We start from the raw sequence: 115,343 nt of genomic DNA on the forward strand, positions 1-115,343 counted from the left end.
ATGGATGAAGGAAGGCTACTCCCCAGTGACCCGAGGATTCTAACGGGACCGGCGGCTTTCAACAAGCTTGGAGTCGGGCGCTGTTTGGTGCTGTTTGGTGCTATTGGGCGCTTGCGCCGACGCCTTCCGGTCTCGTCGCGTCTGTCCGACGCGCGAGCGTGTGATAGCCCCACTGGTAAGATCACTCACCGTCTACGACCGCAGTGAGTCCTCACATGAACTACCAGAATCGCCAGTGGTTTTACGTCAAGCGTCCGGAAGGACGGGTTGGCGATGAACACTACGAATTGCGCGAAAACGAGCTCGACGACACTTTGTCATCGAACGAGGTGCTGATCCGCGCGCGCATCGTCAGCGTCGATCCGTACATTCGGATCCAGCAACACGAACGCAATACTTACGATGTGCCGCATCCGCTCGGGATCGTCCAACGGGCGGGCGTGGTGGGTGAAGTGGTGGCGTCGGCGAGTCCGCTTTTCAAACAAGGCGACTGGGTGTCGGCCTACAGCGGCTGGCAACTGTACGCCAAGTGCCATCACAGCGAGCTGACCAAACTGAACCCCGAGGCGGCGCCCGTTTCGACCGCGCTCGGCGTGCTCGGCATGCCGGGTCGCACCGCGTGGTTCGGTTTGATGGAAGCAGGCCGGCCGCGTCCGGGCGACACGCTGGTCGTATCCGGTGCGGCGGGCGCGGTCGGCTCGCTGGTCGCGCAGTTCGGCAAACGCGCCGGGTGCCGCGTCATCGGCATCGCGGGTGGCCCGGACAAGTGCGCGTTTCTGACCGACACGCTGAAGCTCGACGGTGCCGTCGACTACCGGGCGCATCCCACACTCGAAGGCTTGCAGTCGGCGCTGCAGGCGGCCACCGGCGGCGTCGACGTCTATTTCGACAACGTGGGCGGCATGGTCACCGATGCGGTGATCCCGCTCATCAAGCGCCGCGCGCGAATCGTGATCTGCGGCGCGATCGCTCAATACGACGGCGGTCTCGATACGCCGGACCTCGCGCCGCGCTTCCTGCAGCACATGCTGTTTCAGCGCGCGACGATCCAAGGGATTCTCGCGCGTGATTTCACGCATCGGATGGACGAGATGCTGCAGACTGTCGCGCCTTGGGTGAAGAGCGGTGAGATTGTTTATCAGGAGACTTACGTCGATGGTTTTGACGCGTTGCCTCAGGCGCTGAACAGCCTGTTTGAAGGGAAGAATCTTGGGAAGCTGCTGGTTAGGGTGTGACCGGTCAGACGATGCGGATCGCCGACGGCCGTGACGACGGCCCGCCGCTCGCGAGATGAAACGCATAGCGGGAGACACCGGCGGCGGCCCATCGCAAGTCGAGCCAGCGGGTTACATACCCCACCGGCTCGGCCTGTTCGATCAGGCAATCAATACTGGTGTCGCAAACAGGCAAGGCAGATAGGTTCACGCCCTATAAAGTCGTGGGTGCATCTGTTCCGACGTTTGCCTCTTGCAGCAACATCGCCTGAAGCACGAATTCAACGCCTTCGTCGCGTAACGTGATCTGGTCCGCCTAGTTGAAGTGATACTGCAGGCCGACGGTAAAGCTGTTATTGCGCCGTTTCGTACCGTCTTTATTACTGGAGTCGGTCGTCCATTCGCCTGCCACGCTCACGTGCCTGGCGAACTTATATTCGACCCCCAATCCCCAATGCAAGCGGGTTTCCGGCCAGCTTGACGTGAAACCAACGCGAGCATAGGGCATGATCTGATTGAATGGCATGCCGAATTTCGCATCGATCCCACCGTCTTTATACGTTGACGAACCATGATGCAGATCAGCGAAAATCTCAGCACCCAACACGAAGCGGTCGACGTCAAAGTTATATCCCGCCATGAATCCTGGAAATACTGTGGTATGCGATGCTTTATTGACGACGCCTGACGCGTCAGAATTATTCAAGCCCACTTTGAAACCGACATAGGGGCCGGCAAACTGGCTCGCCCCCACTTGATGCGTTGAAAGCTGTGCGTGCGCAAAATTGGACAGCAGAGCGATTGAGGCGGTTAAAATCAGCTTCGTTATTTTGTACATGACCTTCAAACTAAAAAACAGAACGCCGCGAATATTTCGCAATATCTATCTGGATGTAGGGAGGCGCCAGCAGAAATTCCGGGCCTGAATTGCTATGCATGATGCAGTGTGCATAGACGGCCCATGCTAGATAAGCAGATAGATTGAAACAACGGGAGATTTCCGAAAGCGGACGTTCACAATTCTGCCTGCTGAGTGCTCAGACAAAAAAATGACGGATATTGAAGGAATTTTATATTTTATAAATATTTTAAATATCCCGGCCGAGCATGAAGGGAGACAGCAGCTGGCGGCATCGATGTCTATTTCGACAATGTGGGCGGCATGGCCACCTTTGGGGCGGGCTGAATCCAGATCAGAGGAGGCATGCAGGAAACGAATTGGGCGCCAATCCTGATTCCGGTAGTGCAGCGTGGGGCTTAGGCTGATAGTGACGTCAATAAGGTCAAGGTTGACGAGCCACTAAGAGCGTTGGAGATCGAATAACAGCAAACCCGGCCGAAGCCGGGTTTGCTGTTTGTGGATTGTTCATGTCCGTTTGCTGCGTCTTCGCAGCATGGCCTCCTTCTCCGGCGCAGTCATGTACCTGCCGGCAATCCTGTAGTTATAGTCCGGGGTAATGGTGATCTGTCCGAGCCGGTAGTCGATGCTGAACAGGACCTGGTGCCCCGGCAGAAAGCCTGCGTGTTCGAGCATCGCATCAGTCACCTGCATCCACGGAAAGGCCGTACGCCTGCCGTGTTCCTTCGTGCCGTCTGCTTCAAGCGCAACGGAAATGCGCGTGACCTGTTCGTCGCGTGCGCGACGTGGTTTAAGATTGGCGTTAGCCATGGTCAACTCCTTCGGTGAGTTGGTTGTGGTTAGCGGGCCGTATGGGTTGCCGCCCATGCGGCCCGCGCTTCTTCTACTACATCAAATCTCCTTTCTTACTGCTGGGTCTGTGCCAGCACCGTTTCAAGCATCTCGGATACGAAGCGTTGCCGCGCCTTCGGTAGCCGGCTGATCGCCTCGAGCTGCTTTTGCAGCTTAGAGGGCCGGCCGCGTTTTTTGGGTCGGGCAACGTCCTGCCCCAGCAGTTCGTCGGATGACAGCCCAAGCGTTCTGGTCAACTCCGGTAGCATTGAGACAGGCGGCCGCAGCCGCGCGCCTTCGTAGTGGGCGAGGGTCTGCTGGGCAATGCCAAGCTGCTCGGCAAGTTGCTGCTGAGTGAACTTGTGGGCCTTGCGTGCGCTGGCGATACGCGAACCCAATGCCTTGAAAAACTGTTCATCCTTCGGATTCATGACTAAGTTCTGCGGTGAAGGTCCAACCATGATGATAGCGCTGATTTGGGGACTCGTGGGGATGCGTTACTCTGAAATGGAGTTTTTAGATGCGAAGTTCTTCAAATTCTGAATCTTCTGAGAGGTCTGTAGCGGAATGGCTAATTCGTGTCAGGCGTCCAGTAGGAGGGACTGGAAAGGCCTCACGCGCGATGGGCCAGTGGCGCGGCTGCCCCGCGGCACGCGCGCGACCTTGACGAGTAAGCGCACTAGTGCTGCCGCGATCAGTTTCTTGTCGCGCGGGTTGTAATATTTCATGGCCATCTGCAGCGTTTTCCAACCGAGAACCTTCGCGAGGGTTGCCGTCTAGTCGCGAGGCGGCTTCGCGTCCCAGGTCGTAGGGGTGCGGCCCCGTGATGCCAGCACGTTTGCGCGCCCGCACGAATGCCTTCCACAAATCATCCGAGTCGTAGAAGGTAATCAGCGGTCCCGAAGTCTGCTGCGGCGAGGCGCGGATGGTCGCTTCCGCGCGTCCCGGCAACGGGACCGTGCGCGGTTCCTTGTTCTTGGTCAGATCGCGCCGGATACCTCTCTGCCGAAATCGCGACGAATGTCTGCTTAGACGTCGTCATGGCAACGGCTGCGCTACACGCGATACGGGTAGTAGCACTTTGGCTGGATGAACCAGAGATCAGCGATATTCCCCTATCAGTAGACTCCACAGGAGATTGCGTCACCACCTACTCAGACGATCTGAGTACAGTGTTTTCGGGTGAAGACAATCCGTGGACTCTCGCGGACGGCTCCACGCCGCCCAAGCGCAAAATCTCCAAACATACATGTGGCTAACATGAAAATATATTCATATGTAATTCCTAGGGATTTTGGTTTTGCTCCAAATCCATTTTATGGCACATGCACCCTAGCCACCTGCAAACCTAAAATCAGAAAAGCCGCAAGATTGAACGACATAATCATAGGAACTCGCTCCGCTCCGAACGTTCACAAACTCGTCTTTTTTATGCAAGTACAAGAAATACTCACTTACGATGTCTATTGGAACGACGAGCGATTTTTTTGCAAAAGACCCAATCTATACGGAAGCAAGAAGGCTGCGTTCGGCGATAATATTTATCACCGCGATGACAAAAAACTCTGGATTCAAGAAGACTCGCACCACACCAATACCGACGGATCTCGATGTCAAGAGAACGTAGATACCGATACAAGTTGTGAAAATGTTTTGATTTCACAGAATTTTTGCTACTGGGGAAGCAACGGCCCGACCCTACCGTCCCATTTATATCAAGTCGTAAAGAAGGGGATTGGGCATAAGAGTAAATTTTCGGGTGATTTCGTAGAACTGATGTTCAAGTGGCTAGACGAAAATGACCGCGGATGCCTTGGCAAACCGCTCAGCTGGCAATAAAATTCGACCGGTGACACAAAATGATACTGAGAGATTATTTTGAGAGAATAAGGCCGCTCGACAAGCTACACGAAATAAATGCTGTACGGCTCGGGCTTTTTGGTGAAGTAGGGAGCGTATTAACGACGGCCAAGAAGAAAAGCCGAGAGGGGAAATTGTATGACTATGAAACCGCGATTACTCAAGAGCTGGGTGATGTAATTTGGTATTTTTTCCGTCTAGTAGATCGATTGAATTTAACGGTAGACGTACTCTTGCCCGATCAGTTTTGGGACGACGAGAAATCACTCCTACTTGCGACAAACGACCCATTTTGTCCCGTCGCACAAGCCGCAGTCGAGTCACACTCAGACCTCGAGCCGGTTCTGGAACGACTGGGCAGCTCAGCCGCAACACTGCTAAATCGCTCGCGGCTTGACCTTGAAGTTATCAAAGCAGACATACAGGAGTTCTTCGCAAGTTACCTGGGCACGCTACAAGCTACCGGCATCAGCTTCGCCTCAGTGCTAGAAAACAATCTACAGAAAACTGAGGGCCGTTTTTTACTTCCCGACTTTTCAACCCTTCCCACGTTCGATGAAGATTTTGACGACGACGAGCGATTACCCGCCCATTTCGAAATATCAATAATTGAACGCCCTAATGGGAAGAGTTATCTTAAATGGAATGACGTCTTTATTGGTGATCCACTAACTGATAACATCGAGACGGAAGACGGTTACAAATTCCACGATGTTTTTCACATGGCACATGCAGCAATACTACATTGGTCCCCAACCTTCAGGGCGTTGATAAGGCATAAACGAAAAAGCAACCCAAAGTACGACGAACAACAAGACGGTGGGCGCGCGATCGTAATTGAGGAAGGATTGACAGCATGGATTTTCTCAAATGCGAAAAATGCCGACTTGTTTAGGGAAAAGGAAAAGCTCTCATTCGACCTTCTTAAAGGAATTAAGCAGTTCGTCAATGGTTACGAAGTACAGAAATGTCCTTTATCTTTGTGGGAAAAAGCCATCTTAGACGGATATAGGGTTTTTCGCGAACTCAGTCAAAATCGAAGCGGTGTTATAATAGGCGATCGAGCAACAAGAAGTATTAGCTACAGGAGAGGATAATATGAATCCAGCGGATTTTGTGGACGCCGTAGCGTCGATAAAAATTAAAAATACATTTAATCCCTATTCTGCCGTATGCGAGCGATTTGATCGAAAAGACGCTGGGGAAAAGAGAAAGAAACTGCTTCTGGAGTTACTAAAAAACGCCTGCGAAAATGGGGTCGATTCGCTATGGATCGGACGCGACCTCGGTTATCGCGGCGGTAGAAGGACCGGTTTGGCGCTAACAGATGAAGTCAATATGGTGTGTCACGCTCGGCGGTGGGGACTATCTGTCTCTCAGGTCACCAAAGGCGAGCCGGTGGCTGAGAGAACTGCCGCCGTAATCTGGAATGCCTTGAATTCCGTTAGTGAAAATATTTTCTTGTGGAACGTTTTCCCGTTACATCCGCATGAAGAAGGCAATTCATTCACGAATCGTGCGCATAATTCGATGGAAAGGCGACTTGGCGAGGAGATTCTTGATACGCTAATCGAGACGATTCGCCCCAGACGACTTATTGCGGTTGGAAATGATGCCGCCGCTTCAATTGCCAAGTGCTCTTACAAGGCCGAAGTGTCACAATTCCGGCATCCCAGTTATGGTGGCCAAAACACTTTCTTGGCGCAGGTTTCGGCACTTTATGGCGTGACTATCCAGAGGTCGAAACAAAAGGAACTGTTCTAGATGTTTGGGTCAGTAGTTCGAATGTGGTTGTTGGCGAACTAGGTACCCGACACGACGGACAATTTCCCGGGGATGGCGGATGCGTCTCTGGACGCATCAAACATGCATCATGTGTCACTTGCCGCCCTGAATATTTAGCCCGCGCCGTAAGGGCTCCACGTGTTTTCCGACTGCGCATCAAAACCGTTCATGCAAGAAGGCACCGCAGGTGGGGAGGGAACTGAAGAAACTCACTGGTGACAGCTCCATGCTGCCAGCCGGCTCTTCATCCGTTTGGGTGACGGATTGGCGCCGTCTACCGTCGGATGGTTGACTCATCGCCTCGGTCGGCTCATGGTTTCGCCAAGGTAGGCTCGCGCACTACTAGCGTGCCTCGTTCCCACGCATGCGGTTTGTTGGTGACTCAGAAGGTCGTGAGAACACAACTAGCCAATGCTTATGTAGCTTTCCCCGATCGTCATCATGCAGTAGTGGGATTTTTGAAGATGAGGGCTTGAACGTGACCAAAATCATCACGCTTTATAACCACAAGGGCGGCGTGTCGAAAACGACTACCACCTATCACCTTGCATATGCGTTCGCGGAAGCGATGGGAATGAAAGTATTGGTTGTGGACGCAGACCCACAATGCAATCTTACGGAGTTGTGCCTCTCGAGGATTATCGATGCCCTAGACGTGAAGGAGGAGGAGGGCGAGACAACAACCCTTCCCGGATCGTCGGTTAAGGACGCACTGTGGCCACGCCTCGAGGGCGAACGAGCGAACGTAGACGTCGACGGTATCGTCCTGACTCAGTTCGACGAGGAACTGCCGTTGTTTATCTTTCGCGGTGATATCGGATTGAGCGAAGCCGAAGATCGACTCTCATACGCCTATAGCCAGCGTATGACTTCCGACATGCATCAGAAGCGCACGTATGTCGCTGTGAACGACATGTTGCGCCGGCTAGGCGCATTGCACGGCTTTGACGTGATCCTCGTGGATGTGGGGCCAAGCGCCGCAGCACTCACCAGGTCGTTTTTTCTGGCATGCGACCGATTTCTCGTACCTGTTGCCCCGGATCGTTTCAACTACCAGGCTATTGGCTCTTTGAGTCACATCCTAAATAAATGGATCACCGAGCATATGCAGGTGGTCCCAGACTTCCAGAAATTGTCGCTAAATGTGCCGACCCGAGCGCCAGTGCTACGCGGTATCGTGATGCAAAGGTTCCAGCGCCACAAAGGCGTAGCGAAGGCTGGGTTCAAGGTCTGGATTGATCGAGTTAGACAGCGGGCGGTTGAGGAATTGATCCCCTCCTTGATTACGGCTTCGGGAGCCGAAGGTGTGGCGAAGCACTGCCTTACTGAACCGCTTTGTGCCGAGATACATGACTTTGCGAGCTTGGCACCGATGATGTTGTCGAACAGCAAGCCGGTATGGCGACTCACAAAAGAGGACACGGAGTGGCAAGGACATGTCTGGGAGCAACGGTCTGCCGCCATGGTGGAGTTTCGTGACCGTTTCTTTGCGTTGGCCAAGCTTGCGATCGAGTAAACATAAATGGAATCTACTTGGTCGTACGGTGCTGTCGCCTTTGTCGACGTCCTAGGGTTCTCCGCCCTCGTATCGTCCGACTCGAAATCTATAGAGCCGCTTCATCTCGAGAAGTTGCGGGCCTTGCTCGGCAACGTCAAAGAGGCATCTCCTAATCTCGACGTCCGCGCGTTCTCCGACTGCATCACTATAGCGGCACCTCTGACGAGTGATCGTGTCGCACACCTGTTCGAATCGGTCATTTCACTTCAACGCCTCTTGGTTGGAGGAGGTGTGCTGGTCCGCGGCGGAGTTGCGTTCGGAAAGCACTTCGCCGACGACACATTGGTCTACTCGGAGGCGCTTATCCGCGCCTATCTGCTAGAGCGCGACAAGGCTCGCTTTCCGCGCGTCTTGACCGATCCGGATTTGCTCGACTGGTACTTTCACAACGATGACACGACGCCCGAGCTCGCGGATGCGGTTAAGGCTTTGTTATTGACTGACCGCGACAATCAGATCTTCTTAAACTACCTTCGACCTGGTGATCTTGAACAACATCTCGCCGTAATTCAGGCGTACAAGGTAGACAATGCTACCCCGAGCGTTCTCGAGAAGGTTCAATGGCTCGGGCAGTATCACAACTTCGTCGCCCAAAGCGTCGATAGTCCACACGTTTTTTCGGGACCAATGCTCGATGGATTTCGCGAGGTTATCGTTTCACCATAAGAATAAGCAGCGCCGCGTAGAATCATCGGTCGCTTAGGTGGCGGCCGTCGCGTCTTGATCAAATAAGGATTAAGGCGCACAACGTCGTCTCCTATTCAGTCATTGAACCGCGCGAATCGCCTTTGCAACGATTCGATTTCGTTGCGCTCGAATACCTCTCGGCTGCCGTGTCCGCCGCACCAAACCCATCAGTATTGCTCGGCACGATCCCCATGAACGTCGCCGATACACGTTACGTTTGAAGTAGACTGCCGAATCGTGATGAACGCTGGCGCGGAATGTCTTAGCCAAGCCCGACCAGGACATCGGCGGCTCGGACCAACTGCCGGCCGACCACGTTTCGACGTAATCCAGAATCTCGACGCTATCCATCACCGACACCGGGTCGCCTCGGCCCTCGTGAATAGTTGAGCACGATCGCGTTCGAATAGAACGGCCTGACGAGCTAATAGGCGCCCTAGCCGATGCCTGTCGTATCGCGATCACCATATTAGCGACGTTGTATTGCTTTGTGACCGTACGTATCGCCTCGACCAGTGCCTCGAAACGCGTGACGACCCGACTAGTGACCGACACCGAAACCACTTTCGCAAGTCAGGCAAGTAAACGTAGTTACAAAAATCCATTGCGATCCCATGTTTTTGTAACTACAATAACCATATGAAAACGACTCACGACCAAACCAAGAGCGACGCCAACGAACAGAAGCACGGCGTATCTCTGTCCAACGCTGAAGCGATTGATTGGTCGTCCGTATGGTGCGCACCCGACGACCGCAAGGATTACCGCGAGTTGCGCGAAATTGGCTATGCCGTGATCGACGCCCGCCTCTATTGCGTCGTGTTCACGCAGCGCGGCGAAGCCTTTCGGGTTATCAGTCTGCGCAAGGCAAACAACCGGGAGATAGACCGCTATGAAAAAGCAACCCAAATTGATCCGTAACACGCCCGAAGAAGAAGCCGCGATCGCTCGCGGCATCGCGGCCGACCCTGACACGTTCGAGCCGACAGATGAACAGTTCGCACAAATGAAGCCGCGCGGCGGCCGGCCGAAGCTCGCACACCCGAAAGTCGCGGTAACGGTTCGATACGACGCTGAGATAGTCGAGCGATTCAGAGCAAGCGGCGAAGGCTGGCAAACGCGCATGAACGACGCGCTGCGCGACTGGCTTAAGACACACCACGCATGATGCGTGATCCTGATGTGCCGAAAGCGAGCATCACGAAACGATAGGAATGAGCAAGCCGGTCGGACGGGAAACGCTGGAAATGGTGCAACGCTACGCGCACCTGTCTGCTGATCACCTGGCACGCCGGATTCAGCCGCACACAGGTCGTCGACCTACAGACGGCCGCCGGCTGACTGTATTTTCACTGTACTGGGAAGAAACGAAGAAGCAGAGAAACCGCTGAAAGCCTTACGGCTATTGGTGCGCCCGGCTGGGATCGAACCAGCAACCCCTGCCTTCGGAGGGCCGGAATGATCGTTTTTTGCAGTTCGCGAAAGTTCAGAGAAGAATCATATGTTATTGATTTTACGCTACTTTTAGATCATTGACGTCCAGTGACGTCCACCATAGAATTTCCGTACCAATTCCGTACGAAAAAATATGGCTACAACGATCAACTCCAAGACGTCACGCGACAAGCTTGCACCGCGCCGCGAGCCCTATTGGTCGCGCATTCAAGCAGGACTGTATGTCGGCTATCGCAAGCCGACTGAAGGCGAAGGAACTTGGATTGCGCGTCGCCGCAATGAGGACGGAAAGCAGCAATACAGGGCACTTGGCACCCTCGCCGCCTACGACGACGCTGCAAGGGCCGCGAGCGAGTGGGCCAATGCAATCGACGCCGGTGTTTCGTCGAAAGGCATGACAGTGAAGGAGGCGTGCGAGCACTATGTAAAGCACCTCGGCCTTCACAAAGGCGCGGCAAGCAAGGCCGACGCAGAAGGCCGGTTCAGGCGTCTTGTCTACGATGCGAAGATCGGGAGGGTTGATCTATCGAAGCTTCGCACGTCGGAAATCAAGACTTGGCTGTCCGCTCAGATTGAAATCGGCGAGAGTGACGCGGAAGACGAAGACGACCTGCGTCGCGCCAAGGACAGCGCAAATCGCAACCTCGCATCGCTGAAAGCGGCGCTGAATCTCGCGCTACATGATCGACTTGTTGCAACGGACGCTGGCTGGAAAACAGTGGCGAAATTCAAAGATGTGGGCCGCAGACGTCAATCCTTCCTCTCAGCCGACCAGCGCAAGGCTTTGATACACGCCTGTGCCTGCGATATAAAACAGTTGGCGACAGCTATGCTATTGACCGGCGCGCGGCCCGGCGAGCTGGCAAATGCGTCCGTCGGGCACTTCGACCGCGAACAAGGGACTCTCTCCCTTGAGGGCAAAACCGGACACCGTGTTATTACCCTTTCGTCCGCAGCCATAGCCTTCTTCACCGAACAGACGAAGAACAAAATAGGGAACGCGCCAATCCTAGCGACCGAGTTCGGGCAGCGCTGGAACAAGGATTCGTGGAAGAAACCCTTCAGGACCGCCGTGCTGGCTGCAAAGCTTCCCTCAACGGTCGTTATGTACACCCTTCGGCACACGGCCATTAGCGAGTTCATAGCGAACGGTGCAGACAGCTTCATCGTAGCGAGGTTGGCAGGGACGTCGACTGCGATGATCGACAAGCATTACGGACATCTACGCCACGACAAGACGCGAGCAAAGTTGGACGCGATTGCAATCCTGTAGCTCTTCCTGCGTCGATCTCGGCCGTCGGGCGACGCAAAAACCACCTTGCCCGCCGTTTGCTCAGTTGATGGCAGAGAGGGCGGAACTGTACCCCGTGCCTACTCAGCCCGTGAAAAATCAAGCTCTCGAAGTTCACTACACTGCAAGCGTGCCACGCCACGTGCACCGGCCAACCAGTGCAACGGGTTGCAAAATCGACCCGCTCGGTCACATGTACCTTTGGAATGCAACCCACACTATTGAGGGCGATCCTCGGCTAGGCTTGCTTGGCTACAAGGGAACTGAGGTACTCTGCCAATGCACGTATCTCAACCGTAGGTTGATCGATCAGGCATTTAGTCAGCATCAGACCGTGTTTGACCTTATCGTACTGAAGCCGAACCTCTGTGAACTCGTCAAACAGATCATGCAGAACTTTTGCGCCGTGTACGTACTCCTTCCACCGCGTCGTCCCAAAAGCAGGCAGGTCGTCAAGCGCGGCGAAATATTTCTTCTGGCCGCCCTGCCGTTCTAACCAAGTTCTCACCTCATCGGCAGTAACCGGCGTAGCACGCTCGGTGTCTGCAGAATTCATGACCGAGGCGATGCTTTGTGGCTCCAGTAGATAGTTCTCGTACATGCGCAGAGGCAACCAATGAACCAAACCACCGCTCTTTCGATCGATATCCGTCCGCTCGCTTTCCGAGCGCCCTTCCCGGTCAAACACAAACGCGACGGCCGGCGGAAGAAGCGTTGCTCCCCCTGACAATCGAGAATAAATTTCATACACCCTATTCGCCAACTTCGCGCCGAGTTCGTCCGTGCTAACAACACCTAAAATCTGAACCCCTTTCAATTGGGTACGTCCCAAGTGACGGATCAGTTCGGGAAAGCATGTCTCTTCGGTCTTGCCTTCCACCCATAGAATCGAATCTGCGCCGAAAACGTCCCCGAGCCGCACACCCACATCCGCAAGGGAAGTCCGCAGGTCGTCTTGGCTGTCTGGATCGATAGGCGAAACAGTGCTGCCCGAGGCTTCTCGGCGAACCAAAAACAGTCGATCCGTTTCTGTGGGTGTTAGCGCGACAGGCGAATGTGTCGTGATCACGTATTGATGCTGTGAATAACCGCGCAGTATTTCCAGCAACTTGCGCACGGCCCCAGGATGCAAAAAGCTCTGTGGTTCGTCGATGACAACTACCTTCGGCGAATCAGAAGTGACCACGACATACAGCATCGCGAGCACTTGCCCGATACCTGTGCCACTCTCGTTCAGCGGTACCGCAAGGTCAACTCGTTCAGTGTCGACCGGAACGGTCCATACCAAGATTTGCACAAGTCCGTTTGGAATGACCGGCGCCGTGACTTGCGTGATGTGCGGGAAAATCGTCCGGACGTGAACCATCAAGCGTTCGTAGCGTGCCGGATTCGTCGAGCTCAGTTGGTTAAGCACGTCTGGGAGGTTCGCCGCATTCGGTTCTAGATATTGCTTTGCTCCCACACCGCATTGCCCCACATTCATTCGTTCGGCACGAAACGCATAGGACTGGCTGCGAAGCGAAATTGCGAGGGCATGCGAATAGTCCTGCACTGCGCCACCCTGCTGGCCCTGAAACGAAAGTTCCAAACCTATAGGAAATTTCGTATTTTGGTAATTAGCGTACTGGCCTTGTTCACCGCGAGGCAGAGACGTCAGTCCACCGGATACGGGTTGCTGGTTCGACCAAGACGCAGAAAATTGCCCGCTGGACTCAACGGCGGCATAAACAGCCGTGGTGGTTGAGTCAACCCCCGCTTGCCGCATCGGCACAGTGATGAAGCGCTGACGCGTGAAGTAGGTCTTCAACTCGTCTGGCGACAGAACGTATTTGAGAATGGTTGTCGATACATCGCTTGTCAACGCATCCGGGGTGGGAGCCATTTCTAAGCTCCGATGTGGCTTTGCGGCTTGCATCAAGCTCAAAGCCTCAACTAAAGCACTTTTGCCGGAATCGTTACGGCCCACAAAGACGTTGAATCCCGGAGCGAGCGCGATCTCGCCCGTGTCGAAAAAGCATTTGTAGTTCAGTACCCGGATGCTCGAAATACGCATAACGCATGAATTCCTGTCTATGTTGCCGAACCGGGCCCCTGCTCGTCATCGCCCCGATCAGACCGAGGTTACTCAGCATTTGACAAGCGCGCGCTCGGCTCTCGAATCAGCGTATTTTGCCGGCAAACTTGCCGAAATATGGCCGTAGGGACTTGCGCACTGCGTGCGCGTCGTCGCTCGCTGCCAATCGCAAAACGAATTGAGGAAGCTCTCTGTTAGCCAAGCCGATAACACTGCCGATCCGAGAAGACAGTGACGTACGATTGTAGAACTTCAGCAGACTGGTGTAATCGCGGTCGTTGAGAACATTCGAAAAGATACTTTTTGCCGACGCGTAGATTCTAGCCGAGGCGACACCCCCAGACTCAGAGCAACCCTAGCCTTGCAACCAGTTGCAAAATCGGGCGGTGCCCGCCTCAGCCAATCGCTTGCTCATCCGAACGGACGCGTAGCCGCATAACGGTTTGGCGGCTCGTGTTCAATTCGCGGGCAATCGCCGCAACAGACTGCCCCTCCGCAAGCCGTACGCGCGCCAGCGCCTCCTGTCTGTCACTGAGCGCACGAGGCCGACCCAACACCTTGCCGGCGTGACGGGCACGGGCAAGGCCGGCGGCGGTACGCTCCAACAGCAGGTCACGCTCGAACTCAGCTACGGCGGACAGCACCGACATGGTCATTTTCCCTGCCGCGCTCGTTAGGTCGGCACCACCCAGAGCAAGACAATGCACACGGATATCGGCCTGTGCGAGTTCTTCAACGGTCGCGCGCACGTCCATCGCGTTACGTCCGAGCCGATCAAGCTTGGTCACGATCAGCACGTCGCCGGCCTCCAGCCGGTCGCGCAGCTTGGCGAAGCCCTTGCGCTGATTCGCCGCGACGGAGCCGGACACGCACTCGCTAATCACACGGCGCGGTTCGATGTTGAAACCCGCCGCCTGTATCTCGTGTACCTGATTGTCGGTGGTCTGCTCGGCGGTTGACACACGGCAGTATGCAAAAACTCGCCCCATTCTTGTTCTCCAGTTCGAAAAGGCTGTACGAAACATTAACAGCGTACGAAAAGGTGTCAAGCAGATTTTTGGACAGGGCGCCGGCGGTCGTCCAAAAACGACCGTTTCCGGACGCAGCATGTCAAAGGCAGTCGGTGCGCAGCGCTCTCGACCTTTACTAGTGAGCGCATTGGGCCGCGTCAGCTTGCAGAATGATCTGGGCCAACAAATGTGTTTACCTGCGGGAACGACCGTCTCTGCCCCAAGTGCACCGACCTATGCAGTCCGCCGCCGTCGTGCCACAAGTGCTTTCGCGATAATCGCAACGTACGCGATTGAACGATCCACTGGATGCGGCCCGTCGGCTAGGGCTCGGATGTGTTCCCCGATGATCGTGCTGTCGAAATGAGATTGGATAGCCTCGGCTGTAAGGCGATCGAGATCGAGGCTGTCGTCTAGGCCGTACTTCGCGCCCGAGTTCGTTGTTGCCTTATCTTCCTCCTGCGCGAGCCTTGCTTTAGGGGCGTTCGCATTTTCTACAGGCCGGTGCTCGGGCTCTCGACTCTCTTTCGAAGGACTGTCCGACACTTGTCCAAGTAGCTCCCCTTGTCGATGCGTTGCAGGCTGCCGCTCTGCGCCCGACAAGCGTCTCTTGACTACCGCTGTTTGTCCGAATTCGAGTTTGATCCATTGATACCCGTAAGCACCTTTTGAACTTGGGACATCGAGAGGCGGATCAATTGGAGTCGCCCTGCCGAGCGCCGCTACAAGCAACGTGTCGTCATCAGCTGCAACAGCATCGAGAGCACTCTTTGGCGGCTCCCAACCGAGTAAGCTAGGGTAATTAAATGATCCAACTGACTTTCGTCGAGAGATATTAGATAAACGCTCGGCGTCGCGAACTATCAAGTCCGCGTCTTGTGGCCGTTCAGGAGGCTGCTCTTGGGTTACGGCTCCGATGAGCGCCCCAGCCATTGTTCCGATCGAGTCCGTGTCCGTACCCAATGTGTTGACGATCTCGAACAGGATTTCGTCCGGCTTCCGATCGTTCAGGAGGATTGACATCGCTGACGCGGCCACCGCCGTCGCAGTACCGGACCCACGAGTCGAAGCGTCGTCGAGCTTAAGGAGTTCCACCAGCTCGGCATACGGTGCGAGGGGGGCGCGTGACAGCCAAGTGGTTGCCTGATCGACCTGTTGTTTGAGTTCGCGCACGACATCCTTATAGCCTTCGTCGACGGACTGCTTAGCCTCGTCCTCCCACCTAGGCAACCAGAAGTCCCTAAGATAGTTGTCCCGTCGAATTGAAGATGGAATATCTCCAACGCACTCCACTGCCTCCACGAGATCAATTGAGGACAGCGGCGAGAGCCGGGTCATGGCGCGTCCGAGGCAAACCGCGTGGAATACCGCTCCAGCAACGGCTCTTGGATGACCATGAGTACATATTGCGTTCTTGACGACTTCTATCAGATAGCTCGACGGAACTGAGGGTGATCGCGATGCCCAAACATGGGGCTGTATGCGCATAGCTGCGCCGTTACCACCACTCGAAACGTAGCTCAACCCCTTTTCTTCATAGAAGTTTGCGAACCATTGGGTGTCACGCCGAGCGAGGTTGCTAGCCGCCGTCGTGGTAGCTCTGCCCGCACCGAGCGCATACGACAACCAGACGGGCAACTCCACCTTGGAGAATGCCTCGACGTCAAAATGTCCGTCGCCCTGGATCGCTCTCGCTGTCGCTAGCCTTAACTGAGTGTCATCCGAGTACGCGCCGGCCGGCAAAGGGACCTCAATCCCGAAGCGGCCGCCAATGCGTCGCTTCCACGGACGCAAATTCATCACCGTCTCCACACCGGTGCGCCTGCGGACTAGGGACCGATCGGCCAGTTCCGTCATGAAACCCAACGCGTCACCGTAAGCGGCCCAAAGGGCCGAACACTGAATAGCTTCTATGCTTTTATCGGTCATGACGGCTGTTGAACAGCAATAAATTTGCTCGGGTCGAGAATCACAGGCAGATTGGGCTCCCCTACGGCGGCGAGAATCGCGTGCACCACGTGCTCCTCATCCTCTGTTCGGACGTAGATCGCCTTGAGATGTTCCAGCGATACCGCCCCAGGATAAAGCACTTCCGCCTGCGGACAGGTTGTCCACCCCAGAGGGTGGGTCAGAGCGCGGCGAATCCGCTGTGAATAGCGCGCGGGAACCTCATCAGCGAACATCGCGTCAAACGCGGTAACATCATCTCCGCGCCTACACGCCGGATAGATGTTGTTTGTGGTCGTGAAATAAACACCGTCGTGCGTCATCAGGGTCGCGTCGAAGGACAGGAGCACCCAGAAAACGTCGTTGTGCCAAGCCTCAGATTGCTCGAAAAACGTATGATTGATCCGGCTGATCGAGAGGTTAACGTGATCCAGCCAAGCCGTGTCACGCCTAAATTTCGAATTTACCCGCAGGATGTACTCCAGGGTGAGCTCATCGCTAAGAGATGATCTGGGGAGCAACTTCCCGGTCGACACGATTCCAATGAGACCCACGTTCGTCGTGAAGTGCACGAGGTCGGTGATCCCACGAGCTGCGATTTGGTCGGCGACCGTCATACTTTTTTCAGGGTAAATGTGCCCTGCTCCATAAGCTCGACAAGCTTCGGCCGGCTATCGGCTTTATACCCGATCGTCACAGTCTTCCGTGCACGCGTGATGCCCATTGCGACGAGCCGGCGCGCGCGCAGATACTCCTCATCCTCATCCTCTTGGCCGTGCGAGAAGCATTCGTCGCTCAGTCCAAGCATGAAAACGTGATCAAACTCCAGCCCTTTCACCGAGTGAATCGTGGACAGGGCAATGGACTCGTCGCCGGGAGGCCATTCGTTGACTCGCGTCAGCTCCGCGAAGTCGAGCCCAGCACCTTTAAGTGCTGCTCGAAGGTATTCGAACCATCCCCCGCCTTTCGCGTGTAGGAACCCAACAGTCTCCGTGGCAAGATCGACCTCAGCATCAATGTAAGCCAAAGCCTGCGCGACCTGAGCACTGTAACGCCCTTCGAGGACGACCGGCAGTCGGCCATTCGGTATGGCGTCCGTCGAAGACGGTAGCGTACCGTCTTCATCGAGCCTCGTTCCTTGCAACAATTGTGCCGCGAACACCGCAATCTCTTTCGAGTTGCGGTAGTTGCGACCAAGGGTCACGACGTTCTCCGGCCGAATTTCGAGACCGACCTCGCGCCACGTAAAGCCCCGCGAGTAGATTCGCTGCGCCGTATCGAGGACGAACGCAGCATATGACGGCTGCGCGAGTTGACGGATGATCGCTCGAAGCTGGTTCGCTGAAAAGTCCTGCGTCTCGTCCGCAATAAGGATGTCGATAGATTCCGGCTCTTCCTCGCAGAGCTTCAGCGCAACGTCGTTCCAATCAAGTCGCCGGGTAGACTTCTTGTAGCTGACGTACGGGGCGATCACGTCGTCCAAAATCTGCATCCGCAATTTCTCGTCAACTCGTGGTGCCGCACCACGCCCCGTTCGATCAGCCTTGACATAGTCGGCGAGACGATCCGCCGGAAACCGCCCCAGCAGGTACTGGACTTCCCCCGCGAGGAACGAGGGATCAAGTTTGATCCCAGCCTTCAAAGCAGCGCGAACAACCCATGAAGCCTGATCGCCATCGTTGATAACGTTGCTAGGATCGATCTTCGGCAACCTGTTCAATGCGTACTTCGACAAGGTCGTCACGGTCACATCCACGTCAGCTTCGCTGCCTCCCGCCGCGACCACCACATCATTCACGAATGCGGTAATGTAGGCCGCCAGTGTACGGTTAAAAGTGAAGACGACAGCCCTGATAGGGGTATCGCGCTTCGATCGCTTCTTTTCTGAGAGGAGATACCCCAGCGCCATGCGTAACATCAACATGGCATGGGTGGTCTTGCCGCTGCCGGCCGCGCCTCGGACGATCCGGACTCCAGGTCTGGCCGACAGGATGAGTCTGAGCTGTTCGGGTGTCGGTTTCAGTACGGATAAAGGTTTCATTGGTCTCTCGCTTTTTCTTGATTCTGTCCCGCGAGTTGGCATTGTAAGACCAATCGCACAGACATCTAGAAAGCCAACATCCAGAGCAACCAATTGACTGCCTGCAACTGCCCCTGATTAGCCAGCCGGACCGGTCAATGCATTAAATTCCGAGACTGCGGCATCCGGCTTGCGCCCCGGGTAGACATAGCAATTGAAGGAGGCAACGATTTCATGGGAGCTGGCGGCGGCCGCTTCGTCACCGTGCCGAACACTCATCCGTAATTTGTCCGGGTGAATAAAGTCCGGCCCCAACAATGTCATCACGAATTTCCAGACATGTTGGCCACCACCTCAACGGCCGTCGAACTCGTTCTCGGGCAAGGAAACCCATTCCGGATGTGGCGCATGTTCGAGCAAGTGGACGACGCCGCAATCTCGATCGGCGATCGAGACGCCACCATCAGGTGAAAGGGTCTTGGCCCACGTGTCGGACAATGCCTCTTTGGTGAGAAAGGCGCTCCACGCTTTCGAAAACCGTGCGCGGGTGTGAATCAGGGTGTGTGCGCGCTTCGAGACGGGATATGCGGTCCAAGGTCTTGAATAGTCCTCGTTGTGCAGCCCAACTTCGCCGACCGCGCCCGTCACTGAGCACACGTCATCGTAATGAAGCCACCCGTTCTGTCGGTAGAAGCGGTTCAGTTGCCAGCCCCGGATGCGAGCACCACCGCTGAATCCGTTATACGGGCGCGTGACGGGCCAGCGCCACTGAGGCAACCGGAACACCGTCTGCGGCTTGTCAAAGGCAAGGGTGACGAATTGGAAGCGATGCACGACGGGCTCAATGTCACCACAACATCCCAAGCGACAACTACTGCCAGGCACGCCTTCGTGAGTTTTATCAATTACAGCGCGTTGGCTATGCATGTGGGTAAACGCGTTCAGGTTGCGGGCCAGCTTGCCGGGCACGTGCAACCGGTTTCAAAAACGGTCGCACAGAGATGTTTTCCGGACATACTGGGTGACAGGCACCACCGTCGATACATCAACTGCGGCGGTGCGGTCGGCAGAGGGCACTTAGCTGCACCTTCGCGTAATATGACGGCGCACGTTAGAGCTTCGAGGCGGCCTCGTTCTGTTTTGCGTGGGCCTGGTCCATAACCGCCCTCATGAGCGCAGTGTCTTCGACAAAGACCTGCGACTGATCGACCTTCTCATGACGCTGATCAAGCAGAATACTGATGCGGGCGCCAGTCCATCTGCACTGTTCTGACGAGAACTCGCCACCCGCCATAGTTTTTACGACGGTAGTAGACGTTCGGGTCGGAGGGCCGTACCGGGTAGTGAGCAGGCTCTTCAATGCATCATAGTTATCGACGCTCGTCTGCAGCGTCACGGATGCAACGTTTCCATCGTGCAGGTACTCGAAATTGGTGTACGGAAACCCAAGCTCGGGTGCCAACCAGAGCTTGACGATGGGTTCGTCAACCTGCAAGCAGGGCGTGTGAGTGAAGTTGAGGGCAAGGTCGCGGAGCGACGACGGACACGTAACAAGATCACTCGGGAGGGGCTTACCAAATTCGAACCCGAGGAATGAAGCGGGCTCTTTGTCCCAGACGGCCACCGGTGAGGGGTGAGGCTTCTTTGCCGGCGTCGCGGCCGACACCCCGTAAGCGGCACATGCCAAGGTAACGGCCAAGACCGCCGTGCATTTCCGTGTATTCGCATTCATCGCCATCTTCTTCTCTCGTTGTTGTCTGGTCAGTTCGACAATCGCCAGGTGCGCGCGCCGTGCAACCGGTTTCAAAATTGCACGGAGGCGTCAAGGCGTTGTCTTAATTTTTCGAAATGTCACTTATAGTTATCAAGATTAACCGCATAGTGCGTGGACCGCAACATTCGCGACGGCGATCCTATCTCTATGAGGAAAACGCCGGTCGAACCAACCGTGAGGCAAATCTTTGCCTCGAACCTACGTGCACTGCGGCGCGCGAGAGAGATATCGCAAGAGGAGTTGGCCGACTCCGCAGAGCTAAGTCGGACCTACGTCAGTTCGGTCGAGCGAGGTGAGCGCAACATTTCTATCGACAACATCGGCAAGCTCGCCGCTGCACTCAGGACTACTCCGATGAATTTGCTGGACCCAGAGCTATCCCAAAGACTGCGCGGCGATTAACGGCAGGCGGCGAAGCCACCGCAGCTCTTAACTAGCCCCGAGCTCCCATATCGGCGCAGCGTCGATTCCACGTTCTTCGATGACCAAACAGGCTGCTATCAGCAATTCGACTCGATCATCGGTGGGCCGACTCCCCAGAAAACCTCGAACGTAGCGCGACGCATCAGAAAGCGCTTTATCGCCATATTCCCTTGCGTGATCCACTCGCGCGCGGACGTTATCGAGAAATTGAGCGCGCGCATCTAGCGGAAGTCGAGCGCTGACGAAGAAGCTGCCTACTCCGTCCGCCATCTTTACTACTCGTCTGAACTGGATTCCGAGGAATTCAAAACCGTCTCGCACGTCACGTGGCTCCTCCTCCCAGTCCGAGTGGATTTGCAAGGGCCCCGCTGGGTGCCTTTCGAAAAGCCGCCGAAAACGGCACACTTGTGCACTCACATCGTCTTGCGATTCACCCAGCACAAGCAGGTCGTCGCCGTACAGGAACTCGCGGTCAGGCGATAACGGCGGCAACCCTGCTTCAATCAGCGAGTAAGCGACAAACGGTGATGAGGCTGCGCCTTGCGGCAGAGCCAGCGAGGGTCCGGATGCAAATAACTCTTCACGTCTCCGTAGATAACGATCATGTCTTCGGTGGTCTCTTTCTCTCTGGTCAACTGCCTCCTTTGCATTGATTGCTACCGTTTGTTGAATGACCTTGGGCGCGAGTGGTAGCACCCCGTGCGCAGAGCCTAGTTGGATGTTGTCAAAGCAGTTTCGAATATCGATCTTCGCGCAGTGCGTCAGCAGAGGGTTGTCGATGAGCATTCGCCTGACCTCGTCCACAACGGCCGACATCCCACCGTCATACATAGCCTGAGCGCGATATTGGTCGCACGAAGCTGCCGTTAGTGCCACGTGGACCAAGCGCTGACGCGTGGTTCGTGCGATGCCGAAGCTATAGAACGTCCGCCACCCGCCATCGCGCTTTGGCTTGCCACGCCGATAGAACGGTTCCGCGCAAGCGATGGACGGGTCAAGCGACCATTGCAGCAGTTCGCCCCCCTGCTGCCACGCTCGCCATCGGGCATAGAGCGCTGCCTGCCTCTCGGGCAACGTCTGATGCCCGAACGGGCCATTACCATCGACCCAGGTGCGGTGCAGTTCGTCGAAATGAACTAAGCGCGACCGAAAAAAGGACTTCACCGCGTCTTTTAGAGTGCGCCCTGGTCGCTCCGTCACGAGACGCAATGACTTCAGCCGAATCGCCTCAATCAGCTCCTTGCGACGGAGAGCAGCGAGCCGGCGCCACTGCTGAAATTGTGGATCGTATCGATAGCCATAAACCAACGGATTCAGAGCGCGGTCGAGCACGAGTTGAGGAATGATGCGGGGCGGCTGCCAAGTCGATGCCGGTACGGGGCCGCGAAAGAGAGACTTCTTCGCCGAAGTGACGCGCGATTCCGCTCTAATCGTCGATCGAGTGCCGATAGCAGCAGTAGGATGCGAGGCCCTCATTTGCACGCCCCAGCGAGAGCGTGTGACCCAGCCTCCGTGCTCTTCCGCGCATCGATCCATCGACCGATATCCTCTTGCCGCCATGCGACAGCCCGGCGACCAATACGCACGGGAGCGGGGAAGCTCCCGTCTTTTATCATGGCGTAGATGGAGCTTTTGCGAAGGCCGGTAAACCCACAGACATCAGGGAGACGGTAAAGGCGCAGGTCGAATTGTTTGTTTTCCATTGGAGTTCATCCGTGTTCGAATGACTCCATTTTGGTTCGGCATACGGCGTGAACCTGCGTCACATCTAAGTTTTGTTGGCCCGAATCTGTAGCATGCCGTCCGCGTCAGCGGAGCTATGCACGCGGCCACCCGACCAGCCGTTTTCCCATCTCAGTTTGCAGAGCGCTACGCCCTCTTGCGCAGCTCTGCGGCCTGGCGTGTCCTTCTCCGCCATCCCTAACAGCCTCTCGCAAGCGAACTTGAGCATCTTGTGGAAACCGCTCTCGCCTCTCGACGCAGGCCACGTCTTGTACGAGAGGCGCCATGCGAGCGCCGCCTCACAAGCCAACTCCGTCACATAGTCGATCGGGCGACCCGATTTTGAATTGAACGAAAAGCGAACGAGTCCAGCGTCGACAGCAAACAGCGCGTCGCCGTCGGTCGCCCGAGGCTTATCGGGCCGCAACAGCGAGGCTAGGTCCTTCTTCACTAAATCAATGTTCGCAGCGAGATAACGATGATGGGCATCGTGTCTGCCCACCGATTCGATTGCCCTATGTAGTTCGTGGGCAGCGCTTTGCAACCGTACATACGCTTCGACGATGTCCGGCGACATCGGCTTTTCGACACGGAGAAGGCCGGGGCCCAAGTTGTAAATGAAGCCATCAAGACCCGGTTCCGGCAATCCGAGTTCTCTAGCCTTGTCTCTTAGTAGATTCGTACGCTGATCGCGCTGAATTTTCGCCGCCTTGTCGAGCCTCTGTCGAGGCGTTTCCCGGTGGCGCACGTATGGCAAGTTTCGTGTCATGTCGGCTTGGCTCGCCGCTGGTTTTGCTGGGCCGCGACGTTTTTTGAAACCGGTTGCACACCGCCGCTTTCGACGCCGAAGGGTATCGGAAAGTCGGGTTTCAAGGGAAGGATGAACGGTGGAGCATTTCCGTACGTTTTCCGTACGACAGCGCCCGGAAAGTCGCCCAGCTCTCTAAGTCTTTGTTCTACTGGGGATTCTTGGCGCGCCCGGCTGGGATCGAACCAGCAACCCCTGCCTTCGGAGGGCAGTACTCTATCCATTGAGCTACGGGCGCTTCAACACGAAAGCGCGGCAACCTGAACAGGAGCGACGCCAAAGCGAGACCGAAAGGATACCCGGTTTCGGCCGAACCGTCCACCGGGCGGCCTATATGGCGGGATTGTCCGGCCCCGGCCCACCATCCAGCCGGCCCCGGCCTCGCGCGACGATGCGGGTAAACGCCTGCTGAACACCTCCCCGCGTCCCTCGCCGCCGTCGAAATCTTGCGTCTATAATCGTCCGTGCCTGATTAAAGAACAAGAAGTTGCCGTCACGCTGTACCGCTCACATACCCACGGAGACGAGACAAGCATGAGCGAAGCACCACACGGAGCCCCAATCAAAACCCCCGGGCAGCTCATCGCCGCGATCATTGCCAGTTTTGCGGTACCGATCGTCATCATCGTTCTGCTGGTGATCTACGTCGACAATTCGACGCGCACCGGCGCCGGCACAGACAGTCTTTCCGACGCCGAGGTCGCCGCGCGCATCAAGCCGCTCGCGCAGGTCGACATTCGCGACGCCAACGCGCCGCGCGTCTACAAATCCGGCGAAGAGGTCTACAAGGCCGTGTGCTCGGCGTGCCACGCGTCGGGCGCGGCCGGTGCGCCGAAATTCACCAATACCGCCGACTGGGCGCCGCGCATCGCGCAGGGCTTCGACACGTTGTTGCACACGGCGCTCTCCGGCAAGGGCGCGATGCCCGCGCGTGGCGGCACCAGCCCGGACGACTACAGCGACTTCGAAATCGCCCGTGCAGTGGCTTACATGGCGAACAATTCCGGCGCGAGCTTCCCTGAACCGGCGCAACCGGCAGCGGGTGCGGCAGCTGCCGCATCCGGCGCTGCCGCCGCGGCGCCGGCGGGTGCTTCGGACACCGGCGCCGCCCAGGCCGCTGCCGCGCTGGCAGCCATGGCCAGCGTGCCGCAGGCGGCTGCACCGGCGGCAGGCGGGGCGCAAAGCGCTGACGCTTCGCAAGCCGGCAAGGCGCTGTATCAGCAGGTTTGCCAGGCCTGTCACGCGGCCGGCGTGCTGAACGCACCGAAGTTCGGCGACAAGGAAGCGTGGGCGCCGCGCCTGAAAGAGCCAATGGACACGGTCTACAACTACGCGCTGCACGGCAAGGGCGCGATGCCGGCCAAAGGCGGTTCGACGGCTTCCGACGCAGACGTGAAGGCCGCCGTCGACTATATGGTCAGCGCGGCGAAGTAAGGCGCTTCCGGCGGTCGTCGTAAAACAAAAAATCCCTGCCCCGTGGCGACACGGGCAGGGATTTTTTAGTGTGCGAGCGCTCGGTGCACCGGAAAGTCAGGCACCCGCCGATGCAGCCGCGGGACGGCCGAACGCCTCGACAAATGCCAACGCCGGCGTGCTGCGAGCGAGCGACGTGAAATGCGCGTGCAGCTCAGCGGGTACGAGCCACGGATAACTCAACCCATCCTGCAACGCGTCGAGCAATTTGCCGTCGACGTCGGGCACGACGTCCATCCGCGCAATGTGGATATGAAACCCCGTGACGGCCGGCGCCGCGTCGAAACTCCACCGGTACACCCCATGGCCGACGCGCAACGCGCCGGTGGCCCGTTCGCGCATCACCACCAGCCACGGCAACGCGTCGATCGCGCCGTTCTCCACCGCGAGCGAATCACACACGTAATAGGTGCGGCACTGCGCGTATTGCGCGCCGAAATCGGTAACGAGCGTTTTCGCTATCGCATCGGTACCGACCGTGCGCGCCGGAAACGCGATATTCGACGTGGCAAGCGAAATGGTGAGAACCGCGTCCGGCGCGAAGGCCTCGGCGATGCGGTGGGCACGCGTGTTGTCTTTCGCGTCGATATAGGTTTCGAGTGCACGGCGATAATGCGCGAGCGGTGGCATGGGCATGCGAGCAGTCTCCGAGTGGCGCCCGTTCGAAGTCCGTTCGACGTCCGACTAACGGGCCGTGCCACTGTAGCCTGCGCACGTCGAAAAACCGCCGATGCACCTGCCGCGCACGGGGTCTTGCATGCGCCCCACGATCAAGGCTTCTGCAACAGCGCCTTCAAACTCGCGAGCCGGTCTTTCGGCGACATCGGTGCTTCTTCGGGCGTCGGCGGCGGGGCGTCGTCGAGCAGCATTTCGGGGATGAAGCGCGACGGCTCGCACACCACGGTCTCTCTCGCGCGCTTGCGCTTCTTGCACCAGTTCAGATGCAGGCTGCGCTGCGCCCGCGTGATCGCGACGTACATCAAACGACGCTCTTCCTCGATGCGCGCGTCGTCGATCGGTTCGTCGTCCGGGCCGCCACGATGCGGCATGATGCCCTCTTCGACGCCCACCAGAAACACGTGCGGATACTCCAGCCCCTTCGACGCATGCACGGTCGAGAGCCGCACGGCGTCCGGATCTTCTTCGCGGCCTTCGAGCATCGACATCAGCGCGACGGTCTGGATCAAGCCGAGCAGACTCTTGCCCGTGTCGCCGAAGCCGTCGGCGGTGTCGTAGCCGGTTGCTTCGCTCTTCTCCGAACCTTCAGGCTCAGCCTTGGTGCCCTTGCGCTTCAACCATTCCATGAACTCCAGCACGTTCTGCCACTTGGCCTGCGCCTGGCGTTCGTCGAACGCGTCGTACAGATAGGCTTCGTAGTGAATCGCATCCATCAGTTCGTCGAGCAAGGTCCCGGCGGCATCTTTCTCGGCGCGATCGGTGAGGCGCTGCATGAAGTCGCAGAACACGCGCATCGGTTCGATCTGACGCGGCGACAGGCGCGCCTCGATGCCGCCCATGTACACCGCTTCGAATAGCGACACCTTCGCCTGGCCCGCGAACGAGCCGAGCGCTTCGAGCGTCGTATTGCCGACGCCGCGGCGCGGCGTGGTGATCGCGCGGATGAACGCCGGGTCGTCGTTTGCGTTGGCGATCAGGCGCAGATACGCGCAGATATCCTTGATCTCGGCTTTGTCGAAGAACGACTGCCCGCCGGACAGCACATACGGAATCCGCTCGCGCCGCAGCACCTGTTCGAAGATGCGCGCCTGGAAATTGCCGCGGTACAGGATCGCGTAATCGCGGAAATTCGCGCGCCGCTCGAACTTGTGCGCGGACAGGCGGAACACCACGGATTCGGCCTCGTGCTCTTCGTCGTTGCAAGGTGTGACGGTGATCGTGTCGCCCATGCCGTGCTCGGACCAGAGCTTCTTTTCGAACAGCTTCGGGTTGTTCGCGATCACGTTGTTCGCGGCGGTGAGAATGCGCACTGTCGAGCGGTAGTTCTGCTCCAGCTTGATCAGATGCAACTTCGGAAAATCCTTGCTGAGCTGCCCGAGATTTTCGAGCGTCGCGCCGCGCCAGCCGTAAATCGCCTGGTCGTCGTCGCCGACAGCCGTGAAAGCGGCGCGCTTGCCGGCCAGCAGTTTCACCAGCTCGTACTGGCACGCGTTGGTGTCCTGATACTCGTCGATCAGCAGATAGCGCAGCTTGTTTTGCCAGCGGTCGCGCACCTGCTCGTTCTTCTCGAAGAGTTCGGCGGGCAGGCGGATCAGATCGTCGAAATCGACCGCCTGATACGCGTGCAGTGTCGCCACGTAATTGCGGTAGACGATCGCGGCCTGATGCTCGTCCTCGTTCGCGGCGATCGCGATCGCCTGTTCCGGCATGATCATGCCGTTCTTCCACAGCGAAATAATCGACTGGATCTTGCGGATAAAGCCCTTGTCCGTCGAGCCGACCTGCTCCTGGATCATGCCGAAGCAGTCGTCCGAATCCATGATCGAGAACTGCGGCTTCAGGCCGACGTGTTCCGCTTCCTGCCGCAGAATCTGCACGCCGAGCGAGTGGAAGGTGCAAACCGTCAGCTGGTTGACGGGCACTTTGCGGCCTTCCTTGCCGGGCGTGGTGAGCGTCTTGCCTTCGAGCAGCTTGCCGACGCGCTCGCGCATTTCCAGCGCGGCCTTGTTCGTGAACGTGACGGCGGCGATGTGGCGCGGCTCGAAGCCTTTGGCTTCGATCAGATGGGCGATTTTCTGCGTGATCACGCGCGTCTTGCCGCTGCCTGCGCCGGCGAGCACGAGACACGGACCGTCAAGATAACGGACCGCTTCATTTTGAGCGGGGTTCAGGCCTGCGGACATCGTCTGTGGATGGGTAATGCGGTTGAGGGCGCTTGGGTGCGGAATCGCGAGACCGAAGGCCCGGGGGCATGCTGCGCGGGGCGGGCGGCTGGAGCGCGCCTCGGTGCAACGGGCGTTCCGGCTCGCTGCGATCCGCGCGAGAGGAGCGATGTTAACACGGATGACCGGAGCCGATGCCGCGACAGACAAGCTGACGAGCGACCTGGAATGAAGACCGCGGTGGCAGCCAGTCAGGGGACAAAAACGGCGGCTCGAACTCGCTGCCGTGAATGCCGCGTCAACTGCCGCCCGAGCGCCGCCGGGCAGCCGCCGTCGACAAGACGCCTGCGACGTTGCCGACAGTCCGCCTTCGGGACATGCCACAATTACGGCGTTGCGCGCCGTCGCCGCGGTGGCAAAGCGGCGCGCCGTTTTTGCAGGAAGACACGCATGTCCGCATCGCTGAAGATTGGATTGATGGGTTACGGTTTCGCTGGCGCGACCTTTCATGCGCCGGTAATCGAGCACTGCGGGAGAGCGAGCATCGCGGCCATCGCGACGAGTCAGCCCGAGCACGCGCTGGCCGATTACCCGCACGCAAAAGTGGTGGCCGATCTGGACGCCCTGCTGGCGCTCGAAGAAATCGACTGCGTCGTCATCGCGACGCCCAATGACACGCATTTCGACCTGGCGCGCCGCACGCTGGAAGCGGGCAAGCACGTGGTGGTCGACAAGCCCGTCACGCTGACCGCCGCCGACGCCCACACGCTCGCCAACATTGCACTGGCTCGCGGCAAGCGGTTCGTGCCCTTTCACAACCGCCGCTGGGACGGTGATTTCCTGACCGTGCGGGATCTGCTGGCCAGCAGAGAGTTGGGGCGCATCACGCAATACGAATCGCATTTCGACCGTTTCCGGCCGGAGGTTCGGCAGCGTTGGCGCGAGGAGGCTTCGCGCGGCGGCGGTCTGCTATTCGATCTCGGACCGCACCTGATCGATCAGGCGTTGGCGCTGTTCGGCGCACCGCAGACCGTGTCCGCGACGGTTCGGACGCATCGCGACCAGGCCAGTGCGCCGGACTACGTCCATATCCAGCTCGGGTACGGCGACTTCGAGGTGGTGTTGCATGCAAGCGCGTTGACTGCCTTGGTCGCGCCAAGGTTTGCGATTCACGGCACGCAAGGGAGCTACGTGAAATATGGGCTCGATACGCAGGAGGATCAGTTGAAAGCCGGCTTACGGCCCGGCGACGAGGGATTCGGCGCCGGCAACACGGCTGGGGTATTGCGCGTGCTCGAAGGCGATCAGGAAGTCGAGCGGGAAGTGCCTACGCGCAATGGGGAATACATCGGCTTTTATATTGCCTTGGCGGACGCCATTCAGAACGGCGCGAAGTTTCCCATCAGCCCTCAGGATGCGGTCGACGTCATGACGATCATCGAGCTTGCAGCCCGGAGTTCCGAGGAAGGCGTCCGGCTGCCGTTCGAACGTATTCGCTGATTATTGCCGTACGCTGCGGGACGCTTTCTGGCCATTTGGCGGCAGCACGCAGACCATGCCGCCGCCAAAGACGCCATGAGCCAAAGCCTGACAATCCCGAAAGGAACATAACGTTACAAATAACCCCGCCTCTGCGGTCAGCGCGAATTCCCGGCAATCCGTTGCTACCCCAGTAGCACTACAAAACGACAACGACTTCCGGAGAGTCCATGCCCCGTATCGTCCGCGCAGTAGCAGCATGCGCTTTGCTCAGTTCCCTGGCCGCCTGCGTGGTGGCTCCCCAGCAACCCGCGCCGGCGCCGCGCCCTAACCCGCAGCAAATCGCGGATCAGCGCTTCAGCCAGGTCAATGGCCGTATCGACAACTTGAGCCGCCGCATCGACGCTCGCGTCAATCAAGGCTATTACCCGCCCCCGCAAGGCGGCGCACTGCACCACCGCCTCGACGTAATCCGTCAGGAGGCCCACGATATGGCGGCACAACACGGCGGCGGCCTGTCCGGCGACGAACAGCATGTGCTGAACCAGGAACTGGATAACGCAGCGCACGCCATCGGCGAATAATCGGGCCGGTTCGGGCACTGAAGCAAAAAAGCGCGGGCGTCACGTCCCGCGCTTTTTTTGACTGTCGCGATCTTGCAGCGCCAACCGCCACGCCCCTTGCGGGCCTTTATTTGACAAGCCCCCGGCCCTCGCGTACATTCGCCGCACGCGTCGGGAGAGCGTGCTGGCCGCAGAAAATCGCAGGCCGCGCCGCCGAAGGGGCACACCCGCAAACTCTCAGGCAAAAGGACCGACCGCGTCGAAGAACCCGCGCCCAAGCAAGATCAAGGCACCGGTTTTTCGCACTCTGGAGAGCGGCAGTAGCCGTCTGCGTCGCGTACATCGAACGTACGTCGAGCAGATTCTGGCAGGCTGCCCACCGAAGGGGCGCGCGTTTCACCGTAGCGATGACAGCTGCAACATCGCACGGGAGCGCAATCTCTCAGGTATCGAGGACAGAGGGGTCATGCAACGCCATCGCTCGCAGGCATCCGCCGCGAGGCGTAGCGCCGCATGGCCTTTTTTGTTTCGCGAGACGCCCGAGGCCCCATGACCGAACTCAAACACACCCCGCTCAACGCCACCCATCGTGCGCTCAACGCTCGCATGGTCGATTTCGGCGGCTGGGACATGCCCGTCAACTACGGCTCGCAGATCGACGAACACCGCGCCGTGCGCACCGACGCCGGGATGTTCGACGTCTCGCATATGTGCGTCGTCGATTTCACCGGCGAGCGCGTGCGCGCCTTTTTTGAATACGCGCTGGCCAATAACGTCGCCAAGCTGCAAACGCCGGGCCGCGCGCTCTACTCCTGTCTGCTGAACCCGAACGGCGGTGTGATCGACGATCTGATCGTCTACTACTTCGGCGAAGATCACTTCCGCGTGGTCGTCAACGCCGGCACGGCCGATAAAGACGTCGCCTGGTTCGGCAAGCTCAACGCCGAGGGCAACTTCGGCCTGACCATCACGCCGCGCCGCGACTACGCGATCGTCGCCGTGCAAGGTCCGAACGCCCGCGAAAAAGTCTGGCAAACCGTGCCGGCCGCACGCGCTGCCACCGAAGCATTGAAGCCTTTCAACGCCGCCCGCGTCGAAGGCACGCCGTTCGGCGAACTCACCGTTGCCCGCACCGGCTACACCGGCGAAGACGGTTTCGAAATCATCGTCCCGGCGGATCACGTCGCAGCACTGTGGAACGCGCTGCAAGCACAAGGCGTGCGCCCCGCCGGTCTCGGCGCGCGCGACACGCTGCGCCTCGAAGCCGGCATGAACCTGTACGGCCAGGATATGGACGACACCGTCTCGCCACTCGACGCCGGCCTCGCCTGGACCGTCGATCTGACTTCGCCGCGTGAATTTGTCGGCAAGAAAAAGCTTGAAGCCGACGGCTCGCAGGCGGCGTTCGTCGGTCTGATCCTGCTGAAGGAAAACGGCAAGGCGGCGGGCGTGCTGCGCGCTCACCAGAAAGTCGTCACGCCGCAGGGCGAAGGCGAAATCACCAGCGGCACTTTTTCGCCCACGATGCAGGAATCGATCGCCTTTGCGCGCGTGCCGAAAGGTGTGCAGCCGGGCGATACCGTTCACGTCCAGATTCGTGACAAAAACGTACCCGCAAGCGTGGTAAAACTGCCGTTCGTGCGCAACGGCAAGGTGCTCGCAGTTTAAGCAGCCGGCGCGTGCGTCACCTTTCAGGAAAACACTGGCGTACCCAGGTTTTCTTGCCCCTGCTGGGGGCCAGGCGCGAAGCGCCAGGTTTGGGCGCCCTTTTTAAGTTCATACCGAATCACACCGCATAGGAGCATCCGATGAGCATCCCGGCCGATCTGAAATACACCGAATCGCACGAGTGGGTCCGCACCGAAGCGGACGGCACGCTGACGGTCGGCATCACCGACCACGCGCAGGAAGCGCTCGGCGATATCGTCTTCTTCGAAGTCCAGGAACTGGGCAAGACCGTGGGCGCCGGCGACACCGTCGCCGTGATCGAGTCGGTGAAAGCCGCCTCCGACATCTACGCACCGGTTTCGGGCGAGATCATCGAAGCGAACCCGGCCGTCGCCGACACGCCGGACGGCGTCAACAGCGCGCCGTACGACAACTGGCTCTTCAAGATCAAGCCGGCCGCGGACGCATCGCAGGATCGCCTGATCGACGCGGACGCGTACGCGAAGGCGATCGGCGCCTGATTCACCGCAAGTTGCACCTTTACGTTTAAACCCGACAGGCGCGGCGCGTCCGATTCCATCGTCGAACGGACGCCCGCACCGCCAGGAACACCTCATGAAGCTCGAACACCCGGATCGTCTGATGAACCGCACTCCTCTCTCGCTCGCCGCGCTCGAAGTGCATGACGCCTTCGCCGAACGGCACATCGGCCCGGATTCGGCCGACCAGCATGCGATGCTCGAAGCCCTCGGCTTCGCGTCGCGCGCGGCGCTGATCGACGCCGTCATTCCGAAGACGATCCGCCGCACCGAAACGCTGCCGCTCGGTCCCTTCGCCCAGCCGAAGAGCGAAGCGGAAGCGCTCGCCGCGCTGCGTGAGCTGGCGGACAAGAACCAGGTGTTCCGCTCGTACATCGGACAGGGTTACTACAACGCGCACACGCCGACGGTGATCCTGCGTAACGTGCTCGAAAATCCGGCCTGGTACACCGCGTACACGCCGTATCAGCCGGAAATCTCGCAAGGCCGTCTGGAAGCGTTGCTGAACTTCCAGCAAATGATTGTCGACCTGACGGGTCTGGCGATCTCGAACGCCTCGCTGCTTGACGAAGCCACTGCCGCCGCCGAAGCGATGACGCTGCTGCAACGCATCGGCAAGCCGAAGTCGAACGTGTTCTACGTTGCCGACGACGTGCTGCCGCAAACCATCGAAGTGGTGAAGACGCGCGCCACGCCGGTCGGTATCGAAGTGAAAGTCGGCCCGGCTGCGGAAGCGGCGAACGCGAATGCGTTCGGCGTGCTGCTGCAATACCCGGGCGTGAACGGCGATGTGCGCGACTACCGCGCACTCGCAGACGCGATCCACGCAGCGGGCGGCCACGTGGTGGTCGCCGCCGATCTGCTCGCGCTGACGGTGCTCACGCCGCCGGGCGAATGGGGCGCGGACGTGGCCGTCGGCAACACCCAGCGTTTCGGCGTGCCGGTGGGTTTCGGCGGCCCGCACGCGGCTTACCTCGCCGTGCGCGATGAATTCAAGCGTCAGATGCCGGGCCGTCTGGTCGGCGTGACCGTCGACGCGCAGGGCAACCCCGCGCTGCGTCTCGCGCTGCAAACGCGCGAACAACACATCCGTCGCGAGAAGGCGACCTCGAACGTGTGTACCGCGCAAGCGCTGCTCGCGATCATGGCCAGCATGTACGCCGTCTATCACGGCCCGCACGGCCTGAAGACGATCGCACTACGCGTGAACCGGATCGCTGCGCTGCTCGCGGCCGGCGCGAAGAAGCTCGGTTACGCGCTCGTCAACGACACGTTCTTCGACACGCTCACGTTCGAAACCGGTGCACGCACCCAGGCGCTGCATGACGCGGCGACCGCGAGGCGCATCAATCTGCGCCGCGTGAGCGACACGCGCGTCGGCATCTCGATCGACGAAACCACCACGCGCAGCGACCTCGCCGATCTGCTCGCGGCATTCGCGCAAGCGGCGTTCGTCGACGAAGTCCCGCAAATCGATGCACTCGACGCCGAACTCCCCGCCGAGAGCACCGTGCCCGCCGCGCTCGAACGCACCAGCGCGTACCTCACGCACCACGTGTTTAACCGTCACCATTCGGAAACGGAAATGTTGCGCTATTTGCGCAGCCTCTCCGACAAGGATCTGGCACTCGACCGCTCGATGATCCCGCTCGGCTCGTGCACGATGAAGCTGAACGCGACCTCGGAAATGCTGCCGGTCACGTGGCCCGAATTCGGTCAGATTCACCCGTTCGCGCCGGCCGAGCAAACGGTCGGTTACCGCGAAATGATCGATCAGCTCGAACAGATGCTGGTCGCGGCCACCGGCTACGCAGCCGTGTCGCTGCAACCGAATGCCGGCTCGCAAGGCGAGTACGCGGGCCTCCTGATCATTCATGCGTACCACGCGTCGCGCGGCGAAGGCCACCGCAACGTCTGCCTGATTCCCGCTTCGGCGCACGGCACGAACCCGGCGTCGGCGCAAATGGCCGGCATGCAGGTGATCGTGGTGGCTTGCGACGCGCAAGGCAACGTCGATATCGACGACCTGAAGAAGAAAGCCGATCAGCACGCCGACAAGCTCGCGGCGATCATGATCACGTATCCGTCCACGCACGGCGTGTTCGAATCGAACGTCCGCGAAATCTGCGAGATCGTGCATGCGCACGGCGGTCAGGTCTATGTGGACGGCGCGAACATGAACGCAATGGTCGGCCTGTGCGCGCCGGGTCAGTTCGGCGGTGACGTCTCGCACCTGAACCTGCACAAGACCTTCTGCATTCCGCACGGCGGCGGCGGACCGGGTGTCGGTCCGGTTGCAGTCGGCGCGCATCTCGCGCAATTCCTGCCGAATCAGATTTCGTCGGGCTATGAGCGCACGCCGAACGGCATCGGCGCCGTGTCGGGCGCACCGTACGGCTCCGCGTCGATCCTGCCGATCTCGTGGATGTACATCGCGATGATGGGTGCGAAGAACCTCACGGCGGCCACCGAAACCGCGATCCTCAACGCGAATTACGTCGCGAACAAACTCGCGCCGCATTATCCGGTGCTGTACTCCGGCCCGGGCGGACTGGTCGCGCACGAGTGCATTCTCGATCTGCGCCCAATCAAGGAAACCAGCGGCATCACCGTCGACGACGTCGCCAAGCGTCTCGCCGACTACGGCTTCCACGCGCCGACCATGAGCTTCCCGGTGCCGGGCACGCTGATGGTCGAGCCGACCGAATCGGAATCGAAGGAAGAACTCGACCGCTTCATCGAGGCGATGATCGCGATCCGCGACGAAATCCGCGCGGTGGAGGAAGGCCGCTCGGACCGCGAAGACAATCCGCTCAAGCACGCGCCGCATACGGCAGCGGTGGTCATCGCGAACGACTGGAAGCATGCGTACGCGCGCGAAACCGCCGCGTATCCGTTGCCCACGCTGATCGCGAAGAAGTACTGGCCGCCGGTCGGCCGTGCGGACAACGTGTACGGCGACCGCAATCTGTTCTGCTCCTGCGTGCCGATCGCCGACTACGAGTAAGCCAGGCCGCAAACCGCGCATCGTCTGAAGCTTGTAAGCAGGCGTTGCGCGGTTCTGTCGCTTGTGTCCGCAAACGGCTAACATCACACACCGAATCAGCCTAACGAGGAGTTTCGCATGGCGCGAAAGGTGCGATTGATGCAAAGCCGGACCGAAATCAGGCGAACCCAAACGTGGCAGCAGGCTTGCACGCTCTTGCTGGCTGGCGCAGCGGTGCTGCTGCCGCTGCGCCAGGCGCAAGCCGCAATGAATTTTTGCGCAGCGCCCGCGCTGCAAACCAGCGAGCGCACGAATGCCGATCCCGGCGTCAAGGCGCTGGTGAGCAATGTGCAGGCACATCTGAACGACCCGCCGCATGCGGTAGCGAAACTGCATACCGAAGGCACGCTGCCGCACGAGGGCATCCACGATCAGAGCGTCGAGGCAGAGAAGGATCTCGATCTGCTGCGCGACGCGGCGCTCGCCTGGCGCGCAACCAGTGACGACCGTTATCTGAAGCTGGTCGACCGCTTGCTGTATGCATGGGTCACGACTTACCAACCCAGTTTCAATCCGATCGACGAAACCCATTTCGAAGGCCTGATCCTCGCCTACGACATGACCGCGAGCGCGTTGCCGGTGAAGACGCGCAATGCATCAATGGCGTTCCTGACGAAGCTAGCGAGCGGCTATATCGCGCAGATCGACGCGCAGCCGCGGCCGCTCATGGGTACCTTCAAGAACAACTGGCAAAGCCACCGGATCAAGCTGATCTCGATGGCCGCGTTCACGCTGGATAACCGCAAGATGATCAACGCGGCGCAGCGCCTGTTCGACGAGCATATCGGCGACAACATCGCGCCCGACGGCTCGACTTTCGATTTCGGCGAGCGCGACGCGCTGCACTATGTCACGTACGACCTGCAGCCGCTCGTGACCGCTGCGCTCGCTGCGCGCCGCCACAACCGCAACTGGTTGCCGGAAAAGGGGGAAAACGGCGCGTCGCTGGCTGCCGCGCTGAATTGGCTCACGCCGTACGCGGACGGCAGCAAAACGCATGAAGAATTCGTGCATTCGAACGTTCCGTTCGATGCCAAACGCCGTGAGGCCGGTGTGCCCGGTTTTTCAGGTCAATGGGATCCGAAAAACGCGACAGAACTGTTTCACCTGGCGGCGCGTCTCGACGGACGCTATACGCCGATCGCGCTGCAGCTCGCACCGACGCCGCCCGCGTGGCTGGCCGTGTGCTTACCGCTGCCGGCGCGCTAAACTAACTTTTATCAGCAGGGAGCAGTAAATGGCAGTCAGTGTGTTCGACCTCTTCAAAATCGGCATTGGCCCGTCCAGTTCGCATACGGTCGGGCCGATGCGTGCAGCGCTGATGTTCGCGCAAGGACTCGAACGCGACGGGCTGCTCGGCGCGACCGCGTCGGTGAAAGTGGATCTGTATGGGTCGCTCGGCGCGACCGGCAAGGGTCACGGCACCGATCGCGGCGTGATGCTGGGTTTGATGGGCGACGCACCCGACACCGTCGATCCGGACACGATCGCGCAGCGGCTCGAGGCGGTGAAGGCGTCGCGCACACTCGCCTTGCTCGGCACGCACGAAGTGCCGTTCGTCCAGAAAGATCACATTTCGTTTTATCGCCAGGCGCTGGCGGAGCATCCGAACGGCCTGAAGCTGCGTGCATTCGACGCAGAAGGCGAGACGCTGCGTGAGTCGACCTATCTGTCGGTCGGCGGCGGCTTTGTGGTGACGGCAGGCGCGCCGAACACGAAGGTGCTGAGCGCCGTCGAACAATTGCCGCATTCGTTCCGCAGCGGCGCCGAATTGCTCGCGCTCTGCAAATCGACCGGCAAGAGCATCGCCCAATTGATGTGGGACAACGAACGCGTCTGGCACACGGAAGAAGAGACACGTGCGGGCTTGCTGAAGATCTGGAATGTGATGCAGTCGTGCGTGTCGCGCGGTTGCGGCATCAACAATCCGGACGCGGACGGCAACTTGCCTGGTCCGTTCCATGTGAAGCGCCGCGCGCCGCAGTTGTATCGTGCGCTGTCGAGCAATCCTGAGCTGGCGCTGCGCGATCCGCTGTCGATGGTCGACTGGATCAATCTCTACGCCATCGCCGTGAATGAGGAAAATGCCGCCGGTGGGCGCGTGGTCACGGCGCCGACCAATGGCGCGGCCGGCATCATTCCCGCCGTGCTGCATTACTACACGCGCTTCATGCCGGGTTCGAACGAGCAGGGCGTGATCGACTTCCTGATGACGGCGGCGGCGATCGGCATTCTGTACAAACTGAACGCGTCGATTTCGGGCGCGGAAGTGGGGTGCCAAGGTGAAGTGGGTGTGGCCTGCTCGATGGCCGCGGGTGCGCTCGCGGCGGTGATGGGCGGCACGCCTGAGCAAGTCGAGAATGCTGCCGAGATCGGCATGGAGCACAACCTCGGGCTGACGTGCGATCCGGTCGGCGGAATGGTGCAGATTCCGTGTATCGAACGCAATGCGATGGGCTCGGTAAAGGCCGTGAATGCCGCGCGCATGGCGCTGCGCGGTGACGGCACACACTACGTGTCGCTGGACTCCGTGATCAAGACGATGATGCAGACCGGCGCCGACATGAAGACGAAGTACAAGGAAACCTCGCGCGGCGGGTTAGCTGTGAATATTGTGGAGTGTTGAGGGCTCCACCGCCGCCCGTCGCCCCCATCGCAACGCCTGGAGACTCCATCGCAATGCCGCTCGCTTCTGAATCTTCTTCCGCCACCCAAACTACTGGCGCGCGTCTCGTCGTCGACGCCTTGCTCACGCATGGTGTCGAACGTGTTTTCTGCGTACCCGGCGAGAGCTTTCTCGCCGTGCTCGATTCGCTGCACGACGAAACCGACCGCATTCAGACCGTCGTGTGCCGGCACGAAGCGGCAGCGGCGAACATGGCCGAAGCCGTCGGCAAATTGACGGGTCGACCGGGCGTTGCGATCGTCACGCGCGGACCGGGCGCGACGCATGCATCGATCGGTGTGCATACCGCGTTTCAGGACTCCACGCCAATGATCCTGCTGATCGGCCAATGCGCGCGCGAGCATCTCGATCGCGAGGCTTTCCAGGAAATCGACTATCGGCGCATGTTCGGCCAGATGGCGAAATGGGTCGCGCAAATCGACGATCCGAAACGCATTCCCGAATATCTGAGCCATGCTTTTCACACGGCGACGTCGGGGCGTCCGGGACCGGTTGTGTTGTCGTTGCCGGAAGATGTGTTGAGCGACGCGTGCGACCTTGTTGCCGGCGCGCCCGCCTACAAGCGCGTGGCGGCGTCGCCGTCCGCAGCGCAGATGGGCGAGTTGCGTCGATTGCTGGAAGGCGCGCAACGGCCAATGGTCATCGCCGGCGGCAGCGGTTGGACGCCCGCGGCATGCGCCGACCTGCAACGCTTCGTCGAGAATTGGCAATTGCCGATTGGCCTCGCGTTCCGCTTTCAGGACACGCTCGACAACGAGCATCCGAACTATGCGGGTGATGTCGGCCTCGGTATCAATCCCGCGCTTGCTCAACGTATCCGCGATGCCGACCTGCTGCTCACGCTTGGACCGCGTTTGGGCGAAGCAACCACCAACGGCTATACGCTGCTCGATATTCCGAAGACAAAGCAAACGCTGGTGCACGTGCATCAAGGCGCTGAAGAACTCGGACGCGTCTATGCCGCGGATCTTCCAATCGTCTCCGGCATGCCGGAGCTGGCAGCGCAGCTTGCCGCGTTGAAGCCGTCTTCTGACACGCTCGCATGGAGCGGCACTGCGGAAGAAGCGCATCGCGCGTATCTCGACTGGCGCAAGCCACGCCCGATTCCCGGCGACGTGCAAATGGGCGAAGTCATCCAGCAGTTGCGCGCGCATCTACCGGAAGACGCGATCCTCACAAACGGTGCGGGCAACTATGCCACGTGGTTGCATCGCCATTTCTCGTACCGGCATTTCCGCTCGCAACTCGCGCCGACCAGTGGCGCGATGGGCTATGGGATACCCGCGGCAATTGCGGCAAAGTCGATGTATCCGCAGCGCGCGGTGGTCGCATTAGCCGGCGACGGCTGCTTCATGATGTCCGCGCAGGAACTCGCGACGGCGATGCAGTACGACCTGCATGTGATTTTCATCGTCGTGAACAACAGCCATTTCGGCACGATCCGGATGCATCAGGAACGGCATTATCCGAATCGCGTGCATGGCACCGGTCTCACGAATCCGGATTTTGCGGCGTTCGCGCGGTCGTTCGGCGCGCATGGCGAGACGGTGGAGCGGACCGAAGATTTTCTGCCGGCGTTGCAGCGTTCGATGGAAGCGAAACGCGCAGCGGTGATCGAGATTCGCATGCCGCAGGAGGCAAGCACGCCGGGCGCGACGCTGGAGCAGATTCGGCAGCAGGGAAGGAAGCTGCGCGGGGAGTGATGACGTTGCGTCGCGACTGCTACACATGACGAAGCACCAAAGAAAAAGCCCTGCGGTTCAAAACAGCCGCAGGGCTTTTTTGTGCAACGAGCGCCACGCCAAAACCGCGCGCGACACTCAATTGCTCATGCGAGAAACCGCTTACTTCCCGCCCACGCTTTGCAGCGTCGTCCACTTGCCGTCGACAACCTTGTACAGCGTGATGCCGCCGTTCTTCAGGTCGCCCTTGGTGTCGTATGCGAGGTTCGCTGCCGTCACTGCCGGCATCGAGGTCTTCGCGAGCAGCGGCAGGTACTTGGCCGGATCGGTCGAGTTAGCCTTCTTCATGGCGTCGAACATCGCCATCGCGCCGTCGTAGGCGTACGGCGAGTACGTTTGCACGTCTTCGTTGAAGCGCTTCTTGTACTTCGCGACGTAGTCCTTGCCGCCCGGCATTTCTTCCAGCGGCAGGCCGGCGAGCGATGCCACCGTGCCGTTCGCCGCGTCGCCCGCGATCTGAATAAAGGTCGGCGTGTGGACCATTTCGCCGCCCATCAGCGGCGCCTTGATGCCCAGTGCCTTCATCTGCTTGACCATCGGTGCCGCTTGCGAATCCGCGCCGCCGTAATAGATCATGTCCGGGTTGACCGACTTCAGCTTGGTCAGGATCGACTTGAAGTCGACAGCCTTGTCGTTCGTGTATTCACGATCGACGATCTGGCCGCCCGCAGCCTTCGCCGCCTTTTCGAACTGATCAGCCAGACCCTGGCCGTAAGCCGTGCGGTCGTCGACGATCGCGATCTTCTTCACACCGAGGGTCTTCACCGCGAACGTGCCGGCGACCGAACCTTGCTGCGTGTCGGACGTCATCATGCGGAACGTGGTCTTGAAGCCTTGCTGCGTGTACTCAGGCGCCGTAGCCATGGCGATTTCGGGGATGCCCGCGTTCGCGTAGATGCGCGAAGCCGGAATCGTCGTGCCCGAGTTGAAGTGGCCGAGCATGCCCTTGATGCCGTCATCCACCAGCTTTTGTGCAACGGTCGTGCCGGTGCGCGGGTCAGCCTGGTCGTCGGCCGCATCCAGCACGAAGCGAACCGGCTTGCCGCCGATCACCGGCTTGGTCGCGTTCATTTCTTCCACAGCCAGCGTAATGCCGTTCTGGAAGTCCTTGCCGTAGTGCGCCTGTGCGCCCGTCATCGGACCGGCAAAGCCGATCTTCACGTCTTCGGTCGATTGAGCGTTGGCCGTCCCCGCCAGCGACATTGCCGCAACCAGCGCTGCGCCTGCCAGCTGTTTCATTTTGTGTTGCATAGCTTCTCCTTGGTACCAGGTGTGGATGGAGCGGTTTTCGGGGTCGCCGTACCGCTTCCGTTTTATTGAGCAGATCGATGAGGTTCGCTCAACCGATCGTCATCAAATTCGCATTACCGCCTGCTGCTGCCGTGTTCACACTGACCGAGCGTTCCGTCAACAGACGTTCGAGCGCGTAGTCCTCGTCGCCGCTTTCCAGCGCGCGAGCCGCGACGCCCTGCACCGAGACGATCGGCCCTGCACGTTTCGCGACTTCCTTCACCAGCGCCAGCAGTTCGTCGCTATCGCCTTCGAACAGCACGGCGTCGAACGGCGTATCGGCGCTCTTCTTCACGCTTGCGTAAGACTTCAACGCGGCGGGCAACTGCGACACCAATTGTTCACCCGCCGCGCCTTCGAACAACGCGCGATTTCCCGTAGCCAGCGCCGCGGCGAACTGCACGCGTGCGCCGCTCGCCGTCGACGCGATGCACAGCACCGTGCCGCGCGCGCCCAGCGTATAGGTGTTGCGCTCGCCAGTCGGCCCAGACAATACCGCAGTTGCACCCGCCGGCACATGCGACAGATAACCGTCGCAGCGTGCGGCCAGTGCCGGCTGCCGTTCGCCGATCAGCCAGTCGCGCAGCGCCGTCAAGGCAGCGGACGGAGTGTCGCTGCGATTATCCCCGTTGGAACCGGCTTGCGGCGTATCCGCGATCAACGACTCCGCCAGCGACTTCGGCAACCCTGCCGGACGCGTGGCCAGCAGACGTTGCAGATACAACGCGCCACCCGCTTTCGGTCCCGTGCCCGACAAACCTTCGCCGCCGAACGGTTGAACCCCCACCACCGCGCCGATCACATTGCGGTTCACGTAGATGTTGCCGACATGCGCGCGGCTGATCACGTGCGCGATCGTTTCGTCGATTCGCGTGTGAATGCCGAGCGTCAGGCCGTAGCCGGTCGTGCGGATCTGTTCGAGCAGCTTGTCCAGCTGGCTGCGGCGGTAACGCACCACATGCAGCACCGGGCCGAACACTTCGCGCTTCAATTCGTCGATGCTGTCGAGTTCGATCAGCGTCGGCGGAACAAACGTGCCCGGTGCGCAGCCATCCGGCATCGGCAGTTGCTCGACCTTGCGGCCTTTCTCGCGCATCGCCGCGACGTGCGCGTCGATGCCGCGCTTCGCGTCGAGGTCGATCACCGGGCCGACGTCGATCGACAGACGGTCCGGATTGCCCACCGACAGTTCGCGCATCGCGCCCGTCAGCATTTCCAGCGTGCGGTCCGCCACATCTTCCTGCAGACAAAGAACGCGCAATGCGGAACACCGTTGACCGGCGGAATCGAACGACGACTGCAGCACGTCCGCGACCACCTGCTCAGCGAGCGCCGACGAATCGACGATCATCGCGTTCTGGCCGCCCGTTTCGGCGATCAGCGGAATCGGCTTGCCTTCGGGGTCGAGGCGGTTCGAGAGCGTCTTGTTGATCAGACGCGCAACTTCGGTCGAACCGGTGAACATCACCGCACGGGTGCGCGGATCGGCCACCAGCGCGGCGCCGACCGTTTCGCCGTCGCCCGGCAGCAGTTGCACCGCGCCCGCCGGCACGCCGGCTTCGCGCAGGATACGCACGGCCTGCGCGGCGATCAGCGGCGTTTGTTCGGCCGGCTTCGCGAGCACGGTATTACCTGCCGCCAAAGCCGCGGCCACCTGGCCCATGAAAATCGCCAGCGGGAAATTCCACGGGCTAATACAGACGACCGGACCGAGCGGGCGATGCGTGTCGTTGGAAAACTCGTTGCGGATCTGCGTCGAGTAGTAGCGCAGGAAGTCGATCGCTTCGCGGATTTCCGCAACCGCGTTCGCCAGCGACTTGCCCGCTTCACGCACCACGAGACCCATCAGCGTGTGCATCTGTGCTTCGAGCAGATCGGCGGCACGCGCGAGGCAATCGGCGCGGGCATCGACCGGCGTCGCTTGCCAGATCGGCGCGGCGGCGACCGCATGGGCCATGGCAGCGCTCACGTGTTCCGACGTCGCTTCGACGACCGTACCGACGAGGTCGCGATGATCGGCTGGGTTGCGCACATCGCGTGCGACGCCTACGGCGATCTCGTTGTCTTCGAGCATCGGTGTGGCGCGCCACGGATGATGCGCGCTCGCCAGCAATGCCGACGACAGCGACGCCAACCGATGTTCGTTCGACAGATCGAGGCCCATCGAGTTGAGACGCTCGGCGCCGAACAGATTGCGCGGCAGCGGGATTTTCGCGTGCGGAGCGCCGAGCGGGACGATCTTCGAGGCTTCGTCGACCGGGTCGGCGATCAGGTCCGGAATCGCGACGTTTTCATCGGCGATGCGATTCACGAACGACGTGTTCGCGCCGTTCTCCAACAGGCGGCGCACGAGGTAGGCGAGCAGCGTTTCATGGGTGCCGACCGGCGCATACACGCGGCACGGACGGTTCAGCTTGTCGCGGCCGGTGACTTCCTCATACAGCGGTTCACCCATGCCGTGCAGACATTGGAACTCGTACTGGCCGGGGTAGTAGTTATTGCCCGCGAGGTGATAGATCGCCGACAGCGTGTGCGCGTTGTGCGTGGCGAACTGCGGATAAACGGCGTCGGGCGCGCTCAACAACTTCTTGGCACAAGCGAGGTACGACACGTCCGTGTAGATCTTGCGCGTGTAGACCGGATAGCCTTCGAGGCCGTCCACTTGGGCACGCTTGATTTCGGTATCCCAGTACGCGCCCTTCACAAGGCGGACCATGATGCGGTGACGGCTGCGGCGCGCCAGATCGACGATGTACTCGATCACGAACGGGCAGCGTTTCTGATACGCCTGCACGACGAAACCGATGCCGTTCCAGCCGGCCAGTTCCGGGTCGAAGCACAGCGCCTCGAGCAGATCGAGCGAGATTTCGAGGCGGTCGGCTTCTTCAGCGTCGATGTTCAGGCCGATGTCGTAACGGCGCGCGAGGATCGCCAGCGAGCGCACACGCGGCAGCAGCTCGCTCATCGTGCGCTCCTGCTGCGAACGCGAATAGCGTGCGTGCAGTGCCGACAGCTTGATCGAGATGCCCGGGCCTTCGTAGATGCCGCGGCCGCCGGCAGCCTTGCCGATCGCGTGGATCGCCTGTTCGTACGACGCGTAGTAGCGCTGCGCGTCGGCTTCGGTGGTGGCCGCTTCGCCAAGCATGTCGTACGAGTAGCGGAAGCCGCGTGCTTCGTACTTGCGGCTATTGGCGAGCGCCTCGGAGATGTTCTCGCCGGTGACGAACTGCTCGCCCATCAGGCGCATCGCCATATCGACGCCCTTGCGGATCAGCGGCTCGCCGCCCTTGCCGATCAGGCGCGTGAGCGCCGACGACAGACCCGTTTCGCTATTGGTGGTCACCAGCTTGCCGGTGATCATCAAACCCCACGTCGCGGCGTTGACGAACAGCGACGGCGCCTGGCCGACGTGCGACTTCCAGTCGCCCTTGCTGATCTTGTCGCGGATCAGCGCGTCACGCGTGGCACGGTCTGGAATGCGCAGCAGCGCTTCGGCGAGGCACATCAGCGCCACGCCTTCCTGGCTCGACAGCGAGAATTCGTGAATCAGCCCTTCAACGCCACCACCCTTGCTCTTGGTGCGCAGCGTTTCGACCAGCTTGCCGGCCATGGCCTGCACGTCGCCCGCTAGATTGGCCGGCAGACGCGCCTGGCCAAGCAGGAACGGCACGCATTCCGGTTCGGGACGGCGATACGCGGCGGTGATCGCCGCGCGCAGCACCGATTGCGGTTGCACGTTCTGCGCGAATTCGAGGAACGGATGCGAGGCACCGTCTTCCTCGTGCTCCACGGCGGCGCCGTCAGCCAGATCGGCCGAGCCGATGTGGCCTGACAATTCCGGCGGCAATTGGCCATGCTCGATTTTTTCGAGGTACGCAAAGATGGCCTGCTTGATCAGCCAGTGCGGAGTGCGTTCGAGCCGGGTGGCGGCATCTTTCAGCCGGGAACGCAGGAGGTCGTCGACCTTGACGCCAAGGGTGGTGCTAGCCATGTTTCCTTCTTCGGATACCAGACGAATTCGCTGAGAAAGACTAAAAGTTGGGCGAATCGTACGCCTCCAAATAAAAAGGTGCAACCATGCGCCGCGCATGGTTGCACCTTCGTGGAAGCCTTATACGGCGGGGGTTTGCGCCGGATGGCGCCGGGCGCGGCAACGGCGGTTGCGCTCAGTACTTTCCCTGGCGTGATTATTTTCGCTTTTGCCCTTATCAGATTGCTCTGCGCGCCGTTATACAGAATATGGATGGTCGCGGCCGTTAGGCACGCACATAAAAACGGTACGGGGTTTTAGAGGACTGGTGAAATGGAAAAGTGGTTGGTGATACTGGGCATCTGGGTTATGTGCGCGACGTGCGCCGTGCTTTTCATCCGCGGCGCGACTCGCGGCCCGGGCAGACGCGAAGCGGAAGGACGGCAGGCGCGTCCGGCTTCGCGCGCATCGGCTGGCGATGCGCGGGCAGCAGCATTGAACGATTGAGAGGTTAAGCCCAGCGGCTAATGATCGACATCAAAACGCCGTTCCTCGACTGACACCGCAAAGTCAGTGCACGCCGCGTGGCTTACGCCTCGCGGCGAGGCAGGCGCACGCGTCAGTCCCGTGGAATGGGGTCGTACTGCGCGCAAGCGTCGTCGGGCGAAACGAGCTGGTCGTGCAGACAGCAAAGCCGGCTATCCGCCACACTTGCGCCAAACCCGGAACTGAACACAGCGAGACCCGGAATGCTCTGCTCCAGTGAATGCCGATCCTCGGCGCGATGCCGGCAGCTTGCGCAGCGCGCCGCGCACGCATCGAAGCGTGCGCGGACCGTGCCGGCGATGCGGACCGCCTCGCTCATCACGAGCCCTGTCCCAAGCTATTCCAGTACGGTGCGAACACGTGCGCGGACAGCGCGTAGCCGATGGCGATATTGACCGCGACACCTGCTGTGAAGGCCAGGAACGGCTTCAGGCCGGTGGCCGTCAGCGAGCGCAGGCGCGTGGTCAGCCCGATACTCAGGAAACAGAATGTGAACGCCCACGTGCGCAAGGCCGTGATCGGCGCGACGAATTCGGGCGTGACGACCTTGCGGTAGTCGACCAGCGAGTAATGGCTGGCGATCCACGTCACCAGCGCCGACGCGATCACGAAGCCGATCACGAATTTCGGAAAGCGCGCCCAGATCTCACCGACGTTGGCCGTCGCTTTGACGCCGCTGTCCTGCGATTCCCAGCGCGTCGTCGCGACGATTGCGAGCACGAACGCCCAGATGCCGATCCAGATATCGCGGCCGACCACCTTCATCAGTGTGAACGCCTGCAGCGACGCCTCGGGTGCACCGGCAATCGCGCCGCTCGCGTGCTTCGCGAAGTCGCCGTAGGCTTGCGCGGCGGCAATGCCCGCGGCGTCGGCGAATTCGGACGTGCCGATCCACGCGCCCGCGACCGCCGTCGAGAGTCCCAGCGAGCGTGACGCGAAGGGCAGTACGAAAATCATCACGATCGCCCACAAGACCACCAGCGTAATCGCGACCGAAGCCTGTTCGCGCTTGGCCCGCACCGCGCCGGCAATCGCAATCGCCGCCGACACGCCGCACACCGCGCCGCCCACGCCCAACACGGCGGCGAAACGCCGTTCGAGACCGAGCGCCTTGGCGGCAAAGAAGATCACGAAGAACGTCACGAGCGACACGATGGTCGCCTGCCCGACCGCGACCGGCCCCGCCCACACGAGCAGGGTGAACGGCAGTGTCGCGCCGAGCAACACGATCCCGACCTTGATATAAAACTCCACGCGCAATCCAGCGGAAAACCATTCGGGCAACGTAAACACGTTGGAAATCAGCAGGCCGATCGCCAGCGCCACCAACGGCGGCTCGAGGTTGTACTTCGACGCATTGACCCACGCGCCCAGCGTGAAGATCAGCGCCGACACGACGAACAGGATCAGGAACGAGCCCAGGAAAACGCCGACCCGTTGCTTCAACGCGGCGAGGCTCACGCCGAACAGCGCGGCGAACACGATGAACAGGGCGACATAATTCGGCAGATGCTTGCCGATGTCCTGCGCGGCCTGTCCGACGCTCGCCCATTTGGCCGGCGCCACCGCCAGCCACTTGATGCTGCTGCCCGAGGCGAACAGCGCCCACGCAATCACGATCACCAGCAGGCCGATCCAGACGGCCCACCAGTCTTCAGTGGAAAAGAGTCCGCCGCCGTGCGCGCTATGGCCACTGCGCGGTTCGCCGGGCGCCGCGCCGGTCGGCAACGTCTGGTTGGTGTCGCTCATCGCAAATGCCCCGAGGAAGTTGAGGTGCATCGGCGCGCGATTTTTGAGTTTTGCCTGAAGATGCGCCGATTCGGCGAAATATAGGCGAGCGGGGGCGCAAAACGAAACGACCATTCGCTCTATGAATATGACTCAAAGAAGTAATGCCGCGAAGCGCTCGGCAATGGGCGTCAGATGTCGAGCGGATCGACTTCGAGATTCCAGCGCAGCACGCCTTTCAGGCTCCGCAGCATCGGTTGCCATGCGCGCAAGGTGGCCTGCAACGCGGCCCGCGACGCACTTTCGATCAGCAATTGCGCCCGATGCACGTGCATCACCTTGACGATGGTGAGCGGCACGGCGTCATAGACCGTTACGCGCCCGGCGGCCGGGATCTCCGTCAGCGCGGCGGCGGCCTGCTGCAGGAAAGCGAGCGCGGCTTCGAGCGTGCGGCCTTCGGCGCGCAGCAAAGCCTGATAGGCGAACGGCGGCAGATGGGCGTCGCGCCGCTCGGCCAGTGTTGAATTGGCAAAACCGACGTAGTCGTGCCGCCCCAGCGCGTGATACAGCGCATGGCGCGGATAGCGCGTCTGCACCAGCACTTCACCCGGCAAACCGGCACGGCCCGCGCGGCCGCTCACTTGCATCAATTGCGCGAAGAGACGTTCGCTCGCACGGAAGTCGTGTGAAAACAGGGCGGTGTCGGCGTTCAGCACGCCCACCAGCGACACCCGCTGGAAGTCGTGGCCCTTCGCGATCATCTGCGTGCCGACGAGAATGTCGACTTCGCCGGCGTGGACATCGGAAAACAGCGCCTGCGCGCTGCCTTTGCGGCGCGTGCTGTCGGCGTCGATGCGCAGCACGCGGGCGCCGGGCACCGCGCTTGCCAGCGTTTCTTCGACACGTTGCGTGCCGCGGCCCATCGGCGCGATATCGACATTGCCGCACTCCGGGCACGAGCGCGGAATGCGCGATTCCCAACCGCAATGGTGGCAGCGTAGCGCGCGCTCGGGCTTGTGCAACACGACGTAGGCGCTGCAACGCGGACAACCGGCCACCCAGCCACAGGCGTCGCAGGCAAGCTGCGGCGCGTAACCGCGCCGATTCAGGAACACGAGACTTTGCTCGCCGCGCTCGAGCCGCGCCTTCATCGCCGCGATCAGCGGCCCGGACAAACCCTCCACCGAGGCTCGCCCGCGTCGCCGCTCCTCTTCCAGATCGATCAGCCTGACGGTCGGCAGGACGGCCTCGGCGACGGCACGGCGCGACAGCGTGAGACGCTTGTAGCGCCCCTGATCCGCCTGCCACCAGCTTTCCAGCGACGGCGTGGCCGAACCGAGCACAACCGGCAACCCGAGTTGCTTGGCGCGGTAGATCGCCAGATCGCGCGCCGAATAGCGCAAGCCTTCCTGCTGCTTGTAGGCCGGATCGTGTTCCTCGTCGACCACGATGATCGCCAGTTTCGGTAGCGACGCGAGCACCGCCAGCCGGGTGCCGAGCACGATGCGAGCTCGCCCGGTGTGGGCGGCGAACCAGTTGCGGGCGCGTTCGCCTTCCGCGAGACCGCTGTGCAGCGTGACGATCGAGGTGCCTTCGAGCGCGGCAAAGCGCGCACGGAAGGCCGACTCGAACTGCGGCGTCAGATTGATTTCCGGGACGAGGACGAGGGCTTGCGCGCCGGGCTTCGCCGCCAGAATCTCGGCCAGCGCGCGCAGATACACTTCGGTCTTGCCGCTGCCTGTCACGCCGTGCAGCAGGAACGGCGCGAAGCCGTTCGCGTCGCGGATCGCTTCGACCGCGCTCGCCTGTTCGTCGGTGAGGGTGGGCAGGACGGGTGCGGGCGTATCCGGCGATGCAGGGGTGGCGAGCGCCTCGGCGGCTTCGACCACCTCCAGCGCAACCCAGCCTTCAGCCTGCCAGGCGTCCAAGGTTGCGATGGCTTTGGGATGGAGCGCGCGAACGTCGGCGGCGATCAGAAATTCGGCTTCTGCCAAAGCCTGAGCAAGCTTGCGCAGCGCGCTTGCGCGCGCAGGCAAGGTGTTCGGCAATGCGGCGCGACCCTTTGCCGTCAAGCTGTAGCGTTCTTCCGGTGCGAACAGGCGCGACCAGCGCGAGGCGTCACGCAGGGCTTGCGGCAAAGCGGGCAGCGCCACTTCGCCGAGACCCCGTTGATAGTAGTCGGCAGCGAAGGCGGTCAAAGCCAGCCATTCGGCCGACACCGGCGGGCAGGCGGAACACACATGGTTGACCGCTCGCAGGCGATCGACGGGTACGTCACTGTGAGTGGTCACTTCGCATACGAGACCGACCACATGGCGCTTGCCGAACGGCACACTCACCAGCATGCCCGGCGCAACGCGCTCGGGCGTGTCGCAGCGGTAGTCGAATAAAGTCGGCAATGGATGATCCAACGCGACGCGGACGAACACTTCACTCACGCGGCGGTGTGGATCGGTTGAACGGATGCGACATGACGTCGCGTCACGCCGCACATGGCGCAAACGGCGAACTCATCGAAGTTAAAGTAAAACTTCAATTTCCGCGCTAAGTTTTGGATTCGGCTGAACAATTGCAATCGGTCCGCTTGCCTGTGGATAACTTTGTTGAGAACTTCGTTCGGATGGGCCAAGAACCGCGCTGGTGCGGCCTTCTGTGGGATTCCGCACATTTTGTCGCAAAGCCGTGAAACCCTTGCCAGACAAGGCTTAGATCAAATGCGCCTGCAATGTGCAAGGGCTGGGGCACGACGAAAGCTTCTACCGCGCCGCAGCGTGATCAATGTGTATAAGTCAAGTCTTGACTTTCGCAAGACCGCCATCGGACGGCCCGCCAACTAGTATTTTTCCCTTAGAGCGAGAGCCCACTTCGCTGCGTCGCAGCAAAAATGACAACGTTTTCGGCGTCAGACTGGTGCATGCGCGCCGCTGCGAATCGCGCGGCTATGACGATGCACTTCATCCACGAGTTCGGCGACATGCTCCGGCGGCGTGAACTGCGAAATGCCGTGGCCGAGATTGAAAACGTGGCCCGGATGATTACCGAAGCTGTCGAGCACGGCGCGTGCCTCCATGCGGATCGATGCCGGCGGCGCAAACAACACCGAAGGATCGATATTGCCTTGCAGGGCCACTTTGCTACCCACGCGCTCGCGCGCCTTGGCGAGGTTCACGGTCCAGTCGAGACCGACCGCGTCCACGCCGATCTCGGCGATCTCGTCGAGCCACAACCCGCCGCCCTTCGTGAAGGTGATCACCGGCACTTTTTCGCCGTCGTGATCGCGTTTCAACTGACTCACGACCTGCTGGATGTACTGCAGCGAGAAGCGTTGGTAGACGCCGTCCGCGAGCGCCCCGCCCCACGTGTCGAAAATCATCACCGCTTGCGCGCCGGCTTCGATCTGCGCATTCAGGTACGCCGCAACCGACTTCGCATTGACGTCGAGAATGCGGTGCATCAGGTCCGGGCGCGCGTAGAGCATCGACTTGACCGTGCGGAAGTCCGCCGAACCGCCGCCTTCGACCATGTAGCACGCAAGCGTCCAAGGGCTGCCTGAAAAACCGATCAGCGGCACGCGCTGACGGCCTTGCGCGTCGGTCAGCGCCGTGCGGATTTCGCGCACCGCGTCGGTCACGTAGCGCAGCGTGGCGTCGATATCGGGGACTGCGAGGCGCGCCACATCGTCTTCCGTGCGCACCGGCCGGGCGAATGTCGGCCCCTCGCCGGCCACGAATTCCAGACCCAGGCCCATGGCGTCCGGCACGGTCAGGATGTCCGAGAAGAGGATCGCGGCGTCGAGCGGGTAGCGCTCGAGCGGCTGCAGCGTGACTTCCGTTGCGTACGCCGGATTCTTCGCCAGACCGAGGAAACTGCCCGCGCGACCCCGCGTGGCGTTGTATTCCGGCAGGTAGCGGCCAGCCTGCCGCATCAGCCAGATCGGCGTGTAGTCGGTCGGCTGGCGCAGCAGCGCGCGCAGGAAAGTGTCGTTCAGGAGTTTATGGGCCACGTTGCGTACGACTGAAGGCAAAGGAGCATTTTACCGGACCCGGCTCGCCGCATCGCGCTTGATGCGGGCAATAACTGTGGCGGATCTGGCGTGCGGCCGGCTTTTTTGCCGCCTGGTGCGGCGCCGTGACTCAGCTGAACGGCCAATGTTCAAGCGCAGATTGCCGGGCTATCATCCGACGGCCTTACCAAACAATTACGCATAACCAAGGAACCTCGATGAACAAGGCAGCACTCGCACTGTTCGGCGTTTTGGCCAGTGTTTTGATGCACGCAGGCGCGGCCCAGGCGCAGACCGCCGCCGCTACGCCCTCGCGGCTCGACGAAATCCTCACGCGCGGCACGCTGCGCGCCTGCACGACCGGCGACTACAAGCCCTACTCGTTTTACAAGGCGGACGGCCAGTTCGAAGGCATCGACATCGAGATGACCGAGTCGCTCGCCAAATCGCTCGGCGTAAAGGCGGAATTCGTCAAGACGTCCTGGCCCAACCTGATGAACGACTTCGTTGCGAAATGCGACGTCGGCGTGGGCGGCGTTTCACCAACGCTCGAGCGCCAGAAGCGCGCGTTTTTCACGCAGGCGTACATGGTCGACGGCAAGACGCCGATTGTCCGGTGCGACGACGTCGACAAGTATCAGACCGTGGCGCAAATCGATCAGCCGGCAACCCGCGTGATCGTCAATCCGGGCGGCACCAACGAGCGTTTTGCCAAGCAGTATTTTCCGCATGCGAACCTGACCGTCTATCCGGACAACGTGACGATCTTCAAACAGATCCTCGCCGGCAAGGCCGATGTGATGGTGACGGACGCGTCGGAGACCCTGTTGCAACAGAAGCTGAATCCGGGCCTTTGCTCGGTGCATCCGGACAAACCCTTCCAGTACGGCGAGAAGGCCTGGCTGCTGCCGCGCGGTGATGTCGCCTTCCAGCAATACGTCGATCAGTGGTTGCACCTTGCGCGCGCCACAGGCGAATATCAGGCGATCTCGGATAAGTGGCTGAAGTAAGGCTGTGGGGTTCGGCCTGCGTCCCGCTCAATTGCAAAAGCAAGACCACTTGATCGATTAATAGGTCCGCATGGCCGACACAATCATGTAACCAGGCCCAAGGTGTTAAGCGAAACTCGAACAATGGGGGTTGAACACGGGTCCAACAGTTCGGCCTCTTGCGCGTCGGTGCCCACGCGTGGGGTGTTGCAGCGCAGCGCACGCGTTCACCCGGCAAGTGAGGCCTCCGTAACGCTGGAAAAGCGCTATTAACACGGCCAATCCACCCGGAAAAAGATGAGCATGCAACCATTTCATGCGGAATCGACTGAACGGATTACGCCGCAATATGCGTCGCGAATAGCATCAATCAGGCGTATGAAATTGCCCAACAGTCATCGGTAAAAATTACGTTTAAAACGTTTCTGATTGGAAATAAGTCCCGCGACGCCTTATCTGGCGGGCGTTACAACCTGAAACACTTTGTTACCGCGCTCGTAGGTTAATTCGCCCACAATGCCTCAACGGTTTCAACACGGATGTGGCTGGGTGCGTGGTGTGAGCGGATACAATGCACTTGCCGGTCGGCGCATGCCGAAGCCCTGTAAAGGGGCATCCCTGCTGGGGCCGTAGTCGGCGCAGGGTCGTCGTCTCAGTCGGTTCCTTCTTTGGTCTCCTCGCGCTAACCCCGTAGCGTGTGGTTTTTAGCGGGCTCCAGGCCCGCTTTTTTTTCGCCCGGTCAAACGTTTGCGCGCTCCTCGGCGGGTCAATTTTCGGCTTTTCTGCCGCGCATTTTCCCGCTCACGAGTTCATTCCATAGCAAACGGTTTTCCTCAGCATGTCGGCCGGCGCCGTGCGAATATTCGCACGGCGCCGAACCCGCGTGGCCGTCAGGCCGTCTTGTCTTCCTGCACCTTCAATTCGCTGATCATCCGTTCGCGCATGACGAATTTCTGCACCTTGCCGGTCACCGTCATTGGCAATTCATCGACGAAGCGGATGTACTTCGGCACCTTGTAGTGCGCGATCTGGCCCTGGCAGAACTGCTGGATGTCCTCTGCTGTCGCCTGCTCTCCTGCACGCAACACGATCCACGCGCACACTTCCTCGCCGTACTTCGCGTCGGGCACGCCGAAGACCTGCACGCTCTGAATTTTCGGATGACGGAATAAAAACTCTTCAATCTCGCGCGGGTAGATGTTTTCGCCGCCCCGAATCAGCATGTCCTTCAGGCGGCCGACGATGTTGCAATAGCCTTCGGCATCCAGCGTCGCCAGATCCCCGGTATGCATCCAGCCGTCGACGATGCTTTCCCGCGTCTTCGCTTCGTCCCCCCAGTAGCCTTGCATCACCGAATAGCCCTTGGTGCACAGTTCGCCCGTCTCGCCGACCGGCACGATCGCGCCGAGCGGATCGACGATCTTTACCTCCAGATGTGGCTGGATACGGCCGACCGTCGTGGTGCGCTTGTCGAGCGGATCGGTAGTCGAACTCTGGAAGGACACCGGGCTGGTCTCCGTCATGCCGTACGCGATCGTGATCTCGTTCAGATGCATCTTCGAGACGACTTTCTTCATCGTCTCGATCGGGCACGGCGAACCGGCCATGATCCCGGTGCGCAGGCGCGAGAAGTCGTAAGTGGCGAAGTTCGGATGATCGAGTTCGGCGATAAACATCGTCGGCACCCCGTGCAGCGCCGTGCATTGCTCTTCGGCGACGGCGGCCAGGGTGGCGGCTGGATCGAAGCCCTCGCCTGGAAACACCATATTCGCACCGGCCGACACGCACGCCAGCACCGCCAGCACCATGCCGAAGCAGTGATAGAGCGGGACGGGAATGCACAGGCCGTCCTGCTCCGTCAGACGCATCGCCATCGCGATATAGCGGGCGTTGTTGACGACATTCCTGTGGGTCAGGGTCGCGCCCTTCGGGTTGCCCGTCGTGCCGCTGGTGAACTGAATGTTGATTGCATCGTGAGAGGACAGCGTCGCGCCGATGGCGTCGAGCTTCGCGACGTCGAGTGTTGCGCGGCCCTGCTCGATCACGTCGGAGAAGGTCAGCATGCCGGGCGTTTCCGTGTCGCACATGCGGATCACAAAGCGCAGATCGGGCAAGCGAGCGGCGCGCAGTTCGCCGGGGGCTTGCGTTGCCAATTCCGGCGCGAGCTCCTGCAGCATCTCAAGGTACATCGACGTCTTGAAACGCTCTGCGGCAATGATCGCCTTGCAGCCCACCTTGTTCAACGCGTACTCGAGTTCGGCGAGCCGGTAAGCCGGGTTGATGTTGACCAGCACGGCGCCGATGCGTGCCGTCGCGAACTGGGTGAGCAACCATTCCACCCGGTTCGGCGACCAGATGCCGACACGGTCGCCTTTCACGATGCCGAGCGCGAGGAGCCCGGCCGCCAGCACGTCGATTTCTTCGGCAAATTCCTTCCACGTCCAGCGGATTCCTTGCTCACGAAACACCACGGCCGGGCGGTCAGGGAAACGCGCCGCAGTGTCGCGCAGAAACTGGGCTACCGGCGCTTCACTCAACGGGATCTCGGTCGATCCACGAACATACGACAGGTTGTCCTTGGGTTCGATGAGTGCACCTTCGCCTGACATGTGGGTTGCCATGGTGTTGTCTCCGTGAGCGGAACCTCGCCCAGTCTATTGAAATGAAATTGAAATCGATTGTGCCACCGGCGTGTGTCGGTACGGCATCAAGTGTTACCCGCAGCGCATTGGCAGCGGCAGGACTCGCCTCGACTGCTTATCGCCCAATCTGAGCACATGATTTTGCTGACCTTTCCGTAAACGTCAAGTGAAGGTCAAAAAAAAGCAGCCACGAAGGCTGCTTTCTTTCTGATACGTATTGCTTAGTTCTGACCGCGCAGCTTGCGCAGACGCTGGATCGCAGCGAGTTGAGCCGTCGCGTACGCCAGTTCCGCTTGCGCGGTGGCGTATTCGAGGTTCGAACCCGTATTCTGCAGCGCTTCTTCCGCACGCTTGCGTGCATCTTCGGCCTTGGCTTCGTCGAGATCCTTGCCGCGGATCGCCGTGTCGGCGAGAACCGTCACAGCGCCAGGCTGGATTTCGAGGATGCCGCCAGCGACGAACACAAACTCTTCTTCGCCGTTTTCAGCTTCGATGCGCACCGCACCCGGACGAATCCGCGTGATGAGCGGCGTGTGGCCCGGCAGAATGCCGAGTTCACCTGCTTCGCCCGGCAGCGCGACGAACTTCGCCTGGCCCGAGAAGATCTGCTCTTCCGCGCTGACGACGTCTACTTTAATGGTTGCCATATCGACTCCTGTGGCGACCAGAGCTGGCGCTTTGGCGCTTACTCGGGTCCCATGCAAAGCTCGACGAGTGTTAGCGCTTGTTTCGATCGGCGTGAGTGCTTGAGCACTGACTCCGGTCCCACACAGCGCGCTCTCGTCCCATGCAAGGCTGGGTTGAGCGCAATAAGAGGCGCCGTTTTCGCGAAATACTACCGTTTGGCTAGTATTTCAGCGCGAGCGGCGCCCGCTTCGTTACGCCCGACCTTTACTGGATCTTCTTGGCCTTTTCGAAGGCTTCGTCGATCGTGCCGACCATGTAGAACGCTTGTTCCGGCAGGTGGTCGCACTCGCCGTCAACGATCATCTTGAAGCCACGGATCGTTTCTTTCAGCGGAACGTACTTGCCCGGCGAGCCCGTGAACACTTCAGCGACGTGGAACGGCTGCGACAGGAAACGCTGGATCTTACGAGCACGCGCAACGGCGAGCTTGTCTTCCGGCGCCAGTTCGTCCATACCCAGAATCGCGATAATGTCGCGCAGTTCCTTGTAGCGCTGCAGCGTTTGCTGCACGCCGCGCGTGATCGAGTAGTGCTCTTCACCGATCACGTTCGGGTCGATCTGACGCGAGGTCGAATCGAGCGGGTCGACCGCCGGGTAGATACCCAGCGAAGCGATGTCACGCGACAACACGACGGTTGCGTCCAGGTGGCCGAAAGTCGTAGCCGGCGACGGGTCGGTCAAGTCATCCGCAGGGACGTACACGGCCTGAACCGACGTAATCGAGCCCGTCTTGGTCGACGTAATACGCTCTTGCAACTTACCCATTTCTTCAGCCAGCGTCGGCTGATAGCCCACTGCCGACGGCATACGGCCGAGCAGTGCCGACACTTCCGTGCCTGCCAGCGTGAAACGGTAGATGTTGTCGACGAAGAACAGCACGTCGAGGCCTTCGTCACGGAAGTGCTCAGCCATCGTCAGGCCGGTCAGCGCGACGCGCAGACGGTTGCCCGGCGGCTCGTTCATCTGGCCGTACACCAGCGCGACCTTGTCGAGAACGTTCGAGTCCTTCATTTCGTGATAGAAGTCGTTCCCTTCGCGGGTACGCTCGCCAACACCCGCGAACACGGAGTAACCACCGTGTTCCTTAGCGATGTTGTTGATCAGTTCCATCATGTTCACGGTCTTGCCCACGCCGGCGCCACCGAACAGGCCAACCTTACCGCCCTTCGCGAACGGGCAGATCAGGTCGATAACCTTGATGCCCGTTTCGAGCAGTTCCGTCGACGGCGACAGTTCGTCGAACGCCGGAGCCTTCTGGTGAATACCGCGAACCACGTCCGAGCTGATCGGGCCGGCTTCGTCGATCGGACGACCCAGCACGTCCATGATCCGGCCGAGGGTCGGCTTGCCAACCGGCACGCTGATCGGCTTGCCGGTGTTCTTCACCGTCGTACCGCGGCGCAGACCGTCCGAGGCACCCAGACAGATGGTACGGACGACGCCGTCGCCCAGCTGTTGCTGGACTTCGAGGGTCAGTTCCGAACCTTCGAGAATGAGCGCGTCGTAAATCTTCGGCATGGATTCACGCGGAAATTCCACGTCGATCACCGCGCCGATGCACTGTACGATCTTGCCTTCTACCAAAGCAGTAGTACTCATCGCTTTTCCTTTAGATACTCAATTCTTCACTCGCGCAAAGGCGCAGTTTCGATGGGGCCGCCGAGGCGGGTTCGCCTGGACGGGTGCGCCACGAGGGCGCACACGTAGCGGCTGCTCGACCTTGATGGTCAGACTGCCGCTGCGCCACCGACGATTTCCGACAGTTCTTTCGTGATCGCGGCCTGGCGGCTCTTGTTGTACACAAGCTGCAATTCATTGATGACCGTCTTCGCATTGTCCGAAGCGGCCTTCATTGCGACCATCCGTGCCGACTGCTCCGATGCCATGTTTTCCGCGACGGCCTGATAGACCAGCGCTTCGACATAACGCACCAGCAGTTCGTCCACCACTGCCTGTGCATCCGGCTCGTAGATGTAGTCCCACTGCGTGCTCGGCGTCGTGCCGTCTTCGTCCTTGCGCTCGAACTGATCTGCCGACAGCGGCAGCAGTTGCTCGATCACCGGCTCCTGCTTCATCGTGTTGACGAAGCGCGTGTACGCGAGGTACACCGCCGAAACCTTGCCTTCCGAGTACAGGTCGAGCTGCACCTTCACCGCGCCGATCAGCTTTTCCAGATGCGGCGTGTCGCCCAGATGCACGACGTTCGACACCACCTTGGCGCGCAGACGGTTCAGGAAACCCAGACCCTTGGTGCCGATCGCAGTTGCTTCGATCGTCTTGCCCTGGCCTTCCAGTTCCTTGAACTTCTGCAGCGACGCACGCAGCACGTTGGTATTCATCCCGCCACACAGACCTTTATCGGTCGTGACGAGGATGATGCCGGCCGTTTTCGCGCCTTCGTTCGACACCATGAACGGGTGACGATACTCCGGGTTCGCACGGCTCATGTGCGCAGCGATATCGCGGACCTTGTCGGCATACGGGCGAGCAGCGCGCATGCGCTCCTGAGCGCGGCGCATCTTCGATGCGGCCACCATCTCCATCGCTTTCGTGATCTTGCGCGTGTTTTGCACGCTCTTGATCTTGCCGCGAATTTCCTTCATTCCAGCCATTGCTTGCTCCTTGTCGGCCCGAGTAAGCGCTTCAGCGCTTACTTGGGTCCCATGCAAAGCGATCGAAGCAGCGCGGGTTCAGTTGCCTGCGGCCCGCGCCGCTTCGAGGTCCGTTTATGCCTTGCGGATCACTCGCCGATCAATAAGCGCCGGACTTCTTGAAGTCTTTCAGAGCCGTATGCAGCAGGGCTTCGTCGTCCTTCGAGAGTTCCTTGGTGTCCTCGACGCGCTTGATCAGGTCAGCGTGCTTCGACTTCAGGTAATCGCGCAGGCCCTTTTCGAACGGCAGCACTTGCGCGACTTCGAGATCGTCCAGGTAGCCGTTGTTCGCGGCGAACAGCGCGACAGCCAGTTCCCACACTTGCAGCGGCTGATACTGCGGCTGCTTCAGCAGTTCCGTCACGCGGCGGCCGCGTTCCAGTTGCTTGCGGGTCGCTTCGTCGAGGTCCGATGCGAACTGCGCGAACGCTGCGAGTTCACGGTACTGCGCGAGGTCGGTACGGATACCGCCCGACAGCTTCTTCACGACCTTGGTTTGAGCCGCACCACCCACGCGCGAGACCGACACGCCGGCGTTAATTGCCGGGCGGATACCTGCGTTGAAAAGGTCGGTTTCCAGGAAGATCTGGCCGTCGGTAATCGAGATCACGTTCGTCGGAACGAATGCGGTCACGTCGCCTGCTTGCGTTTCGATGACCGGCAGTGCCGTCAGCGAACCGCTCTTGCCCTTCACTTCGCCGTTCGTGAACTTCTCGACGTAATCTTCCGAGACGCGAGCAGCACGCTCCAGCAGACGCGAGTGCAGATAGAACACGTCGCCCGGGTAAGCTTCGCGGCCCGGCGGGCGGCGCAGCAGCAGCGAGATCTGACGGTATGCCCAAGCTTGCTTGGTCAAGTCGTCATAAACGATCAGGGCGTCTTGACCGCGGTCGCGGAAGTATTCGCCCATCGTGCAGCCGGCGTACGGTGCGAGGTACTGCATCGCAGCCGATTCCGAAGCCGAAGCGGCCACGACGATCGTGTATTCCAGCGCGCCGGTTTCTTCCAGCTTGCGCACCACGTTCATGATCGACGACGCTTTCTGGCCGATCGCGACGTAGATACAGAAGAGGTTCTTGCCCTTCTGGTTGATGATCGCGTCGACTGCGACTGCGGTCTTGCCGCACTGGCGGTCGCCGATGATCAGCTCACGCTGGCCACGGCCAACCGGCACCATCGCGTCGATCGACTTCAGACCGGTTTGGACCGGTTCCGAAACCGACTTACGCCAGATCACGCCCGGAGCAATCTTTTCGATTGCATCGGTCTTTTTCGCGTTGATCGGGCCCTTGCCGTCGATCGGGTTGCCGAGTGCATCGACCACGCGGCCGAGCAGTTCCGGGCCCACCGGCACTTCGAGAATGCGGCCCGTCGTCTTGACGACGTCGCCTTCCGAAATGTGTCCGTACTCACCCAGAATCACGGCGCCGACCGAGTCGCGCTCGAGGTTCAGTGCGAGACCGAAGGTGTTGCCCGGGAATTCGAGCATTTCGCCCTGCATCACTTCCGACAGGCCGTGGATGCGCACGATACCGTCGGTCACGGAGATCACGGTGCCCTGGTTGCGAACGTCTGCGCTCGCTTCAAGGCCCTGGATCCGGCTCTTGATCAGCTCGCTGATCTCAGAGGGATTGAGTTGCATTATTCGCTCCTGATAGTCAATTCTGTTGCGTGCCAGCCGCTTCAGCGCCTTGGGCGCTTCAGGCCGTCAGAGCCGTCTGCATGCTGGCAAGCCGCGCGCGGACCGAGGTATCGAGCACTTCGTCGCCGACCGTCACGCGCACGCCGCCGATGAGCGACGAGTCGACTTCGACCGTCGGCTTCAGCTTGCGCTTGAATTTGCGTTCGAGACCTGCGACGAGTTCGTTCAACTGCGCGCCTTCGAGCGGGAATGCGCTGACGATCAGCACATCTGCCGCACCTTCGCGGGCGTTCTTCAACTCTTCGAACTGCGTGGCGATTTCCGGCAGCAATTGCAGGCGATGGTTATCGACCAGCATTTGCACCAGATTCTTCGCTTGCGCATTGTCCTTGAGCGGCGACTTGACCGCGGCCAGCAGCAGTTCGCTGACCTGGGCGCGGCTCACTTTCGGGCTCGAGGCGATCGACAGCACTTCGGGCAGACGCGCAACCTGTGCCAGCTCCTGCACGAGCGTGGACCAGGCGGCGATGTCACCAGCTTCGGCCACGCCAAACAGCGCTTCTGCGTACGGACGGGCGATGGTTGCAAGTTCGGCCATGATCAGAGCTCGGCTTTCAGTTGATTCAGCAGGTCAGCGTGAGCTGCCTGGTCGACTTCGCGCTTCAGGATCTGTTCAGCGCCCTTCACGGCGAGTGCAGCGACTTCGCCGCGCAGCGTTTCACGCGCCTTCACGACTTGCTGTTCCGCGTCGGCCTTCGCTTGCGCGATGATGCGAGCAGCTTCAGCTTGTGCTTGAGCCTTGATTTCGTCAGCGACTGCCACAGCGCGCTTTTCTGCGTCAGCAATACGTTGCTGACCGTCGTTGCGTGCCTGAGCGAGTTCCTGGTCGACGCGCTTGTGGGCGGCTTCGAGTTCCGCCTTGCCCTTTTCAGCAGCCGACAAACCGTCAGCGATCTTCTTCGAGCGCTCGTCGAGGGCGTTGATCAACGGCGGCCACACGAACTTCATCGTGAACCACGCGAGGATCAGGAACACGACCATTTGCGCAAACAGGGTTGCGTTGAGATTCACGGTGTTTCCTTAAACGTTGCTAGTTCGGAAAGTGAAACGGCAAGGCGCTCATCGATTCTGTATTCGATCAGCGCCCAAGTGCCCGTTCCGCCCTGCGCCTTTACCAGTTATAGCTCAGGCGCAAACTTCCGAGGAACCTCAGCCTGCCAGCTTCGACAGCAGCGGGTTCGCGAACGCGAACAGCATTGCCACACCAACGCCAATCAGGAACGCCGCATCGATCAGACCAGCCAGCAGGAACATCTTGGTTTGCAGCGGGTTCATCAGTTCCGGTTGACGAGCACATGCTTCGATGTACTTGCCGCCCATCAGGCCGATACCGATACAGGCGCCGATTGCACCCAGGCCGATGATGATGCCGATACCGATGGCGGTCAGACCCTGGATGTTGGCGATGAAAGCTTGCATGATCACTCCTTTGTGAAAAGTCTTTTAGAACTGGTTGGAACTGGGATTTGAAAAACTACGATTCTTTGGCGACAGCGCCGATTAGTGCGTGTCGTGTGCCTGGCCGATGTACACCAGCGTCAGCATCATGAAAATGAACGCCTGCAGCAGAACGATCAGGATGTGGAAGATTGCCCACACGCTGCCGGCGATCACGTGGCCGATGAAGCCAAGCACCGTCGTGTCCGCGCCGAAGCTCCAGATGCTGCCGAGCAGGGCAATCAGCAGGAACAACAGCTCGCCCGCGTACATGTTGCCGAACAGCCGCATGCCGAGCGAGACCGTCTTCGCGACGAACTCGATGATGTTCAGTGCAAGGTTCGGGATCCACAGCAGCGGATGCGCGCCGAACGGAGCGGACAGCAGTTCATGCACGAAGCCGCCGGCGCCCTTGATCTTGAAGTTGTAGTAAATCATCAGCGCGAACACACCGAGGGCAATGCCGAGCGTACCGTTGAGGTCGGCGGTGGGCACGATGCGATGGTGCGGGATGGCTTCGGACAGACCCAGCCAGCCAATCACGTGGCCCGGCAGGTCGACAGGGATAAAGTCGAGCGAGTTCATCAGCGCGACCCAGACGAACACGGTCAGGGCGAGCGGGGCAATGAAGGTGCGCGTGCCGTGGATCATCGACTTCGATTGATCTTCGACCATCTCGACCAGCATTTCGATCGCGCACTGGAAACGACCCGGCACGCCGGACGTCGCTTTGCGAGCCGCCAGATACAGGATGACGATCGTGGCCAGACCACAGACGATCGACCAGAACAGGGTGTCCAGATTCCACACGTGAATGTCGAAAATCGACGTCTGGTGCGCGGTGGAAAAGTTCTGCAAGTGGTGCGCGATGTACTCGGACGGATCCAGAGCGCGCGTGCCTTCGCTAGCTGCCATATCGTTAATGCCACCCAAATTGTCGAAAATCGTCTTAGGCCGTTCCCGCCGCAACTCTGTATTGCGGGAACACGCCGGGTGCGGATCGTGTCATATCCGCACTCCTTACGCCAGCGCTGCGCGCCAGCCTGAATTTTGTGCTGCTACGCTCTGCTACGGCCTTAACGCCACGCGAGGGCGATCCAGTACGTCTTGAGCGCGATGAGGTAAGTCACGAGCAGCGGCACCCAGCATACGTCGTGATACCAGAAGGCGATGGCTACAAACATCGCGATCGTTGTCCCCATCTTGAGCGCTTCGCCGATCATCCAGCTCATCGCTGTTTTGGCGCCGCTCAGCGTTCTAAGCCGTGCCGCGAACAGCGCGCCCGGCACCCAGCAGATCGCTCCTCCCAGGAACGCGGACAGCGCAGCAGCGCCCGGCGGCTTGTAGAACAGCCACCACACCAGCGTAGCACCCAGGGACAAAACCATTTGCGCCACCACGACCTTGAAAGGCGTGACGCGCGATGGACGACTCACATTGGGACCAAACAGCTTTTCAGCCTCGGCCCGCGTGAGCGGAACGATATTGTTATCTTGTTGCTCGACATCCCACGCTTCGTCAGTCGTAGCGTGCTGACCGGTGGACGCATTGGAAACGGTGCGTTCAGCGCGGTGGTCGTCACGCCCATTCTTCGGCGCTTGATTCGACGTTTTAACCGCCATCGCAGTGTTCCGAAAGTCTTATTCCAGCCCGTGAGCTTACGCTGCGTTTACGGGGTTGCCGTGCAATTAAATCCGGGCGATTGTAAGCGATAGTTGCAGGCAATTCAAGACTTTAGGCCGTTCAATAACCAGCATGAAAACGGCCTCCACGATGCGGGAATGCGATCTCGGGCAACCTGCATACGGCAAATGTAAGGCGGTCGGGGGGCGGCAAAACATGCACGACGAATCGGGCCGTTTCAAGCGCACGGATACGTCCTTTCGACGCTGTGACGGACGTCTCAAAAATGCAACAGACGATGATTTTTGCCGGCTTTGGTAGACATGAAGAACGGCGCCGGGTAGAAGCGCGACGGTGGCTGCAGGCCGTGGTCCTTTCCACGGCGACCAAACAATATAGGACACTGCCACCTGCCTCGGGCGGGCGGCGCAGCGAGCAGTCAGCCGCCTGCTACTTCATGTCGATGTCTGCCCCGCCCTAGCATCGCGCCAACCCGAGCGTTGGCGTCCAACGCCCGCGGCCAGATCCAGCAAATGGAACGACGAAGCAAGCGGAACCCGCCGCAGCGTCGCGGCAGTAAGGCCACGCCTATGCGAGCAGCTTAAATCCCCGCACAACCCGGCCACGGCTGCGTCATCACGAATATACCCGTACAGGCGCATATATATCGCAATCCTTACTATTAAACGCAACCTACCCTTAGGAATCCAACTGATATCCACGCGAGCTATCGATCGCTCAGGGAGATCATCAAACGCCCCGTGTTTGCAGCAGATACGGGCGCCGCGCTACCGCTACCGCAGAAAAACACACCAGACACGCCAAACAGCTTGCGAGCAAGGGCCAAGGATCAGTCTCAGCTTCAGCCCCAGCCAAGCCGCAAGCATGCTCAGCATCCCTCACGTTCAAGCCGCCGCGATCACGCAGTCGCGTTACCACGCAACCGGACAAGAATCCCTTCCAACGCGTCAAGATCGCCGAAGTCCACCAGCACCTGGCCACGACCGCGACGGCCGAGCTTGATCTTCACCGTTGCGGCAAGCAGATCGGACAACTCCTCTTCGAGTCGCCGCGTGTCGCGGCCACCATCCTGATTCGCTCGCGCCTTGACCGCAGGCGCAACCTTGGTCGTCGTCGTCACCAGTTTTTCGGTTTCGCGTACCGACATACGCTTGTTGACGACCTGGTTGGCCAATGTGATCTGCGTCGCGGCGTCGACGGCGAGTAGCGCGCGTGCATGCCCCATGTCGAGATCGCCGGCCAGCAACATCGTCTGCACCGGTGACGCCAGATTCAGCAAACGCAGCAAGTTCGATACAGCGCTGCGCGAACGACCAACCGATTCAGCCGCCTGTTCGTGCGTGAAATTGAACTCGTCGAGCAAGCGTTGAATACCCTGCGCTTCTTCCAGCGGATTCAGATCCTCGCGCTGAATATTCTCAATCAGCGCCATCGCTGCGGCGGCCTGGTCCGGCACGTCCCTCACCAACACCGGCACCTCATTGAGACCGGCGAGGCGTGCCGCACGGAAACGCCGCTCACCGGCGATGATCTCGTATTTATCCGCCGATACCGGCCGCACGAGGATAGGCTGCATCAGCCCCTGAGCACGTATGCTGGCGGCCAATTCCTGCAACGCGCCTTCGTCCATGCGCGTGCGCGGCTGGTACTTGCCGGCCTGCAACTTACCGAGGGGCAGCACGTTCGGCGCTCCCTCGATCGCCACAGCCTCGGTAATATCCGCACTGCCACCCAGCAATGCTTCCAGACCGCGGCCCAACCCCTTCTTTCTTGCTACTGCGTTCATTGTGCTTCCTCGATCCGCTTAGGACGCCTGGGGCGCGTCATTCAATGTGCGCACCCGCTCAATCATCTCTGCACCGAACTGCACATACGCCTGCGCACCGCGCGAGGCCTTATCGAATACGACGCCCGGCAAGCCATAGCTAGGCGCCTCGGCAAGGCGAACGTTGCGCGGAATCACCACATCGAACACCTTGTCGCCAAAGTGCTCTTTCAGTTGATCTGAGACTTGCTGTTGCAAAGTGATGCGCGGATCGAACATCACGCGCAGCAGGCCGATCACTTTCAGGTCGCGATTCAGGTTCGCATGCACCTGCTTGATCGTATTGACCAGATCGGACAGTCCCTCAAGCGCGAAGTACTCGCATTGCATCGGGATCACGACGCCGTGGGCGGCGCACAGGCCATTCAGCGTCAGCAGCGACAAAGCCGGTGGGCAGTCGATCAGCACGAATTCGTATTCATTTTCAACCGCCGCCAAGGCGATTTTCATTTGGCGCTCGCGGTTCTGCACGCTGACCAGTTCGACCTCGGCGCCCGCCAGTTCACGATTCGCGGGCAGGACGTCGTAGCCGACGGCTTCCGGGCGCACGCGCGCATCGGCCACCGATACGCCATCCACAAGCACTTCGTAGACGGTGTTCGCACACGCAGCCTTGTCGATACCGCTGCCCATCGTGGCGTTGCCCTGCGGGTCCAGATCGATGAGAAGGACTCGCTGTCCCTGCGCTGCCAAGCTCGCGGCCAGATTGACTGCCGTCGTCGTCTTGCCGACACCGCCCTTCTGGTTTGCAACGCAGAAGATTTTTGCCATCGTTGGTGTGTCCCTTTTGCTGCTTGAAGCTGCTTGAATAAAGTAGAAAGCGCTCGCGGTATGCGGTGCGTGCCGGGCACCTGCCGATGACCGCCCTCAGCTGTCCGCGTCCACCAGAACCTTGATCAGATGCCGCTCCGCGTCGAGCGACGGCACGTTCAGCCGGATGATCTGTTCCACGCGAGCACCCGCCGGCAGGCGCTCGATCTCGCCATCCGGACGCACGCCCTTCATCGCCCAGATCGCACCCTGCTCCGCAACGAGATGACGGGCCAGTGTAACGAAATCTGCGAGCTCTGCGAATGCACGCGACACGATTACGTCGAACTTTGCCGGTACTTCGGCGCCCGGCTGCAAAGTCTCGACGCGGCCCGTGACAACTGACAGATTCGCAAGACCAAGCTCGGCTTTGGCCTGGGCCTGAAAAGCCGTCTTCTTGTGCACGATGTCGTTCACGGTGACGGTCCATTCAGGCAGGACGATGGCCAGCACGATACCTGGCAAGCCACCGCCGGAGCCCACGTCCAGCACCGAAGACGCGCCACGCGTAGCGAGATGCGGCACGATCGAAAGCGAATCCAGAATGTGCTGGATAAGCATCTGCCGCGGATCGCGAATCGCCGTCAGGTTGTAGACGGCATTCCATTTGGCCAGCAGTGCAACGTAGTCGAGCAGTTTGCCGAGTTGCGCGTCGCTTAGATCGAGGCCGAGCTCGCGAACGCCATCCGCTAACAGCGGCACCAACGCCTCACTGCCCTTTCCCTTCTGACTCACCGTCATTGCGCCACCGGCGTGCTGTCGGCGCCGGGTTCGGCAGGTTTCGTCGAACGGCGCCCCAGACCACGCTTCAGGTGAACCATCAGCAAGGAAATCGCCGCAGGGGTAATGCCGGAGATACGCGACGCCTGGCCGATCGTTTCAGGGCGGAATTGCGTCAGCTTCTGACGCGCTTCGAACGACAGCCCCCTTACCTCCGCGTAGTCCAGCCCCTCAGGCAAACGCGTACTTTCGTGCGACTCATTCCGCTCGATCTCGTCCGCCTGACGGTCGATATAACCTTGGTACTTGATACCGATCTCGATCTGCTCCTTGATCTGGGCGAGCAGAACGTCGTCCTCGGCCAGCGCTTCAGGCGCAGCGCATGCACCTGCGCGCAAGCCGCAGACGCCGTCGTACGTCACGCCCGGACGGCGCAGCAAATCCGCCAAACTGTATTCGTGGTCGATCGGCTTGCCCAACAATGCGGTCGCTTCTTCAGCCGGTAACGTCTTAGGATTGACCCACGTCGTACGCAGGCGCTCTGTTTCACGTGAAACAGCATCGCGCTTGCGGCTAAATGCATCCCAACGGACGTCGTCGACCACACCGAGTTCGCGGCCAATCTCGGTCAGACGCATATCGGCGTTATCTTCGCGCAGGCTCAAACGGTATTCGGCGCGGCTCGTGAACATGCGATACGGTTCGGACACCCCACGCGTCACCAGATCGTCGACCAGAACACCGACGTACGCTTGATCGCGGCGCGGGCACCATGCGTCCTTGCCCTGCACGTGCAAGCCGGCGTTAATCCCCGCCAACAAGCCTTGCGCCGCAGCTTCTTCATAGCCCGTCGTGCCATTGATCTGCCCCGCAAAGAACAGCCCGTTGATCACCTTGGTTTCCAGCGAGGCCTTCAACCCACGCGGATCGAAGTAGTCGTATTCGATGGCATAGCCCGGCCGCAGAATATGCGCGTGCTCCAGACCGCGCATCGAACGCACGAGTTCCAGCTGCACGTCGAACGGCAGGCTGGTGGAAATTCCATTGGGATAGAACTCGTTCGTCGTCAGCCCTTCCGGTTCGAGAAAGATCTGATGCGACTCCTTTGACGCGAAACGGTGAATCTTGTCCTCGATCGACGGGCAATACCGCGGCCCGACTCCTTCAATCACGCCGGTGTACATCGGCGAGCGATCGAGGCCACCCCGGATGATGTCGTGCGTACGCTCATTCGTATGCGTGACCCAGCACGGTACCTGGCGTGGATGCTGCTCGACGCGCCCCAGAAACGAGAAAACCGGAACCGGATCCAGATCGCCCGGCTGCTCTTCCAGCTTCGAAAAATCAATCGTCCGGCCGTCGATGCGTGGCGGCGTCCCGGTCTTGAGGCGGCCTTGCGGCAGCTTCAATTCCTTGAGGCGAGCGGACAGCGACACCGCTGCCGGATCGCCGGCACGACCACCGGTGTAGTTGTTCAAACCCACGTGGATCTTGCCGTCGAGGAACGTCCCAGCCGTGAGCACTACGGCCCGCGAGCGGAAGCGAATTCCCACCTGCGTCACCGCACCGACGACACGGTCGCCCTCCACCATCAGGTCGTCGACCGCTTGCTGGAATAGCCACAGGTTCGGCTGATTTTCCAGCCGATGCCGGATAGCCTGCTTGTACAGCAGACGGTCCGCCTGCGCGCGTGTCGCACGAACAGCTGGCCCTTTCGACGAATTGAGGATGCGAAACTGGATCCCGCCCTCGTCCGTCGCAGCCGCCATCGCGCCACCGAGCGCATCGACTTCCTTCACCAAATGGCCCTTACCAATCCCACCAATAGACGGGTTGCAGCTCATTTGACCGAGGGTTTCGATGTTATGCGTCAGCAGGAGGGTGGTATTGCCCATGCGAGCCGAAGCCAAGGCGGCCTCGGTGCCGGCATGACCGCCGCCGACGACGATTACGTCAAATTCTGTGGGAAAAAGCATCGCGGATCTCACGCCAGATCGTCGCGTGAGCCTTTCAAAGGAAAATGTATGAGCGAATTATAACGGGTTCGGTTTAGGCCCGAATTTCGGCCGAATGGCCAGACAAGAAAAAAGCGGTGTGTTTCACGTGAAACACACCGCTCTGAACCACCGCGAACTGGATGAAAATGGAAACTAAGCCACTTTCTTGGCCAGCCCTAGATACGTTTCGATCACGCGTGGATTCTGCGCCAGATCCGCCGCTGCGCCTTCCAGCGCCAACTCCCCGGTTTCGAGCACATAACCGTAGTCGGATATCTGAAGCGCGGCGCGCGCGTTCTGTTCGATCAATAGCGTCGCCACACCAGTCTGCCGAAGCGCGCTAATGATATGAAAAATTTCCTTCACGATCAGCGGGGCGAGACCCAGGCTCGGCTCGTCCAGCATCAACAGATCGGGCTTGCCCATCAGTGCGCGGCCCACCGCAAGCATCTGCCGTTCACCACCGGACAAAGTCCCGGCTGCCTGCTTCCGGCGCTCCTTCAAGCGAGGAAAGAGCGTAAAGACTGGCTCGAGTTGATCGAGGAAGTTGCGCTCCCCTGCCCGCTTACGCCGATACGCGCCGAGGACGAGATTGTCTTCAACGGTCATCGACGCAAACAACTCGCGCTTTTCCGGCACCAGACACATACCGCGCGCGACCCGCTTTTCAACCGGAACCGCGCTGACGTCTTCACCCTGATAGAGGACCGATCCCTTTGCATGACCCGTCGTCGGCAACGCGCCCATGATCGCGTTCAACAACGTAGACTTGCCCGCACCGTTCGGACCAATAACCGAGACGATCTGGCCCGGCCGCACCTTGATTGCCGCGCCGTGCAGCGCTTCGACCTTGCCATAGCGGACCGACAAACCGTTCACATCGAGAATCGGTGCAGCAGCATTCATCGTGTTCTCCATCACTCCACCCCGCCCAGATACGCTTCGAGCACAGCCGGGTCCTGCTGGACATCCTGCGGCAATCCTTCTGCAATACGCGTACCGAACTCCATGACCACCAGCCGATCAGTGAGATTCATCACGAAATCCATGTCGTGTTCGACAAGCAGCACGCTCATGCCTTCGGCTTTGAGGCGGCGCAGCAAATCCGCCAACTGCAGTTTTTCCTGATACCGCAAACCGGCGGCCGGCTCGTCCAGCAACAGCAGGGTCGGGTCACAGCACAGCGCGCGTGCGATTTCGAGAATCCGCTGCTGCCCTAGCGCCAGGCTACCCGCCTCGTCGTACATGTGCTGTTCAAGTCCGACCCGACGAATCTGGCGAGCCGCTTCGGCCATCAAACGGGCTTCTTCCGCACCGTTCAGACGCGCGACGCTGCGCCAGACACCGGCCTGACCGCGCAAGTGCGCGCCAATCGCAACGTTCTCCAGCACCGTCATCCCAGGCAACAGCTTGACGTGCTGGAACGTCCGGCCAATGCCGCGCTTGACGATTTCACGTGAATTAAGCGAATCGATGCGCTCGCCGCGAAACGTGATTTCGCCGCTCGTCGCTTGCAGCACACCCGTGACCAGATTGAATGTGGTCGATTTGCCGGCTCCGTTCGGGCCGATCAAACCAATGATCTGCCCGGCTTTCACCTCGAAGCTGACGTCGTTCACCGCGACCAGCCCGCCGAACTGCTTGCGCGCCTTGTTCACCGTCAACAGGTTTTCGCCCGCCGTCGGCTTGCTGCGCTGCGGCAATGGCTCGGCACGATCCGACAGATGCGCTCGCGGCCCCTTCGGGAAAAACCTCGCGACAAACGGCCAGACACCCTGGCGAGCGTATTGCAGTAACAGCACCATCAGAATGCCGAACACGATCACTTCGAAGTTGCCGTTCTCGCCGAGCAGCTTCGGCAGCAGCGTTTGCAGATAGTCCTGCAAGACGGTCAGGATCGCCGCGCCAAGTACCGCGCCCCAGACATGCGACACGCCACCCACCACCGCCATGAACAGAAACTCGATGCCGTGGTTAAGACCGAACGGCGTCGGATTCACCGCGCGTTGCAGGTGTGCGTACAGAAACCCTGAAATCGACGCCAACACCGCGGCATAGACAAAGATCACCACACGCATCCAGCCCGTGTTGACGCCCATCGCCTCGGCCATCATGCCGCCACCGCGCAATGCGCGGATCGCCCGCCCTGGCCGGCTATTAAGCAAATTCTGAACAGAAATCACCGCGCCGAGCACCACCACCCAGATCAGGTAATAGATATGGCGGCCGGATTCCAGGTTGATGCCAAAAACATTCAGCACCGGAATCCCATTGATGCCGTCGTACTTGCCGAGCATCTCCAGGTTGCCGAACAGATAGAACAGCGCGAGCCCCCACGCGATCGTGCCGAGCGGCAGAAAGTGGCCCGATAGCCGCATCGTCACGAGCCCCAGCATCAGCGCGATGAGCGCTGTCACCACCACGCCCGCGATCAGCGCGAGCCACGGCGACACGCCGTACCTGGTCGTCAGATACGCGGTCGCATACGCGCCGATGCCGACAAATGCCGCCTGGCCGAAGCTCGTCATCCCGCCGATACCCGTGAGCAGCACGAGACCGATCGCGACGATCGAATACAGGCCGATGTAGTTGAGCAGCGTCATCCAGTACTCGGGCACATGAATCGGTTGCGGCAGCACCGGCAACGCGAACAGCACGACGAGGAACAACCAGAAGAACTTGTTTTTCATGATTCGTTTCATCGTGTCACTCCTCTTCCTCTTCGGAGTGCGGGCTGGCCAGACTCCGCCACAACAGCACCGGGATGATCAGCGTGAACACGATCACTTCCTTATAGGCGCTCGCCCAGAACGATGAATACGACTCCAGCAAACCGACGAGGATCGAACCCGCCGCCGCCAGCGGATAGCTCACCAGGCCGCCGATAATCGCCCCCACGAAGCCCTTCAAACCGATCAGGAAGCCCGAGTCGTAGTAGATGGTGGTCAAGGGTGCGACAAGGATCCCGCACAGCGCACCGAGGCCCGCAGCGAGCGTGAACGCGAGACGCCCCGCTTGCGTCGTGCCGATGCCGACGAGCCGCGCGCCGAGCCGGTTCACGGACGTCGCGCGCAAAGCCTTGCCCGAGATCGAGCGATCGAAGTACAGATACAGCGCGCCGATCAGCACCACCGCCGTGCCGACCACCCACAGACTTTGTCCGGAGATCGACAGCGTGCCGAGGTTGAAGCTCGCATCGGAGAACGCCGTGGTGCGCGAGCCTTCCGCACCGAACATCACGAGCCCGAGGCCAACCATCGCAAAGTGCACCGCCACTGCCACGATCAGCAGCAGCAGCGTGGTCGCCTCCGCGATCGGCTCATACGCGAGCCGGTAAACGAACGGCCCCATCGGAATCACGATCAGCAGCGTCAGCGCGATTTGCGCGATCATCGGCAATGGATGCAGGAAAACACCTTGCGTGAGCGCATAGACCGCGATCGGAAACAGCAGATATTTGCCGATCAGCATCACCAGCGTGCGCGCCGCATGCCGGCGTTTTTCGGGATGCCGCACCAGCCCCGCAATTTCGACGACAAAGCATGCCGCGCCCATCGCCATCAACAGCCAGCACGTCGCCGGAAATTTTTGTGTCTGCAACGCGGCGAGCGTCAGCGCGCCGTACGAAACAAACTCCCCCTGCGGGATGAAGATCACCCGCGTCACGGAGAACACCAGCACTAACGCGAGCGCGAGCAGCGCGTAGATCGCGCCGGTGGTGATGCCGTCCTGCGCGAGGATCGCCGCAATTGATAGATCCATACTTCCTCGTCCTGAAGCGTCGAAGTCGAAACCGGGAACAGTCGTGGCGGCAGAACCCGCGGCCGGCCACTAACCAGCAATGTCGGAGAAAGCGACCGCCGCGCCGAAGCGCGGCGCGGCGGTCGTTGCCATTGTCATCGGACAGAATGGCAATGCGGCGTCATGTGCCGCATGCTGCGCGAGAGGCGCGTACCGTTTTTGTTGTTAGTCGTTCTGCAGCTTCCACTTGCCGTCGACGATCTGCACGATCACGCGTGCGCGCTTGTCGAGGCCGTTGTGGTCGGTCGTCGTGGTGTTCATGATGCCGTGCGAGACCGGCAGTTCCTTGATATTTTCAAGTGCGCCGCGCAGTGCCTCGCGGAACGCTTCGGTGCCCGGCTGAGCGGTCTTCAACGCGACCGGAACCGCAGCTTGCAGCATCTGGCCGGCGTCCCATGCATGACCGCCGAAGGTTGCCACCGAGCCCGCGCCATACGCTTTCTCATACGCCGCCTTGTAGGCCTCCGACGACTTCTTCACCGGATTCGATTCCGGCAACTGGTCCGCCACCAGGATCGGACCGGCGGGCAGGAATTCGCCTTCGCAATCCTTTGCACACACGCGCAGGAAGTCGTTGTTGGCGACGCCGTGCGTCTGGTAGACCTTGCCTTTGTAGCCGCGCTCCTTAAGCGTCTTGGCCGGCAGCGCGGACGGCGTACCCGCGCCCGCGATCAGCACCGCATCGGGGTTCGCGCCCATCGTCTTCAGCACCTGGCCGGTCACCGATGCATCGGTGCGGTTAAAGCGTTCGCTGGAGACGATCTTGAGATGGTGTGCCGCAGCCGCGGCGGTGAAGACGTTGTTCCAGCCGTCGCCATATGCATCCGCAAAGCCGATGAAGCCAACCGTCTTCACGCCATGACGCTCCATGTAGTCGGCGATCGCGTCAGCCATCAGACTGTCGTTTTGCGGCGGTTTGAAGGCCCATGCGCGCTTGGCGTCCATCGGCGAGATGATGGCGGCCGATGCCGCCAGCGAGATCACCGGCGTCTTGCCTTCGGCGGCGGCATCCAGCATCGCCAGCGAATTCGGCGTGGTCGTCGATCCGATGATCGCGTCCACGTGGTCTTCATCGATCAGCTTACGGGTGTTCTGCACGGCCTTGCCGGTATCCGATGCATCGTCAAGCACGATGTACTGCACCGTCTTGCCGCCGATCTCTTTGGGCAGAAGCGCGATCGTGTTCTTTTCAGGAATCCCGAGCGATGCGGTCGGCCCGGTCGTGGACAACGTGACGCCGATTTTCACCTGCGCGAAGGCGGCGCCCGCGCCGCACATCAACGCCATCGCGATGCCCGTGCGTACCCATTGCTTTGTCTTTTTCATGCAAGTCTCCAAGCGCTTTGAAGCGCGTATCTGTAATCCGGCCTACGGCCGGGTGTCTGAATCTAGTTATCGGGTCCAGGCGTGCCAAGCATGGTTTTCCCTGCTCGGCGCCAATGTCGTCGCCACCCTGGTGCCACTCCCCTGCTGAGAACCATGACTGCGGTGTCTTATGCGTCAAACACTAACATGTTAGTAGTATTGCGTTCTGCATCATGCACGGTCAATAGACTGTCGCCCGAATGCGGGTTTGTCCTGAAATCGTCCGCCTGGGTGCCGCTTTGACCACTCATTAACCACTCATCCCTTGCGTGCCCAACACGCTTCACGCACCGCCTTTCATCAAACGCGGACAATAAAAAAGACGCGTCAACTGCACGCGTCTTTTCAATGGGGTTCCGTATCGCTTCGCCCTCGCTCAGTCGCCGGACAGCTTCCACTTGCCGCCGGCGATCTCCACCATCACGCGAGCACGCTGGTCGAGACCAGCGTGCTCGTTCGCGCTCATGGCGAAGATGCCGCGGGAAGCCGGCATGTCTTTCGTGTTTTCGAGTGCCGCGCTCATCCAACGCAATGCCGACTTCATCCCGCTCCTCTGTCTACCCCGTTATGCATTCGAATTCAAATCCGCAAATTTGAATCCCCGACCAAGCGGTCGGTGAATGCGAGTTTAGCGGACGAAAGCGCCACGCCGCAAGCATTTTGCAGGGTAGCGACGAGTGAAATTGGGTGTGGTTCGGCGAATAAAAAAGGGGCACCGAATTAGCGGAGGATTTGAATGGCGAATGACCAAAAGCACAAATAAAAAGCGCTGTTGGATATCAATCCAACAGCGCTTTCGTCTGGGCACTGAGTGCCTCATGTCTCCTCGTTCTCCACCTGCAAAATTCGTGGTGCATCAGAACTGCATGAAGGTTAACCGAGCACGTGCCTGCTTACAACTAGCAATTACCCTAGTGGTGCACTGCGGCACAAATTTGGGGCACATTTTGTACAGCTTGGGTCGCGTGCTTGACGCCAAGCACAATGCAAGATTCGGCCTGGCCGACTTCAAGACCGCCGAATTATATCGGATACCAAAGCAATTTCAGATTCTGTGCGACTTCAGGCCCGCAATGGCCGCACTCGCGCGATGATCTCACCGACAATGCCGCGCCGAAACGCCAGCACGCAGGCAATAAAAATCACGCCCGTCACGATGGTCACGGATTCGCCCAGCGAGCGGAACCCTTCGACCCCCGTCGACGAAGCCAGCGCCGTGCCGATATCGCCGAGCCGGTCTTCGAGCGCAACGATTAGCGCCGCGCCGAGCAACGGCCCGAACAGTGTCCCCATGCCGCCGACAAGCGTCATCAGAATCACCAGACCCGACATGGTCCAGTACGCGTCGCTCAGCGTCTCGAAGCCCTGCACCAGTACCTTGAGCGAGCCCGCCAGACCGGCGATCCCGGCGGACAGAATAAACGCCAGCAGCTTGAAGCGATCGGTGTCGTAACCGAGCGACACGGCGCGCGGCTCGTTCTCCTTGATCGCCACCAGCACCTGCCCGAACGGCGAGTGCACGATCCGCACGATCAGCAGGAACGCCAACACCATCACAGCCAGCACGACAAAGTACAGCGCCACGTCCGACGACAGATCCAGCAAGCCGAACAGCTTGCCGCGCGGCACGCCTTGCAGGCCGTCCTCACCGTGCGTGAACGGCGCCTGCAGGAACACGAAGTAGACCATTTGCGCGAGCGCCAGCGTCACCATCGCGAAGTAGATGCCTTGCCGGCGGATCGCAAACAGGCCGACCACCAGCCCAAGCAAGGTCGCGGTCGCCGTGCCGGCCAGCACGCCCAGTTCCGGAGAGAAGCCGAGCGTCTGCATGGCATAGCCGGTGACGTAACCGGCCGACGCGAGAAACATCGCGTGACCAAACGAAAGCAGGCCCGTATAGCCGATCAGCAGATTGAAGGCCGCCGCGAACAACGCGAAACACAGCACCTTCATGACGAACAACGGATAGATGCCCAGCACGGGCACCGCGAGAAGCGCGATCAGCAGCAGACCGTAGAGCACTTTTCTCTGCATCATTTTTCCTTGCCGAAGAGACCCGCCGGGCGCACCAGCAACACAAGCGCCATGATGACGAAGACGACGGTCGCCGACGCTTCCGGGTAAAACACGCGCGTCAGCCCTTCGATCACGCCGAGCAGCAGGCCGGTCAGAATCGAGCCCATGATGGAACCCATGCCGCCGATCACGACCACCGCGAACACAGTGATGATCATCGGCTGGCCCATCAACGGCGACACTTGAATCACCGGCGCGGCAAGCACGCCGGCGAACGCCGCCAACGCAACGCCGAAACCATACGTGAGCGTGATCATCAACGGCACGTTGACGCCGAACGCCTCGACCAGCTTTGGGTTTTCGGTGCCCGCGCGCAGATAGGCGCCAAGCCGCGTCTTCTCGATCACGAACCACGTCGCGAAGCAGACCGCGAGCGACGCCACCACCACCCACGCGCGATAGTTCGGCAGGAACATGAAGCCGAGATCGGTCGCGCCGGAGAGTGCCGATGGCACGTCGTACGGCTGGCCGGACGAACCGTAGATCGAACGGAACACGCCTTCGACAACCAGCGTCAGTCCAAAGGTAAGCAGCAGCCCATACAGATGATCGAGCTTGTACAGCCAGCGCAGCATCGAGCGTTCGATCACAACGCCGAATACGCCGACGATCAGCGGCGCCAGCACCAGCATCACCCAGTACGGCAGGCCGAAATACGACAGGCCCATCCACGCAAGCATCGCGCCGAGCATGAACAGCGCGCCATGCGCGAAATTGATCACGTTGAGCAAGCCGAAGATCACAGCAAGACCCAGGCTCAGAATCGCGTAGAACGAGCCGTTCACGAGCCCCAGCAGCAGCTGGCTCAGCATCGCCGGTAGCGGAACGCCAAAGATTTCCATTGAAGCCTTAATCCCTTAAGCCATCGCCATGGTGAGATCGGTTATGCACGATCCAGCCGGCGTGCGACCGACGAACCATCCGTTCGGTCGCGCACGGCATATGAAGCAGCTTGCCATCAGTCTGTGTACCAACACTGCGTCACGCATTGCCCACCAGGCATAGCAGACTGACGGTCATCTGGTTATCGGTCCGCCCTTATTTCCACATCGCGCAGCGCGTTTCGGCCTTGGTCGTGAACGCCTGTTCGCCGGGAATCGTCGCTGTGATCTTGTAGTAGTCCCACGGCTCTTTGGATTCGGCCGGCGTCTTCACCTGCATCAGGTACATGTCGTGGATCATGCTGCCGTCCTGACGGATGTAGCCCTTCGCGTAGAAGTCGTCGATCTTGGCCTTCTTCAGTTGCGCCATCACCTTGTCCGAGTCGGTCGAACCGACCGCCTGCACGGCCTTCAGGTAAGTCATGGTTGCCGAATAGTCGGCAGCCTGCAGGCTCGACGGCATCTTCCTCATCTTGTCGAAGTAGCGCCGCGCCCACGCGCGCGTGTTGGCGTCCTTGTTCCAGTACCAGCTGTCCGTCAACACCAGGCCCTGGGTGGTTTCCAGGCCCAGACTGTGGACGTCGTCGATAAACATCAGCAGCGCGGCCAGCTTCATGGTCTTCATGATGCCGAATTCCTTGGCGGCCTTGATCGAGTTGATCGTGTCGCCGCCCGCGTTGGCGAGACCGAGGATCTGTGCCTTCGACGCTTGCGCCTGCAACAGGAATGACGAGAAGTCCGAAGCCGACAGCGGATGACGCACGGCGCCCAGCACCTGGCCGCCGTTGGCCTTCACCACGTCCGACGTATTCTTTTCGAGCGCCTTGCCGAAGGCGTAGTCGGCGGTCAGGAAGTACCACGTCTTGCCGCCCTGCTTCGTCACCGCCGAGCCGGTGCCCTTGGCGAGCGCTGTCGTGTCGTACGCATAGTGGATCGTGTACGGCGTGCACTGTTCATTGGTGAGGGTGTCGGCCCCCGCGCCGATGCTGATATAGACCTTGTGCTTTTCGCCGGCCACCGTGTTCATCGACAGCCCGGTTGCCGAATTCGTGCCGCCGATCAGCAGATCGACGCCATCGCGATCGAACCATTCGCGCGCCCGCGACGCAGCGATGTCCGCCTTGTTCTGGTGATCGGCATAGACCACCGAGATCGGCTTGCCATTGACCTTGCCGCCGAAGTCGGCCACGGCCATGCGGATCGCTTCGAGACCGCCCTGACCGTCAATGTCCGCATACAGACCCGACATGTCGGTGATGAAGCCGATCTTCACTGCATCGTCAGCCGCTTGCGCGCTGCCCATCGTCAACGCGGCGCCGGCGGCAACCGCGAAACATAGTGTGGCAAGCCGCGCGAGTGGGTTCTTTTTCATTCCTGTCTCCTGGTTTCTTCGCTTGTGGTTATCAGAGGCATTCGGACGCTTCTCGTTACTTCCTGTCTATACGCCCAGTAGGTCGTGCAATACCGGCATCTTGCTTTCGAGCTCGCCGGCCTCGAAGTGCTCCACGATCGCACCGTGCTCCATCACGTAGAAACGATCGGCGAGCGGCGCGGCAAAGCGGAAATTCTGTTCGACCATCACGACCGTGTAGCCGCGCGCCTTGAGCGTCATGATCATGCGGGCGAGCGCTTGCACGATGACCGGCGCAAGGCCTTCCGAGATCTCGTCGAGCAGCAGCAAACTCGCGCCAGTGCGCAGAATGCGCGCGACTGCCAGCATCTGCTGCTCGCCACCTGAGAGCCGCGTACCCTGGCTCATCCGGCGTTCCTGCAGATTCGGAAACATCGAATAGATTTCTTCGAGCGACATCATGTGCGCCTTGTCGCCAACGGGCGGCGGCAACAGCAGGTTTTCCTCACATGAGAGGCTCGAAAAAATCCCACGCTCTTCCGGGCAGTAACCGATGCCGCAATGAGCGATGCGATGCGTGGGCAGGTTGACGGTTTCGCGCCCGCCGATGCGGATCGAACCGGTGCGCCGGCCAGTCAGCCCCATGATCGCGCGCAGTGTGGTGGTGCGCCCCGCGCCGTTACGGCCCAGCAGCGTGACGACTTCGCCGCGGTTCACCGTCAGATCGACGCCATGCAGGATATGGGACTCCCCGTACCATGCCTGCAAACCCGTGATCTCCAGCGCGGGGGCACCGTCAGCCGTACCGCTCACTTCGAGGTTTTCGCGCTCGACAATCGTATTCATGCGTGGGCTCCGGCGAGCGCGGCGTCGGCGCTGCCCATATAGGCTTGCATCACGAGCGGGTTCTTCGACACTTCGGCATAGCTGCCTTCCGCGAGCACCTCGCCCCGTTGCAGTACGGTGATGGTGTCGGAGATGCCGGCGATCACGTTCATGTTGTGTTCGACCATCAGAATCGTGCGACCGCTCGACACTTTCTTGATCAAGGCCGTGACGCGATCGACGTCTTCGTGGCCCATGCCTTGCGTCGGTTCGTCGAGCAGCATCAACTCGGGCTCCATCGCGAGCGTGGTGGCAATTTCCAGTGCGCGCTTGCGACCATAGGACAGTTCTACCGTAAGCACATCGGCAAAATCGGTCAATCCGACCTGGGTGAGCAGGTCCATTGCTCGATCATCGAGTTGGCGCAGCGTGCGTTCGCTTTTCCAGAAATGAAATGCCGTGCCGAGCACGCGCTGCAACCCGATGCGCACATTCTGCAATGCTGTCAGATGCGGAAATACAGCAGAGATCTGAAACGAGCGGATGATGCCGCGCCGGGCGATCTGCGCCGGGCGTTCATTGGTGATGTCGATTCCGTTGAACACGATCTGGCCCGCAGTCGGTTCGAGGAATTTGGTGAGCAGATTGAAGCAGGTGGTCTTGCCTGCCCCATTGGGGCCGATCAGCGCATGGATCGAGCCACGGCGCACCCGCAGGTTCACCCCGTTCACGGCGATGAAGCCTTTGAACTCGCGGGTGAGGCCGCGCGTTTCGAGAATCGTATCGCCGAGAATCATGTTCCCTTCCATACGGAGTAAGGCGAAGCATTACGATCTTCCGCGCGAACGGCTGCGCGACTTTTATATGACGGCGGCACCCCGTGCCGCTCGTTGGCGTACTGCACCAATCCGGACGGTAATCCATGGGCGGCACGCAGCATGGCTGCCATTGTCGCGCCAATGATGCAGCGCATTCATTGGGATTTGCACTTAGTGGATGACGACTGTTTGAAGTGGGGCCGACGCGTATTCAAGCCGCGCTTCGATCTTGCTCGGGGATGCGCGTGCGATGCTTCAATCGCGCTCGGCACGTGCCGGGGGATGCGCAAAGGATGCGTCAACCATGCTCAGGGCGTGTCTCGGGATGCGTGATGGGTGCTTCAACCGTGCCCGGCGCGAGTCTGGCGGATACGCGAGCGATCCGTTAATCGTGCTCGGGGCATGCCAGGGAAAGTCCGATGCGCGCGCCGGCCTCGGCTCCCGTTGTCACACTGCGTGTCACATCGCGGACATGGACGGCGCAGCACTCGACTGAACCGCGACGCTGCCGGCCACGCGTGCGCGGCGGTCTTCACGGATCATGTCGCTGGCGCGTTCGGCGATCATCAGCGTCGGCGAATTGGTGTTGCCCGAAGTAATGGACGGCATGATTGATGCATCGACCACACGCAAACCGTCAACCCCGATAACTCGTAGGCGGTTATCGACTACCGCGCCAGGATCGTCGACGGCGCCCATCCGGCAGGTGCCCACCGGATGAAAGATGGTGGTGCCAACCGCGCCCGCGGCCTGTTGAAGCTCCTCTTCGGTCTGGTACTGGATACCGGGCAGAATCTCCTGCGGCCGATAGGGTGCGAGCGCTGGCGCCGCGGCAATGCGGCGCGTGAGACGCAATGCGTTAGCGGCGACGTGCCGGTCGTAATCGGTGGACAGATAATTCGGTGCGATCAACGGCGGCGCTGAAGCATCGGCCGATTCGATGTGAATGCTGCCGCGCGACGTCGGCCGCAACTGACACACCGACGCGGTGAATGCATTGAAGCGATGCAACGGTCCGCCGAAACGATCGAGCGAGAGAGGCTGAACGTGATACTCGAGATCGGGGCGCGTGAGCGAGCGATCGTCCGGATCGGATTTGGCGAACGCCCCGAGTTGCGACGGCGACATGGACATGGGACCGCTTTGAAAGAGCGCGTACTGCATGCCGATCATCAGCTTGCCCCACCAATGCGCGGAGGCCGTATTGAGCGTGCGCACGCCGTCGACCTTGTACGCCATCCGCAATTGCAGATGATCCTGCAGATTTTCGCCGACGCCGCGCAGATCCTTCACCACCTCGATACCGAGATTCTGCAAGCGTGCACCGTTGCCGATACCTGAGAGTTCGAGCAATTGCGGCGAGTTGACTGCGCCAGCACTGAGGATCACTTCGCAACGGGCTTTGGCGAGATAGTCGGTGTTGTCGCCGCGATATTCGACACCAGTGCAACGACCTCCTTCGAACACGACGCGCTGCGTGTGAGCGCCGGTGATGACCGTGAGATTCGGGCGTTTGAGCGCCGGGCGCAAGAAAGCTTTCGACGCATTCCAGCGGATGCCGCGTTTCTGATTGACGTCGAAGTAGCCAACGCCAGTGTTGTCGCCGCGATTGAAGTCGTCAGTGGCGGGGATGCCGGTTTGTTGCGCGGCTTGTGAAAACTCTTCGAGGATTTTCCATTTCAGGCGCTGCTTTTCGACTCGCCACGGGCCGCCCGCTCCGTGCGATTCGGAGGCGCCGGCGTGATGGTCTTCGCTGCGCTTGAAGACGGGGAGGACCTCGTTCCAGGACCAGGAGGCGTCGTTGGTGACGCGGGCCCATTCATCGTAGTCCTCGCGCTGGCCGCGCATGTAGATCATGCCGTTGATCGATGAACTGCCGCCTAGTACTCTGCCCCGCGGGTATGAAAGGGAGCGACCGTTCAGGCCGGGTTCTGATTGCGTTTTGTAGAGCCAATCCGTGCGGGGATTGCCGATGCAGTAGAGGTAGCCTACCGGCACGTGGATCCAGTGGTAATCGTCTTTGCCGCCGGCTTCTAACAGGAGCACCTCTATTTCTGGATCTGCCGATAGGCGGTTGGCTAGCACGCAACCTGCCGTGCCGGCGCCGACTATGATGTAGTCGAATTCGCCTTCCAGGCGGCGGGGTGTTGTTGGCGATTTTTCTGAGGTGGTCATTGTTTTGTCTCCTAAGATTTTTTGCCTGCGGCGCTTGAGGGTTGTTTGCCTGCGGCGGTGGGGTTTGCTTTCATCCGCTTGTCCGCTCGGTGTGTTCTTGTCCGTGTGCCTGCGGTGTTGGCCTTTCCTTGTTTTGTTTGTGGTTTATTAGCGTTCGCCCCTGTGCGGGGCAGGCACTTACTTTCTTTGCCGCCGCAAAGAAAGTAAGCAAAGAAAGCGGCTCACACCGCTCATGCTAAGCGGGCACCGTAGCTCGCACACGGTAGTGGTGCATCTGGAATCCGTGCTCGCGCACCTGCATACGCTAGTGACAAAGGCGTCATACTTCCGGCGGCGCTGCGCGCACCGAAGCGTACTTCATAAAACCACCCACTACGTTTCCGCCCCTGCATTTGCGATCTCACGTTTTGCTCTGCACGCAAACTCATCGTCCCGTCGCAACTATGACTGCGCGACTGCGACTGCGACTGCGACTGCGACTGCGACTGCGACTGCGACTGCGACTGCGACTGCGACTGCGACTGCGACTGCGACTGCAGCAAACCGACATTCCATTCGAAATGAGGGTTCCGCTATTGAGTACGGAGCTGTCTCGCCGAGGCGAAGCCGAGGTTCCCACCACACTCGAACGAAGCCGCTGGTTTCCCTGGCAGACCCGTCCGCGACGCGCGCAGTGCGGAGTGGGAGCTGATGAGCCCTTTGTCACTAACGCCTGAAGGTGCGAGGGCACGGATTCCAGATGCACCACTACCGCATGCAGGCTACGGTGCCCGCTTAGCATGAGTGGTGTGAGCCGCTTTCTTTGCCTACTTTCTTTGCGGCGGCAAAGAAAGTAGGTGCCTGCCCCGCACAGGGGCGAACGCTAATAGACCACTAACAATTCAAGGAAAGGCACGAAAGCCAGATCAAGGAAAGGCACCAAATCCAGATCAAGGAAAGGCCAACGCCGTAAAAACACAGACAACAAGGCCAGCTCAACAAAAACCCGCCGCCGCAGGCACCCAACCCAAACCCCACCCCTACTTCGCTACCGGCATAGTAAACTCAGCCCCCTTCCCGATGCTATCGGGCCACCTCTGCATGATGCTCTTGTAGCGCGTATAAAACCGAACACCCTCCTCCCCATAGGCATGGTGATCACCAAAAAGAGACCTCTTCCACCCGCCAAAAGAATGCCATGCCATCGGCACCGGAATCGGCACATTAATCCCCACCATCCCAATCTGGATCTGCCGCGAAAACGCCCGAGCCACCCCACCATCGGAGGTAAACAACGACACCCCATTGGCAAACTCATTAGCGTTAATGAGCTCAACGGCAGAAGCAAAATCCGGCACCCGCACCACACACAGCACGGGTCCAAAAATCTCTTCACGATAAATCTTCATATCGGTCGAGACATCGTCGAACAACGTGCCGCCGAGAAAGAACCCCTTCTCATGGCCTGCCACTTGATGGCCACGCCCATCGACAATCAACTTCGCACCAGCTACAACGCCGGCATCGATATAACCCGCCACTTTCTCGCGATGCGCCGCCGTCACCAATGGCCCCATCTCGGCTTCCGACTCCATGCCGTTCAGAATCTTCAGGCTCTTCACTCGCGGTGTCAGTCGCTCGATCAACTCGTCAGCAATGTGCCCTACCGCAACCGCAACCGATATCGCCATGCAGCGCTCGCCCGCCGAACCATACGCCGCGCCGACCAACGCATCGACAGCCTGATCGAGATCCGCATCCGGCATCACCACAAGGTGATTCTTCGCCCCGCCCAAAGCCTGCACGCGCTTGCCGTGCTTCGTGCCTTCCGTATAGATGTATTCGGCAATCGGCGTCGAACCGACAAACGACAACGCGCTTACCTCAGGATGCACGAGCAATGCATCAACGGCCACCTTGTCGCCGTGCACGACGTTGAACACGCCATCCGGCAAACCGGCTTCCTTCAACAATTCGGCAAGGCGATTCGATACCGACGGATCACGCTCCGATGGCTTCAACACGAACGTGTTGCCGCATGCGATCGCAACCGGGAACATCCAGCACGGCACCATCATCGGGAAATTGAATGGCGTAACGCCGGCGACCACGCCCAGCGGCTGGCGCAGATTCCAGTTGTCGATGCCACCGCCGATCTGGTCGGTGAAGTCGGTTTTCAGCAGATTCGGAATGCCACACGCGAACTCGACGATCTCGATGCCGCGCATCACTTCGCCCTTCGCATCGGAAAACACCTTGCCATGCTCGCGCGTGATCAACTCGGCCAGTTCGTCATGGTGACGGTCGAGCAACTCCTTGAATTTGAACAGCACGCGCGCCCGCTTGATCGGCGCGGTTTCGCTCCATGCAGGAAACGCAGCGCTGGCAGCGGCAACCGCCGCATCCACTTCGGCGACGCTCGCCAGCGGCACGCGTGCGCTCACGCTGCCCAGCGCAGGATTGAAAACGTCGCCGAAACGGCCGCTCGTGCCGTCGACCGTCTTGCCGTTGATGAAATGGGTCAGCGCGCGTGCGCTCGTCTCGCTCCGGACAGCCTCGTCCTGATATGTCTCGCTCATCTTCTTGTCCTCGTCCTGTGAATGTTTTCCGCCCGTGGCGAACGGCGTGATGAACGCAAGCGTACGGCGCTTCGGGGCGACAAATCCAATGAGTAATGCTCAACTGCGCTATAAGCCGAGCTAATATCAGGATATGGATCTGACTCTGCTACGGGCGTTCGTCACCGTCGCACGCGAGGGCAATCTCACGCGTGCTGCGGTGCAGCTTCACCTGACCCAACCTGCCGTCAGCCTGCAAATCAAGCATTTGCAGGAGACGCTCGGCGTGACACTGTTCACGCGGACCTCGCACGGGCTTTCGCTGACACGCGACGGCCAGGCCTTGCTGCCCCACGCCGAACGTGCGCTGGGCGCCGCGAGCGACGTGCAGCGTGCGGCGGCATCGCTGCGCCACGAGGTGCGCGGCCGGTTGCGGATCGGCACGATTCTCGACCCGGCCTTTTTGCGCCTCGGCGGCTTTCTCAAGCAGCTGGTGGAGACCTGGCCGCGCATTGAAACAGCCTTGCGCCACGGAATGTCGGGCTGGGTGCTGGAGCAGGTTCGCGCGGGCGAACTGGATGTGGGCTACTACATCGGCCTTCCATCCGACGACGAGGCCCGCGACGGCGCCACCTTTCACGCCGTCACCCTGACGCATTTCCAGTACCGCGTGCTGGCGCCGGCGGGCTGGAAGGATCGCGTGAAGGGCGCGCGCGACTGGCGTTCGCTCGCCGCATTGCCGTGGATCTGGACGCCGCCCGCGTCCGCGCACAATAGACTGCTGTCGCGCTGCTTTGACGAGGCCGGCGTCAAACCGGTCAAGGTGGCGGAAGTGGACCAGGAGCCGTCGATGCTCGATCTGGTCAAATCAGGCGTCGGTCTGACGCTCGCGCGCGATGCCACCGCGATCGCCGAAGCGCATGCGCACGCGTTGACCATCGTCGAAGGCGTCACCGTGCCGACCCAGCTCAGCTTCATTACGCTCGCGGAACGGAAGGACGAACCAGCGATTGCAGCGGCGCTGAAGCTGATCGAGCAGCAATGGGCGACTTGAAGCCGGTGTGAATGCCGGCTTGAAGCCAGCCCGGGCGCACCGCGAGGGCGATATGAGCGGCTCTCATGACAGCCGCGCACCCTGCGGCCGATTGTCATCTCGCCGCCTGTCGTCGCAAACCGCTTCCCGTTGGTGGCGCAAGCAGAGCAACCTCGCAGGCCGCCAATCGAGGTTCGCCTCGAAGCCCGCATGGGCTGGCTCCATCATCTGAAACCACGCCGTCACGCACTTTTTGTTAGATTGAGGGTTCGCGCTCACGCGCCGGCCCGCATCGTTTCCGTTCCGTCTGACTTTGTCCTTCCCGGCAGCTTCGCCCCGGCAACACCGGAAGCTGCTGACCACGCCATCCTTCGACAGGAGCCTGACATGGCACGCAACATTGAAATCAAAGCCCGCGCCCAGCATTTCGAGCAACTACGCGAACGCGCCGCGAAGCTTGCGCCGGACGCACCGTTGATCTTCCGCCAGCAGGATTTTTTCTACGATGTGCCGCGCGGCCGCCTGAAGCTGCGTCAGTTCGACGACGGCACGCCAGCCGAACTGATCTTCTATCAGCGCGACGACCGCGATGGCCCGAAGGCGTCGTATTACACGCGCAGCCCCGTGACCAACCCTGAAGCGATGCACGCGCTGCTCGCCACGGCGCTGACCACGCGCGGCATTGTCACGAAGGAACGTCACGTGTATCTGACGGGCCGTACGCGGATCCATCTGGACCGCGTCGATGGTCTCGGCGACTTCGTCGAACTCGAAGTGGTGCTGGCTCAGGACGACGACGAAGAAGGCGGCCACGCCGAAGCGCACGCGATGTTCCAGACCCTCGGCGTGCCGGAATCGGATCTGGTGGCGGTGGCTTATGTCGACTTGTTGAGCCCGGACACTGAACCGAGGCAGGCTGCGTAAAACTTAGGCATCAAGGGTCGTGGCGGCGTCAATCCCGGAACCACGGCCCGAAGGGCCTCAACACGAGAAAGGCCGGGCCGCCCACATCAAGCGGCAGCCGTCCCCGGCGACAGGTGGCCGAGCGGCAACGGCCCATTGCGCTTGAATGTGGTCAACACGATATTGGAGCGCACGCTGTCGACACCCGGTACGCGCATCAACTTCTTCATCACGAACGTCGAGAGATAGTTCAGATCGGGCGCGACGATGCGCAGCAGATAGTCGGCGTCGCCGACCACCGCGTGACATTCCAGTACTTCCGGTAGCACCTCGATCTGTTGCTGGAACTGCTCGATGATCGAGTCGCCGTGATGCTTCAACTTCAGACTCGTAAAAGCCGTCACGCCGAGCCCGAGTTTTTCCGGGCGCAGCACGACGCGATAGCCGTCCACCACGCCCACCTGTTCCAGACGCTGCAAGCGCCGTCCAATCTGCGACGGCGACAGCGGCACCTGCTCTGCCAGTTGCTGATGGGTGGCCCGGCCGAAGCGCTGGAGGACGTCCAGCAGCGCAAGATCGAAGTGATCGAGTTCTAGCATGATCGATATCCGCATCAAACATATAATTAATGCACGATTATTGCATATTGATACGCCATAACGCCATCATTGCGCCCTTCCCGCGTGCCTGCCGCTCTACACTTGCATCACCGTTTCAACCCGCAGTCACCGTAGAGCGCGCAGCATCATGTCCACCGCCAACACCGCCAAACTCAAAGAGCAATTCGACGCCGGCCTCGAAACCCGCGCCGACTTCACCATCGACCAGCCAACCGAACGCTATGGCGCAGTCGATCACGCCGTATGGCAGCAGCTTTATGCGCGCCAGACCGCGCTACTCAAGGGCCGAGTGTGCGATGAGTTTCTGGCAGGCGTCGACTGTATCGGCATGCCGTCCGACCGCGTGCCCTCCTTCGATGAAATCAACGCAAAGCTGACGCCTGCGACGGGCTGGCAAATCGTCGCCGTGCCCGGACTCGTACCCGACCAGGTGTTCTTCGAGCATCTCGCGAACCGCCGCTTTCCGGTGACGTGGTGGATGCGCCGCCCCGACCAGCTCGATTATCTGCAGGAACCAGACTGTTTTCACGATCTGTTCGGCCACGTGCCGCTGCTGATCAATCCGGTGTTTGCGGACTATATGCACGCGTACGGCCGCGCGGCGCTTGCCGCCAATGATGCCGGCGCCCTGCCGCTGCTCGCGCGGCTCTACTGGTACACCGTCGAGTTCGGCCTGATCCGCGATGCGGCGAGTCCGAATGGCGTGAAGATCTACGGCGCGGGCATCGTGTCGAGCAAAGGCGAGACGCTCTACAGCCAGCAAAGCGCGGCGCCGAACCGGCTCGGTTTCGACCTCGAACGGGTGATGCGCACGCGCTACCGCATCGACACGTTCCAGAAAACCTACTTCGTGATCGATGACTTCGCGCAATTGTTCGGCGTCGCGCAAACCGACTTCGCGCCGCTGCTGGCCAGGCTGGCCACAAAGCCGGCATTCGCGGCAGGCGACGTGCTCGAGTGCGATCGTGTCATCACGCGCGGCTCGCAGGAAGGCTGGCAGGCCGACGGCGATATCTGACAACACCGGCCGAGCAGGCCGGCAGCAGGCTGACGGCATCCGTGAAAAAATAGCGGATACGCACGCCTGCCGGCGCGCCTGTTCAGATCAATGAGGTAGCACCATGATCAACAAACTGACTTCCGAAGAACGCGCCACGCAGGTGGCCGAACTGCGCGGCTGGCAAGCCGTGGCGGGCCGGGACGCGATTCAGCGCCATTTCAGGTTCGCCGACTTCAACGAAGCCTTCGGCTTCATGACGCGCGTGGCGATCAAGGCGCAGGAGATGGATCACCATCCGGAATGGTTCAACGTGTACAACAAGGTGGAGATCACCCTGTCGACGCACGAGGCCAATGGCTTGACCGAGCGGGACATTAAATTGGCCCGATTTATCGACAGTATTACTGCGTAATACGAGCGATCAGGTGCCTTGATACACCGTGCACCGAACGATTTGACGGGAGTGAAAGGGCATTGCAGGCAATCCGGCGCCCAAACCTTCAGTTCTACAGGCTATTATTAAGGCGCACGTAAGAATCCCAAGCTTGCTTGGCAAACCCGTCTAAACGATCCGGCGATAGCGTCTGCTGACGCTGTACAATCATCAGCGCATACGGCTTGGAGAGCGCGCTTGCCTCCTTGCACAGAACGAGTTCGTCGCCGCTCGAAGGTGAGCGGGCGCGCCAGAAGTTGATCGCGGCTTCCAGTTCGTGAATCGTTATCTCGGACATGACTTCGTGATCGCTCGGTGGCTGCCTGATAGCTACTTCATGGCTGCTCGATAGCTGTCTCGTGGCCGCCTGGTGCCAGTCCGGCACGGCCACGCGGCACGCTGCCTGTGCAGCAGGCGCTCCGGCGAACCGCTTGCCCAAACGCCTAAAACCATTGTACTTGAGCGAAATCCATGCGACTCCTTCTGATCGAAGATGACCGCCCCATCGCACGCGGCATCCAAAGTAGTCTCGAACAAGCCGGCTTCACCGTCGACATGGTCCATGACGGCATTTTCGCCGAACAGGCCCTCACCCAAAACCGCCATGAACTGGTGATCCTCGATCTGGGCCTGCCCGGTATCGATGGCATGACGCTGCTCGCGCGCTTCCGTCAGAGCAATCGTCACACACCGGTGATCATCCTCACCGCGCGTGACGAGTTGAACGACCGCGTGCAAGGCCTGAATTCCGGCGCGGACGACTACATGCTGAAGCCGTTCGAACCCACCGAACTCGAAGCGCGCATCCGCGCCGTGATGCGCCGCAGCGGCCCGCATGGCGACATGCCGCGTCCGGAAGTCTCGCTGGGCGGTGTGCGTCTGTCGGGCGTCGATCGCCGCATTTTCAACGACGACAAGCCGCTCGAACTGTCGCCGCGTGAATTCGCGGTGCTCGAAATGCTGCTGCTGCGCCACGGCCGCGTGGTCAGCAAGGCTCAGCTGCAAGACCATCTGACGCACTTCGGCGGCGATCTCGGCGATACCGCGATCGAAGTCTACGTGCACCGGGTGCGCAAAAAGCTCGAAAACTGCCGTGTCGAAATCGTCACGGTGCGTGGCTTCGGTTACCTGTTGCAGGAAATCCGCCAGGCCGCATAATCGTCGCAAGGGCCGCAATCCGTATTGCGGCCTGACAGCGCCGGGCCGGCGCCGCGCACCCGGTGCGCAATTCGCCGGCATCCGGCGAATTTTCACGGTGCCGCGGTGATTCACGCCGTTGCCTCTTTTCCACGCGTTCGATCATGCCCCAGCCGGCCGCCAATAGTCTGCGCCGCACGCTGCTGCGGCGCCTTGCTGCTCCCCTTTCGCTGCTCGCGCTGATGAGCGGCCTGATCGCCTACTGGCTGGCGTGGCAATACACGCAGCATGTGGTCGACCGGTCGCTCGCCGACCTCGCCACCGCGATCTCCAAACAGATCCAGATTGCCGGCCCCGACGCCAAGGTGACGGTGCCGCCGCTCGCGCAGGCCATGTTCTCCGACCCGATCGAACAACTCGTCTATCGGATCAGCAACGGCGAAACCGAAATTGCCGGCGACCACAATCTGCCGCTGCAAGGCACCAGCGTGCGCCGCATGCACTACGCGTACGTATTCGAAACGCAGCACAACGGTGTGACGGTACGCGTGGCGCAGGTCCGCGTCGATCAGCCCATCGGCAATCCGATCGTCGTCGAAGTCGGTCAGCCGGTACATCACCGTTTTCGCATCGCTGCCGAGTTTCTGGTTGCGATCATGATGCCGCTGCTATTGCTGCTGCTGGCGGGCTGGGTGATCGTGTGGCGCGTCGTCAATCAGCAGCTCAATCCGCTGACCGATCTCGCGGACTCGCTGAACCGGCAAACCCACACGTCGCTCGAACCAGTGGACGAAACCTATGTTCCGGTTGAGATCCGGCCGCTCACCGGCGCGTTGAACGCGCTGCTCGACCGTCTGAAAACCGCCCTCGACGGCCAGCGCAAATTTATCGCCGACGCCGCGCATCAGCTGCGCACACCGCTCACCGCCGTCAAGCTGCATGCGGAACAGGCGGCGGTCGCGCGTGACCCGCAGCAGACGCTCGCCGCGGTCCGTGAATTGCGCGCGGCGGCTGACCGCGCCGTGCGGCTGTCGAACCAGTTGCTTTCGCTGGCGCGTGCGGAGCCGGGCGAGCAGGCTGCACGTTTCGTCAACGTGGATATGGCCGCCCTGGCGTTCGATACGGGTGCGGAATGGGTGCCGCGCGCGTTGACTTTCCACGTCGACCTCGGCTTCCAGCGCCTCGACGATCCGGGCAACGATCAGCCGCTGATGGCGCGCGGCAATCCCGTGCTGCTGCACGAAGTAATCGCCAATCTGCTGGATAACGCGCTCAAGTACGTGCCGCCTTCGCGCTTCGACGGCGGCCGCATCACCGTGACGGTGTCGCAAACCGTGATCGACGATCTGCGCATGGCCGAGATCGTCGTCGAAGATAACGGGCCGGGCGTGCCACTCACTCAGCAAGCCGATCTGTTCAAACGGTTCTTCCGCGGCGACGGTCAGAGCGAAGCCGGCGTGGATAGCGGTGCCGGCCTCGGTCTCGCGATCGTGCACGACATCATGGTGCTGCATCGCGGCAGCGTGCATTACGAAGATGCGCCGGATGGCGGTGCGCGTTTTATCGTGCGTATTCCGCTGATACCGGCCAGCGTTCAGCGCGACGCCGATGCCGACGTGCGGCGTCCGGCAAAAAAATCGGCGCACTCGGCGCCGATCGATATGTGACTCTGCAGGGGTTCATGCCACTGCCACGGGCTGCCTTGAGTTCACTCATGTCTGACTCAGGCAGCCCGCATTTCATTTCTTCTTCGCTTTTTTCGCGGACGTCCTGGCCTTCTTCACCGTCTTGCCGGACCCGGAAGCGCCCTTCTCTTTCTCCGCCGGCGCCAGCATCGTGCCGCGGCACTTGCGCGCGCCGCAGCGGCATTCGTATTCCTTCTTGAGCTTCTTGGTCTGGCGCGCGTCGATGACGAGGCCGTAGTCGTAAAAGACCTCCTCACCCTCGGCGATGTCGCGCAGCGCGTGCACGTACACGTGGCCGTCGATCTCTTCGGCTTCGCAGTTCGGCGAGCATGAATGGTTGATCCAGCGCGCGCTGTTGCCATGCACTTTGCCGTCGATCACCTTGCCACTGTCGAGTGCGAAATAGAACGTGTGATTCGGTTCGTCCGGATTATGCGGATGACGGCGTAACGCTTCTTTCCAGGAGATCCGCTCACCCTTGTATTCGATCAGCCGTTCGCCGGCCGCAATCGGCTCGATGGCAAACACGCCTTTGCCGTGCACACCCGAACGGCGCACGGCGATCCTGCGTGAACTCATTGAATGAATCCTTGTGAAGAACTAGGGGTGAAGATCCGGCAGCCGCCGAAAATGCCCGCGTCTGACGCGCTGCTTTTTCCGACGCGGATAGCAAACGCGGCGCCTTGCGAGCGCCGCGTCGACCTGCGACGCTCATGCGCCACATCCGGCATCCTACACGCTCACCACGGCTTCGTTCAACCGTCAATAAGACGTGCGCGCGCACGGCGCGTTAGCGGGTTCACCGTTGCCCAAAAGAAATCTCGCCGAACAGCGCTTTTTGCTCACGCGGTTGCGAACGCCAGTACTGCGGCGGCGCTTCGACCGTCGCGCCGAGTTGCGCCGCGGCATGCCACGGCCAACGCGGGTTGTACAGCAGCGCGCGAGCCAGCGCGATCAGATCGGCGTCGCCTTCTTCGATGAGTTGTTCGGCGTGCAGCGGATCGGTAATCAGGCCCACGCCGATGGTAGTCAGGCCGGTGGCCTGTTTGACGGCCCTCGCGAAAGGAATCTGATAGCCCGGCTCAAGCGGAATCTTCTGCAAAGGCGAGACACCACCGGACGACACGTCAATCCAGTCGCAGCCGCGTTTTTTCAACTCCTGTGCGAACGCGATGGTGTCCTCGAGCGTCCAGCCGCCTTCAACCCAGTCGGTTGCCGAAACACGCACGCCAACCGGTTTATCGGCGGGAAACGCGGCGCGCACGATGTCAAATATCTCGAGCGGAAAGCGCATGCGGTTTTCCAGCGAACCGCCGTAGTCGTCGCTGCGCTGATTGGCGATCGGCGACAGGAACTGATGCAGCAGATAACCGTGCGCCGCGTGCACTTCCAGGGCGTCGACGCCGAGACGCGCGGCGCGGCGCGCGGAGGCCGCGAACGCTTCGCGAATCCGGTTCAGTGCGGGTATGTCGAGCGCGAGCGGCGGCTCTTCACCCGCTTTGTGCGGCAACGCCGACGGTGCATGCGGCAGCCAGCCGCCTTGCGACACCGGAATCAGTTGCCCGCCTTCCCAAGGCACGTGACTCGACGCCTTGCGCCCTGCATGTGACAACTGCATGGCGACGCGAATAGACGAATGCTTGCGGATCGCAGCCAGAACCGGCTTCAGCGCGGCTTCGGTCACGTCGTCCCACAGTCCGAGATCGCCGGGCGTAATGCGGCCATCCGGTTCGACGGAAGTTGCCTCGATGCACAGCATGCCGGCGCCGGATAACCCCATGCTTCCGAGATGGATCATGTGCCATGCCGTCGCCTCGCCACGTTCGGCGGAATACTGGCACATCGGGGAGACGACGATACGATTGGGAAGCGTCACGCTACGCAGCGTGAGCGGGGAAAAAAGCGCGCTCATGGATTACGCCCAGTAGAAACCCGAGAGCGATCGAGCATAGCACCGCGAGTGATTGTCTGCAGGCGCCCGCGGATCAGGGTTTCAGCTCGACCTGATCGAGCCACTCGCCGAACATCCGGCGCGCGGCGACTTCCAGCGCCGGACCGAACTGCGCAGTCTCCGCGCGCAACTGACGTGCATCGATACCGTGGCCGGCGATCTCACCGGCGTTGCCGATCAACCAGGGCTCGAACCGGTCAGCGCGAATCTCCGGATGACATTGCAAACCGAGCACGTGACCGCCCCAGGCGAACGCCTGGTTTTCGCAGGCAGGCGTCGAAGCGAGACGCGTGGCGTTGTCGGGCAGATCGAAGGTGTCGCCGTGCCAATGCAGCATCGACGTGTGCGCGCCGTCCAGATGATGTACCGGCGAAGCGCGACCTGCGTCGGTGAGCGTAAGGGGCGTCCAGCCGAGTTCGGTATGGCCCGCGGGATAGACGCGCGCACCGAGCGCACGCGCAATCAATTGCGCGCCGAGGCAGATGCCGAGCGTCGGCAAACCGGCGGCAATGCGTTTTTCAATCATGGACAGCAACGGGACGAGCGTCGGGTAAAGCGCGTCGTCGGTTGCGCTGATCGGCCCGCCGAGTACGACCATGAGCGATGCGGCAACCGGGTCCGGCGCTTCGATACGGGCAAAGCCGACATCGAGATAGCGCACTGGACGCCCCCGCTCGCCGAGCTCCAGTTCAAAACTGCCCAGATCCTCGAAGTGCACGTGGCGAATGGCCAGAACTTCGCGATTCATCAGCCTGTCCCACCTTCAGGTTGCCTAAAGACTTGCCGCTACACCGCGCAAAACGGCCGGCAGACGGCGATCGCCGCCCGCCGGTACACGGCTTGGCAGTGTAGCGGATTGTCCCAGGAAAAGCCGCCTTATTGGGCGAAGATCTTCCAGGTCTTCTTTTGGGTAGCGACGTCGGCCACTTCGTACACCGAGCAATCGAGACGCAGATCCGTATCCGACATCTTCATGTCGAGCAGCGCGCAGTGATGCGGCGCCTTCTTCGGATTCTTGCTCGGCTCGAAGTGCGAGCAGCTCAGGCACATGCGGTGCGACGGAATGGTGCCTTGCGCTTCCAACTGGTGGATGGTCTTGAGCAACGTGCGATAGAACAGCGTCTGCTCTTCTTCGCGCAGCGTGCCGACTGCTTTGGCCAGGAAGTCCGGCCATTGCGCAGCGCGCTTCGCGGCGGTGCGGCCCCGCGCCGTCAGACGAACCGCGAGGGCGCGGCCGTCGTCAAGGGCGCGGCGCTTTTCGACCAGGCCTTTGGTTTCGAGCGTGCTCACGGCATCGCTCGTGGTCGCGGCAGTCAGGGCCGTTTCGCGGGCAATTTCGCCAAGACGCATTGGGCCCTTGCGTTGCATCAGCAAGACCAGGATTTCGCCCTGGGTCGGCGTAAGGCCTGCGCCTTCCGCCCATTCCCAAGCCTGGCTCCGCATGGCCGTGCTCAATCGCAATAGGCTGTGGGTCACTCGCCCGGTTGCCTGTTCTCCGTATACGCCTTCGCTCATAGTCTTCGTTTGGTTTATTAAAGCTTGCGTGCGATGCCGGCAAACTGTTGCCGAACACGCTCGTAGCCTGTGTGGGGTAGCCTCGCCCAAAAGCAGGCGAGACGGTTTCTACTATCTCAAAAATTTACCGCCTTGCAAGCCAAAGGCGACGGAAACGACATTCTATGCGAGACCGGCCAATCGTACAGCTAAGTTATCCAACGCAAGCTGTGGATAACCATGGGAAAACACCGGGGATGGCGTGTGTGTCGATTCTTGATAAGCGACTTGCCACCTCAGTCCTTACCAAAGTTGTCCTCGTTTACCGGCACCGATGCGCCTCGGATCAGCCCAGTTATGGTTTACGTAGCGCATTGACTTTTCAGGGAATTATTCAGTTGTCCACAGGCAGATGCAATGCTTGTTAACTACTACTACTTTTGTATACGTAAATTTTTGAAAAACCTGAAGCCCCCCGAGCTGGAAATTTATTTACGAAAAAAAACCCGCACGAAGCGGGTCTTCCTGACGGTTTAACGTAAGCAATCCTGTCTCTCGCTAGGCTCGCCACTGCAGGCACTGCTGCCTGACGGCTTCGTGCAAGGACTTTTCCTGCTCAAAGACGCCGCGCAGCCATGTCGCGTCATTGACCTGACCACGCGCGATCGCACCGATTTCGGCGAGCGCGTTGCCCGAACCCAATGCTTCGGCGTGCGGTGCAATCAGATCCAGCGTTTCGAGGATGTCTTCGGAAATCGTCTTGCGTTCGCTCGTTTGCGGATTGATGCAGTTGCCCGCCAGACCGAAACGGCAGGCTTCGAAGCGGTTAAACGTATAGACGAGGTAATCGTCTTCCTTCGGCGCGATCGGCTTGTCGAGCAGCAGATGCCGGGCAAGGGTCTGGATGTAGCAGGCAATCGCCGCAGCGCGATCCACTGAAAACGGCGTATCCATCACCCGTACTTCGATCGTGCCGAAACCGGGCTTCGGCCGGATGTCCCAGTAAAAATCCTTCATGCTGTTGACCACGCCCGTGTGGACCATCTTCGAGAAATATTCCTCGAAACTGTCCCACGTCAGCACGAACGGCGCGCGGCCGGACAGCGGGAACGCGAACACGGAATTCAGTCGTGCCGAATGAAAACCGGTGTCGACACCTTGCACGAACGGCGACGAAGCGGACAACGCGATGAAATGCGGAATGAAGCGCGACATCGAATGCAGCAGATACAGCGCGCTGTTCGGATCCGGACAGCCGATGTGCACGTGCTGGCCGAACACCGTGAACTGCTTGGCGAGATAACCGTATAACTCGGAAAGATACTGAAAGCGCGGCGTGTCGACGATTTGCCTTTCGCTCCATTGCTGGAATGCGTGCGTGCCGCCGCCGCACAAGCCGACGTTCAAGCGGTCGGCCGCGGACACCAGTGTGTCGCGAATCTTGCGCAAATCGGTGACGGCCTGTTCATGCGTCGTACAGATACCGGTCGACAGCTCGATCATGCTTTCGGTGATCTCCGGCGTGATGTTGCCGGGGATTTTTTCGTCCTTGATGAGGCGCAGCAGATCCGAGCCGGCTTTGGTCAGGTCATAGTTATGCGTATTGACGATCTGCATTTCGAGTTCGACACCGAAAGTGAACGGTTTCGAATCGATGAAGGGTTCGAGTGACATGGCGTCCCCTGAGTCAGGTCGGCCGGCGTGTGTCACATGTCTGTGTCACACGCCGGCCGTTTTTGAATCGAATAAGCTGGAAAAAGCACGCAAATCAGGCGCGTCAAGGATCAGGCATCGGGCAGCGGCGTGCGCTTACCGCGCGCTTACTCTTCGCGCCGTTCAGCCACCAGCGCCAGGCTGCGATACACGAGCCACGGCCCGAGAATCTGCAGCACGAAAATCGAACACATCACGATCGCTCGCAGTTGCGGATCGAAATTCGGATAAAGGTTGTACGTATCGTCGACGAGCAGGTATGCGAGTGCCGACATGGGCGATAAGGACAAACCCAGGGCCATGCCCTGCTTCCAGTTCAAGCCACTCGGCTTGGCAAAGGCCATCACGCCCACCAGTTTCGCAGCCAGACGCGCAACAATCAGACCCAGCGCCGCGACACCGCCGAGCGCAATGTCTTTCCATTCGAACGAAGTCAGCGTGAGCACGAACAGAATCACGGTCAGCAACCAGCCGGCCGTACCGAAATGTTCCGGCCACAACTGCGGACGCGCCTCAAGGTTCTTCACGATGATGCCCGCAGCCAGCAACGCCAGAATGGTGGAAAGCTTGAACACATGCGCCACGGCGATGGCCAGCAGCACGAGGCCGAACAGCGCGACGAACGAATGCTCGTCCTGCATGTTCAGGCGGCGATAAAAAAACGTGCAGGTGCGCGCCAGCAGATAGGCCAGTACGAGCGAGCCGACCAGCAGATACAGCGGCTGCAGAATCGTGGCGTATACGTTGCCGTAAACCTCCTGATGCAACCAGCTCGAGACGAGCTTTTCGATCACCACCGCGTACATGCTGTTCAGCGCCGTAAGGGTCAGCAAACGCTGGGTGACCTGGCCTTCCGCGCGCAGCTCGGTTTTGAGCTGGATCACCATCGCCGGCGAAGTCGCCATGGCGATCGCGGCGAGCACGGTTGCCACCATCAGCGGCACGTTCAGGAACAACAAAACCGGCAAAACGAGCGCGAACGTCAGCGTGGCCTCGGCGACGCTCGACAGAATCAGCCAGGGATTGCGGCGAATCCAGCGCAGATCGAGCCGGCTACCCAGTTCGAACAGCAACAGACCGAGCGCCACGTCGAGCAGCGGCCGTGCGGCGCTCGCGGATTCCGCGTCGATCACGCCGAAACCGGCTGCGCCTGCGACCAGACCAATGACCGCGTACCCGGAAATGCGTGGCAAACGCCATGCGCGATAGCACAGTTCACCGCACAGACCCGCGGCGAGCAATGCAAGACCAGCCCAAAAAATGGCGTCGGGTGTAAGCGGCCAGGCTGGAAAAAATGAAAACGCCGACTTCATCGTGATGGGTTCTCCTTGGCAGCAACGGCAGACAACACGAACCGGCGCAAACACCGGCGAGCGGATGAGCGCATGAGATGCTCACTGTCGCGATCGCTTCGCGTGACCCGCGTTGCGAGTTTTCAACGATCGGATGATCTGAATGAGCCGCAGCCGCGAGGGGCGCAGCGCATTCTGGGGCGGCCGCAGCAACCGGCCCGGGACGGTGAAAGAACGCCGTCGACTTTGAATCAGATTCTGATTGAGAGGCACCGTTCCGTTACAGCGTGTGCCGGCGGCGACGAGGCACGATGCGGAAAAGAACGGCGATTGTGCCATAGCTTTTTCTGACTTGACCGAAAAGACAGGAACATGCAGTCAAAACGGTAAAAACGTACGTTATCTTCGCGTGGGGAGGAAAAAGCGACCGTTTTAAAAACGGGTCGGGCTCTCATAGCGTACAGATTTGACGTTGCCGATGTGTTTCCTGGGACTCAGTTGGCGGCGTTTTCTTCCAACTTTCGACGCTTCGAGCTCAACGATCGCGCTCGATCTGGGGGACGGCCTTTCTGTTTACAGGTTTACTGTATGTATACGTAGTAACAGTTAACAAAGTGCCTCGTTTTCTGTGGATAACCCCGGTTTACCGAATCAATTCATTGGGTTGCCGTTCGCATAACAGGATGCACAGCGTGTGCGGCGGCGTCGGGTATACGAGGGTAACTTTTCGCGTTTTTTGCCGGCGGCAAAGTTACCCCGTTTACGTCCACAACGGTTCCACACGAGTTGCACGGGTAAACGGCGCGGTTATCCACATGTTTCGGTGGATAACTTCTTTAGCTGACGATGGTTGGCCGAGCGCGGTTAACCGGCGCGGTTGACGGGTTAACGGGTTAACAGGCTGACGGGGTAAGGGGCTTAACTCACCGTGCCTTGACGCAACGCACGCAAGAGGAAGCGAGCAGGATCGATGTCCTCGGCCAACTCCCGTTCCAGCGGCCACGGCTCGCCTTCGATCTGCGAGGCGATCAACTCTGCTCCGAGTGCCGCCCATACCAGACCGCGGGAACCGTAGGCGAATGCGCCATACAAGCCGTCGACGCGTGGTAGATCGAGCGGCCATGCGCCACGCAGGCGCTGGGCGTCGCGGGCAGAGGCCGATTCGTCGGCGAAGTTGCCGATCATCGGCATCCGGTCGCTTGTGACACAGCGAAACGCGACGCGCCCGGCGAGCTCCGCCGCCTGTCCCCGGTCGATGACGCCTTCAAAGGCCGGTAGCATCTGCGCGACGCGCGCCAGGTTTTCCAGATGTCCGTCGGGTCGCAACGCGGTGTCAGGGTCGTCGAGTTCGTAGGTCGCGCCGGTCAGCGTGACACCGTCGGCCAGCGGAATCGCGTAGCCTTCGCCAATAACCGGCATCCCGAGCCGAGGTACGGTGCCCGACGGCAGCAAAGTCAACTGGCCGCGGATGCTGCGGGTCGGCGCATGCTGCAAGCCGGCGAGCCGCGCGGCGTCGTGCGCGCTCGCGACAATGACCACCGGCGCGCGCGCGATGGCCTGCCCCGTCGCGTCGAAGACGCTCCATTGATTGCCGGACCGTTCGAGGCGCGCTACGTCGACCCCGAAGCGGCGTTCGAGCAACCCGCCTGCGGCTGCGCACTGTACGGCGCAAAGCGACGCGGGGTCGATCCACCCGCCTTGGGGAAAGAGCCATCCGCTTTGCGCGAGCGGCATGCCCGCGAGCCTTTGCGCTTCGGCGAGCGAAACGGGCGTCACATATTCCGCCGGGTAACCGAACGCTGCGATGGCCTCGCTCATCGAGCGTGCTTCGTCGTCGTCCGCTGCGATTTGCAACAGCCCAGGAGCGCCGCGTAGCGGACGATCGCCAAGCCGCTCGAGCGCGGCCCAGCGTCTGAGCGTGTAGAGAAAGCCCGCACGCGTGACGCGCGAAGCGACACTGTCGTCGCGCGAGATCATGGGATGGAACACGCCGGCCGGATTGCCCGAGGCGTCCTGGGCCACCGACGCGTGCCTTTCCAGCGACGTGACGCGCCAGCCGCGGGCGGTCAGCCGCTCGATCGCCGCGCAGCCGGCGAGCCCGGTGCCGATCACGATCACGTGCCGCTCGTCGACTTCAAGCGGCGCGGGCGGCTCATAACGGCGCACGCGCCAGCGTGGCGCGAAATGGCCGACCAGCATCGCGCGTTTCCAGCCGAAGCCGTCGACTTTTTGGTACACAAAGCCGTTTTGCGTCAACGCGCGTTTGATGTCGCCGGCACTGCTGTACGTCGCGAACGTGGCGCCTTCGCCGGCGAGCCGAGCAAGCGCCTTGAAGATCGCGGGCGTCCACATTTCGGGGTTCCGGGCAGGTGCGAAGCCGTCGAGATAGAACGCGTCGGCCCGCAACCTCAATGCCGGCAAGCTGTCCGCGGCATCGGCGAACACGAGCGTCAAGGTGATTCGTCCGCCCTCGAATTCGAGCCGGTGCGAACCGGGAACCAGCATCGGCCATTCAGCGGCTAGCGTCTGCGCAAGCGCGGCGATCTCCGGATCCGAAATCGTCTTCGCGTAGACGCTGCGCAAATCGGTTTGAGTAAACGGATGCCTCTCGGTCGAGACAAAGTGCAACCGTTCGCAGCGCGCCGGATCGGCGCGCCATGCGGCCCACGTCATCAGGAAGTTGATTCCCATGCCGAAGCCGGTTTCGAGCACGGTGAAGATGCGGCGGTCCCGCCACCGCTCCGGTAGCCGGTTGCCGCGGAGGAAGACGTATTCAGCCTGTTCGAGACCGCCGACAGCGCTGTGATAGATGTCGTTGTAGCGCGGCGAAAAAGGCGTGCCGTTGCCACGAAATGCGAGGACGGCGGGGATCAGCGGATCGGTCATGCGCGACGGAAAATGACGCTCGAAAGAGCGGGTCAGACGGTACCGCCAGCGCGCGCAGCTCGCCGGGCGGCGAAAAAGACGCGCTGCAACGTTGGCAAAAACCAACGCTAAGCCCCGTCCATACTGGGTTTCAGCCTTCGATTGAGGTCCAGGAAGAGGAAAAGGAAGGGTTTCCCCTCAATATCTGCCCTAGAACCGCTTAAATCTTCGAAACCCTTATCCTGATTGGGTTTGCGCTGCGCTATCATAGCAAGCGCCGCGAAGGGAGCGGCAGCACGGCCGACGGGCAGTCATTGCCCGGCGCTAACTGTCCGGAGGGGATCCGGAGCCGCAGCTGCTCGACGGCGCGGCCCGCGCACGTATAATCGGCGCGTTCGCGCTGTTCGTGTCAACCTAAACTCAGAAAGGAACCTTAATGAACAAACAGGAACTGATCGACGCCGTCGCAGGACAAACCGGCGCCAGCAAGGCTCAAACCGGTGAGACGCTGGACACGTTGCTCGAAGTGATCAAGAAGTCTGTGTCGAAGGGTGACGCGGTCCAGCTGATCGGCTTCGGCAGCTTCGGTTCGGGCAAGCGCGCAGCACGTACGGGTCGTAACCCCAAGACCGGCGAAACTATCAAGATCCCGGCCGCCAAGACCGTCAAGTTCACGGCTGGTAAGGCGTTCAAGGACGCGGTCAACAAGCGCTAAGCAGATTACTGCCTGGCAGTTGACACCCGCCGACGGCGGGTTTTTTTTCGTCTGCGATTTCTGTCTAGCCGCGACGAGCGTCGCGGCTAGACAGTTGGCGCCAGGCGGGCTGGTTGCTCAAGCTTTGTCGTGGCGATGCACGATCTCGCCGTGGCCATGACCGTCGTGATCATGATGTTCGTGGTCGTGATCGTGTTCGTCTTCGTCGAAGTCCCATGCCGGGAACGGATCGGTGAACTGTTGCCAGGCTTGCGGCCCCGCCGCGTATTCCTCGTCGGTCACGAGGCATGCGTCGAACTTCGCTTTCCAGACAGCCGGGTCGATGCCGACGCCGATCATCACCAGTTCCTGACGGCGATCGCCGATGCTCAGATCGTCCGGATCGCCGAACCAGTCGGCGGCAATTTCGGCGGCCAGTTCGTCATCGCCGTCCGGCCATTCGCTGCGATCCTGAGCGGCCCACCACATTCCCGCCGGACCATGCCGACAAGCCCCACCGGCCTGCGACAGCGATCCGGCGATGTCGTTGCGCGTTGCGAGCCAGAAGAAGCCCTTGCTGCGCAAGACGCCCTTCCACTCCTGATGCAGCAACGCCCACAGACGCTCCGGGTGAAACGGCCGCCGTGCGCGGTAGATGAAATTGCCGATGCCGAATTCGTCCGCTTCACCGTGATGGGCATGGCCGTGTTCATGGTCATGCTCATGGTCGTGATTGAGCGACGCGAGCCAGCCCGGTGCGCTCGACGCCTCGTCGAAATCGAAGCGCCCGGTGTTCAGCACTTCCGCAAGCGGCACCTCGCCGAAACGGCTCACCACCTGCACGGCGCGCGGATTGATGCGGGCAAGGATGCGCTGCAAACGCGTGAGTTCATCCGCGCTTACCAGATCGGCCTTGTTCACCACCAGCACGTCGCAGAATTCAATCTGCTCGATCAGCAATTCGACCAGCGTGCGGTCGTCTTCTTCGGTCGCGGCAATGCCCCGCTCGGAGAGCGCGTCGGCCGAACCGTAGTCGCGCAGGAAGTTGAACGCATCGACCACCGTCACCATCGTATCGAGCTGCGCCACGTCGGACAGCGACGCGCCGTCGTCGTCGACAAAGGTGAAGGTTTCGGCGATCGGCATCGGCTCGGCTACGCCGGTCGATTCGATCAGGATCGCATCGAAGCGCTTTTCGCCGGCGAGCCGCTTGATCTCGACCAGCAAGTCGTCACGCAGCGTGCAGCAGATGCAGCCGTTCGACAGTTCGACGAGTTGCTCCTCGACATGCGAAAGCGCGGCAGCGTCGCGCACGAGTGTTGCATCGATATTGACGGCGGCCAGATCGTTGACGATCACGGCGACGCGCAAACCGGCGCGATTCGCGAGGATGTGGTTCAGGAGCGTGGTCTTGCCGGCGCCCAGAAAACCGGAGAGCACGGTGACGGGCAATAGCGGCTGGTTCATCGCAGTACGGAAAAACAAGAGGATTGGAAGGCGTGCCGGGTTGGGGTCGCATGACTCCGGGGCCGGAAGACGGCCGAACACCGACGGCAGCACGAAGCCGCATTGTGCATCAAACGGGAAGCGGCCGCGCGACGGGCCGGATCGGGAGGTGCGTACTTAGTGTGCAGCCGGCATCAGATTCCACTTGCGCAGGATCGCGGCGATTTGCATCGCATACTTATCACGCAGGGCCGGCGTCTCGGAGTGGTACGCGCCCACCGCCTGCCAGGTATTGCCATACTTGTTCATCTGGCGGCGCAGATGCCACGCCGCTATGTAGACGTTCTTGCAAGGCTCCATCAGCGTGCCTTGCGAGATGCCGTATTGCGCGAGTACGGGCAGATGGATCGAATTGATCTGCATCACGCCGTAGTCGGTCGAGCCGTTGGCGTTCTTATGCTGCGCGTCCGGCCGATTGTGCGACTCCTGCCACGCAATTGCGCGCAGAATCAATGGGTTGACCTTCTGATACTTCGCTGCTTCGTCAAAGCAGTCGGCGCGCGCCTGCCCTGCTGCGATCAGCACGGCAAGTCCTGCGGCGACGGTGACGAAGGTTCGTTTCATCAGTCAAGACGACTAAGTAAATCGCAAGGGTAAGGCATGGTAAGGAAAAACATCGGCCATAGTCCAGCCGCTGAAAGCCGGTGAGGCTCGCTGGACGGGCTTTCGTCGGGCATCGGGGAAAACCCGTGTTGACCAATCACAACCAGCACCTCGAACGGCTCGTATCATACCGGCAGACTCACATGCGTCAAGTTGGCTAACCGACATAATCAAGCGTAAAACGAAGCGTTTCTGCGGCTCGGCGCACAGATGCGCATTTGCTTTCAATTGCTTGACAGCCTGCGGCGGTCTTTAGAGTAATCGCACGGAGCTGTTCGTTTTGTGACAAATCCGACATGAAAAACTGTTACTGTTCCTTTCTTTTGGACATTGGAGGTCCGGCATCGAGGGCGGTGATCGTCCATGAGGCTGGCTGGCAGACCGACAGGGCGGCGGGCTGCTCAAATGTTCGCACTGCATGACCTTCGACGGCTACGGCCGTCGGCATCGATCCCACATTCCATGAGAAGAAATCGTATGGCATTGCGTCGCGTCGCAACGGCGCTGCTGGTGGCTGGATTGATCACCGCGCAGACAGCACAGGCACAGGTGACACTCAACTTCGTGAACGCCGATATCGACCAGGTGGCCAAGGCGATCGGCGCGGCGACCGGCAAAACGATCATCGTCGACCCGCGCGTGAAGGGTCAGCTGAACCTCGTGTCGGAAAATGCAGTGCCTGAAGATCAGGCACTCAAGACCTTGCAGTCCGCCTTGCGGATGCAGGGCTTCGCACTGGTGCAGGACCACGGCGTACTGAAGGTCGTGCCCGAGGCCGATGCCAAGTTGCAAGGCGTGCCGACCTACGTCGGCAATACGCCGGTGGCGCGAGGCGACCAGGTGGTCACGCAGGTGTTCGTGCTGAAGAACGAATCGGCCAACAACCTGCTGCCGGTGTTGCGTCCGCTGATCTCGCCGAACAATACCGTAGCGGCCTACCCGGCCAACAATTCGATCGTCGTGACCGACTACGCCGACAACGTGCGGCGCATCGCGCAGATCATCGCGGGTGTCGATACGGCGGCGGGCCAGTCGGTGGCGGTCGTGCAGTTGAGGAACGCCAACGCGATCGACATTGCCGCGCAGTTGACCAAGATGCTCGACCCCGGCGCGATCGGCAGCACCGACGCGACGCTCAAGGTGTCGATCACCGCTGATCCGCGCACCAACTCGCTGCTGATCCGCGCGTCGAACGGTGGCCGGCTCGCGGCTGCCAAACAACTGGCGAAGGAACTCGACGCGCCGACTAGCATGCCCGGCAACATGCACGTCGTGGCGCTGCGCAATGCGGACGCAACGAAGCTCGCCAAGACCTTGCGCGGGATGCTCGGCAAAGCCGGCGACACTGGCTCGTCGGGTGGGTCTACCGAAGCGAACTCGTTCAACCAGAGCGGCGGTGGCGGGCTGGGCAGCAATTCGACAGGCACCGCGGGTACGCCGCCGCTGCCGTCGGGTGGACTCAACAGCAGTTCGATGTCTTCACCATTGGGTGGCGGCGCCGGCGGCGGATACGGCTCGAACAGCGGCGCCGGTTCCGGCGGCCTGCTGGGCGGGGACAAGGACAAAGGCGACGACAATCAGCCGGGTGGCATGATCCAGGCGGACTCTGCAACCAACTCGCTGATCATTACGGCGGCCGAGCCGGTGTACCGCAACCTGCGGGCGGTGATCGACCAGCTCGACGCGCGGCGCGCGCAGGTCTACATCGAGGCGCTGATCGTCGAACTGAACTCGAATACGAACGCCAATCTCGGCATTCAGTGGCAGGTCGCGAACAATTCGATCTTTGCCGGCACCAACCTTGTCGCGCCCGGCGGCAACAGCAACAGCATCATCAACTTGACGGCGGCCGCCGCGGCGACGGGCGCCACCGGCGGTCTCGCCGGGGCGCTCGCAAGCAACGGAGGGATCCAGCAGGGGCTCAACGTCGGCTGGATTCACAACATTTTCGGCGTGCAGGGACTCGGCGCGCTGTTGCAGGCGCTGTCGCAGACCTCGGACGCGAACGTGCTGTCGACGCCTAACCTCATCACGCTGGATAACGAAGAAGCCAAGATCGTCGTCGGTACGAACGTGCCGATCCAGACGGGCTCGTATTCGAACCTCACGAGCGGCACCACGAGCAACGCGTTCAATACGTACGACCGCGTCGATGTCGGTCTGACGCTGCACATCAAGCCGCAGATCACCGACGGCGGGATTCTCAAGCTGCAGCTCTACACCGAAGATTCGGCGATCGTGAACGGCACGACCAACGCGGCGACCAACCCGGCCGGCCCGGAGTTCACCAAGCGTTCGATCCAGTCGACGGTGCTCGCCGATAACGGCGAGATCATCGTATTGGGCGGCCTGATGCAGGACAACTACCAGGTCAGCAACAGCAAGGTGCCGCTGCTCGGCGATATTCCCTGGCTCGGCCAGCTATTCCGCTCGGAACAGAAGACCCGCGCCAAGACCAACCTCATGGTGTTCCTGCGCCCCGTGATCATCACCGATCGCGATACGGCGCAGGCCGTGACGTCGAACCGTTACGACTACGTCCAGGGCATGACGGGGGCGTACAAGTCGGATAACAACCTGATCAGGGACAAGGACGATCCGGTGGTTCCGCCGATGCCGCTCGGCCCGAGCCAGGGCGGTTCGCCCGCGATGAACCTGTTCAATCTCGACCAGATGCGCCGTCAGCAGATGGCGCCGCCGCCGGCCACGAATGGCGGCGCTGTCCAGACGAACCCGGTACCCGCGGCACCGTCCACGGCGTCGCCTGGAGCGCAGCCGTGAGCACGCCGTCCACGCCGCCGTCAGCTTCGGGGTCGCCCGCAGCGGCGCGAGCCGGGGCAGCGACGCAAGCTTCGGCGAATTCGCCCGCGATCGTAACGGAGCATGCCGAACGCATCGCGCCGTCTGCAGTCGCCGCGCGCCTCGTGCCCTACGGCTTCGCCCGCGGCGGCCAGATCCTGGTCGCGCATCAGCATGCCGACAGCCTCGAAGTCTGGATCAGCGAACGCACCAGCGACGCGGCGCTGGCCGAAGTCGCGCGCAACTTCGGCGCGTTGTCCGTAGTGCGCGTGCCGGCTGACGAACTCGCGCTTGCGATCAACCAGGCGTATGCGCGCCAGGACGGCAGCGCGGCGCAGGTGGTCGGCGAAGTGGAAGGCGAAGTCGATCTGTCGCGTCTGATGCAGGACATTCCCGAGATCGAGGATCTGCTCGAATCGGAAGACGACGCGCCGATCATCCGCATGATCAACGCGCTGCTCACGCAGGCCGCGCGCGAACAGGCCTCGGATATTCACATCGAGCCGTTCGAGATGTCTTCGGTGGTGCGTTTCCGCGTCGACGGCACGTTGCGCGATGTCGTGCGGCCGAAAAAGGCGCTGCACGGCGCGCTGATCTCGCGGATCAAGATCATGGCGCAGCTCGACATTGCCGAGAAGCGTCTGCCGCAGGACGGCCGGATCACGCTGCGCGTGGGCGGCCGTCCGGTCGACGTGCGTGTCTCCACGCTGCCGACCGGCCACGGCGAGCGCGCGGTGCTGCGTCTGCTGGAAAAGGACGCCTCGCGCCTGAACCTCGAAGCGCTCGGCATGGCGCCCGACACGCTCGTCAGGTTCGACCGGCTGATCGGCAAGCCGCACGGCATCGTGCTGGTGACCGGGCCGACCGGCTCGGGCAAGACGACCACGCTGTACGCGTCGATGTCGCGGCTCGAAACCGCGACCACCAACATCATGACGGTCGAAGACCCGATCGAATACGACCTCTCGGGCATCGGCCAGACGCAGGTCAACGAGCGTATCGGCATGACCTTCGCGCGGGCGCTGCGCTCGATTTTGCGGCAGGACCCGGACGTCATCATGATCGGTGAAATCCGCGACCTGGAAACCGCGCAGATCGCAGTGCAGGCGTCGCTCACGGGCCACCTGGTGCTGGCGACGCTGCACACGAACGATGCGGCCTCCGCCGTGACCCGTCTGACCGACATGGGCGTCGAGCCGTATCTGCTGGCGTCGTCGCTGCTCGGCGTGCTGGCGCAGCGGCTGGTGCGGCGTTTGTGCCCGGTGTGCCGCGAAGAGCGCGTCGAGGAAGATGGCAGCGTGCGCTGGCATCCGGTGGGTTGCGACAAGTGCGGGCAGTCGGGCTATGCGGGCCGGCGCGGCGTCTACGAACTGCTGCTGATCGACGACGACATCCGCACGCTGGTTCACCGCAACGCATCCGATGCGGAAATTCTGGCGTCGGGCCGTGCGCAAGGCATGCGCACGTTGCGTGAAGACGCGGACCGCTGGCTCACCTCCGGGCTGACCTCGCTCGAAGAAGTGATTCGCGTGACGGGCGGAGCATAAGCGCATGCCGGCATTTCGTTTCGAAGCGATCGATGCGGCGGGCAAAGCGCAGAAAGGCGTGCTCGACGCGGATAGCGCGCGCGGCGCGCGGACCAACCTGCGCTCGCAAGGATTGACGCCGCTCGTCGTCGAGCCGGCGGCGACGCGCACACGCGGCGAGCGCAATCAACGCCTGTCGCTGGGGCGGCGTTTGTCGCAGCGCGAGCAGGCGATTCTCACGCGGCAGCTGGCCAGCCTGCTGATCGCCGGCCTGCCGCTCGACGAAGCGTTGTCGGTATTGACCGAGCAATCGGAGCGCGACTACATCCGCGAGCTGATGGCGTCGATTCGTGCGGAAGTGCTCGGCGGCCACTCGCTTGCGAATGCGCTGACGCAGCATCCTAAAGACTTCCCCGAGATCTATCGCGCGCTGGTGGCGGCCGGCGAACATACCGGCAAGCTCGGTCTCGTGCTGTCGCGTCTGGCCGACTACATCGAGCAGCGCAACGCGCTCAAGCAGAAGATCGTGCTCGCGTTCACCTACCCGGCGATCGTGACCCTCATCGCCTTCGGCATCGTCACGTTTTTGCTGAGCTATGTGGTGCCGCAAGTCGTGAACGTGTTCGCCAGCACCAAGCAGCAACTGCCGATCCTCACCGTCATGATGATGGCGCTGTCCGGTTTCGTGCGGCACTGGTGGTGGGCGATGCTGATCGGCGTGGCCGTGCTGGTGTACCTGGTGCGCTCGATCCTGAAGCAGCCTGGTCCGCGCCTCGCTTTCGACCGGTGGCTGTTGACCGCCCCGCTGCTTGGCAAACTCGTGCGCGGCTACAACACCGTGCGTTTTGCCAGCACGCTCGGCATTCTGACGGCGGCGGGCGTGCCGATCCTGCGCGCGCTGCAAGCCGCGGCCGAAACGCTCAGCAACGTCGCGATGCGCGAGAACATCGACGATGCGATCGTGCGGGTACGTGAAGGCACATCACTGTCGCGCGCGCTCGGCAATACGAAGACGTTTCCGCCGGTGCTGGTTCACCTGATCCGTTCGGGTGAAGCGACCGGCGACGTGACGACCATGCTCGATCGTGCGGCCGACGGTGAAGCACGCGAACTGGAGCGTCGCACGATGTTCCTGACGAGCCTGCTCGAGCCGTTGCTGATTCTGGCGATGGGCGGTGTGGTGCTGGTGATCGTGCTGGCGGTGATGCTGCCGATCATCGAATTGAACAACCTGGTGCAGTAAGGCGGACAGCTGAAGCCAGGCGGAACGCCTGGGTTAGCGAACGTAAATCAGCGCACGCAGATCAGCGAACGTAGATCGTAGGACCTGCCGGGTTGGCCGGCAGGAACACTTCGGAATGCGCGCCATTGCGGTCGATGATGATCGAGCGGGCGCGGACTTCGGAGAGTTTGGCGCCTTGCATGAGCGTGCTGCCGAGCGATACCGCATGTGGCGGTTCACCACCGACGCTGACGATGGCCGCGGCCCCTTCCCCCAACGCGAGGATGCCGAATAGATGAACGTCCTGGTTGGCGTTGCGGGTGAGCTGGCCGCCGAACAGCGTAGCGGCCTGGTCGGTCGAGACCTGTGTATGCGCGGCGGCAGCGGGCAACGGCGCGCCGGACGTCGTGGAGATCGTGATGACCCAGTAGGTCAGCGTCGCGCAGAATACGGCGAACAGCGCGAGCGACAGAAGGCGGATTTGGATAGCGTTCATGCGGATATTGTACGGACTATTGTGAAAATTGCGTTAGGTTGGAACCCTTCAAGTACATGACATTAAAATGACCGGCCGGGCGTGTTCAATGGCACCGTGATTGCCTGACACGCGAATTCCGCCCGATCGAAAATTCCACCTGAAAAGAGGTAGCAAGCTATGCAACTGTCGACCCTTCGCCGTCATGAAATCGCGGGTCCGCGCAGCCGTCGTCAGCGCGGTTTCACGCTGATTGAAATCATGGTCGTGATTGCGATTCTGGGCATTCTGGCCGCGCTGATCGTGCCGAAAATCATGAGCCGTCCGGACGAAGCGCGGCGTGTCGCCGCCAGGCAGGACATCGGCACCGTGATGCAGGCGCTGAAACTCTACCGTCTCGACAATGGCCGTTATCCGACGCAGGAACAAGGTCTGCACGCGTTGATCGAAAAGCCGAGTACGGACCCGGTGCCGAACAACTGGAAGGACGGTGGCTACCTCGAACGTCTGCCGAACGATCCGTGGGGCAATAGCTATCAGTATCTGAACCCCGGCGTGCATGGCGAGATCGACGTGTTCAGTTATGGCGCCGACGGCAAACCGGGCGGCGAAGGCAACGACGCCGACGTAGGGTCGTGGCAGTAGTTGGATCGGTCGTGGCCGGCACTATGCGACTGTCCGCTTGCAGGTCCCGTGTGGACACTCCGTGTACGGCGTCGCCGCCGGGCATGGCGTGCGTCGGCGCGCGCATGCGTGGCCGGCGTGACGCACGTGGTTTCGGCTCGGGCGGCCCGAAGCGCGCGGCGGGTTTCACGCTGCTGGAAATGATGGTGGTGCTGGTGATCGCGGGCATTCTGGTCTCGCTGACCGCCCTGACCATGACTCGCAACCCGCGCACCGATCTGAACGAAGAAGCGCAGCGTCTCGCGCTGCTGTTCGAATCGGCCGGCGACGAAGCTCAGGTGCGCGCACGGCCGATCGCCTGGCAGCCGCTCGATGGCGGCTTCCGTTTCGATCTGCGTACTGAAGACGGCTGGCGTCCGTTGCGCGACGACCTGCTTGGGCCACGCAACTGGGAAGGCGGCGTGACCGGCGTCACGATCAACTACCCCGGGTCGGACTCGCACCCGAGCCGCGTCGTGTTCGGCACTGAAGCGATCGACGTGCCCGTGCAGATCACGCTGTTTTCTGCGGCGGGACGCGCGACGATCGTCAGCACGGGCGATGGCCGCTATGAGGTGCACTGAGATGCGTCGTTGCAGGGACAGAGGCGTTCGCAAGATTGACCACGGCGCGCAGCGCGGTTTTACGATGATCGAAGTGCTGGTGGCGCTGGCGATCATCGCGATTGCGCTGGCGGCGTCGTTGCGCGCGGTGGGGAGCCTGGCGAACGGCGAAGCCGATTTGCATCGACGGCTGCTGGCGGGATGGAGCGCGGACAATACGCTGGCGCAGCTGCATTTAACGCATGGCTGGCCGAACGTCGGCTCGACGAGTTTTGACTGCTCGCAGGGCAATCTGGAATTGATCTGTACCGAGCATGTGACGGCGACGCCGAATCCGGTGTTTCGTCGAGTGGAAGTGACGGTGACGGCGCCCGGGCGTTCCGGCAATCTCGCCCAGATGGTCACGGTGGTCGCGAATGAAAACAACCGTTCGCTCTGAGCGCCGCGGCCGATCGGGCGCGCGTGGTTTCACGCTGATCGAGTTGCTGGTCGCGATCGCGATCATGGCGGTGATTGCCGTGCTGTCGTGGCGCGGGCTTGACCAGATCATCCGGGGCCGGGAGACGATCACGAACGCGATGGAAGACGAGCGCGTTTTTGCGCAACTGTTCGACCAGATGCGGATCGACGTGCGCCAGGCCGCATCGGATGATGAGTCCGGGCAGGCGGCGGTGTCGGTTAGCGGCAGCGTGCTGCAGATCGTGCGGGAGATGGTGTTGCCGGGAACGGCGCCGCGTTTGCAGGTGGTGAGGTATCGCGTGTCCGAGGGGCGCGTGGTGCGGTACGCGTCGCCGCCGCTGGCGAATGTCGGTGAGTTGAGGAGCGCGCTGCGCGGCGGCGAGGGAGAGGGCTGGACGGCGGTCCCTTTGATGGGGGGCGTCGGTGCTATTTCTGCTCGTCTTTATGTGCCGAAGGTAGGCTGGACCACGCAGATGAAGGATGTGCAGAGTGCGATTACGGAGAACGACAATAATTTGAAGGTGCCCCAGTTGGGGAATGCGCCGCTGCCGCGGTCGGTGACTGGGCTGGAAGTGAGTGTTGGGGCTAAGTCGTTGGCGCGGCCTGTTATGCGGGTTTTTCTCGTCGGAGAGTGAAATGAGGGTTTCTTTTTTGTCTCCGCGATGTTTGGGTTTATTGTCTTTGCGACGCGCTGGCGTTGGGCTTTTCTTGGGTTTTTTGCCTGCTGCCTGGCGTGGTTGTCTGCGCGCTTGCGGCGTTGGCCTTTCCTTGTTTTCTTATTGGTCTATTAGTGTCGCCCCTGTGCGGGGCAGGCACCTACTTTTCTTTGCCGCCGCAAAGAAAAGTAGGCAAAAGAAAGCGGCTCAAACCGCTAATGCTAAGCGGGCACCGTGGCCCAGAACCGCCAGTGGCTCCGTGGAGTCAGTGTCCGCGTCCCTGCACGCGCCAGTGACAAGGGCGTCATACCTCCCGTCTCGCACGACGTGCTCGCCGGAAGAGCACTTCAAAAAACCAGTGGTGCACCTGGTCCCACTCCGTTCGCAATTGCTGCCTTGCACTTCGAGCGCTTGCGCAACTCGCGACCAACCAGGCGGGCGCCTCGCCGAGGCGAAGCCGACGGCTTCCGCGACGCGGGAACTCGGCCACTGGTTTTCTGAAGTACTCTTCGGCGCGCGTAGCGTCGCCGGAAGAATGACGCCCTTGTCACTGGCGCCGAATGTGAGAGAACACGGATTCCACGGAGCCACTGGCGGTTCTGGGCTACGGTTCCCGCTTAGCATTAGCGGTTTGAGCTGCTTTCTTTTGCCTACTTTTCTTTGCAGCCGGCAAAGAAAAGTAGGTGCCCCCCCGCACAGGGGGAAAGCTAATAAACCAATAACAAAACAAGGAAAGGCCAACGCCGTAAGCGCGCGGACAAAAGCGCCAAGCGGGCAAAAAACCCAAGCAAACACCACCACCGCAAGCAAACAACCCAGCGCCGCGCAGGCAAACCAACAGCAAGCGCCGCAGGCAAACCAACGCGGAGCAGCAATCATCAGCGCCCTGCTAGTCGTCGCGCTATCGGCGATATTAGTATCGGGCATGCTCTGGCGCCAGCAAGTCCAAATCCGAAGGATAGAAAACCAACGTCTCCTCTCGCAGGCGCAATGGGTCGCCCGCGGCGCGCTGGACTGGACGCGCCTGATCCTCCGCTCGGAGGGCGACACCTCGGCAGGCATCACCTACTTAGGCGGTCTATGGGGTGTCCCCATCGCCAAAACTCGCCTGTCGGATTTCCTCGGGCAAATCGGTGAAGTCAGAGCCGAGCAAGGCCAGGCGACCTATCTCTCCGGCTCGATCGAAGACGCCCAGGCGAAATTCAACCTCCGCAATCTGGTCTCGAGCCCAGCGCCGGGCGTCATGCAGATCAACACGGAGCAGATCGGCGCCTACCAGCGCCTGCTGGTATCCCTCGGCGTGAATAGCCAACTGGCCAAGAACACCGCCGTGCAGATGCGCGCAAGCCTCGCTCAATCGGCGACACGGTTTCAGACCGTTACGTCCATCACCGGATCGTCGGCGGCTCCGATCACCGCGGGCGGCGGCGCCACGAGCGGCAGCTTCACGGACAAACCCGGTATCGAAGACGGCGACGACAACGCGGCGGTCGCGCCGCTGCAAATGACAAGTGTCGATTCATTGCTCGATATCCCCGGCTATACGCCGGAAATGATCGCGCGCTTGCGGCCGTTCGTCACCGTGCTGCCGACGGTGTCGGCAGTCAATATGAATACGGCCTCCGCCGAAGTGATCGCGGCAATCGTGCCGGGGATGAATCTGTCCTCTGCGCAAGCCTTCGTCGCGCGCCGGCAGACAGTGTTTTTCCATAACGTCAGCGATGTGCAACTCGCCTTGCGCGGCGCCGGCGTACAGTCGGTCGCGATCGATTCGACTGAAATGGATGTCAACACGAACTATTTTCTGATTCACGGCCGCGTGCAGCACGAACGCGCGGAAGTGGACCGCACGACTCTCGTCTATCGCGACGGATTGACTCACACTACGCGTATCGTGCGGGTACAAGACCAACTATGAATAACGCCTTTCCCAGAGAGAGTGGCCCTTGAGCACGCTGATCGTTCTATTGCCGCCGCGTGATCCGGCGGTGCCATCGCAGGAATGGCAACTGCCGGAGCTGCCGTTCGTGCTGCTCGACAAGTCGGGCCGCACCCAACGCGCGGGCCGCTCGGCGCTCGTGCTGCTGCCGCGCGCTACGTCGACGGTGCTGATGATCGCCGCCCGCGACTTGCTGATGATGCCCGCCAAGCTGCCGCCCTTGCGCGGCCCGAGGTTGCGTCAGGCGTTGCCGAATGTCGTCGAGGATCAGCTGATCCAGGACCCGCAAACCTGTCACATCGCCGTCGATCCGCAACCGGTCGCGGGGGGGAGGCAGTTGCTCGCGATCATCGATCGCGGCTGGTTCCGCTTCATCTGCGAGGCGTTTGCTGCCGCCGGCCACCGCAGCGTGCGCGCGGTGCCGGTCACGCGCTGCCTGCCGCAAGCGGCCGCACTCGACACACCCGTCGAAGTCGCCGAGACGGTCGGCGCAAGCGAGCCGGTCATGGCGGGCTCGGCGAGCATGACAACGTCGCTGCCCGGCGTGGCGCCGGAGGGGGCGCCAGGCGCCGCATCGGCGGTGCCGATGGTGCCGATGGTGGCGGCCGTGCTCGGCGCCGTCGTCCAGACCGCGCCCGCCTTGCTGCTTGGGAGTGCGGTCGAAAGCGCGGTCGTCAACGGTGCGCCGCGCGTCGAACTGGCTATCGCGCGCGGTATGCAAGGCGAGGGGCTGGCAGTGCCGGCTAGCGCCGTGAACGGGACACTCAGCGCGCTCGCCGGCGCGGCGCCGATCTCGCTGTACATGCTGACGGAGGTGCCCGGCAACGAGCCGGGTCTTGCTGCGACCAGCCCGGCGAAGCTCGCTGCCCATATCCATGGGGCCAGCCCGCTGCCGTTCGAGCAACTCGCACGCCGCGCGCTGGCGTGCCGCTTCGACCTGTGCCAGTTCGAGTTCGCCTCGCAGCCGTGGCGGCTCGACCGCGCGACGCTGCGGCGTCTGCGCCTGCCGGTCATGCTGGCGGTGGCCGCGCTGGTGATCGCGATCGTCGGCGCGAACGTGCAGTGGCTGATGCTCGCGCGCCAGCGCGACGCGATCAACACGCAGATGACCGAACTGCTCCTCAATGCCTTCCCCAAGACGACGGTCGTGCTCGATGCGCCCGATCAGATGTCGCGCCAGTTGCAACAGTTGCGGGTGGCGGCAGGCGAGTTGTCACCGGACGATTTTCTATCGCTTGCCGACGGCCTCGCGCGTTCGTTGGCGCCGGTGCCGGTCAACGGCATCGCCGCGCTCGACTATCACGACCGGCGGCTCGACGTGACCTTCAAGCCCGAGGTGAAACTCGATCCCGATTTCGCCAAGCGCCTCGCTCGCAACGGCCTGAGCGGCGCGATCGACAGCAATACCGGCAAGTGGACCATCAGGAACGGACAATGAAAGCTGAACTTGCCCAAAGCTGGGCTGGATTCTGGGACCAGCGCACCGAGCGCGAAAAAACGCTGCTGGCATGGGGGGGCGGCGTCCTGGCCGTGGTGATCGCGTGGTCGGTGCTGTGGGCGCCGGCGCAGGATGGCCGCGCGCGTCTGCATGAATCGCTGCCTGCCTTGCAGCGCCAGCTGGCGCAGATGACCGCGCAGTCGAGCGAAGCCCGCCAGCTTTCCGCAGCGGCGCAAGGTGTCGCGCCGACCGGCGCGGCGCTGAAGGACGCGCTCACCGCCTCGCTCGGCGATCACGGCCTTGCCGCGACCCAGGTGCAGGTGATCGGCAACGTGGTGCAGATCCAGATGAAGAACGTGGCGTTCCCCGCGTGGACGAGCTGGGTCGACGATGCCCGCAAGCAGTTCAAGGTGCAGGTCGCCGAGGCGCATGTGAGCGCGCTCAAGGAAGACGGCCAGGTAGATCTGACGGCGTCGATGCAGCCGTCTACCGCGAAATGACCGCGCCGTTACAGGATTTCGCATGACTTACTGGATGCGGCGCCTGCGCGCCGCGCTTCCCTGGCTGGCGGTCGCGGTGCTGGCGAGCGCGGCCGTGATGCTCACGATGTTGCCGGCCGCCTGGATCACGCCGCGGTTCGCCAGACAAACTCACGGCCACGTCAATCTCGTCGATCCGGCCGGCTCGCTGTGGCACGGCTCGGCCACGCTGATGCTCGCAGCCGGTTCCGACATGAGCGCGGCGACTTTGCTGCCGGGACGGCTCGAATGGCGCACGGCGTTCTGGCCGCTCTTCACCGGCCGTGTGCGGATGACCATGCGGCACAGCGAAGCGATGCCCGACCCGGTCA

At 60.9% G+C, this 115,343-nt stretch carries 99 protein-coding genes, 1 tRNA gene, 1 pseudogene and 3 riboswitches (2 of these 104 running past the window's edge); of the genes and pseudogenes, 39 read left to right on the forward strand and 62 right to left on the reverse strand.

All coding sequences use genetic code 11. From position 1 onward, the window contains the following. A riboswitch (yybP-ykoY riboswitch) is annotated at positions 1 to 36 on the reverse strand; it reaches 136 nt to the left of the window's first position. A gap of 179 nt (positions 37 to 215) precedes the next feature. After that, a complete protein-coding gene (locus DSC91_RS25285; protein WP_115781372.1) occupies positions 216 to 1,235 on the forward strand; it encodes an NADP-dependent oxidoreductase in 1,020 nt (339 codons plus the stop codon). 4 nt (positions 1,236 to 1,239) lie between these two features. Here DSC91_RS25285 and DSC91_RS37620 read toward each other — a convergent pair whose 3' ends face one another. From DSC91_RS37620 to DSC91_RS25300, 4 genes are all read right to left on the reverse strand, one after another. Continuing rightward, positions 1,240 to 1,425, reverse strand: a complete 186-nt coding sequence (locus DSC91_RS37620) for a hypothetical protein (protein WP_162831458.1) — start codon at positions 1,423 to 1,425, stop codon at positions 1,240 to 1,242. 105 nt (positions 1,426 to 1,530) lie between these two features. Continuing rightward, positions 1,531 to 2,052, reverse strand: coding sequence for an outer membrane protein (locus tag DSC91_RS25290; RefSeq protein WP_115781373.1), 522 nt, complete (start codon positions 2,050 to 2,052; stop codon positions 1,531 to 1,533). A gap of 528 nt (positions 2,053 to 2,580) precedes the next feature. Beyond that, complete coding sequence (locus DSC91_RS25295) at positions 2,581 to 2,883, reverse strand: hypothetical protein (RefSeq protein WP_115781374.1); 303 nt, start codon at positions 2,881 to 2,883, stop codon at positions 2,581 to 2,583. A 95-nt stretch (positions 2,884 to 2,978) separates the two neighbouring features. Then, positions 2,979 to 3,335, reverse strand: a complete 357-nt coding sequence (locus tag DSC91_RS25300; RefSeq protein ID WP_229758153.1) for a helix-turn-helix domain-containing protein — start codon at positions 3,333 to 3,335, stop codon at positions 2,979 to 2,981. Positions 3,336 to 4,164: 829 nt separating this feature from the next. On the opposite strand from DSC91_RS25300, the gene DSC91_RS37625 reads away from it, so the two are divergent. The 9 genes from DSC91_RS37625 (at position 4,165) to DSC91_RS25345 (ending at position 11,522) form a co-directional block, all read left to right on the forward strand. After that, positions 4,165 to 4,743: an Nmad2 family putative nucleotide modification protein gene (locus DSC91_RS37625; RefSeq protein WP_162831459.1), complete on the forward strand. Its 579-nt coding sequence runs from the start codon at positions 4,165 to 4,167 to the stop codon at positions 4,741 to 4,743. A gap of 20 nt (positions 4,744 to 4,763) precedes the next feature. After that, positions 4,764 to 5,861 (forward strand): pyrophosphatase, encoded by a 1,098-nt coding sequence (locus DSC91_RS25305; protein ID WP_162831460.1) that lies wholly within the window; start codon positions 4,764 to 4,766, stop codon positions 5,859 to 5,861. Between the two features lies 1 nt (position 5,862). After that, positions 5,863 to 6,528, forward strand: coding sequence for a uracil-DNA glycosylase (locus DSC91_RS25310; protein ID WP_115781376.1), 666 nt, complete (start codon positions 5,863 to 5,865; stop codon positions 6,526 to 6,528). Between the two features lie 499 nt (positions 6,529 to 7,027). Beyond that, the gene (locus DSC91_RS25315; protein WP_162831461.1) at positions 7,028 to 8,065 is read left to right on the forward strand and encodes a ParA family protein; all 1,038 of its coding nucleotides are present in this window, start codon (positions 7,028 to 7,030) and stop codon (positions 8,063 to 8,065) included. A 6-nt stretch (positions 8,066 to 8,071) separates the two neighbouring features. Beyond that, positions 8,072 to 8,773 (forward strand): hypothetical protein, encoded by a 702-nt coding sequence (locus tag DSC91_RS25320; RefSeq protein WP_115781378.1) that lies wholly within the window; start codon positions 8,072 to 8,074, stop codon positions 8,771 to 8,773. 660 nt (positions 8,774 to 9,433) lie between these two features. Further along, a complete protein-coding gene (locus DSC91_RS25335) occupies positions 9,434 to 9,715 on the forward strand; it encodes a BrnT family toxin (protein ID WP_115781379.1) in 282 nt (93 codons plus the stop codon). Continuing rightward, positions 9,687 to 9,962: a BrnA antitoxin family protein gene (locus tag DSC91_RS25340; RefSeq protein WP_115781380.1), complete on the forward strand. Its 276-nt coding sequence runs from the start codon at positions 9,687 to 9,689 to the stop codon at positions 9,960 to 9,962. The genes DSC91_RS25335 and DSC91_RS25340 overlap by 29 nt, the downstream gene beginning before the upstream one ends. A gap of 46 nt (positions 9,963 to 10,008) precedes the next feature. Then, positions 10,009 to 10,185: a hypothetical protein gene (locus DSC91_RS37630; protein ID WP_162831423.1), complete on the forward strand. Its 177-nt coding sequence runs from the start codon at positions 10,009 to 10,011 to the stop codon at positions 10,183 to 10,185. A gap of 197 nt (positions 10,186 to 10,382) precedes the next feature. Further along, positions 10,383 to 11,522: a tyrosine-type recombinase/integrase gene (locus DSC91_RS25345; protein ID WP_115781381.1), complete on the forward strand. Its 1,140-nt coding sequence runs from the start codon at positions 10,383 to 10,385 to the stop codon at positions 11,520 to 11,522. A gap of 256 nt (positions 11,523 to 11,778) precedes the next feature. Here the strand turns inward: DSC91_RS25345 and DSC91_RS25350 are convergent, their stop codons facing one another. The 8 genes from DSC91_RS25350 to DSC91_RS25385 form a co-directional block, all read right to left on the reverse strand. Further along, positions 11,779 to 13,593, reverse strand: coding sequence for an AAA family ATPase (locus tag DSC91_RS25350; RefSeq protein ID WP_115781382.1), 1,815 nt, complete (start codon positions 13,591 to 13,593; stop codon positions 11,779 to 11,781). A gap of 416 nt (positions 13,594 to 14,009) precedes the next feature. Then, the gene (locus tag DSC91_RS25355; protein ID WP_115781383.1) at positions 14,010 to 14,603 is read right to left on the reverse strand and encodes a recombinase family protein; all 594 of its coding nucleotides are present in this window, start codon (positions 14,601 to 14,603) and stop codon (positions 14,010 to 14,012) included. A gap of 255 nt (positions 14,604 to 14,858) precedes the next feature. Beyond that, positions 14,859 to 16,553 (reverse strand): ADP-ribosylglycohydrolase family protein, encoded by a 1,695-nt coding sequence (locus tag DSC91_RS25360; RefSeq protein ID WP_115781384.1) that lies wholly within the window; start codon positions 16,551 to 16,553, stop codon positions 14,859 to 14,861. Beyond that, positions 16,550 to 17,188, reverse strand: coding sequence for a DarT ssDNA thymidine ADP-ribosyltransferase family protein (locus tag DSC91_RS25365; RefSeq protein ID WP_115781385.1), 639 nt, complete (start codon positions 17,186 to 17,188; stop codon positions 16,550 to 16,552). The genes DSC91_RS25360 and DSC91_RS25365 overlap by 4 nt, the downstream gene beginning before the upstream one ends. Continuing rightward, the gene (locus DSC91_RS25370) at positions 17,185 to 18,612 is read right to left on the reverse strand and encodes a 3'-5' exonuclease (RefSeq protein WP_162831462.1); all 1,428 of its coding nucleotides are present in this window, start codon (positions 18,610 to 18,612) and stop codon (positions 17,185 to 17,187) included. The genes DSC91_RS25365 and DSC91_RS25370 overlap by 4 nt, the downstream gene beginning before the upstream one ends. A 117-nt stretch (positions 18,613 to 18,729) precedes the next feature. Further along, positions 18,730 to 18,915 carry a hypothetical protein gene (locus tag DSC91_RS25375; RefSeq protein ID WP_115781387.1) on the reverse strand — a complete coding sequence of 62 codons (186 nt, stop codon included), beginning with the start codon at positions 18,913 to 18,915 and terminating at the stop codon, positions 18,730 to 18,732. A gap of 30 nt (positions 18,916 to 18,945) precedes the next feature. After that, positions 18,946 to 19,425, reverse strand: coding sequence for a hypothetical protein (locus tag DSC91_RS25380; protein ID WP_244218035.1), 480 nt, complete (start codon positions 19,423 to 19,425; stop codon positions 18,946 to 18,948). A gap of 277 nt (positions 19,426 to 19,702) precedes the next feature. Further along, a complete protein-coding gene (locus DSC91_RS25385) occupies positions 19,703 to 20,323 on the reverse strand; it encodes a hypothetical protein (protein ID WP_162831463.1) in 621 nt (206 codons plus the stop codon). A 153-nt stretch (positions 20,324 to 20,476) separates the two neighbouring features. Between DSC91_RS25385 and DSC91_RS25390 the strand changes: the two genes are divergently transcribed. Further along, entirely contained in the window at positions 20,477 to 20,767 is a 291-nt protein-coding gene (locus DSC91_RS25390) for a helix-turn-helix domain-containing protein (RefSeq protein WP_308422795.1), read from the forward strand. 27 nt (positions 20,768 to 20,794) lie between these two features. Here DSC91_RS25390 and DSC91_RS25395 read toward each other — a convergent pair whose 3' ends face one another. The 4 genes from DSC91_RS25395 to DSC91_RS25410 form a co-directional block, all read right to left on the reverse strand. Beyond that, on the reverse strand, positions 20,795 to 22,264 hold the full coding sequence (locus tag DSC91_RS25395; RefSeq protein WP_115781390.1) for a reverse transcriptase domain-containing protein: 1,470 nt from the start codon (positions 22,262 to 22,264) through the stop codon (positions 20,795 to 20,797). Continuing rightward, positions 22,261 to 22,491, reverse strand: a complete 231-nt coding sequence (locus DSC91_RS25400; protein ID WP_115781391.1) for a helix-turn-helix transcriptional regulator — start codon at positions 22,489 to 22,491, stop codon at positions 22,261 to 22,263. The genes DSC91_RS25395 and DSC91_RS25400 overlap by 4 nt, the downstream gene beginning before the upstream one ends. Before the next feature lie 65 nt (positions 22,492 to 22,556). Then, positions 22,557 to 23,279: a hypothetical protein gene (locus DSC91_RS25405; RefSeq protein WP_162831464.1), complete on the reverse strand. Its 723-nt coding sequence runs from the start codon at positions 23,277 to 23,279 to the stop codon at positions 22,557 to 22,559. Between the two features lie 201 nt (positions 23,280 to 23,480). Next, positions 23,481 to 23,556: transfer RNA gene (locus tag DSC91_RS25410), tRNA-Arg, on the reverse strand. Positions 23,557 to 23,852: 296 nt separating this feature from the next. Between DSC91_RS25410 and DSC91_RS25415 the strand changes: the two genes are divergently transcribed. Further along, positions 23,853 to 24,752 (forward strand): c-type cytochrome, encoded by a 900-nt coding sequence (locus DSC91_RS25415; RefSeq protein ID WP_115781393.1) that lies wholly within the window; start codon positions 23,853 to 23,855, stop codon positions 24,750 to 24,752. Positions 24,753 to 24,848: 96 nt separating this feature from the next. Here DSC91_RS25415 and DSC91_RS25420 read toward each other — a convergent pair whose 3' ends face one another. Together DSC91_RS25420 and DSC91_RS25425 are read right to left on the reverse strand one after the other, a co-directional pair. Continuing rightward, positions 24,849 to 25,427, reverse strand: coding sequence for a hypothetical protein (locus DSC91_RS25420; RefSeq protein WP_115781394.1), 579 nt, complete (start codon positions 25,425 to 25,427; stop codon positions 24,849 to 24,851). Positions 25,428 to 25,561: 134 nt separating this feature from the next. Continuing rightward, a complete protein-coding gene (locus tag DSC91_RS25425; RefSeq protein ID WP_115781395.1) occupies positions 25,562 to 27,652 on the reverse strand; it encodes a UvrD-helicase domain-containing protein in 2,091 nt (696 codons plus the stop codon). A 429-nt stretch (positions 27,653 to 28,081) separates the two neighbouring features. Between DSC91_RS25425 and DSC91_RS25435 the strand changes: the two genes are divergently transcribed. From DSC91_RS25435 to DSC91_RS25470, 8 genes are all read left to right on the forward strand, one after another. After that, positions 28,082 to 29,131, forward strand: a complete 1,050-nt coding sequence (locus tag DSC91_RS25435) for an oxidoreductase (protein WP_115781397.1) — start codon at positions 28,082 to 28,084, stop codon at positions 29,129 to 29,131. A gap of 209 nt (positions 29,132 to 29,340) precedes the next feature. After that, positions 29,341 to 29,694, forward strand: coding sequence for a hypothetical protein (locus DSC91_RS25440; RefSeq protein WP_115781398.1), 354 nt, complete (start codon positions 29,341 to 29,343; stop codon positions 29,692 to 29,694). Between the two features lie 141 nt (positions 29,695 to 29,835). Continuing rightward, positions 29,836 to 29,936, forward strand: a riboswitch (glycine riboswitch). Positions 29,937 to 29,970: 34 nt separating this feature from the next. After that, positions 29,971 to 30,142: riboswitch (glycine riboswitch) on the forward strand. Positions 30,143 to 30,222: 80 nt separating this feature from the next. Then, positions 30,223 to 31,341 carry a glycine cleavage system aminomethyltransferase GcvT gene (gene gcvT / locus DSC91_RS25445; RefSeq protein WP_115781399.1) on the forward strand — a complete coding sequence of 373 codons (1,119 nt, stop codon included), beginning with the start codon at positions 30,223 to 30,225 and terminating at the stop codon, positions 31,339 to 31,341. A 140-nt stretch (positions 31,342 to 31,481) separates the two neighbouring features. Then, entirely contained in the window at positions 31,482 to 31,862 is a 381-nt protein-coding gene (gene gcvH, locus DSC91_RS25450) for a glycine cleavage system protein GcvH (protein WP_115781400.1), read from the forward strand. A 94-nt stretch (positions 31,863 to 31,956) separates the two neighbouring features. Beyond that, complete coding sequence (gene gcvP / locus DSC91_RS25455) at positions 31,957 to 34,887, forward strand: aminomethyl-transferring glycine dehydrogenase (protein WP_115781401.1); 2,931 nt, start codon at positions 31,957 to 31,959, stop codon at positions 34,885 to 34,887. A gap of 117 nt (positions 34,888 to 35,004) precedes the next feature. Next, complete coding sequence (locus tag DSC91_RS25460) at positions 35,005 to 36,135, forward strand: alginate lyase family protein (protein WP_115781402.1); 1,131 nt, start codon at positions 35,005 to 35,007, stop codon at positions 36,133 to 36,135. 28 nt (positions 36,136 to 36,163) lie between these two features. Next, on the forward strand, positions 36,164 to 37,552 hold the full coding sequence (locus DSC91_RS25465; protein WP_115781403.1) for an L-serine ammonia-lyase: 1,389 nt from the start codon (positions 36,164 to 36,166) through the stop codon (positions 37,550 to 37,552). 53 nt (positions 37,553 to 37,605) lie between these two features. Beyond that, complete coding sequence (locus DSC91_RS25470; protein ID WP_115781404.1) at positions 37,606 to 39,315, forward strand: thiamine pyrophosphate-binding protein; 1,710 nt, start codon at positions 37,606 to 37,608, stop codon at positions 39,313 to 39,315. Between the two features lie 141 nt (positions 39,316 to 39,456). Here the strand turns inward: DSC91_RS25470 and DSC91_RS25475 are convergent, their stop codons facing one another. The 6 genes from DSC91_RS25475 to hemE all read right to left on the reverse strand — a co-directional run bounded on the left by DSC91_RS25475 (position 39,457) and on the right by hemE (position 50,891). Then, complete coding sequence (locus DSC91_RS25475; RefSeq protein ID WP_115781405.1) at positions 39,457 to 40,605, reverse strand: branched-chain amino acid ABC transporter substrate-binding protein; 1,149 nt, start codon at positions 40,603 to 40,605, stop codon at positions 39,457 to 39,459. 88 nt (positions 40,606 to 40,693) lie between these two features. After that, complete coding sequence (gene putA, locus DSC91_RS25480; protein WP_115781406.1) at positions 40,694 to 44,635, reverse strand: trifunctional transcriptional regulator/proline dehydrogenase/L-glutamate gamma-semialdehyde dehydrogenase; 3,942 nt, start codon at positions 44,633 to 44,635, stop codon at positions 40,694 to 40,696. Positions 44,636 to 45,233: 598 nt separating this feature from the next. Next, a complete protein-coding gene (locus DSC91_RS25485; RefSeq protein ID WP_229758151.1) occupies positions 45,234 to 45,479 on the reverse strand; it encodes a hypothetical protein in 246 nt (81 codons plus the stop codon). Further along, positions 45,479 to 46,909 carry a YeiH family protein gene (locus DSC91_RS25490; protein ID WP_115783501.1) on the reverse strand — a complete coding sequence of 477 codons (1,431 nt, stop codon included), beginning with the start codon at positions 46,907 to 46,909 and terminating at the stop codon, positions 45,479 to 45,481. Before DSC91_RS25490 ends, DSC91_RS25485 begins: the two co-directional genes overlap by 1 nt. Positions 46,910 to 47,079: 170 nt before the next feature. Further along, a complete protein-coding gene (locus tag DSC91_RS25495) occupies positions 47,080 to 49,326 on the reverse strand; it encodes a primosomal protein N' (RefSeq protein WP_175171942.1) in 2,247 nt (748 codons plus the stop codon). A gap of 464 nt (positions 49,327 to 49,790) precedes the next feature. Then, complete coding sequence (hemE, locus tag DSC91_RS25505; RefSeq protein WP_115781408.1) at positions 49,791 to 50,891, reverse strand: uroporphyrinogen decarboxylase; 1,101 nt, start codon at positions 50,889 to 50,891, stop codon at positions 49,791 to 49,793. A gap of 218 nt (positions 50,892 to 51,109) precedes the next feature. Here hemE and DSC91_RS25510 point away from each other — a divergent pair, with 218 nt between their 5' ends. After that, complete coding sequence (locus DSC91_RS25510; protein WP_115781409.1) at positions 51,110 to 51,901, forward strand: transporter substrate-binding domain-containing protein; 792 nt, start codon at positions 51,110 to 51,112, stop codon at positions 51,899 to 51,901. Between the two features lie 869 nt (positions 51,902 to 52,770). Here the strand turns inward: DSC91_RS25510 and DSC91_RS25515 are convergent. From DSC91_RS25515 to DSC91_RS25640, 26 genes and pseudogenes are all read right to left on the reverse strand, one after another. After that, positions 52,771 to 54,501 (reverse strand): AMP-binding protein, encoded by a 1,731-nt coding sequence (locus DSC91_RS25515; protein WP_115781410.1) that lies wholly within the window; start codon positions 54,499 to 54,501, stop codon positions 52,771 to 52,773. Between the two features lie 242 nt (positions 54,502 to 54,743). Next, entirely contained in the window at positions 54,744 to 55,169 is a 426-nt protein-coding gene (locus tag DSC91_RS25520; RefSeq protein ID WP_012434800.1) for a F0F1 ATP synthase subunit epsilon, read from the reverse strand. Between the two features lie 244 nt (positions 55,170 to 55,413). After that, a complete protein-coding gene (gene atpD, locus DSC91_RS25525; RefSeq protein ID WP_115781411.1) occupies positions 55,414 to 56,808 on the reverse strand; it encodes a F0F1 ATP synthase subunit beta in 1,395 nt (464 codons plus the stop codon). Positions 56,809 to 56,936: 128 nt separating this feature from the next. Further along, positions 56,937 to 57,821: a F0F1 ATP synthase subunit gamma gene (gene atpG, locus DSC91_RS25530; protein ID WP_115781412.1), complete on the reverse strand. Its 885-nt coding sequence runs from the start codon at positions 57,819 to 57,821 to the stop codon at positions 56,937 to 56,939. Between the two features lie 139 nt (positions 57,822 to 57,960). Next, a complete protein-coding gene (gene atpA / locus DSC91_RS25535) occupies positions 57,961 to 59,502 on the reverse strand; it encodes a F0F1 ATP synthase subunit alpha (RefSeq protein WP_115781413.1) in 1,542 nt (513 codons plus the stop codon). A 58-nt stretch (positions 59,503 to 59,560) separates the two neighbouring features. Continuing rightward, positions 59,561 to 60,100: a F0F1 ATP synthase subunit delta gene (locus DSC91_RS25540; protein ID WP_115781414.1), complete on the reverse strand. Its 540-nt coding sequence runs from the start codon at positions 60,098 to 60,100 to the stop codon at positions 59,561 to 59,563. 2 nt (positions 60,101 to 60,102) lie between these two features. Next, positions 60,103 to 60,573 carry a F0F1 ATP synthase subunit B gene (locus DSC91_RS25545; protein WP_006050845.1) on the reverse strand — a complete coding sequence of 157 codons (471 nt, stop codon included), beginning with the start codon at positions 60,571 to 60,573 and terminating at the stop codon, positions 60,103 to 60,105. A gap of 138 nt (positions 60,574 to 60,711) precedes the next feature. Further along, entirely contained in the window at positions 60,712 to 60,981 is a 270-nt protein-coding gene (atpE, locus tag DSC91_RS25550; RefSeq protein WP_007180033.1) for a F0F1 ATP synthase subunit C, read from the reverse strand. An 81-nt stretch (positions 60,982 to 61,062) separates the two neighbouring features. Continuing rightward, on the reverse strand, positions 61,063 to 61,914 hold the full coding sequence (gene atpB, locus DSC91_RS25555) for a F0F1 ATP synthase subunit A (RefSeq protein WP_115781415.1): 852 nt from the start codon (positions 61,912 to 61,914) through the stop codon (positions 61,063 to 61,065). Positions 61,915 to 62,075: 161 nt separating this feature from the next. Next, positions 62,076 to 62,621 (reverse strand): ATP synthase subunit I, encoded by a 546-nt coding sequence (locus DSC91_RS25560; RefSeq protein ID WP_115781416.1) that lies wholly within the window; start codon positions 62,619 to 62,621, stop codon positions 62,076 to 62,078. A 920-nt stretch (positions 62,622 to 63,541) separates the two neighbouring features. Beyond that, the gene (locus DSC91_RS25565; RefSeq protein WP_115781417.1) at positions 63,542 to 64,429 is read right to left on the reverse strand and encodes a ParB/RepB/Spo0J family partition protein; all 888 of its coding nucleotides are present in this window, start codon (positions 64,427 to 64,429) and stop codon (positions 63,542 to 63,544) included. Between the two features lie 18 nt (positions 64,430 to 64,447). After that, positions 64,448 to 65,239 (reverse strand): ParA family protein, encoded by a 792-nt coding sequence (locus DSC91_RS25570; protein WP_115781418.1) that lies wholly within the window; start codon positions 65,237 to 65,239, stop codon positions 64,448 to 64,450. Between the two features lie 96 nt (positions 65,240 to 65,335). Beyond that, positions 65,336 to 66,019 (reverse strand): 16S rRNA (guanine(527)-N(7))-methyltransferase RsmG, encoded by a 684-nt coding sequence (rsmG, locus tag DSC91_RS25575; protein WP_115781419.1) that lies wholly within the window; start codon positions 66,017 to 66,019, stop codon positions 65,336 to 65,338. Beyond that, on the reverse strand, positions 66,016 to 67,974 hold the full coding sequence (gene mnmG / locus DSC91_RS25580; RefSeq protein ID WP_115781420.1) for a tRNA uridine-5-carboxymethylaminomethyl(34) synthesis enzyme MnmG: 1,959 nt from the start codon (positions 67,972 to 67,974) through the stop codon (positions 66,016 to 66,018). The genes rsmG and mnmG overlap by 4 nt, the downstream gene beginning before the upstream one ends. A gap of 174 nt (positions 67,975 to 68,148) precedes the next feature. Continuing rightward, positions 68,149 to 68,901, reverse strand: coding sequence for an ABC transporter ATP-binding protein (locus tag DSC91_RS25585; RefSeq protein WP_175171939.1), 753 nt, complete (start codon positions 68,899 to 68,901; stop codon positions 68,149 to 68,151). 11 nt (positions 68,902 to 68,912) lie between these two features. Next, a complete protein-coding gene (locus DSC91_RS25590) occupies positions 68,913 to 70,697 on the reverse strand; it encodes a branched-chain amino acid ABC transporter ATP-binding protein/permease (protein ID WP_115781422.1) in 1,785 nt (594 codons plus the stop codon). A 4-nt stretch (positions 70,698 to 70,701) separates the two neighbouring features. Further along, entirely contained in the window at positions 70,702 to 71,757 is a 1,056-nt protein-coding gene (locus tag DSC91_RS25595) for a branched-chain amino acid ABC transporter permease (RefSeq protein ID WP_115781423.1), read from the reverse strand. Between the two features lie 204 nt (positions 71,758 to 71,961). Next, complete coding sequence (locus DSC91_RS25600; RefSeq protein WP_115781424.1) at positions 71,962 to 73,122, reverse strand: ABC transporter substrate-binding protein; 1,161 nt, start codon at positions 73,120 to 73,122, stop codon at positions 71,962 to 71,964. A 415-nt stretch (positions 73,123 to 73,537) separates the two neighbouring features. Beyond that, positions 73,538 to 73,684: pseudogene (locus DSC91_RS25605) on the reverse strand (ABC transporter substrate-binding protein); the annotation flags it as partial. Positions 73,685 to 74,223: 539 nt separating this feature from the next. Next, positions 74,224 to 75,195 (reverse strand): branched-chain amino acid ABC transporter permease, encoded by a 972-nt coding sequence (locus DSC91_RS25610; RefSeq protein WP_162831531.1) that lies wholly within the window; start codon positions 75,193 to 75,195, stop codon positions 74,224 to 74,226. Continuing rightward, positions 75,195 to 76,079: a branched-chain amino acid ABC transporter permease gene (locus tag DSC91_RS25615; protein WP_115781426.1), complete on the reverse strand. Its 885-nt coding sequence runs from the start codon at positions 76,077 to 76,079 to the stop codon at positions 75,195 to 75,197. Before DSC91_RS25615 ends, DSC91_RS25610 begins: the two co-directional genes overlap by 1 nt. 196 nt (positions 76,080 to 76,275) lie before the next feature. Continuing rightward, positions 76,276 to 77,490, reverse strand: a complete 1,215-nt coding sequence (locus DSC91_RS25620) for an ABC transporter substrate-binding protein (RefSeq protein WP_115781427.1) — start codon at positions 77,488 to 77,490, stop codon at positions 76,276 to 76,278. A gap of 66 nt (positions 77,491 to 77,556) precedes the next feature. Then, positions 77,557 to 78,315 (reverse strand): ABC transporter ATP-binding protein, encoded by a 759-nt coding sequence (locus tag DSC91_RS25625; protein ID WP_115781428.1) that lies wholly within the window; start codon positions 78,313 to 78,315, stop codon positions 77,557 to 77,559. Beyond that, on the reverse strand, positions 78,312 to 79,091 hold the full coding sequence (locus DSC91_RS25630) for an ABC transporter ATP-binding protein (protein ID WP_097390772.1): 780 nt from the start codon (positions 79,089 to 79,091) through the stop codon (positions 78,312 to 78,314). Before DSC91_RS25630 ends, DSC91_RS25625 begins: the two co-directional genes overlap by 4 nt. 480 nt (positions 79,092 to 79,571) lie before the next feature. Continuing rightward, positions 79,572 to 81,287, reverse strand: coding sequence for a GMC family oxidoreductase (locus tag DSC91_RS25635; protein WP_115781429.1), 1,716 nt, complete (start codon positions 81,285 to 81,287; stop codon positions 79,572 to 79,574). Between the two features lie 1,019 nt (positions 81,288 to 82,306). Next, complete coding sequence (locus DSC91_RS25640; RefSeq protein ID WP_115781430.1) at positions 82,307 to 83,845, reverse strand: CoA-acylating methylmalonate-semialdehyde dehydrogenase; 1,539 nt, start codon at positions 83,843 to 83,845, stop codon at positions 82,307 to 82,309. 133 nt (positions 83,846 to 83,978) lie between these two features. Here DSC91_RS25640 and DSC91_RS25645 point away from each other — a divergent pair, with 133 nt between their 5' ends. Then, positions 83,979 to 84,878, forward strand: coding sequence for a LysR family transcriptional regulator (locus DSC91_RS25645; RefSeq protein ID WP_115781431.1), 900 nt, complete (start codon positions 83,979 to 83,981; stop codon positions 84,876 to 84,878). A gap of 366 nt (positions 84,879 to 85,244) precedes the next feature. Further along, positions 85,245 to 85,781: a class IV adenylate cyclase gene (locus DSC91_RS25650; protein ID WP_115781432.1), complete on the forward strand. Its 537-nt coding sequence runs from the start codon at positions 85,245 to 85,247 to the stop codon at positions 85,779 to 85,781. Positions 85,782 to 85,867: 86 nt separating this feature from the next. On the opposite strand, the gene DSC91_RS25655 is transcribed toward DSC91_RS25650, so the two are convergent. Continuing rightward, positions 85,868 to 86,359, reverse strand: a complete 492-nt coding sequence (locus tag DSC91_RS25655; protein ID WP_115781433.1) for an Lrp/AsnC family transcriptional regulator — start codon at positions 86,357 to 86,359, stop codon at positions 85,868 to 85,870. 148 nt (positions 86,360 to 86,507) lie between these two features. Here DSC91_RS25655 and phhA point away from each other — a divergent pair, with 148 nt between their 5' ends. Together phhA and DSC91_RS25665 are read left to right on the forward strand one after the other, a co-directional pair. Continuing rightward, a complete protein-coding gene (gene phhA, locus DSC91_RS25660) occupies positions 86,508 to 87,398 on the forward strand; it encodes a phenylalanine 4-monooxygenase (protein WP_217482053.1) in 891 nt (296 codons plus the stop codon). A gap of 103 nt (positions 87,399 to 87,501) precedes the next feature. Further along, positions 87,502 to 87,792 (forward strand): 4a-hydroxytetrahydrobiopterin dehydratase, encoded by a 291-nt coding sequence (locus DSC91_RS25665; protein ID WP_115781435.1) that lies wholly within the window; start codon positions 87,502 to 87,504, stop codon positions 87,790 to 87,792. 94 nt (positions 87,793 to 87,886) lie between these two features. Here the strand turns inward: DSC91_RS25665 and DSC91_RS25670 are convergent, their stop codons facing one another. Next, positions 87,887 to 88,111, reverse strand: a complete 225-nt coding sequence (locus DSC91_RS25670) for a DUF3717 domain-containing protein (RefSeq protein ID WP_115781436.1) — start codon at positions 88,109 to 88,111, stop codon at positions 87,887 to 87,889. A gap of 173 nt (positions 88,112 to 88,284) precedes the next feature. Between DSC91_RS25670 and DSC91_RS25675 the strand changes: the two genes are divergently transcribed. Together DSC91_RS25675 and DSC91_RS25680 are read left to right on the forward strand one after the other, a co-directional pair. After that, positions 88,285 to 88,971: a response regulator transcription factor gene (locus DSC91_RS25675; RefSeq protein WP_028197606.1), complete on the forward strand. Its 687-nt coding sequence runs from the start codon at positions 88,285 to 88,287 to the stop codon at positions 88,969 to 88,971. Between the two features lie 143 nt (positions 88,972 to 89,114). After that, positions 89,115 to 90,617 carry a sensor histidine kinase gene (locus DSC91_RS25680; protein ID WP_115781437.1) on the forward strand — a complete coding sequence of 501 codons (1,503 nt, stop codon included), beginning with the start codon at positions 89,115 to 89,117 and terminating at the stop codon, positions 90,615 to 90,617. A gap of 72 nt (positions 90,618 to 90,689) precedes the next feature. Here the strand turns inward: DSC91_RS25680 and DSC91_RS25685 are convergent, their stop codons facing one another. The 7 genes from DSC91_RS25685 to mnmC form a co-directional block, all read right to left on the reverse strand. Beyond that, complete coding sequence (locus DSC91_RS25685; protein WP_115781438.1) at positions 90,690 to 91,214, reverse strand: SET domain-containing protein; 525 nt, start codon at positions 91,212 to 91,214, stop codon at positions 90,690 to 90,692. A gap of 220 nt (positions 91,215 to 91,434) precedes the next feature. Beyond that, positions 91,435 to 92,547: an NADH:flavin oxidoreductase/NADH oxidase gene (locus tag DSC91_RS25690; RefSeq protein WP_115781439.1), complete on the reverse strand. Its 1,113-nt coding sequence runs from the start codon at positions 92,545 to 92,547 to the stop codon at positions 91,435 to 91,437. A 73-nt stretch (positions 92,548 to 92,620) separates the two neighbouring features. After that, positions 92,621 to 93,334: a glutamine amidotransferase gene (locus tag DSC91_RS25695; protein ID WP_115781440.1), complete on the reverse strand. Its 714-nt coding sequence runs from the start codon at positions 93,332 to 93,334 to the stop codon at positions 92,621 to 92,623. A gap of 128 nt (positions 93,335 to 93,462) precedes the next feature. Next, positions 93,463 to 94,101 carry a MarR family winged helix-turn-helix transcriptional regulator gene (locus DSC91_RS25700; protein WP_115781441.1) on the reverse strand — a complete coding sequence of 213 codons (639 nt, stop codon included), beginning with the start codon at positions 94,099 to 94,101 and terminating at the stop codon, positions 93,463 to 93,465. Between the two features lie 537 nt (positions 94,102 to 94,638). Further along, complete coding sequence (locus tag DSC91_RS25705) at positions 94,639 to 95,754, reverse strand: YbdK family carboxylate-amine ligase (RefSeq protein ID WP_115781442.1); 1,116 nt, start codon at positions 95,752 to 95,754, stop codon at positions 94,639 to 94,641. Between the two features lie 146 nt (positions 95,755 to 95,900). After that, a complete protein-coding gene (locus tag DSC91_RS25710) occupies positions 95,901 to 97,106 on the reverse strand; it encodes a cation:proton antiporter (RefSeq protein WP_115781443.1) in 1,206 nt (401 codons plus the stop codon). An 897-nt stretch (positions 97,107 to 98,003) separates the two neighbouring features. Further along, positions 98,004 to 99,971 (reverse strand): bifunctional tRNA (5-methylaminomethyl-2-thiouridine)(34)-methyltransferase MnmC2/FAD-dependent 5-carboxymethylaminomethyl-2-thiouridine(34) oxidoreductase MnmC1, encoded by a 1,968-nt coding sequence (gene mnmC / locus DSC91_RS25715; RefSeq protein WP_115783503.1) that lies wholly within the window; start codon positions 99,969 to 99,971, stop codon positions 98,004 to 98,006. 415 nt (positions 99,972 to 100,386) lie between these two features. Here mnmC and DSC91_RS25720 point away from each other — a divergent pair, with 415 nt between their 5' ends. Beyond that, entirely contained in the window at positions 100,387 to 100,665 is a 279-nt protein-coding gene (locus DSC91_RS25720; RefSeq protein WP_006050811.1) for an HU family DNA-binding protein, read from the forward strand. 117 nt (positions 100,666 to 100,782) lie between these two features. Here DSC91_RS25720 and DSC91_RS25725 read toward each other — a convergent pair whose 3' ends face one another. Continuing rightward, complete coding sequence (locus tag DSC91_RS25725) at positions 100,783 to 102,111, reverse strand: GTP-binding protein (protein ID WP_115781444.1); 1,329 nt, start codon at positions 102,109 to 102,111, stop codon at positions 100,783 to 100,785. A gap of 156 nt (positions 102,112 to 102,267) precedes the next feature. Continuing rightward, the gene (locus DSC91_RS25735) at positions 102,268 to 102,714 is read right to left on the reverse strand and encodes a lytic transglycosylase domain-containing protein (RefSeq protein WP_115781445.1); all 447 of its coding nucleotides are present in this window, start codon (positions 102,712 to 102,714) and stop codon (positions 102,268 to 102,270) included. A gap of 516 nt (positions 102,715 to 103,230) precedes the next feature. Here DSC91_RS25735 and gspD point away from each other — a divergent pair. From gspD to gspF, 3 genes are read left to right on the forward strand one after another with little or no spacing between them, the layout of a single operon-like run. Continuing rightward, positions 103,231 to 105,534 carry a type II secretion system secretin GspD gene (gene gspD, locus DSC91_RS25740; RefSeq protein WP_115781446.1) on the forward strand — a complete coding sequence of 768 codons (2,304 nt, stop codon included), beginning with the start codon at positions 103,231 to 103,233 and terminating at the stop codon, positions 105,532 to 105,534. Beyond that, complete coding sequence (gspE, locus tag DSC91_RS25745; RefSeq protein ID WP_115781447.1) at positions 105,531 to 107,099, forward strand: type II secretion system ATPase GspE; 1,569 nt, start codon at positions 105,531 to 105,533, stop codon at positions 107,097 to 107,099. Before gspD ends, gspE begins: the two co-directional genes overlap by 4 nt. A gap of 4 nt (positions 107,100 to 107,103) precedes the next feature. After that, entirely contained in the window at positions 107,104 to 108,321 is a 1,218-nt protein-coding gene (gene gspF / locus DSC91_RS25750; RefSeq protein WP_115781448.1) for a type II secretion system inner membrane protein GspF, read from the forward strand. 61 nt (positions 108,322 to 108,382) lie between these two features. Here gspF and DSC91_RS25755 read toward each other — a convergent pair whose 3' ends face one another. Next, a complete protein-coding gene (locus DSC91_RS25755; RefSeq protein WP_115781449.1) occupies positions 108,383 to 108,796 on the reverse strand; it encodes a type II secretion system protein N in 414 nt (137 codons plus the stop codon). A gap of 159 nt (positions 108,797 to 108,955) precedes the next feature. On the opposite strand from DSC91_RS25755, the gene gspG reads away from it, so the two are divergent. From gspG to DSC91_RS25795, 8 genes are all read left to right on the forward strand, one after another. Next, entirely contained in the window at positions 108,956 to 109,420 is a 465-nt protein-coding gene (gspG, locus tag DSC91_RS25760) for a type II secretion system major pseudopilin GspG (protein ID WP_115781450.1), read from the forward strand. Between the two features lie 23 nt (positions 109,421 to 109,443). Continuing rightward, positions 109,444 to 110,022, forward strand: a complete 579-nt coding sequence (locus DSC91_RS25765; RefSeq protein ID WP_115781451.1) for a GspH/FimT family pseudopilin — start codon at positions 109,444 to 109,446, stop codon at positions 110,020 to 110,022. Position 110,023: 1 nt separating this feature from the next. Further along, positions 110,024 to 110,440, forward strand: a complete 417-nt coding sequence (gspI, locus tag DSC91_RS25770) for a type II secretion system minor pseudopilin GspI (RefSeq protein WP_115781452.1) — start codon at positions 110,024 to 110,026, stop codon at positions 110,438 to 110,440. Then, positions 110,418 to 111,095: a PulJ/GspJ family protein gene (locus DSC91_RS25775; protein ID WP_115781453.1), complete on the forward strand. Its 678-nt coding sequence runs from the start codon at positions 110,418 to 110,420 to the stop codon at positions 111,093 to 111,095. Before gspI ends, DSC91_RS25775 begins: the two co-directional genes overlap by 23 nt. Positions 111,096 to 111,990: 895 nt before the next feature. Then, the gene (gene gspK / locus DSC91_RS25780; RefSeq protein ID WP_115783505.1) at positions 111,991 to 113,034 is read left to right on the forward strand and encodes a type II secretion system minor pseudopilin GspK; all 1,044 of its coding nucleotides are present in this window, start codon (positions 111,991 to 111,993) and stop codon (positions 113,032 to 113,034) included. 28 nt (positions 113,035 to 113,062) lie between these two features. Then, positions 113,063 to 114,493, forward strand: coding sequence for a type II secretion system protein GspL (gene gspL / locus DSC91_RS25785; RefSeq protein WP_115781454.1), 1,431 nt, complete (start codon positions 113,063 to 113,065; stop codon positions 114,491 to 114,493). Next, the gene (locus tag DSC91_RS25790; protein WP_115781455.1) at positions 114,490 to 114,993 is read left to right on the forward strand and encodes a type II secretion system protein M; all 504 of its coding nucleotides are present in this window, start codon (positions 114,490 to 114,492) and stop codon (positions 114,991 to 114,993) included. Before gspL ends, DSC91_RS25790 begins: the two co-directional genes overlap by 4 nt. Before the next feature lie 22 nt (positions 114,994 to 115,015). Beyond that, positions 115,016 to 115,343, forward strand: partial view of a type II secretion system protein N gene (locus DSC91_RS25795; RefSeq protein WP_115781456.1) — the 5' end (the start) only. It continues 452 nt past the right edge of the window; only the first 328 of its 780 coding nucleotides appear in the window; the start codon lies at positions 115,016 to 115,018; its stop codon lies off the right edge, out of view.

This window comes from Paraburkholderia caffeinilytica, from assembly GCF_003368325.1.
GTDB lineage: Bacteria > Pseudomonadota > Gammaproteobacteria > Burkholderiales > Burkholderiaceae > Paraburkholderia > Paraburkholderia caffeinilytica.

What these genes read in the sequence shown, in the direction of transcription:
- DSC91_RS25285 (WP_115781372.1), top strand. Translation starts at nt 216, where the DNA reads ATGAACTACCAGAATCGCCAGTGGTTTTACGTCAAGCGTCCGGAAGGA.
- DSC91_RS25290 (WP_115781373.1), bottom strand. Translation starts at nt 2,052, where the DNA reads ATGTACAAAATAACGAAGCTGATTTTAACCGCCTCAATCGCTCTGCTG.
- DSC91_RS25295 (WP_115781374.1), bottom strand. Translation starts at nt 2,883, where the DNA reads ATGGCTAACGCCAATCTTAAACCACGTCGCGCACGCGACGAACAGGTC.
- DSC91_RS25300 (WP_229758153.1), bottom strand. Translation starts at nt 3,335, where the DNA reads ATGAATCCGAAGGATGAACAGTTTTTCAAGGCATTGGGTTCGCGTATC.
- DSC91_RS37625 (WP_162831459.1), top strand. Translation starts at nt 4,165, where the DNA reads ATGAAAATATATTCATATGTAATTCCTAGGGATTTTGGTTTTGCTCCA.
- DSC91_RS25305 (WP_162831460.1), top strand. Translation starts at nt 4,764, where the DNA reads ATGATACTGAGAGATTATTTTGAGAGAATAAGGCCGCTCGACAAGCTA.
- DSC91_RS25310 (WP_115781376.1), top strand. Translation starts at nt 5,863, where the DNA reads ATGAATCCAGCGGATTTTGTGGACGCCGTAGCGTCGATAAAAATTAAA.
- DSC91_RS25320 (WP_115781378.1), top strand. Translation starts at nt 8,072, where the DNA reads ATGGAATCTACTTGGTCGTACGGTGCTGTCGCCTTTGTCGACGTCCTA.
- DSC91_RS25335 (WP_115781379.1), top strand. Translation starts at nt 9,434, where the DNA reads ATGAAAACGACTCACGACCAAACCAAGAGCGACGCCAACGAACAGAAG.
- DSC91_RS25340 (WP_115781380.1), top strand. Translation starts at nt 9,687, where the DNA reads ATGAAAAAGCAACCCAAATTGATCCGTAACACGCCCGAAGAAGAAGCC.
- DSC91_RS37630 (WP_162831423.1), top strand. Translation starts at nt 10,009, where the DNA reads ATGAGCAAGCCGGTCGGACGGGAAACGCTGGAAATGGTGCAACGCTAC.
- DSC91_RS25345 (WP_115781381.1), top strand. Translation starts at nt 10,383, where the DNA reads ATGGCTACAACGATCAACTCCAAGACGTCACGCGACAAGCTTGCACCG.
- DSC91_RS25350 (WP_115781382.1), bottom strand. Translation starts at nt 13,593, where the DNA reads ATGCGTATTTCGAGCATCCGGGTACTGAACTACAAATGCTTTTTCGAC.
- DSC91_RS25355 (WP_115781383.1), bottom strand. Translation starts at nt 14,603, where the DNA reads ATGGGGCGAGTTTTTGCATACTGCCGTGTGTCAACCGCCGAGCAGACC.
- DSC91_RS25360 (WP_115781384.1), bottom strand. Translation starts at nt 16,553, where the DNA reads ATGACCGATAAAAGCATAGAAGCTATTCAGTGTTCGGCCCTTTGGGCC.
- DSC91_RS25365 (WP_115781385.1), bottom strand. Translation starts at nt 17,188, where the DNA reads ATGACGGTCGCCGACCAAATCGCAGCTCGTGGGATCACCGACCTCGTG.
- DSC91_RS25370 (WP_162831462.1), bottom strand. Translation starts at nt 18,612, where the DNA reads ATGAAACCTTTATCCGTACTGAAACCGACACCCGAACAGCTCAGACTC.
- DSC91_RS25375 (WP_115781387.1), bottom strand. Translation starts at nt 18,915, where the DNA reads ATGACATTGTTGGGGCCGGACTTTATTCACCCGGACAAATTACGGATG.
- DSC91_RS25385 (WP_162831463.1), bottom strand. Translation starts at nt 20,323, where the DNA reads ATGAATGCGAATACACGGAAATGCACGGCGGTCTTGGCCGTTACCTTG.
- DSC91_RS25395 (WP_115781390.1), bottom strand. Translation starts at nt 22,264, where the DNA reads ATGAGGGCCTCGCATCCTACTGCTGCTATCGGCACTCGATCGACGATT.
- DSC91_RS25400 (WP_115781391.1), bottom strand. Translation starts at nt 22,491, where the DNA reads ATGGAAAACAAACAATTCGACCTGCGCCTTTACCGTCTCCCTGATGTC.
- DSC91_RS25405 (WP_162831464.1), bottom strand. Translation starts at nt 23,279, where the DNA reads ATGACACGAAACTTGCCATACGTGCGCCACCGGGAAACGCCTCGACAG.
- DSC91_RS25415 (WP_115781393.1), top strand. Translation starts at nt 23,853, where the DNA reads ATGAGCGAAGCACCACACGGAGCCCCAATCAAAACCCCCGGGCAGCTC.
- DSC91_RS25420 (WP_115781394.1), bottom strand. Translation starts at nt 25,427, where the DNA reads ATGCCCATGCCACCGCTCGCGCATTATCGCCGTGCACTCGAAACCTAT.
- DSC91_RS25425 (WP_115781395.1), bottom strand. Translation starts at nt 27,652, where the DNA reads ATGTCCGCAGGCCTGAACCCCGCTCAAAATGAAGCGGTCCGTTATCTT.
- DSC91_RS25435 (WP_115781397.1), top strand. Translation starts at nt 28,082, where the DNA reads ATGTCCGCATCGCTGAAGATTGGATTGATGGGTTACGGTTTCGCTGGC.
- DSC91_RS25440 (WP_115781398.1), top strand. Translation starts at nt 29,341, where the DNA reads ATGCCCCGTATCGTCCGCGCAGTAGCAGCATGCGCTTTGCTCAGTTCC.
- gcvT (WP_115781399.1), top strand. Translation starts at nt 30,223, where the DNA reads ATGACCGAACTCAAACACACCCCGCTCAACGCCACCCATCGTGCGCTC.
- gcvH (WP_115781400.1), top strand. Translation starts at nt 31,482, where the DNA reads ATGAGCATCCCGGCCGATCTGAAATACACCGAATCGCACGAGTGGGTC.
- gcvP (WP_115781401.1), top strand. Translation starts at nt 31,957, where the DNA reads ATGAAGCTCGAACACCCGGATCGTCTGATGAACCGCACTCCTCTCTCG.
- DSC91_RS25460 (WP_115781402.1), top strand. Translation starts at nt 35,005, where the DNA reads ATGGCGCGAAAGGTGCGATTGATGCAAAGCCGGACCGAAATCAGGCGA.
- DSC91_RS25465 (WP_115781403.1), top strand. Translation starts at nt 36,164, where the DNA reads ATGGCAGTCAGTGTGTTCGACCTCTTCAAAATCGGCATTGGCCCGTCC.
- DSC91_RS25470 (WP_115781404.1), top strand. Translation starts at nt 37,606, where the DNA reads ATGCCGCTCGCTTCTGAATCTTCTTCCGCCACCCAAACTACTGGCGCG.
- DSC91_RS25475 (WP_115781405.1), bottom strand. Translation starts at nt 40,605, where the DNA reads ATGCAACACAAAATGAAACAGCTGGCAGGCGCAGCGCTGGTTGCGGCA.
- putA (WP_115781406.1), bottom strand. Translation starts at nt 44,635, where the DNA reads ATGGCTAGCACCACCCTTGGCGTCAAGGTCGACGACCTCCTGCGTTCC.
- DSC91_RS25485 (WP_229758151.1), bottom strand. Translation starts at nt 45,479, where the DNA reads ATGAGCGAGGCGGTCCGCATCGCCGGCACGGTCCGCGCACGCTTCGAT.
- DSC91_RS25490 (WP_115783501.1), bottom strand. Translation starts at nt 46,909, where the DNA reads ATGAGCGACACCAACCAGACGTTGCCGACCGGCGCGGCGCCCGGCGAA.
- DSC91_RS25510 (WP_115781409.1), top strand. Translation starts at nt 51,110, where the DNA reads ATGAACAAGGCAGCACTCGCACTGTTCGGCGTTTTGGCCAGTGTTTTG.
- DSC91_RS25515 (WP_115781410.1), bottom strand. Translation starts at nt 54,501, where the DNA reads ATGGCAACCCACATGTCAGGCGAAGGTGCACTCATCGAACCCAAGGAC.
- DSC91_RS25520 (WP_012434800.1), bottom strand. Translation starts at nt 55,169, where the DNA reads ATGGCAACCATTAAAGTAGACGTCGTCAGCGCGGAAGAGCAGATCTTC.
- atpD (WP_115781411.1), bottom strand. Translation starts at nt 56,808, where the DNA reads ATGAGTACTACTGCTTTGGTAGAAGGCAAGATCGTACAGTGCATCGGC.
- atpG (WP_115781412.1), bottom strand. Translation starts at nt 57,821, where the DNA reads ATGGCTGGAATGAAGGAAATTCGCGGCAAGATCAAGAGCGTGCAAAAC.
- atpA (WP_115781413.1), bottom strand. Translation starts at nt 59,502, where the DNA reads ATGCAACTCAATCCCTCTGAGATCAGCGAGCTGATCAAGAGCCGGATC.
- DSC91_RS25540 (WP_115781414.1), bottom strand. Translation starts at nt 60,100, where the DNA reads ATGGCCGAACTTGCAACCATCGCCCGTCCGTACGCAGAAGCGCTGTTT.
- atpE (WP_007180033.1), bottom strand. Translation starts at nt 60,981, where the DNA reads ATGCAAGCTTTCATCGCCAACATCCAGGGTCTGACCGCCATCGGTATC.
- atpB (WP_115781415.1), bottom strand. Translation starts at nt 61,914, where the DNA reads ATGGCAGCTAGCGAAGGCACGCGCGCTCTGGATCCGTCCGAGTACATC.
- DSC91_RS25560 (WP_115781416.1), bottom strand. Translation starts at nt 62,621, where the DNA reads ATGGCGGTTAAAACGTCGAATCAAGCGCCGAAGAATGGGCGTGACGAC.
- DSC91_RS25565 (WP_115781417.1), bottom strand. Translation starts at nt 64,429, where the DNA reads ATGAACGCAGTAGCAAGAAAGAAGGGGTTGGGCCGCGGTCTGGAAGCA.
- DSC91_RS25570 (WP_115781418.1), bottom strand. Translation starts at nt 65,239, where the DNA reads ATGGCAAAAATCTTCTGCGTTGCAAACCAGAAGGGCGGTGTCGGCAAG.
- rsmG (WP_115781419.1), bottom strand. Translation starts at nt 66,019, where the DNA reads ATGACGGTGAGTCAGAAGGGAAAGGGCAGTGAGGCGTTGGTGCCGCTG.
- mnmG (WP_115781420.1), bottom strand. Translation starts at nt 67,974, where the DNA reads ATGCTTTTTCCCACAGAATTTGACGTAATCGTCGTCGGCGGCGGTCAT.
- DSC91_RS25585 (WP_175171939.1), bottom strand. Translation starts at nt 68,901, where the DNA reads ATGAATGCTGCTGCACCGATTCTCGATGTGAACGGTTTGTCGGTCCGC.
- DSC91_RS25590 (WP_115781422.1), bottom strand. Translation starts at nt 70,697, where the DNA reads ATGAAACGAATCATGAAAAACAAGTTCTTCTGGTTGTTCCTCGTCGTG.
- DSC91_RS25595 (WP_115781423.1), bottom strand. Translation starts at nt 71,757, where the DNA reads ATGGATCTATCAATTGCGGCGATCCTCGCGCAGGACGGCATCACCACC.
- DSC91_RS25600 (WP_115781424.1), bottom strand. Translation starts at nt 73,122, where the DNA reads ATGAAAAAGACAAAGCAATGGGTACGCACGGGCATCGCGATGGCGTTG.
- DSC91_RS25610 (WP_162831531.1), bottom strand. Translation starts at nt 75,195, where the DNA reads ATGCAGAGAAAAGTGCTCTACGGTCTGCTGCTGATCGCGCTTCTCGCG.
- DSC91_RS25615 (WP_115781426.1), bottom strand. Translation starts at nt 76,079, where the DNA reads ATGGAAATCTTTGGCGTTCCGCTACCGGCGATGCTGAGCCAGCTGCTG.
- DSC91_RS25620 (WP_115781427.1), bottom strand. Translation starts at nt 77,490, where the DNA reads ATGAAAAAGAACCCACTCGCGCGGCTTGCCACACTATGTTTCGCGGTT.
- DSC91_RS25625 (WP_115781428.1), bottom strand. Translation starts at nt 78,315, where the DNA reads ATGAATACGATTGTCGAGCGCGAAAACCTCGAAGTGAGCGGTACGGCT.
- DSC91_RS25630 (WP_097390772.1), bottom strand. Translation starts at nt 79,091, where the DNA reads ATGATTCTCGGCGATACGATTCTCGAAACGCGCGGCCTCACCCGCGAG.
- DSC91_RS25635 (WP_115781429.1), bottom strand. Translation starts at nt 81,287, where the DNA reads ATGACCACCTCAGAAAAATCGCCAACAACACCCCGCCGCCTGGAAGGC.
- DSC91_RS25640 (WP_115781430.1), bottom strand. Translation starts at nt 83,845, where the DNA reads ATGAGCGAGACATATCAGGACGAGGCTGTCCGGAGCGAGACGAGCGCA.
- DSC91_RS25645 (WP_115781431.1), top strand. Translation starts at nt 83,979, where the DNA reads ATGGATCTGACTCTGCTACGGGCGTTCGTCACCGTCGCACGCGAGGGC.
- DSC91_RS25650 (WP_115781432.1), top strand. Translation starts at nt 85,245, where the DNA reads ATGGCACGCAACATTGAAATCAAAGCCCGCGCCCAGCATTTCGAGCAA.
- DSC91_RS25655 (WP_115781433.1), bottom strand. Translation starts at nt 86,359, where the DNA reads ATGCTAGAACTCGATCACTTCGATCTTGCGCTGCTGGACGTCCTCCAG.
- phhA (WP_217482053.1), top strand. Translation starts at nt 86,508, where the DNA reads ATGTCCACCGCCAACACCGCCAAACTCAAAGAGCAATTCGACGCCGGC.
- DSC91_RS25665 (WP_115781435.1), top strand. Translation starts at nt 87,502, where the DNA reads ATGATCAACAAACTGACTTCCGAAGAACGCGCCACGCAGGTGGCCGAA.
- DSC91_RS25670 (WP_115781436.1), bottom strand. Translation starts at nt 88,111, where the DNA reads ATGTCCGAGATAACGATTCACGAACTGGAAGCCGCGATCAACTTCTGG.
- DSC91_RS25675 (WP_028197606.1), top strand. Translation starts at nt 88,285, where the DNA reads ATGCGACTCCTTCTGATCGAAGATGACCGCCCCATCGCACGCGGCATC.
- DSC91_RS25680 (WP_115781437.1), top strand. Translation starts at nt 89,115, where the DNA reads ATGCCCCAGCCGGCCGCCAATAGTCTGCGCCGCACGCTGCTGCGGCGC.
- DSC91_RS25685 (WP_115781438.1), bottom strand. Translation starts at nt 91,214, where the DNA reads ATGAGTTCACGCAGGATCGCCGTGCGCCGTTCGGGTGTGCACGGCAAA.
- DSC91_RS25690 (WP_115781439.1), bottom strand. Translation starts at nt 92,547, where the DNA reads ATGAGCGCGCTTTTTTCCCCGCTCACGCTGCGTAGCGTGACGCTTCCC.
- DSC91_RS25695 (WP_115781440.1), bottom strand. Translation starts at nt 93,334, where the DNA reads ATGAATCGCGAAGTTCTGGCCATTCGCCACGTGCACTTCGAGGATCTG.
- DSC91_RS25700 (WP_115781441.1), bottom strand. Translation starts at nt 94,101, where the DNA reads ATGAGCGAAGGCGTATACGGAGAACAGGCAACCGGGCGAGTGACCCAC.
- DSC91_RS25705 (WP_115781442.1), bottom strand. Translation starts at nt 95,754, where the DNA reads ATGTCACTCGAACCCTTCATCGATTCGAAACCGTTCACTTTCGGTGTC.
- DSC91_RS25710 (WP_115781443.1), bottom strand. Translation starts at nt 97,106, where the DNA reads ATGAAGTCGGCGTTTTCATTTTTTCCAGCCTGGCCGCTTACACCCGAC.
- mnmC (WP_115783503.1), bottom strand. Translation starts at nt 99,971, where the DNA reads ATGACCGATCCGCTGATCCCCGCCGTCCTCGCATTTCGTGGCAACGGC.
- DSC91_RS25720 (WP_006050811.1), top strand. Translation starts at nt 100,387, where the DNA reads ATGAACAAACAGGAACTGATCGACGCCGTCGCAGGACAAACCGGCGCC.
- DSC91_RS25725 (WP_115781444.1), bottom strand. Translation starts at nt 102,111, where the DNA reads ATGAACCAGCCGCTATTGCCCGTCACCGTGCTCTCCGGTTTTCTGGGC.
- DSC91_RS25735 (WP_115781445.1), bottom strand. Translation starts at nt 102,714, where the DNA reads ATGAAACGAACCTTCGTCACCGTCGCCGCAGGACTTGCCGTGCTGATC.
- gspD (WP_115781446.1), top strand. Translation starts at nt 103,231, where the DNA reads ATGGCATTGCGTCGCGTCGCAACGGCGCTGCTGGTGGCTGGATTGATC.
- gspF (WP_115781448.1), top strand. Translation starts at nt 107,104, where the DNA reads ATGCCGGCATTTCGTTTCGAAGCGATCGATGCGGCGGGCAAAGCGCAG.
- DSC91_RS25755 (WP_115781449.1), bottom strand. Translation starts at nt 108,796, where the DNA reads ATGAACGCTATCCAAATCCGCCTTCTGTCGCTCGCGCTGTTCGCCGTA.
- gspG (WP_115781450.1), top strand. Translation starts at nt 108,956, where the DNA reads ATGCAACTGTCGACCCTTCGCCGTCATGAAATCGCGGGTCCGCGCAGC.
- DSC91_RS25765 (WP_115781451.1), top strand. Translation starts at nt 109,444, where the DNA reads ATGCGACTGTCCGCTTGCAGGTCCCGTGTGGACACTCCGTGTACGGCG.
- gspI (WP_115781452.1), top strand. Translation starts at nt 110,024, where the DNA reads ATGCGTCGTTGCAGGGACAGAGGCGTTCGCAAGATTGACCACGGCGCG.
- DSC91_RS25775 (WP_115781453.1), top strand. Translation starts at nt 110,418, where the DNA reads ATGAAAACAACCGTTCGCTCTGAGCGCCGCGGCCGATCGGGCGCGCGT.
- DSC91_RS25790 (WP_115781455.1), top strand. Translation starts at nt 114,490, where the DNA reads ATGAAAGCTGAACTTGCCCAAAGCTGGGCTGGATTCTGGGACCAGCGC.